General features: G+C 51.5%; 104 protein-coding genes and 2 pseudogenes (2 of these 106 running past the window's edge). 33 read left to right on the plus strand and 73 right to left on the minus strand.

Annotated features, from left to right (window positions below; all coding sequences use genetic code 11):
• The 6 genes and pseudogenes from KDD30_RS09870 to KDD30_RS09895 all read right to left on the minus strand — a co-directional run.
• Positions 1-267, minus strand: partial view of a bifunctional 4-hydroxy-2-oxoglutarate aldolase/2-dehydro-3-deoxy-phosphogluconate aldolase gene (locus KDD30_RS09870; RefSeq protein ID WP_211645710.1) — the 5' end (the start) only. Its footprint begins 366 nt before the window's first position; 267 of the gene's 633 nt are visible here — the first part of the coding sequence; it begins with the start codon at positions 265-267; its stop codon lies beyond the left edge, outside the window.
• Positions 268-281: 14 nt separating this feature from the next.
• Positions 282-1214 (minus strand): sugar kinase, encoded by a 933-nt coding sequence (locus tag KDD30_RS09875; protein ID WP_211645711.1) that lies wholly within the window; start codon positions 1212-1214, stop codon positions 282-284.
• A 153-nt stretch (positions 1215-1367) separates the two neighbouring features.
• Positions 1368-2881, minus strand: a pseudogene (locus KDD30_RS09880) (sodium:solute symporter family protein).
• A 199-nt stretch (positions 2882-3080) separates the two neighbouring features.
• Positions 3081-3473, minus strand: a complete 393-nt coding sequence (locus KDD30_RS09885; protein ID WP_211645712.1) for a RidA family protein — start codon at positions 3471-3473, stop codon at positions 3081-3083.
• A gap of 39 nt (positions 3474-3512) precedes the next feature.
• Positions 3513-4952, minus strand: a complete 1440-nt coding sequence (locus KDD30_RS09890) for an amidohydrolase family protein (RefSeq protein ID WP_211645713.1) — start codon at positions 4950-4952, stop codon at positions 3513-3515.
• A gap of 57 nt (positions 4953-5009) precedes the next feature.
• Entirely contained in the window at positions 5010-5873 is an 864-nt protein-coding gene (locus tag KDD30_RS09895) for a MurR/RpiR family transcriptional regulator (protein WP_211645714.1), read from the minus strand.
• Positions 5874-6042: 169 nt separating this feature from the next.
• Here KDD30_RS09895 and KDD30_RS09900 point away from each other — a divergent pair, with 169 nt between their 5' ends.
• The gene (locus KDD30_RS09900; RefSeq protein WP_211645715.1) at positions 6043-7317 is read left to right on the plus strand and encodes an amino acid deaminase; all 1275 of its coding nucleotides are present in this window, start codon (positions 6043-6045) and stop codon (positions 7315-7317) included.
• Between the two features lie 33 nt (positions 7318-7350).
• Here KDD30_RS09900 and KDD30_RS09905 read toward each other — a convergent pair whose 3' ends face one another.
• Positions 7351-8280: a LysR family transcriptional regulator gene (locus KDD30_RS09905; RefSeq protein ID WP_211645716.1), complete on the minus strand. Its 930-nt coding sequence runs from the start codon at positions 8278-8280 to the stop codon at positions 7351-7353.
• Positions 8281-8402: 122 nt separating this feature from the next.
• On the opposite strand from KDD30_RS09905, the gene KDD30_RS09910 reads away from it, so the two are divergent.
• Together KDD30_RS09910 and KDD30_RS09915 are read left to right on the plus strand one after the other, a co-directional pair.
• Complete coding sequence (locus KDD30_RS09910) at positions 8403-9059, plus strand: hypothetical protein (RefSeq protein WP_211645717.1); 657 nt, start codon at positions 8403-8405, stop codon at positions 9057-9059.
• Positions 9060-9243: 184 nt separating this feature from the next.
• A complete protein-coding gene (locus KDD30_RS09915) occupies positions 9244-9444 on the plus strand; it encodes a hypothetical protein (protein WP_211645718.1) in 201 nt (66 codons plus the stop codon).
• Between the two features lie 80 nt (positions 9445-9524).
• Here the strand turns inward: KDD30_RS09915 and KDD30_RS09920 are convergent, their stop codons facing one another.
• The 4 genes from KDD30_RS09920 to amrS form a co-directional block, all read right to left on the minus strand.
• On the minus strand, positions 9525-10220 hold the full coding sequence (locus tag KDD30_RS09920) for an MOSC domain-containing protein (RefSeq protein ID WP_249199120.1): 696 nt from the start codon (positions 10218-10220) through the stop codon (positions 9525-9527).
• Positions 10217-10669 (minus strand): OsmC family protein, encoded by a 453-nt coding sequence (locus KDD30_RS09925; RefSeq protein WP_211645719.1) that lies wholly within the window; start codon positions 10667-10669, stop codon positions 10217-10219. Before KDD30_RS09925 ends, KDD30_RS09920 begins: the two co-directional genes overlap by 4 nt.
• Before the next feature lie 64 nt (positions 10670-10733).
• The gene (locus tag KDD30_RS09930) at positions 10734-11033 is read right to left on the minus strand and encodes a glutaredoxin domain-containing protein (protein WP_211645720.1); all 300 of its coding nucleotides are present in this window, start codon (positions 11031-11033) and stop codon (positions 10734-10736) included.
• A 99-nt stretch (positions 11034-11132) separates the two neighbouring features.
• A complete protein-coding gene (amrS, locus tag KDD30_RS09935; RefSeq protein WP_211645721.1) occupies positions 11133-12257 on the minus strand; it encodes an AmmeMemoRadiSam system radical SAM enzyme in 1125 nt (374 codons plus the stop codon).
• A gap of 115 nt (positions 12258-12372) precedes the next feature.
• Between amrS and amrB the strand changes: the two genes are divergently transcribed.
• Both amrB and amrA read left to right on the plus strand, forming a co-directional pair.
• A complete protein-coding gene (amrB, locus tag KDD30_RS09940) occupies positions 12373-13176 on the plus strand; it encodes an AmmeMemoRadiSam system protein B (protein ID WP_211645722.1) in 804 nt (267 codons plus the stop codon).
• Positions 13130-13744: an AmmeMemoRadiSam system protein A gene (gene amrA, locus KDD30_RS09945; protein WP_211649818.1), complete on the plus strand. Its 615-nt coding sequence runs from the start codon at positions 13130-13132 to the stop codon at positions 13742-13744. The genes amrB and amrA overlap by 47 nt, the downstream gene beginning before the upstream one ends.
• A 76-nt stretch (positions 13745-13820) precedes the next feature.
• Here the strand turns inward: amrA and KDD30_RS09950 are convergent, their stop codons facing one another.
• The 3 genes from KDD30_RS09950 to KDD30_RS09960 form a co-directional block, all read right to left on the minus strand.
• The gene (locus tag KDD30_RS09950) at positions 13821-20978 is read right to left on the minus strand and encodes a tandem-95 repeat protein (RefSeq protein ID WP_211645723.1); all 7158 of its coding nucleotides are present in this window, start codon (positions 20976-20978) and stop codon (positions 13821-13823) included.
• Positions 20975-22789, minus strand: a complete 1815-nt coding sequence (locus KDD30_RS09955) for an Ig-like domain-containing protein (RefSeq protein WP_211645724.1) — start codon at positions 22787-22789, stop codon at positions 20975-20977. Before KDD30_RS09955 ends, KDD30_RS09950 begins: the two co-directional genes overlap by 4 nt.
• A 319-nt stretch (positions 22790-23108) precedes the next feature.
• Entirely contained in the window at positions 23109-24182 is a 1074-nt protein-coding gene (locus KDD30_RS09960) for a TIGR03032 family protein (protein ID WP_211645725.1), read from the minus strand.
• Positions 24183-24285: 103 nt separating this feature from the next.
• On the opposite strand from KDD30_RS09960, the gene KDD30_RS09965 reads away from it, so the two are divergent.
• Entirely contained in the window at positions 24286-25572 is a 1287-nt protein-coding gene (locus KDD30_RS09965) for a sulfotransferase (RefSeq protein WP_211645726.1), read from the plus strand.
• A 101-nt stretch (positions 25573-25673) separates the two neighbouring features.
• Here the strand turns inward: KDD30_RS09965 and KDD30_RS09970 are convergent, their stop codons facing one another.
• From KDD30_RS09970 to KDD30_RS10060, 19 genes are all read right to left on the minus strand, one after another.
• Complete coding sequence (locus KDD30_RS09970; protein ID WP_211645727.1) at positions 25674-26108, minus strand: GNAT family N-acetyltransferase; 435 nt, start codon at positions 26106-26108, stop codon at positions 25674-25676.
• A gap of 18 nt (positions 26109-26126) precedes the next feature.
• Complete coding sequence (locus KDD30_RS09975) at positions 26127-27392, minus strand: S8 family serine peptidase (RefSeq protein ID WP_211645728.1); 1266 nt, start codon at positions 27390-27392, stop codon at positions 26127-26129.
• A 101-nt stretch (positions 27393-27493) separates the two neighbouring features.
• A complete protein-coding gene (locus KDD30_RS09980; RefSeq protein WP_211645729.1) occupies positions 27494-28021 on the minus strand; it encodes a phage tail protein in 528 nt (175 codons plus the stop codon).
• 12 nt (positions 28022-28033) lie between these two features.
• Positions 28034-28555, minus strand: a complete 522-nt coding sequence (locus KDD30_RS09985) for a phage tail protein (RefSeq protein WP_211645730.1) — start codon at positions 28553-28555, stop codon at positions 28034-28036.
• Between the two features lie 10 nt (positions 28556-28565).
• Entirely contained in the window at positions 28566-29105 is a 540-nt protein-coding gene (locus KDD30_RS09990; protein ID WP_211645731.1) for a phage tail protein, read from the minus strand.
• Positions 29106-29120: 15 nt separating this feature from the next.
• Entirely contained in the window at positions 29121-29417 is a 297-nt protein-coding gene (locus KDD30_RS09995) for a hypothetical protein (protein ID WP_211645732.1), read from the minus strand.
• A 248-nt stretch (positions 29418-29665) separates the two neighbouring features.
• Positions 29666-30682 (minus strand): acyltransferase, encoded by a 1017-nt coding sequence (locus KDD30_RS10000; protein ID WP_211645733.1) that lies wholly within the window; start codon positions 30680-30682, stop codon positions 29666-29668.
• Between the two features lie 119 nt (positions 30683-30801).
• Positions 30802-31104, minus strand: a complete 303-nt coding sequence (gene yidD / locus KDD30_RS10005) for a membrane protein insertion efficiency factor YidD (RefSeq protein WP_211645734.1) — start codon at positions 31102-31104, stop codon at positions 30802-30804.
• Between the two features lie 110 nt (positions 31105-31214).
• Entirely contained in the window at positions 31215-32000 is a 786-nt protein-coding gene (locus KDD30_RS10010; protein ID WP_211645735.1) for a GNAT family N-acetyltransferase, read from the minus strand.
• A gap of 123 nt (positions 32001-32123) precedes the next feature.
• Entirely contained in the window at positions 32124-32639 is a 516-nt protein-coding gene (locus tag KDD30_RS10015; protein WP_249199121.1) for a GNAT family N-acetyltransferase, read from the minus strand.
• A gap of 31 nt (positions 32640-32670) precedes the next feature.
• Positions 32671-33639: a PHB depolymerase family esterase gene (locus KDD30_RS10020; RefSeq protein ID WP_211645740.1), complete on the minus strand. Its 969-nt coding sequence runs from the start codon at positions 33637-33639 to the stop codon at positions 32671-32673.
• A 3-nt stretch (positions 33640-33642) separates the two neighbouring features.
• Positions 33643-34452 carry a nucleotidyltransferase domain-containing protein gene (locus tag KDD30_RS10025; protein WP_211645742.1) on the minus strand — a complete coding sequence of 270 codons (810 nt, stop codon included), beginning with the start codon at positions 34450-34452 and terminating at the stop codon, positions 33643-33645.
• Between the two features lie 12 nt (positions 34453-34464).
• Positions 34465-34929: a GNAT family N-acetyltransferase gene (locus KDD30_RS10030; RefSeq protein WP_211645743.1), complete on the minus strand. Its 465-nt coding sequence runs from the start codon at positions 34927-34929 to the stop codon at positions 34465-34467.
• An 84-nt stretch (positions 34930-35013) separates the two neighbouring features.
• A complete protein-coding gene (locus KDD30_RS10035; protein ID WP_211645744.1) occupies positions 35014-35613 on the minus strand; it encodes a DUF2238 domain-containing protein in 600 nt (199 codons plus the stop codon).
• Between the two features lie 80 nt (positions 35614-35693).
• Complete coding sequence (locus KDD30_RS10040) at positions 35694-36818, minus strand: DUF3541 domain-containing protein (protein WP_211645745.1); 1125 nt, start codon at positions 36816-36818, stop codon at positions 35694-35696.
• Positions 36819-36944: 126 nt separating this feature from the next.
• Complete coding sequence (locus tag KDD30_RS10045; protein WP_211645746.1) at positions 36945-37553, minus strand: alpha-ketoglutarate-dependent dioxygenase AlkB; 609 nt, start codon at positions 37551-37553, stop codon at positions 36945-36947.
• Between the two features lie 8 nt (positions 37554-37561).
• Positions 37562-38647, minus strand: a complete 1086-nt coding sequence (locus KDD30_RS10050; protein WP_211649820.1) for an endonuclease/exonuclease/phosphatase family protein — start codon at positions 38645-38647, stop codon at positions 37562-37564.
• Between the two features lie 117 nt (positions 38648-38764).
• Positions 38765-39259 (minus strand): hypothetical protein, encoded by a 495-nt coding sequence (locus tag KDD30_RS10055; protein WP_211645747.1) that lies wholly within the window; start codon positions 39257-39259, stop codon positions 38765-38767.
• A 435-nt stretch (positions 39260-39694) separates the two neighbouring features.
• Complete coding sequence (locus KDD30_RS10060) at positions 39695-40204, minus strand: O-acetyl-ADP-ribose deacetylase (protein ID WP_211645748.1); 510 nt, start codon at positions 40202-40204, stop codon at positions 39695-39697.
• Between the two features lie 123 nt (positions 40205-40327).
• Here KDD30_RS10060 and mobB point away from each other — a divergent pair, with 123 nt between their 5' ends.
• Positions 40328-40846: a molybdopterin-guanine dinucleotide biosynthesis protein B gene (mobB, locus tag KDD30_RS10065; RefSeq protein WP_211649828.1), complete on the plus strand. Its 519-nt coding sequence runs from the start codon at positions 40328-40330 to the stop codon at positions 40844-40846.
• Between the two features lie 105 nt (positions 40847-40951).
• Here the strand turns inward: mobB and KDD30_RS10070 are convergent, their stop codons facing one another.
• Positions 40952-41404, minus strand: coding sequence for an RNA-binding S4 domain-containing protein (locus KDD30_RS10070; RefSeq protein ID WP_211645749.1), 453 nt, complete (start codon positions 41402-41404; stop codon positions 40952-40954).
• Between the two features lie 224 nt (positions 41405-41628).
• On the opposite strand from KDD30_RS10070, the gene KDD30_RS10075 reads away from it, so the two are divergent.
• The 4 genes from KDD30_RS10075 to KDD30_RS10090 all read left to right on the plus strand — a co-directional run bounded on the left by KDD30_RS10075 (position 41629) and on the right by KDD30_RS10090 (position 44486).
• Complete coding sequence (locus tag KDD30_RS10075; RefSeq protein WP_211645750.1) at positions 41629-42483, plus strand: hypothetical protein; 855 nt, start codon at positions 41629-41631, stop codon at positions 42481-42483.
• A gap of 179 nt (positions 42484-42662) precedes the next feature.
• Positions 42663-43121, plus strand: coding sequence for a methylglyoxal synthase (locus KDD30_RS10080; protein ID WP_211645751.1), 459 nt, complete (start codon positions 42663-42665; stop codon positions 43119-43121).
• A 19-nt stretch (positions 43122-43140) separates the two neighbouring features.
• Positions 43141-43350 (plus strand): hypothetical protein, encoded by a 210-nt coding sequence (locus KDD30_RS10085; RefSeq protein WP_211645752.1) that lies wholly within the window; start codon positions 43141-43143, stop codon positions 43348-43350.
• Between the two features lie 155 nt (positions 43351-43505).
• Positions 43506-44486, plus strand: a complete 981-nt coding sequence (locus tag KDD30_RS10090; RefSeq protein WP_211645753.1) for an alcohol dehydrogenase catalytic domain-containing protein — start codon at positions 43506-43508, stop codon at positions 44484-44486.
• A 33-nt stretch (positions 44487-44519) separates the two neighbouring features.
• On the opposite strand, the gene helD is transcribed toward KDD30_RS10090, so the two are convergent.
• A complete protein-coding gene (helD, locus tag KDD30_RS10095) occupies positions 44520-46604 on the minus strand; it encodes a DNA helicase IV (RefSeq protein WP_211645754.1) in 2085 nt (694 codons plus the stop codon).
• Positions 46605-46760: 156 nt separating this feature from the next.
• Between helD and yccS the strand changes: the two genes are divergently transcribed.
• A complete protein-coding gene (yccS, locus tag KDD30_RS10100; protein ID WP_211645755.1) occupies positions 46761-48941 on the plus strand; it encodes a YccS family putative transporter in 2181 nt (726 codons plus the stop codon).
• A gap of 138 nt (positions 48942-49079) precedes the next feature.
• Positions 49080-49718 (plus strand): LysE family translocator, encoded by a 639-nt coding sequence (locus KDD30_RS10105; RefSeq protein WP_211645756.1) that lies wholly within the window; start codon positions 49080-49082, stop codon positions 49716-49718.
• A 72-nt stretch (positions 49719-49790) separates the two neighbouring features.
• Here the strand turns inward: KDD30_RS10105 and KDD30_RS24855 are convergent, their stop codons facing one another.
• The 4 genes and pseudogenes from KDD30_RS24855 to treR all read right to left on the minus strand — a co-directional run bounded on the left by KDD30_RS24855 (position 49791) and on the right by treR (position 54155).
• A complete protein-coding gene (locus KDD30_RS24855; RefSeq protein ID WP_371826092.1) occupies positions 49791-50435 on the minus strand; it encodes an alpha-amylase family glycosyl hydrolase in 645 nt (214 codons plus the stop codon).
• Positions 50418-51475, minus strand: a pseudogene (locus tag KDD30_RS24860) (alpha,alpha-phosphotrehalase); the annotation flags it as partial. The pseudogene KDD30_RS24860 and the gene KDD30_RS24855, both read right to left, overlap by 18 nt.
• A gap of 49 nt (positions 51476-51524) precedes the next feature.
• Positions 51525-52955, minus strand: a complete 1431-nt coding sequence (gene treB / locus KDD30_RS10115) for a PTS trehalose transporter subunit IIBC (protein WP_211645757.1) — start codon at positions 52953-52955, stop codon at positions 51525-51527.
• A gap of 249 nt (positions 52956-53204) precedes the next feature.
• Complete coding sequence (gene treR, locus KDD30_RS10120) at positions 53205-54155, minus strand: trehalose operon repressor TreR (RefSeq protein ID WP_211645758.1); 951 nt, start codon at positions 54153-54155, stop codon at positions 53205-53207.
• 310 nt (positions 54156-54465) lie between these two features.
• On the opposite strand from treR, the gene KDD30_RS10125 reads away from it, so the two are divergent.
• The gene (locus KDD30_RS10125; protein ID WP_211645759.1) at positions 54466-55632 is read left to right on the plus strand and encodes a Card1-like endonuclease domain-containing protein; all 1167 of its coding nucleotides are present in this window, start codon (positions 54466-54468) and stop codon (positions 55630-55632) included.
• Between the two features lie 233 nt (positions 55633-55865).
• Here KDD30_RS10125 and udp read toward each other — a convergent pair whose 3' ends face one another.
• The 5 genes from udp to KDD30_RS10150 form a co-directional block, all read right to left on the minus strand.
• Positions 55866-56633 (minus strand): uridine phosphorylase, encoded by a 768-nt coding sequence (udp, locus tag KDD30_RS10130; RefSeq protein ID WP_211645760.1) that lies wholly within the window; start codon positions 56631-56633, stop codon positions 55866-55868.
• Positions 56634-56919: 286 nt separating this feature from the next.
• Positions 56920-59190 (minus strand): zinc/cadmium/mercury/lead-transporting ATPase, encoded by a 2271-nt coding sequence (locus tag KDD30_RS10135; protein WP_249199122.1) that lies wholly within the window; start codon positions 59188-59190, stop codon positions 56920-56922.
• On the minus strand, positions 59187-59399 hold the full coding sequence (locus KDD30_RS10140; RefSeq protein ID WP_211645762.1) for a hypothetical protein: 213 nt from the start codon (positions 59397-59399) through the stop codon (positions 59187-59189). Before KDD30_RS10140 ends, KDD30_RS10135 begins: the two co-directional genes overlap by 4 nt.
• A 211-nt stretch (positions 59400-59610) precedes the next feature.
• Positions 59611-60027, minus strand: a complete 417-nt coding sequence (locus KDD30_RS10145) for a CBS domain-containing protein (RefSeq protein WP_211645763.1) — start codon at positions 60025-60027, stop codon at positions 59611-59613.
• Between the two features lie 146 nt (positions 60028-60173).
• Complete coding sequence (locus KDD30_RS10150; protein WP_211645764.1) at positions 60174-61493, minus strand: DUF945 family protein; 1320 nt, start codon at positions 61491-61493, stop codon at positions 60174-60176.
• Between the two features lie 177 nt (positions 61494-61670).
• Between KDD30_RS10150 and KDD30_RS10155 the strand changes: the two genes are divergently transcribed.
• Together KDD30_RS10155 and KDD30_RS10160 are read left to right on the plus strand one after the other, a co-directional pair.
• Positions 61671-62663 (plus strand): 2-hydroxyacid dehydrogenase, encoded by a 993-nt coding sequence (locus KDD30_RS10155; RefSeq protein WP_211645765.1) that lies wholly within the window; start codon positions 61671-61673, stop codon positions 62661-62663.
• Positions 62664-62851: 188 nt separating this feature from the next.
• Positions 62852-63400 (plus strand): hypothetical protein, encoded by a 549-nt coding sequence (locus tag KDD30_RS10160; RefSeq protein ID WP_211645766.1) that lies wholly within the window; start codon positions 62852-62854, stop codon positions 63398-63400.
• Positions 63401-63540: 140 nt separating this feature from the next.
• Here KDD30_RS10160 and sucD read toward each other — a convergent pair whose 3' ends face one another.
• The 8 genes from sucD to sdhC all read right to left on the minus strand — a co-directional run bounded on the left by sucD (position 63541) and on the right by sdhC (position 73083).
• On the minus strand, positions 63541-64413 hold the full coding sequence (gene sucD, locus KDD30_RS10165) for a succinate--CoA ligase subunit alpha (protein ID WP_211645767.1): 873 nt from the start codon (positions 64411-64413) through the stop codon (positions 63541-63543).
• Positions 64413-65579 carry an ADP-forming succinate--CoA ligase subunit beta gene (gene sucC, locus KDD30_RS10170; RefSeq protein ID WP_211645768.1) on the minus strand — a complete coding sequence of 389 codons (1167 nt, stop codon included), beginning with the start codon at positions 65577-65579 and terminating at the stop codon, positions 64413-64415. The genes sucD and sucC overlap by 1 nt, the downstream gene beginning before the upstream one ends.
• Before the next feature lie 128 nt (positions 65580-65707).
• Positions 65708-66919, minus strand: coding sequence for a 2-oxoglutarate dehydrogenase complex dihydrolipoyllysine-residue succinyltransferase (odhB, locus tag KDD30_RS10175; protein WP_211645769.1), 1212 nt, complete (start codon positions 66917-66919; stop codon positions 65708-65710).
• Positions 66920-66951: 32 nt separating this feature from the next.
• Positions 66952-69765, minus strand: coding sequence for a 2-oxoglutarate dehydrogenase E1 component (sucA, locus tag KDD30_RS10180; protein WP_211645770.1), 2814 nt, complete (start codon positions 69763-69765; stop codon positions 66952-66954).
• Positions 69766-69866: 101 nt separating this feature from the next.
• Positions 69867-70580, minus strand: coding sequence for a succinate dehydrogenase iron-sulfur subunit (locus KDD30_RS10185; protein ID WP_211645771.1), 714 nt, complete (start codon positions 70578-70580; stop codon positions 69867-69869).
• Positions 70581-70594: 14 nt separating this feature from the next.
• Positions 70595-72361, minus strand: a complete 1767-nt coding sequence (gene sdhA, locus KDD30_RS10190) for a succinate dehydrogenase flavoprotein subunit (protein WP_211645772.1) — start codon at positions 72359-72361, stop codon at positions 70595-70597.
• On the minus strand, positions 72362-72709 hold the full coding sequence (gene sdhD / locus KDD30_RS10195) for a succinate dehydrogenase, hydrophobic membrane anchor protein (RefSeq protein ID WP_211645773.1): 348 nt from the start codon (positions 72707-72709) through the stop codon (positions 72362-72364).
• Positions 72703-73083, minus strand: a complete 381-nt coding sequence (gene sdhC / locus KDD30_RS10200; RefSeq protein WP_211645774.1) for a succinate dehydrogenase cytochrome b556 subunit — start codon at positions 73081-73083, stop codon at positions 72703-72705. Before sdhC ends, sdhD begins: the two co-directional genes overlap by 7 nt.
• A 415-nt stretch (positions 73084-73498) precedes the next feature.
• Between sdhC and KDD30_RS10205 the strand changes: the two genes are divergently transcribed.
• On the plus strand, positions 73499-74788 hold the full coding sequence (locus KDD30_RS10205) for a citrate synthase (protein WP_211645775.1): 1290 nt from the start codon (positions 73499-73501) through the stop codon (positions 74786-74788).
• Positions 74789-74876: 88 nt separating this feature from the next.
• On the opposite strand, the gene KDD30_RS10210 is transcribed toward KDD30_RS10205, so the two are convergent.
• Together KDD30_RS10210 and KDD30_RS10215 are read right to left on the minus strand one after the other, a co-directional pair.
• Entirely contained in the window at positions 74877-75635 is a 759-nt protein-coding gene (locus KDD30_RS10210) for a Nif3-like dinuclear metal center hexameric protein (protein WP_211645776.1), read from the minus strand.
• A 161-nt stretch (positions 75636-75796) separates the two neighbouring features.
• Positions 75797-76003, minus strand: coding sequence for a DUF2517 family protein (locus KDD30_RS10215; RefSeq protein ID WP_211645777.1), 207 nt, complete (start codon positions 76001-76003; stop codon positions 75797-75799).
• Positions 76004-76142: 139 nt separating this feature from the next.
• On the opposite strand from KDD30_RS10215, the gene KDD30_RS10220 reads away from it, so the two are divergent.
• Positions 76143-76949: a DUF1853 family protein gene (locus tag KDD30_RS10220; RefSeq protein ID WP_211645778.1), complete on the plus strand. Its 807-nt coding sequence runs from the start codon at positions 76143-76145 to the stop codon at positions 76947-76949.
• Positions 76950-77045: 96 nt separating this feature from the next.
• On the opposite strand, the gene pgm is transcribed toward KDD30_RS10220, so the two are convergent.
• Together pgm and seqA are read right to left on the minus strand one after the other, a co-directional pair.
• Entirely contained in the window at positions 77046-78692 is a 1647-nt protein-coding gene (gene pgm, locus KDD30_RS10225; RefSeq protein WP_211645779.1) for a phosphoglucomutase (alpha-D-glucose-1,6-bisphosphate-dependent), read from the minus strand.
• A 41-nt stretch (positions 78693-78733) separates the two neighbouring features.
• On the minus strand, positions 78734-79285 hold the full coding sequence (gene seqA, locus KDD30_RS10230) for a replication initiation negative regulator SeqA (RefSeq protein ID WP_211645780.1): 552 nt from the start codon (positions 79283-79285) through the stop codon (positions 78734-78736).
• A gap of 101 nt (positions 79286-79386) precedes the next feature.
• Here seqA and KDD30_RS10235 point away from each other — a divergent pair, with 101 nt between their 5' ends.
• The 3 genes from KDD30_RS10235 (at position 79387) to fldA (ending at position 81180) form a co-directional block, all read left to right on the plus strand.
• Entirely contained in the window at positions 79387-80157 is a 771-nt protein-coding gene (locus tag KDD30_RS10235) for an alpha/beta fold hydrolase (RefSeq protein ID WP_211645781.1), read from the plus strand.
• A gap of 65 nt (positions 80158-80222) precedes the next feature.
• Positions 80223-80444 carry a DUF2788 domain-containing protein gene (locus tag KDD30_RS10240; RefSeq protein ID WP_211645782.1) on the plus strand — a complete coding sequence of 74 codons (222 nt, stop codon included), beginning with the start codon at positions 80223-80225 and terminating at the stop codon, positions 80442-80444.
• Positions 80445-80652: 208 nt separating this feature from the next.
• Complete coding sequence (fldA, locus tag KDD30_RS10245; protein ID WP_211645783.1) at positions 80653-81180, plus strand: flavodoxin FldA; 528 nt, start codon at positions 80653-80655, stop codon at positions 81178-81180.
• 42 nt (positions 81181-81222) lie between these two features.
• On the opposite strand, the gene KDD30_RS10250 is transcribed toward fldA, so the two are convergent.
• On the minus strand, positions 81223-81741 hold the full coding sequence (locus KDD30_RS10250) for a DUF4442 domain-containing protein (protein WP_211645784.1): 519 nt from the start codon (positions 81739-81741) through the stop codon (positions 81223-81225).
• A gap of 203 nt (positions 81742-81944) precedes the next feature.
• Here KDD30_RS10250 and fur point away from each other — a divergent pair, with 203 nt between their 5' ends.
• Positions 81945-82394 carry a ferric iron uptake transcriptional regulator gene (gene fur, locus KDD30_RS10255; protein ID WP_211645785.1) on the plus strand — a complete coding sequence of 150 codons (450 nt, stop codon included), beginning with the start codon at positions 81945-81947 and terminating at the stop codon, positions 82392-82394.
• A gap of 91 nt (positions 82395-82485) precedes the next feature.
• Here fur and glnS read toward each other — a convergent pair whose 3' ends face one another.
• Both glnS and nagE read right to left on the minus strand, forming a co-directional pair.
• A complete protein-coding gene (glnS, locus tag KDD30_RS10260) occupies positions 82486-84147 on the minus strand; it encodes a glutamine--tRNA ligase (RefSeq protein ID WP_211645786.1) in 1662 nt (553 codons plus the stop codon).
• A gap of 167 nt (positions 84148-84314) precedes the next feature.
• Positions 84315-85874, minus strand: coding sequence for an N-acetylglucosamine-specific PTS transporter subunit IIBC (nagE, locus tag KDD30_RS10265; RefSeq protein WP_211645787.1), 1560 nt, complete (start codon positions 85872-85874; stop codon positions 84315-84317).
• Between the two features lie 255 nt (positions 85875-86129).
• Here nagE and nagB point away from each other — a divergent pair, with 255 nt between their 5' ends.
• The 5 genes from nagB to asnB all read left to right on the plus strand — a co-directional run bounded on the left by nagB (position 86130) and on the right by asnB (position 93001).
• A complete protein-coding gene (nagB, locus tag KDD30_RS10270; RefSeq protein WP_211645788.1) occupies positions 86130-86930 on the plus strand; it encodes a glucosamine-6-phosphate deaminase in 801 nt (266 codons plus the stop codon).
• 16 nt (positions 86931-86946) lie between these two features.
• A complete protein-coding gene (gene nagA, locus KDD30_RS10275; RefSeq protein ID WP_211645789.1) occupies positions 86947-88083 on the plus strand; it encodes an N-acetylglucosamine-6-phosphate deacetylase in 1137 nt (378 codons plus the stop codon).
• Between the two features lie 2 nt (positions 88084-88085).
• Positions 88086-89300 (plus strand): ROK family protein, encoded by a 1215-nt coding sequence (locus tag KDD30_RS10280; protein ID WP_211645790.1) that lies wholly within the window; start codon positions 88086-88088, stop codon positions 89298-89300.
• Positions 89301-89432: 132 nt separating this feature from the next.
• Positions 89433-91019: a cation:proton antiporter family protein gene (locus tag KDD30_RS10285; protein ID WP_211645791.1), complete on the plus strand. Its 1587-nt coding sequence runs from the start codon at positions 89433-89435 to the stop codon at positions 91017-91019.
• Positions 91020-91315: 296 nt separating this feature from the next.
• On the plus strand, positions 91316-93001 hold the full coding sequence (asnB, locus tag KDD30_RS10290; RefSeq protein WP_211645792.1) for an asparagine synthase B: 1686 nt from the start codon (positions 91316-91318) through the stop codon (positions 92999-93001).
• A 234-nt stretch (positions 93002-93235) separates the two neighbouring features.
• Here the strand turns inward: asnB and gnd are convergent, their stop codons facing one another.
• The 7 genes from gnd to htpG form a co-directional block, all read right to left on the minus strand.
• Positions 93236-94684: a decarboxylating NADP(+)-dependent phosphogluconate dehydrogenase gene (gene gnd, locus KDD30_RS10295; RefSeq protein WP_211645793.1), complete on the minus strand. Its 1449-nt coding sequence runs from the start codon at positions 94682-94684 to the stop codon at positions 93236-93238.
• A 4-nt stretch (positions 94685-94688) separates the two neighbouring features.
• Positions 94689-95414 carry a 6-phosphogluconolactonase gene (pgl, locus tag KDD30_RS10300; RefSeq protein WP_211645794.1) on the minus strand — a complete coding sequence of 242 codons (726 nt, stop codon included), beginning with the start codon at positions 95412-95414 and terminating at the stop codon, positions 94689-94691.
• A gap of 1 nt (position 95415) precedes the next feature.
• Positions 95416-96915 (minus strand): glucose-6-phosphate dehydrogenase, encoded by a 1500-nt coding sequence (zwf, locus tag KDD30_RS10305; RefSeq protein ID WP_211645795.1) that lies wholly within the window; start codon positions 96913-96915, stop codon positions 95416-95418.
• Between the two features lie 634 nt (positions 96916-97549).
• Positions 97550-98851: an inosine/guanosine kinase gene (locus KDD30_RS10310; RefSeq protein ID WP_211645796.1), complete on the minus strand. Its 1302-nt coding sequence runs from the start codon at positions 98849-98851 to the stop codon at positions 97550-97552.
• A gap of 123 nt (positions 98852-98974) precedes the next feature.
• Positions 98975-99943 carry a ferrochelatase gene (gene hemH, locus KDD30_RS10315; RefSeq protein ID WP_211649830.1) on the minus strand — a complete coding sequence of 323 codons (969 nt, stop codon included), beginning with the start codon at positions 99941-99943 and terminating at the stop codon, positions 98975-98977.
• A 228-nt stretch (positions 99944-100171) separates the two neighbouring features.
• Complete coding sequence (gene adk / locus KDD30_RS10320) at positions 100172-100819, minus strand: adenylate kinase (protein WP_211645797.1); 648 nt, start codon at positions 100817-100819, stop codon at positions 100172-100174.
• Between the two features lie 176 nt (positions 100820-100995).
• Positions 100996-102891 (minus strand): molecular chaperone HtpG, encoded by a 1896-nt coding sequence (htpG, locus tag KDD30_RS10325; RefSeq protein ID WP_211645798.1) that lies wholly within the window; start codon positions 102889-102891, stop codon positions 100996-100998.
• A 264-nt stretch (positions 102892-103155) separates the two neighbouring features.
• On the opposite strand from htpG, the gene KDD30_RS10330 reads away from it, so the two are divergent.
• Together KDD30_RS10330 and KDD30_RS10335 are read left to right on the plus strand one after the other, a co-directional pair.
• On the plus strand, positions 103156-104028 hold the full coding sequence (locus tag KDD30_RS10330) for a winged helix-turn-helix domain-containing protein (RefSeq protein ID WP_211645799.1): 873 nt from the start codon (positions 103156-103158) through the stop codon (positions 104026-104028).
• Positions 104013-104564, plus strand: coding sequence for a regulatory protein ToxS (locus KDD30_RS10335; RefSeq protein ID WP_211645800.1), 552 nt, complete (start codon positions 104013-104015; stop codon positions 104562-104564). Before KDD30_RS10330 ends, KDD30_RS10335 begins: the two co-directional genes overlap by 16 nt.
• 101 nt (positions 104565-104665) lie before the next feature.
• On the opposite strand, the gene recR is transcribed toward KDD30_RS10335, so the two are convergent.
• The 5 genes from recR to KDD30_RS10360 form a co-directional block, all read right to left on the minus strand.
• Positions 104666-105268, minus strand: coding sequence for a recombination mediator RecR (gene recR / locus KDD30_RS10340; RefSeq protein ID WP_211645801.1), 603 nt, complete (start codon positions 105266-105268; stop codon positions 104666-104668).
• A 3-nt stretch (positions 105269-105271) separates the two neighbouring features.
• Complete coding sequence (locus KDD30_RS10345; protein ID WP_211645802.1) at positions 105272-105601, minus strand: YbaB/EbfC family nucleoid-associated protein; 330 nt, start codon at positions 105599-105601, stop codon at positions 105272-105274.
• Between the two features lie 28 nt (positions 105602-105629).
• Entirely contained in the window at positions 105630-107726 is a 2097-nt protein-coding gene (gene dnaX, locus KDD30_RS10350; protein ID WP_211645803.1) for a DNA polymerase III subunit gamma/tau, read from the minus strand.
• Between the two features lie 189 nt (positions 107727-107915).
• Positions 107916-108476: an adenine phosphoribosyltransferase gene (apt, locus tag KDD30_RS10355; RefSeq protein ID WP_211645804.1), complete on the minus strand. Its 561-nt coding sequence runs from the start codon at positions 108474-108476 to the stop codon at positions 107916-107918.
• Positions 108477-108639: 163 nt separating this feature from the next.
• Positions 108640-109023 carry a YbaN family protein gene (locus tag KDD30_RS10360; protein ID WP_211645805.1) on the minus strand — a complete coding sequence of 128 codons (384 nt, stop codon included), beginning with the start codon at positions 109021-109023 and terminating at the stop codon, positions 108640-108642.
• A gap of 376 nt (positions 109024-109399) precedes the next feature.
• Between KDD30_RS10360 and KDD30_RS10365 the strand changes: the two genes are divergently transcribed.
• Entirely contained in the window at positions 109400-109762 is a 363-nt protein-coding gene (locus KDD30_RS10365) for a TraR/DksA C4-type zinc finger protein (protein WP_211645806.1), read from the plus strand.
• 37 nt (positions 109763-109799) lie between these two features.
• Here KDD30_RS10365 and KDD30_RS10370 read toward each other — a convergent pair whose 3' ends face one another.
• On the minus strand, positions 109800-110435 hold the full coding sequence (locus tag KDD30_RS10370; protein WP_211645807.1) for a DUF2057 domain-containing protein: 636 nt from the start codon (positions 110433-110435) through the stop codon (positions 109800-109802).
• A gap of 158 nt (positions 110436-110593) precedes the next feature.
• The gene (locus KDD30_RS10375; RefSeq protein ID WP_211649832.1) at positions 110594-111529 is read right to left on the minus strand and encodes a porin; all 936 of its coding nucleotides are present in this window, start codon (positions 111527-111529) and stop codon (positions 110594-110596) included.
• A gap of 553 nt (positions 111530-112082) precedes the next feature.
• Between KDD30_RS10375 and dinG the strand changes: the two genes are divergently transcribed.
• The 3 genes in view from dinG to KDD30_RS10390 are tightly spaced (at most 14 nt apart) and all read left to right on the plus strand, a layout consistent with a single transcriptional unit that may run on beyond the window.
• Positions 112083-114173 carry an ATP-dependent DNA helicase DinG gene (gene dinG, locus KDD30_RS10380; protein ID WP_211645808.1) on the plus strand — a complete coding sequence of 697 codons (2091 nt, stop codon included), beginning with the start codon at positions 112083-112085 and terminating at the stop codon, positions 114171-114173.
• A gap of 6 nt (positions 114174-114179) precedes the next feature.
• Complete coding sequence (locus tag KDD30_RS10385; protein WP_211645809.1) at positions 114180-114953, plus strand: TSUP family transporter; 774 nt, start codon at positions 114180-114182, stop codon at positions 114951-114953.
• Between the two features lie 14 nt (positions 114954-114967).
• Positions 114968-115343 carry the 5' portion of a primosomal replication protein gene (locus tag KDD30_RS10390; RefSeq protein ID WP_211645810.1) on the plus strand. 179 nt of this gene lie beyond the right edge of the window, so 376 of the gene's 555 nt are visible here — the first part of the coding sequence; it begins with the start codon at positions 114968-114970; its stop codon lies beyond the right edge, outside the window.

Raw genomic sequence — 115343 nt, forward strand, 5'->3', positions numbered from 1 at the left:
GACGATAAATTCTGCACCTGCAGCCTGTGCGCTGTCGACCTGCGCCGCATTCAGTACGGTACCCGCGCCAATGCACAGCGTCGGATACGCTTCACGCATCAGACGAATGGCTTCAGCCGCAGCCTCGGTGCGGAAAGTCACTTCAGCCACCGGCAGACCATTTTCAACCAGAGTTTTTGCCAGCGGCACCGCCTGATCCACATGGTTAATCTGAATTACAGGAATCACTTTGAATTGCTTTACTTTTTCAATCAGGGATTGAGACATGAACGTCGAACTCCTTACATCATCTCTGTCATTGCTTCCGGCGGAATAATGGCACCCGGATGCTGAATTACAATGGCGGCCAGCTGATGGCCCAGTTCTGCCGATACTGTTGCGGATTCACCACTCAACCGGCCAGCCAGATATCCGGCTGCAAATGAATCTCCGGCAGCGCAGGTATCAATCACGGTCTGAACCGGATTGGCAGCCACCTGATATGTTTCTGGCGTGGTTTGCAGCTCTGTAGCCACCAGACATGGCAGGCTCCCACGTTTGATGACCACCTCACCACAGCCCAGTTCGCGGCAACGTTCTGTCACATCGCCCTCTCCCCAGACTTTGTGATCATCCTCTTCGGTGATCAGCGCGATATCGACGAAAGGCAAAACCTGCTGATACCAATACTGCGCCTGTTTGGCCGTCCACAATTGCGGACGGAAGTTGTTATCAAACACAACTTTGCCGCCTTTGGCTTTATGGGTTTCCAACAGGGTGACCAGAATTGCCTTGGCATCTTCGGCCAGAATTGCCAGGCTGATCCCGCTGATATAGAGCACGTCAAATTCATTGTTTTCAATCGCCCGCTCTAAGGGCGTCACGGCCGTTGCAAAATAGAATTTCGCGGCACTGTCATTCCGCCAGTAATGAAAATGACGTTCACCGTTGGGTTCGGTTTCCACCAGATACAATCCGGGCAGTTTATCATCCAGACGGCGCACTAGCCGGGTATCAATATATTCTTCCTGCCACGCAGAAAGCATATCCTGACTGATATTGTCCTTACCGAGCGCCGTGGCATAACTGATATCCAGACGACGCTTCCGACCGAGTCGTGCCAAATACAACGCCGTATTTAAGGTATCTCCACCAAAGGTGCGTCGTAATGGCTGTCCGCTCAGTTCAACCATACATTCACCAAAAAATGCGATTTTCACACAAGTACCCTTCATTCAGACTTTTTGACATTCAGGCCGTTATTCCCCCTTGTGTCGCCCGTTCATTTCCGGCAATTCACAAAGATGACCGACTTCTCATTAAAGCGTAATTCATGATGCAGGCCTTGTTTCATCATAAAGGCCTGCATTTTCATTCGTTTTAGCGATTTATTTCGCACAAGCGGTTTCAGGGTTGATGTCCTTCTGAACAGTGTTTTCCATCGCTGCACGTTCCGCATCCAGAACCGCTTTGGCCTGTTCCGGCGTGACCTGATTGGCCGGGGTCATCAGGCTGACCGCCACACCCGCAACCAAGGCCGTGAGAACGGAAGGAATACATGGGTTGCCCCAGTATGCAGTCCAGTCTGCATTCAGAATCACGGAGAAAGATGCCGCCGATGCGCCCGCCAGTGTTGCCAGCGCGCCCTGCCAGGTATACCGCTTCCAGAAGCGTCCCAGCATGCCGCAGACGAACATGCCTGACATCACCGTTGAAATCATCTTGGTGATATAACCGATGATATCGTTCGACGTCAGAGCGAACAGCAACGCCATACCAATCACAATCACCAGAGACAGCCGGGAATAAATCACCATGTTGTCTTTAGAAGGCACCTTGCCGGTGAACAGGACGAACACATCCCGCAGCAGAATCGAAACCCCGGCAATGGCGTCTGAACTGGCGCTCGACATGGTGGCAGACAAACCGGCAAGCAGCACAATCATGCCAACCCCAACCGGTAAGACTGTGGCTGCGACATAAGGGAAAGCAAAGTTTGCGTTGTTGAGATCCGGGTTGATTGCATGGGCAGACATGCCAATCACAGCCGGAATAATGGAGAAGAACAGGTAGAGTACACCGGACATCACGAACGAACGACGAATCGTTTTGACATCCTTACCGGAGTATATGCGCTGGCGGAAAGACGGCGTGGCCAGAATCCCGACACCGACTACCATAGCCAGTGACAGTGCAGGTAAAGCACCCAGCTTTTCAATGCCAAACAGACTGACCGAGGCCGGATCCATCGCTTCATACAGGTTTTCCAGACCGCCGATGTGATTAACAGACAGCACGGCCATGAGAATAAAACCAAAGAAGAGCACAACCGCCTGAATCGTATCAGTCCAGACCACAGCGGTGTACCCCCCGATCACCACGTAAATGGTAAAGGCCGCCGCGATAATGATTTTCGCGGTGTTCAGATCAATATCAGCAATCCAGGCAAGATAAAGGCCGCCCCGAGAATGTGTGCGCCCAGCCAGCCGATACAGGCCACAAAGATCAGGAGACCCACAACATTTTTGACCACCTTATTCGCGCCGACATAATAGGCCAGCTCTTCACTCATGGTCATGAAATTGAGTCGGCGAACCGGCGCAAACCACCAGGCCAGCAGCAAGATTCCCAGTGCACCGCCAATCCCGTACAACGCGCCAGCCCAGCCATTGTTATAGCCAAAACCAACCGCGCCCATACTGGAGCCGGTACCGACCATGGTGGCAACCGTGGTGCCCAGAACCAGGAACAAAGGCAGGCCACGGCCACCGAGCAGAAAATCCTCACCTGATTTTTGAGCGCGGGACACATACCAGCCCAACCAGATCATAAACACCACATAAGCACCGAATCCGGTGAGAAAGAGTGTACTGTTCATTGCATACCTCTTATAATCCGTCATTGCTTTTATTTGCTTGGGGATAAACAACCTTGGTTATCCCGTGTATGGCTACTTTTTCATTGAAAGTCAGCCATTTGCTTTTTATGGGCTGGTTCATTGCCAGCCCTTTTTCTATGGCTCCGGCTGTCCGGCAGCGCAGAGCTTTGCTTTCATTTCTTGCGATTGTCAGGGATCAGTGTTCGATGTTCCGCGTGCTCACTCAGCGGCGGTCTTCCCGGTAACAAGTGACATCAACTTCAACTTTCACATCGACGACCAAATCACACACCATGCAGATTCGTGCTGGCGGATGCTCACCGAAGAATTCTTTAAACACTTTGTTGAATGACTGAAAATAGCGCGCATCGGTCAGCACAACTTTGACGTGCACGACATCTTCGAGTCCGTAACCGGCTTCTGTCATGATGTCGACACAATTCTGAATTGCCAGACGGGATTGATCCACAATGCCGCCTTCCACAACTTCCCCGTCGGTCATCGGCGTCTGACCCGAAACATACAGAAATCCGCCCGCCTGTGTTGCCCGTGCAAACGGCAGGTGCTGACCACCAGTCCCGGTTCCGCCTTCCACGCCATAACGAATAATCGACATAATTACTTTCTCCAAATTGAGTGACTACGAATCATTGAGTCAGGACTGATGCCGGGCCAGAAAACGGCCATGGCGCTCCGGGCTGACTCGGCCCGCTTGATAACTGATCTGGCCATTCACCATGACCAGCACGATGCCCTCTGCGGCACAGACCGGATCCTGGAAAGTGGCTGCATCGCGAATCGTTTTCGGATCAAACAGCACCAGATCGGCATGCGCGCCTTCGGCAATTACACCCCGGTCTTTCAGACCAAAGCGCTTGGCAGACATCCCCGTCATTTTGTGGACCGCCTGTTCCAGCGAAAAGAGTTTGCGCTCGCGGCTGTAATAACCCAGCACACGGGGAAATGCGCCCCACAAACGCGGATGCGGATGCGGATCGTTCGGCAGCCCGTCGGAACCCACCATGGTCAGACGGTATTTGAGTACGCGCTCAACGTCCGCTTCATCCATGCAGTGATACACCGCCCCTGCGGGTTGCAGCGCTCTGGCAGCATCCATCAGCGGCAGCGACATCTCTTTGGCAATATCTTTGAGCATTTTTCCAGCCTGTTCCGGATGCGCTTCCGACCAGGTAATAAAGATATCGATCGCCTCAGTCACCTGATTCAGATCCAGCGTGGAGGAGCTGGCAGAATACGGATAGCAATCGCAGGCAACATCCTGATGCGCAGCGGCGGATTCCATCTTGTCCAGCACTTCAACGGTTCTGCCCCAGTTCCCGGCACCGGCACATTTGAGATGAGAAATCACCACGGGCACCTTCGCGTGTTTTCCGGTGCGGAAGGCTTCATCCATGGCATCGAGAATCTGTTCAAACTCCGTACGCATATGGGTGGTATAAATGCCGTTGAAAGCTGCCAGCTCTTCTGCCAGCGCCATGACTTCTTCAGTCGGTGCCTGTTTTGCCGAGGCATAAGCCAACCCCGAACTCAGTCCTAACGCCCCTTCAGCCATGGCTTGGCTGAGCTGCGCTTTCATCGTCGCAATTTCCTGTGATGTGGCCGGGCGATACAAATCGTCCATCACGTTATTGCGCAGTGTGGTGTGACCCACCAGCGCCGCCACATTCACGGCCGGTTGTGCATCGCGCACCGCATCGGCATAGGTCGCAAAGGTCGGGTATTTGAAATCCCACTGTTTGCCGAGCAGGTTCATCGGATCCGGCGGATCGCCCGCCAGCACAGCCGGTGATGCACTGATGCCGCAATTGCCGACAATCACTGTCGTCACGCCCTGACTGATTTTTGGCAGACACTCCGGAAAACGAATCACATTGGTATCATCATGGGTATGAACATCAATAAACCCTGGCGCCAGCACCAGATGCTGACCGTCAATGATCTGCGCGGCTTCGGCCTCCGCCAGATGTCCAATGGCGGCAATCCGGCCATTGAGCACGGCAACATCCGCTTTGACGGCGGCGGCGCCTGTCCCATCAATCAAACTGACCTGGCGGAATACGGTCTCAAACTGCATGCGTTTTCCTTCTCTTTGCATTCGTGATACCGCCGTGTCTATTGACAGATCGGCGGTTTAATCTCCGAGCGGCTGACGGTCATCCCCGCCCCGGTGGCTGTCGAGCGCCAGTTTCAGGCGGCGCAGCCGGTCGCGGGAACGACGTTTCTGACTCAGCGCCAGTTCCGTCGACAGCACATCAATCAACGCCATCATGGCGTACCGTGATGCAGACGGCTTAAAGATAAAATCGGTTTCATCCGTCACCAGCGGCAGCACCACATCGCTGACTTGTGCCAGCGGGGAATCCGGCGCTGTAATCGCAATCACTTTCAGGCCGTACTGTTTGGCAATGGACGCCGGTTCCACCACCTCGGCGGTGTAACCTGTGACCGACAGTGCCACCATGACATCTTTGCTGTCTGCCGTGGAAGCGACCATACGAGCCAGCAGCCCATCGTTGTACGCACTGACCGCAAAACCAATCCGGAACAGGCGGAACTGAAGTTCCTGCGACATGATGGTCGAACCGCCGCCCATGCCCACCGACAGGACCTGCCGGGCATTGAGCAAGATGTCGACGGCTTTCGCGACATCGGCTTCATTCACGATTTTCCGGTTGATGTTGATGACGTTCTTGATCGACTCATACACCCCCTGAATACCCGATTCGTTCGGGCTTTCATGAATGAAGCGCTGCCCCACAGCCAGCGATTGCGCCAGCTTCATTTTCAGGTCACGGACATTCAGGCATCCCACGGCTTTGGCAAAGCGGGTAATGGTGGCTTCACTCACACCGGCTTCTTCTGCCAGCTCTGTGATGCTGGCCGTGGCTGCGTTACTTAAATCGTCCACAACCAGGCGGGCGACTTTTTTTTCTGCTTCTCTTAACTGAGGGAAGCACTCGGTAATTCTGGAAACGATGTCCACTTCGATGGTCACGGCTGCCTTTCCTCTATGGAGTGAATCTTAGTGATCGGCACGAAATCAAACAGTGAGAAAACGCACAAATCAAATCGCAATGTTTGATAGTTTCTAACATCGAGAATACTATCAGATCGCCAAAAGCCAGATATGGCAAGGCATAAAGGCTATGTTAGGAGAATAACCAATGCCTCAAGCAAACAAAAAGCATGTTAATAAATACCAAGAATTCGATCACAAAAACTTTCCTTCAGGCACCAAAGGGGTCTGGGTGGATGAAAAAAGTGAGGGGCGATACAGCCTGATCGAAGAAGAAATCTGTCTGCCTGCTGCCGTGATTCGCGAGACTGCCATCCGCAACAACCTGAACTGGATGCAGCAGTTCGCCAATCATCATCAGGTCAGACTGTCTCCGCACGGCAAAACCACCATGACCCCTGCGCTGTTTTCACAGCAGCTCGACGCGGGTGCCTGGGGGATCACGGTGGCTACACCAGCACAGGCTGAAACCGCAGCCCTTGCCGGTGCAAAGCACATTCTGATGGCGAATCAGCTGGTCGGAAAAGCCAACATGGCCCTGATCGCCCGGCTGATGCGGCAGCATGACGTGTCTTTCTACTGTTGTGTAGATTCCTGCGAAAACGCAGCCCAGCTCAATGACTACTTTGCGCAGGCGTCCCTGACGCTGAATGTGCTGATTGAGTACGGGGTGCCGGGCGGGCGCTGCGGTTGCCGCAACCACGCCGAAGTCGAGACGCTGGCGGGGGTGATTCAGGCCGCACAGGGACTGACGCTCCATGGCATCGAAGTTTATGAAGGCGTCATCCATGGTGCAGACGCAGAAGATCAGATTCGCCTGTTCCTGCGCGATGCCGTGATGCTGGTTGAACAACTGGCCGAGAAAAAACTGATTGCCGTGCCCCATCCGATCGTCACGGGCGCAGGCTCGGCCTGGTATGACATTGTTGCGGAGGAGTTTTCTGCTTATCCGCATCTGAACGCCATCATCCGTCCCGGCTGTTACCTGATTCACGACACGGGCATCTATCAGGATGCGCAACATCAGGTGATGTCCCGTGCCCGAACGAATCAGGGCTATGCCTGTGAACTGGGCGGTGATTTAGCGTCTGCCCTGGAAGTCTGGGCTTATGTGCTGTCGATGCCTGAGCCCTGTAAAGCGGTGATTGGTATGGGCAAACGGGATGTTGCTTTTGATGCGGGCCTGCCGATTCCTGAGCGCGCGTTTCGCAACGGCCAGCCGCTTGAGATTCAGGGATTAGAAGCAACGCACATCATGGATCAGCATACTTTTGTCAATGTGCCTGCGGGGACGGATCTGAAAGTGGGCGACATTCTGGTGTTTTCAACCTCCCACCCGTGCCTGACGTTCGACAAGTGGCGTTATCTCTGCGTTGCAGATGACAACGACACCGTCAGCCGTTTCGTCGACACCCGGTTCTGAGTGACAGACAGCCATGCTCGCAATGGCTGTCTATTACCCCGGTTCAGCGCATGACTTCCCCAGTTTCCCGAAAATGTAATCCGCAAACAGGCTGACTTTCGCCGGGATGTGACGGGTGGCCGGATACAGCATCCACAAGTCTCCGGTATAAAAGGTTTCAAATTCCCAATCCGGCAGCACCTGAACAAGGCTGCCCTGTGCGATAGCCCCCTCGGCAACAAAGATGGGCAAACTGGCAATGCCGATTCCCTGCTCTGCGGCTTCCAGCCGGACTCTGGAATGATTCGCCCGGTATCTGCCGGTCACGGGCACCATCACTTTGCTGTCGCCCTGGCGAAACCGCCATTTTGAATCGGCTTCATTCTCGCCCAGAGAAATACAGCTGTGCCGGGACAGTTCTTTCGGATGCTGCGGCACCCCTTTCTGATCCAGATACGCTGGCGAAGCACAGAGCACATGCACGATTGGCATCAGGCTCCGGCCAATCAATCCTTGCGGCGGCTGACGGGTGATCCGAAACAGAATATCGATTTCCTGTTCAATCAGATCCAGCGCCTGATCATCCAGCACCAGATGCACATCAATCTCTGGATACAAGTGAAGAAACTCGGCAATGTAAGGATGAATCAGGGAGTGCGCGACCGCCTTGGGTGCCGCCACTTTCACCACGCCCCGGGCAGAGCTGTCCTGACATTCGCACAGCGCCAGCACTTCCCGTGCGGTGTCATCCAGCTGAAGACAGCGCTCGTAAACTGTTCTGCCCGTCTCGCTTAAGCGTAATTTCCGGGTGGTTCGCTGCAACAGGCAAACGCCCAATTGCTTTTCCAGCTGCTTAATCGACCGGCTGATCGCCGACGGCGAGACCCCCAGCAATCGGGCTGATTCCGAGAAGCTGCCGGTTTTCACCACGGAGACAAAAATCGCCATATCCTGCATTAAACCAATATGTTTATTGCTGCTCATGCCGTCTCACATTTGTGCGCGATGCGCAAAAGTTATTTGAATTGATGACCGATTATCATAGGTGTCCGGGATGATTACAATATTTGCCTTCAGAATCTGTCCAAGGTACACGGAAACCAACTATGACCACGCAAGCCATTTATCTCAGCTCAGATAAATTACACGGTGATGCCGAGTTAATCGCCTGCTTTCAGGATGGCGAGCAATGGATTGCCGTGTTGGATCAGACGCTGTTTCATCCTCAGGGCGGTGGTCAGCCGGGCGATACCGGACGGATCCAGACATACTGCGGCGAAGTGGCACCCGTCCTGCACACCCGTCTGGTTGACGGTGTGGTTCACCATGTGATTCCGCATGCGCTGCCGACTGGCCCGGTGACACTGGCGCTGGATAAAGAACCCCGAAAAATCCACAGCCTGCTGCACAGTATCGGCCATCTGATTGGCAATATTGGTCAGCAGAATGGCTGGCACCCGGTTCGGGCACATTACTGGCCGAATGAGTGTCAGGTCGAGTTTGCGCCGGGCACCCATGTGGTCGATCTGGATGGCATGACGGTGTCACAACACCTGAGACGACTGATCGAAGCGGCGCTGCCGGTTCAGATTGAAACCCGGCCAGACGGCACCCGGTTTGTCGGGTTTGGCTTCCTCAATGCCCGGCCCTGCGATGGAACACATATCCACAATACCCGGGAAATACCGTCGGACATCGACATTTCAACCCAACTGAATCAGGGCCACCTGCAGGTGCACTATCAGATTGCGAATGCCAACTGACACCCATTGATGGCCATGGCGCTCCGTCATCTTTGATTACACCTCCGGGATTACAGGACAGACCAGAACGTGTATCATTCGCCGGGAAATTCCGACGTGCACGGGTCCCGGTTGTTTCCGGGAACTCAAAATAACAGGAAACGCACGCGAATCATTTGGGTATACGTCCAATAAGAGGATTGATATGGCGTTCATGGATTTCGTTTCGGCCCTGCTGTTCAGCCTGGGTGTGTTAGCCGTAGGTCTGGCTGGTGGCTGTATCTTCAGTCTGCTGACCGTTCGGGAAGATGAAGTGGAAAGTGTCGCGGAAAAACGGATTGAATACGGTGTGTTCGCTTCCGCCTGTGTGGTGATTGCCGGGTTAATTCTTTACGCACTGACCTGACAGACCCCGCTCCGGTTTCACACTTTAAAAACGGGCCACCTGCGTGGCCCGTTTCATTTTCTGGCGTTGGGTAACACAACTCAGACGCTCGGTTTACCGTTCAGCCGAAACTGCCAGTTTTCCAGCTCGCCTGTTGTCAGGCGTTTCTCAATCGTACTTTTCCAGCTTTTGGACAAAGCCTGACACGCCTGTAGCTCACGCAGCTTTTCCGGGTTCATCGGGTCGTTGAAATACCAGTCCAGTACCTGTTTCACGTTGAATCGTGCCTCACCGGGTCGGATCAACACCAAAGGCGCCGCTGCACTCACCTCACCCGTCTGAATCACACGATATAACCAACCACACTTCCCTGTGGTTTGCATCACCTCAGAAAACCCCGGAACATCCCAGCGGTGATTCACTTTAAAGCACGGGGAGCGCGGCTGACTGATTTCAATGATGGCTTCTCCCCACTGATACTGATCGCCAATGCGGACATGCTCTTCCAGCATACCCCGTGTGCTCAGATTCTCGCCCATGCCCGGCGACGGCCACGCACGCTCAGGATACTGCTGCTGCCAGAATGCATAGTGTTCCTGCGGATACTGGTGCAAGGCTCTTTCTGTGCCGCCATGAAATTTCGGCTCTGCGCACTCGTCGCCGACCAACCCCGTTTCAGATAAAAAGATCCGCCCCGAGACCAGCTGCTTGGCCATTGCGGTTGTAATGCCGTAGTTTTGCACCACTTTCCCGGTAAACAATCCGATCAGTGGAAAACGTTGATTTGACTGACTCAATGATTGAACTCCCTGTCATGTAAACGCACGACGGTATTCAGGCTGTTGGCGATAAAACAATTCTCATGGGCTTTCTGGTGCATCTTCGCCAGCACTTCTTCCGAGACCGTCACACCCGCTGCAAACGTGATCACCGGATTGAGATTGATCGCAGCCACTTTGGTTTTACCGGCCTCGTTCTGCCCCAGCTCTGCCGACACCTGATCGTCGTAACTGGCCACCGGCAGTCGCTTGAGGTGGGCTATCGCCAAAAAGGTCAGCATATGGCAGGAAGACAGCGCAGCCATCAGGCTTTCTTCCGGATTCACATGCGCAGCATTCCCTTGAAAATCCGGTGCCGACGAGGCCTGTATGCTTTGTCCGCTGCCGAAATGAATCTGATGATCCCGGCTGAACGCCTCACCCGGTTGCTGAGTGCCCTGCCAGCTCACTTTCACATGAAAACTCATCCCACCGCCTCCTTACTGATTATGTAGATAATAAAGAAAAGGCTCCGCAAGGGAGCCTTCATCATTACAATTCGAAATCACCGAGCGCATCGGCTTCGACCTGGCGTTCGAGAAACGCCACCAGATCATCGTGACCACCGATGTATTTACCGTCCAGAATGATTTGCGGCACGGTACGAACGGTCGTGTTGGCCACCTGCTCAATGAAAGCAATCATCTCTGTTTTTTCCAGATCCTGACCCAGTACCAGTGTGGTGTAGTCTGTGTCGCGATCATCCAGAATCGCTTTTGCTCTCACACAATAAGGGCAGTTTGGCTGCGTGATCACCAGATTCTGAATCTGGCTCAGGGCTTCAATCGTCATACAGTGCTGTCTCTGTTCGGGTGTCGGAAGAACGGTAAGATAATGCAAAGTGCATCCGGAGTAAAACCCGATTGCCCCAGCTGTCGGTTTTGTCGTCTTTCATGCCTGAATCCGGATTGGAATCCGCCGGCGACCAAAACGCTGACCGGGTGTCGTAAAGCGACCCGCCAGCAAATACCCGCAGTGACGGCAACGCCCCTGCTCCGTGAGTGCATCGTTCCCCAGCGCATACCAGTTCCGTTCAATCACAGTCGCGCCGCATCCCGGACAGTAAGTGCTGTCGCCAGCCTCATCAAAAATATTTCCGACATAGACATAATTCAGTCCCTGATTCAGGGCGATCTGTCTCGCACGCTGCACCGTTGCCGGCGGTGTTTTCGGCTTATCCATCATTTTAAAATCCGGATGAAAGGCACTGAAGTGCAAGGGAATATCCGGGCCGAGATTCGCCATGATCCACTGACTCATTGCTTCGATTTCAGCAGCACTGTCATTTTCGCCAGGGATTAGCAGGGTGGTGATTTCAAACCACACCCGGGTTTCGTGCCGGAGATACAGCAAAGTGTCCAGTACAGGTGCCAGATGTCCGCTGCAAATCCTGTGATAGAAATGCTCAGTAAAGGCTTTCAGATCGATATTCGCGGCATCCATTTTCTGATAGAAAGCCTGCCGAGGCGCATCACAGATATAGCCAGCACTGACAGCAACACTATGAATGCCATGGGCATGGCAGGCATCGGCACAGTCCATGGCGTATTCCATGAAAATCACTGGATCGTTATAGGTGAAGGCGATGGAATCGCAACCATACTGCTGTGCGGCCCGGGCGATCTGTTCCGGCATCGCAGTGGCACCCAGCGTATCAATTTCCCGCGACTTGCTGATGCTCCAGTTCTGACAGAATTTACAGCCCAGATTACACCCGGCGGTCCCAAACGACAGGACTGAACTGCCCGGATAAAAATGATTCAGCGGTTTCTTTTCAATGGGATCGATACAGAAGCCGCTGGAGCGGCCATAACTGGTCAGCACAATCTGTCCATGCTCAGCTTGCCGGACAAAGCATGCCCCCCGCTTCCCGTCCCGCAGGCGACAATGCCGGGGACAGACATCACAAACCACACGACCGTCTGGCAATGGATGCCAGTATTGGGTCGGCCAGACCTCCGGTGGAGACACCGGCGCTCTGTCTGCCTGAATTGATTTGGGCGATGTCCGGGTCATGTTCACTGAACCGTCTTTTTTCCTTTCTATACTTAACTATAGCTGGTCATGACCTGACGCTGAATGAAGAAAGTTTCAGCGACAGGTTGTATACAACAATAAGGACCACAGACTCATGAGCATTCGTGAACCCGCCGTAGCCGGACGGTTTTATCAGGCTTCCCCGCTCGGACTGCGCCAGCAGCTCAACACCTGGCTGTCTGCTGCACCCGACACATCCGACCCGCCCAGAGCACTCATTGTGCCGCATGCCGGTTACATGTTTTCGGGAAAAGTTGCGGCTTCAGCATACAAACAACTCAAGCGTACCGGCAGCCGATACCGTCAGGTCATCCTGATTGGGCCAAGTCACCACTTCGCTTTCGACGGCTGCGCGCTGCCCGCTGATCGTTTTTTCGCCACACCGTTAGGTCAACTCAAAATTGACTTACAAGGTGTTGAAAAGCTGTCGCAATTGGATGATATTGAACTGTCAGATCGTATACATGAACTGGAGCATAGTCTGGAAGTACAACTTCCCTTCCTGCAAAGCTGCCTGTCGGATTTTACCCTGTTGCCCATCCTGACCAGCCGGATATCACCGGTGCGTCTGGCCGAGATCATCGGCCCGCTCTGGCAGGATGACACGCTGCTGGTCATCAGCAGTGATCTGAGCCATTACCACCCCTATGCAGATGCACAGGATATCGATCACCGGACCCTTCGTGTGATTGAAAAGTTCGATCCCTCATTAACACCCCAGCAAGCCTGCGGTTCGACCGGGATCAACACCTTGTTATTACTGGCGAAGCAAAGAGGCTATCATTTAAAACAAGTTGAATATAAAAACTCTGGAGATATGGATGCCGGAGATAAGGAGAGAGTCGTTGGATATGTCAGTTACCTCGTATCAGCCACCGCAGAAACCGGCCCTGAATAAAGGAGAGATGACCCAACTGCTGGATATTGCCCGAGAGGCGATCAGCGGTCATTTTTCTGATGATTTACCCCGGCCGCCGCAACTGGATTTGTACAATCGCAAATTACTGGCGAATGGTGCCTGTTTCGTGACGCTTGAAGTCAATGGCGAACTTCAGGGATGTCTGGGCACAGTGACGGCCAACGAACCTCTGGTGATTGAAGTGCACAACAAGGCGCGTGACAGTGCTTATCAGGATCGTCGCTTCATGCCGCTGACGGAGGATCAGCTGGACTCACTGACCATCGAGATTTCCGTGCTGTCTGAACCGAAATTGCTGCAGGTTGATTCTGAAGACGCGTTGCTGGCTTATCTTGAAGCACATCAGGTGGGACTGATTCTGACCGAGCATCACGCGCAGGCTGTTTTCTTGCCGCAGGTGTGGTCCAAGCTGCCCAAACCGGCCGACTTTCTGAAAGCGCTGAAACAAAAAGCAGGCTGGCCGATGAATCACTGGTCGCCCAACATTCGGGTGAAAACCTTCACCACCACGCAAATCAAAGGCAAGTACATCTCACCGATTGCCTGAGCCCCGAAAACCACACCACCGCCTTCGGCGGTGATGTTTGCGAAACGTCCTTCATGCGGGCTGCTGCCCGCATTGTTCATCTCAACGTTGATTGCCCGAACTGGTAAGTCAGTGAAACGGTGAACTGGCTGACATCATTCACAGCCAGAAAATAGCGATTAAATTTCCCGCCCACCAGCCACTGAGGATGGAGCGGATAATCCACACCGACACTCAGATAAGGATCGACGCCCCAGTCGGAAGACCGAATCGTCTCCCCCTGATATTCACTGAAATAATCAACCTCCCAGCGGTACACGCCGCCGCCAATGAGCAGACGCATCCCTTGTTCGTTGAGCAACGGATAACGCACATCCAGTGCCACGCCGGAAGTCAGCGCCGGGGTGACTTTCACCACCTGGTCATGAAAATCAGCCGACGTTGTTCCATCCGGCATCAATGTGGCTTTGCCTTCGCCCTGATCCTGATACCGGGCAGTCACCAGCCATTGACTGTCGAAGGCATAACCCACACCAAGCGACCAGCCGTAATCACTGTCATCCTGAGACAGCACCGTGGCATTCACAGGCTGCGGATGCTGATCGCTGGCTTTGCTTCTGCCCAGTTCAGCATCAATGAACCAGGCGGCCTGTGTATTCACACTCATCAGTGCCAAAACCAGGAACGCAAGGCCCTTTCTGCGCCGAAGGACAACAGCCAGGCCTGCCAGCACGCACAGCCACAGGACAGACAAGCTCCCCGCTCCCCGATTCTTCACAACATTGTCCTCACTCAGTGTGGTGGTCACTCTGACCTGCGCACGGGCCTCCAGCCCGGTTGCATCCTGAATGCGATAGGTCATCATACTTTCTCCTTCAAACCCGGCTTCCGGGGTAAAGGTCAGCGTCTGATCACTGTTCACCCGCACGGTTCCCCGATTCGCGACAGCCGACAGCACCGACAGCTGATCCCCGTCCGGATCGGAGTCGTTCCCCAGCACGGCGATCACCACCTCGGTCCGATCATTCGTTGTGGCAGTATCGTCGACGGCCACCGGATAATCGCTGTCGAGCACGGTCACTTTTGCCTGGGCACTGGCTGTCCCTCCCTGTCCGTCTGAAATGCTGTAGTTGATCGTGGCATCCCCAAAGAAACCATCCGGTGCCGTGAAATGCACCTGATTCGACATCAGCCCGACCACGCCAAAATCAACAGAGGACGCCATCAGCGTGAGCGGATCCTGATCCGCATCGGTGTCATTCGCCAGTACATCCAGCAGGATGTCGCCATTTCGGTTCAGCAACTGATGATCGTTCACGGCGTTGGGCAACTGATTGGGCCCCGCGGGCACACCCACACCGCCCGGATCCATCACACTGCCATTCACTTCACCGTCATCATCGTTGACGCCACCATCTTCAATCGTCAGTTGCACACACCAGTCCCCTTCTTGAAGGCCGGCCTGCCACTGGCTGTCTCCCGGTGGCGGGCAATAACCGGCTTCTCCGGGTGCGGAAGCGATCCGGTTATTGGCATCCGTCACGAAATCCACCCATCCCTGATCTGTGGTGTATTTTCTGTACACAGCATGGGCCGGGATCGGCAACCGTTGTGGCAACACCACCTGATACTGCTGGCCAGCCACTGGCAAACCCTGCGCGATGAAATCAAACAGCCCGCCAATATTGGTCACTTCAGTATCCGCAGGAATTTCACCGGTCAGCAATTGCGCACCGCCCAGCGTATTACCGGCAATGGTCACGCCCTTGCGCAGACACACACCCGGATCGCCTTCCAGCAGGTAACGCTCAGAGACAATGGCTTGCTCCTGAATCACATTGCAGTCTGCAATCGCATCGAGGTAATCCGGAATGCCATCCGTATCCCCGTCGGTGTAGCCTTCCCGATCGTCCGGCAACAAGTCACCATCGGTATCGCTGCCATCCAACGGGGTCAGCACCGCCGACACTTCCAGATAAACCCGCTGTTTCACCGACATGGCCGGTGCACCCGTGTCCGTGACAGTCACCGTGAGGGCATACATTCCCGGTGACAGCAGTGCGGGATCAAAGGTGAAGCGTTCGTCATCCGGGCTCAGGTCAGCCATCGCATGATCGCTGGCCTCCCACTGGTAACCGTGACTGTCCCCGGTATTCACATCACGGACTGAGACCGTCACATTGACCTGACCACCTGAGTTTTCAATCAGATGCCGGGATTCCCCATCCTGCACCACACTCAGATCGACCGATGGCGCCACATTCCCTTCGACAATCTGCAGCACAGAACTGGATTGACTGCCCAGATTCAAGGTCGGTGACAAGGTAATTTCCAGCGTTTCCGGCGCTTCGGCAAGGCCATCGCTCAGTATGTCAAAGGTCAGCACGCCCACAGTACCCTGCTGGATCATCACCTCGCCATCCACCAGCGTATGATCACTGCCGTCACTGGTCCCTGACACGGTATAAGGCAGACTGACCGGGTACACAGGGGCTGGCCCGTTCAGGTAAACCCGTACCTGTTCCGTCACGCCTTCCGTCGTCACGCTGTCTTTATCAATCGACACCAACGGATGCACCGTCACCTGCTGACTGGCCTGAGATTCACGGCCTGCCGCATCCACGGCCCGCCAGTACACCGTATGCTGGCCCGGTCGGAAGAATGGCGCCTGATCCACCAGAGAAACCGGTAAAGCTTTCCCCTGACTGTCGGTGGCTTTGGCAACCCCGAGATTGACCCGGGTCATGAGCCCGGTTGCCATCACGGTCACATCGGCTGGGGGCTGAATCACAGGTGGCTGACTGTGAGACGATTCAATCATGACTTTGACCTGACCGATCTGAATGTCGCCTTCACCATCGCTGGCCCCATATTTCAGTGCGATCACACCCTGCTGATCCGTGGTCAGCAACACCTGTCCGTTCTGAATCGATGCGGTACCTTTTCCTGTCGTCACCCAATGCAGGCGCAACGGATTCTGATCGACATCTCTGTCATTGCTCAGCACATCCAGGTAATACCGGCCATCGGCACTGGCGGTCAGCTGATAGCTGTCCGACACAATCACCGGCAAATCATTCACCGGGGACACCGTAATCGACACGGTGTACACCGCTGACAGCCCCTCCCCATCTGTAACCTGATAAGTGAAGCTATCCGCGCCGAAGTAATCGGCCTGCGGCGTATACAGCCAGCCGCTACCTTGTTGCGTCAGGCTGCCATGCTGAGGCGACGCCCCAAGCACCAGACTCAGGGAAACACTGTCGACGTCCGTCATGGTGGGCAGAATTGCGAGATTCTGATCCTCCGCCAGCGTCACCGTCATGTCTTCACCCACCGGCGCATCGTTCACATTGACCACGGTAATGCTGAATGCAGGCAGTGACACGGTTTCCGTGCCATCTGTCACGCTGATCATCACGCCACTGCTCGTGCCGACATGACTGTTGTCCGGCGTTCCGGAAAGCTGACCGTTCTGGCTGTTGAAGCTGGCCCAGACCGGCAGATTCTGAATGCTGAAGGTCAGTGCATCCCCATCAATATCCGTCACCTGAGGCAAGAAGCCGTAATGGCTGTCTTCCAGGACTTCCGTGGGTGGCAGCCCCGTCAGGACGGGTGCGTCATTGACGTTATTCACCGTAATGGTGAACGCTGGCAGTGATGCAGACTGATCCCCGTCACTGACGCTGATCACCACGTTGGGATACTGGCCGACGGCATCGTTATCCGGCACGCCGGACAAACGGCCCGTCTGCGGATCAAAGCTGGCCCAGGCAGGCATATTCGTGACACTGAAGGTCAGCCCGTCATGTTCAATATCCGATGCCGTGGGCTGGAATGCATAAGTCTGATCCTGATCCACACTGAGCAAAGGCGTGCCACTGATGGTCGGTGCATCATTGACCGTATCGACAATCACAGACACGGTCGCGACATTCGAGGCGCTGCCCTCGTTATCCGCAATCGTATAGGTAAAGCTGTCATTTCCGGACTGATTCTCATCCGGGGTATAGCGCAGACTGCCGTTCCCCAAATCCTGCAATTGGCCCATCTGTGGCGGCGTCTGAATCTGAATGGCATTCAGATCCAGCGTCCCGTCCAGATCGCTGTCATTGCCGCTGACCGCGATATCAACCGGGGTGTCCTCCTGCGTCGTCGCCTGATCGGCATTGGCAACCGGCGCATCATTCACCGCCTGAACCGTCATGGTCACAGTCGCGATATTCGACCATGCCTCCAGATCATCTTTCACCCGATAGGTGAACTGATCCTCACCGCTGAAATTGGCTGCCGGGGTATAGACCACTGCACCATTGCTTTCAACGGTCACGCTGCCCTCGCCAGGTTGAGTGTCAATCGTCAGCGTTCCGGCCTGAATCGTGCCATCAATATCTTGATCATTCCCCAGCACATTCACTGTATGAGGCGTATCTTCCAGCAGCGTCGCGGTATCATCCGCGACCACAGGCGCATCGTTGACGCTGACAACCGTGACAGAAACCGTTGCTGGCTGTGAAGTTGCCCCCAGGTCGTCCTGCACCACATAGGTGAAGCTGTCGCTGCCAAAGAAATTCGCACTGGGGGTATAGGTCACCTGTCCATTGGCATCGATGCTGGTCTGCCCGTGCTGGGGCTGAGTGATCACCTGTACCGTACTGACATTGAGTGAGCCATCAATATCACTGTCATTGGCCAGCACATCAATCACACCACTTTCATCCTCATTCGTTGCCAGACCATCCGCCACCGTGATCGGGGCATCATTCACCCCTGCCACGTTCACCGTCACCTGAGCGGTATTGGACACCAGCCCGGTGCTGTCCTGAACGGTATAACTCAGGGTATCCGTGCCCACATAATTCGCCCCCGGTTGATAGTGAATCTTGCCGTTCTCAACCGTCGCGGCACCATGGGTGGGCTGTGTCACCACAGTCAGCGAAGCTGCGTTTAGCGTATCCCCTGTATCCACATCGCTGTCGTTCGCCAGCACATCCAGCACCACCAATGTATCTTCATCTGTGCTGCCGACATCAGCCGTTGCCACCGGCGCATCAGCAACAGGTGTCACTGTCACGGTGACTGTCGCCGGAGAAGAGACAGCGCCGTAGATATCCTGAACCTGATAGGTCAAGGTGTCTGTCCCGGCGAAATTCGCATCCGGCGTATACGTTATGGTGCCTGTCCCGGTATTGATGCTGGTGGCTCCATGCAAAGGTGCTGTCACGACGGTGACACTGGCCGCATTCAGAGCGCTGTCTGCATCACTGTCGTTCGATAGCACATCAATCGCAATCAGGTGATCTTCCGAAACAGAGACCACATCGTCGGCTGCAACCGGTGCGAGGTTGGCAATGGTGAAGTGATAGACCGAATCACCGCTGATACCGGCAAAGGCATTGCCCGCCATATCGGTTATCGCATCGTTCGTCATGGTGACGTAGTAAGCATGTGTCGGTGTGAAAGTGGTACTCGGATCCACCACCAGCTGATTGCCAGAAATGCTCACCTCGAGGTCAGACATTTCGTATGTCGCCAGCGTTGTTGCATCCGTGGCATCGATCAGACTCAGCGTGCCAGAGGGGTCACCAGTCTGAATGTCCTCGCTGAAAGTCAGGGTCAGATTGCTGTTGTAGCTGACGTTCGTCGCATCATTAGCCGGATTCAATTGGGTGATATGCGGCGCGATGCCGTCATAGCTCACCGCCAACTGAATCGCAGCCAGATTTCCGTTGCCATTTGGATCGGTAAATCGGCCACTGGCGATATCCAGCGTGATATTCCCGTCGGTCACCGGCGTCAGCGTTGCACTAAAGCTGCTCCCACTTCCGGTAAAGCCCGACAACGTCCCGCCACTCACCGTGACATCTGCCGCTTCAAAATCTGTACTGTCTTCGGTCAATGTAAAGGTGATGTTCGCGGTTTCGCCCTGTTTTAACGCGGATTTGTCCGAGTTGATGGTCACACTTGGCAGTACAGTATCCACACTGAGAGTAAGCTGGACAGCGGCTGTATTGCCATTCCCTGCGGCATCGGTAAACCTGTTCGCCGCAACATCGATGGTGCCGCCCGTCGTACTGTTCGCGTCAGGTGTAAAGGTCGCACTGTAGCTGGTGCCACTGCCGGTGAAATTCGTCAGCGTACCTCCGGAAACTGTCACATCTCCGGTGGCAAAATCGCTGCTGCTTTCGCTCAGCGTAAAGGTCAGGGTCGCGGTTTCGCCCTGCTTCAAAGCTGTTTTATCGCTGGAGATATTCACCGTTGGCAACTGCGTATCCACACTGATTGCCAACTGAGAAGCGGCTGTATTCGCGTTTCCTGCGGCGTCGGTAAAGACACCCGCGGCCACATTCACCGTCGCGCCAGCCGTACTGTTCGCGTCAGGTGTAAAGGTCGCACTGTAGCTGGTGCCACTGCCGGTGAAATTCGTCAGCGCACCACCAGAGACAATCACATCTCCGGCAGCAAAATCGCTGCTGCTTTCGCTCAGCGTAAAGGTCAGAGTCGCGGTTTCGCCCTGCTTCAAAGCTGTTTTATCGCTGGAGATATTCACCGTTGGCAACTGCGTATCCACACTGATTGCCAACTGAGAAGCGGCTGTGTTCGTGTTCCCTGCGGCGTCGGTAAAGACACCCGCGGCCACATTCACCGTCGCGCCAGCCGTACTGTTCGCGTCAGGTGTGAAGGTCGCACTGTAGCTGGTGCCACTGCCGGTGAAATTCGCCAGCACACCACCAGAGACAATCACATCTCCGGCTGCAAAATCGCTGCTGCTTTCGCTCAGCGTAAAGGTCAGAGTCGCAGTTTCGCCCTGCTTCAAAGCTGTTTTATCGCTGGAGATATTCACCGTTGGCAACTGCGTATCCACACTGATTGCCAGCTGAGACGCGGCTGTGTTCGTGTTTCCTGCGGCGTCGCTAAAGACACCCGCGGCCACATTCACCGTCGCGCCAGCCGTACTGTTCGCGTCAGGTGTAAAGGCCGCACTGTAGCTGGTGCCACTGCCGGTGAAATTCGTCAGCGCACCACCAGAGACAATCACATCTCCGGCGGTAAAATCGCTGCTGCTTTCGCTCAGCGTAAAGGTCAGAGTCGCGGTTTCGCCCTGCTTCAAAGCAGATTTGTCGCTGGAGATATTCACCGTTGGCTGAACCGTATCTACCGCAATACTGAGTTGCGTTGCCGCTGTATTCCCGTTCCCTGCGGCGTCGGTAAACTGGTTGGCGGATACATTGATTGTTCCACTGGTGGCATTCACGGCGGGGTGTAAGTCGCGGTATAGACCATGCCGCTACCGCTAAAGCTTGACAGGGTGCCTCCGGCGGTTGTGACATCAGCGACAGCAAAGTCAGTACTGCTTTCACTCAGTGTGAAAGTCAGCGTTGCGCTTTCTCCGGCTTTCAGGGCTGGCTTATCGCTGCTAATCGCCACGGTTGGCCGGGCAGTATCCACGGCGATCGACACTTGCGTGGCCGCTGTATTGGCGTTCCCTGCGGCATCGGTAAAGATACCGGCAGGTAAATTCAGGGTTGCTGTGGTTTCTGTGTCCGGATCGGGTGTAAAGATCGCAGAATAATTCAGTCCAACGCCTGTGAAATTAGATAAGGATCCACCGGAAACAACAACATCAGACACAATAAAATTAGAACTGATCTCACTGAGCGTGACTGATATCAGTGACGTTTCTCCGGATTTCAATGTGTTTTTGCTGCTGGTAAAACCTGAGATGCCGGGCTGAAGCGTATCCAGCGTTGCAGTATTCGTCACGGCTGAAGCCGTATTCCCTGCGCTATCCGTGAGCGTGGCAGATAACGTCAGCAAACCGTCGGACAAACCGCTCAGATTCAGTCCCGTGACAGACTGGGATGCATTGCTGATCGACCCCGATCCTGTCACGTGCGGTCCACCACCACTGGAACTGATGGTATAGGCGAAATCTGTGCCCACCTCCGCTGAGGCAAAGGTAAAGGATGCCGCAGCAACATCGGCACTGGTATAAAACAGCTGACCAAAGGCGACGCTTTGCCCGGTCGGCACCACCTGATCAATGGTGACATTCAGGGCGGAAGATGCCGGGCTGTCATTGATCCCATCTGTCGCCGTGGCCGTGAATGCATGCGTGACGTTCGATGCCAGAGCGCTGATGGTGATGCTCCAGTTCCCTCCTATGGCAGTCGCTGAGCCGATCTCTGTTCCCCCAGCCTGATTACTGAAAAGCTTGACTGTACTGCCTGCATCCGCGGTGCCGGTAAAGGTCAGCGTGGTGAGATTCGTGAGGTTATCACTGTCGGAGGTACCGCTGTCTGATCCAGCGGACAAATCCGGTGTGGAAGGTGCCGGAGGTGCGACATCATCTGCCACGGTAACCGAGAAGGTTTTTTGAAAGGTCGTCGTGCCATCGTGAGTCTGTATACAAACGTTGTAGTTCCCTGCCGACAAAGCACTCCCGGTCTCCAGTGTCGCACTATTGATTTGAAACTGGCTATTCGCTGCATCTGAGGTACAACTGCCAGACGCACTAGTGCCTTGCGAAACCAGTAAATAACTGTGTGTGTCCCCGCTGTCTGCATCTGTCGTCGACAAGGTGCCCACATCGGCGCCGGATGCGGTCGCAGACTGATTGATGCTGGTTGACGTCAGACTGATATTGGTCGGGGCGCTGTTGGATGGCGCCGAGTTACACTCACTATCCGTTGAGCATATTTTGCCGTCATAGGGCCCGCCATAACAGATACCTTCATAACACTCCCAGGCAGCATTCATCGCTTCACCAGCGCGACTACCTGTCCCCGTTCGGGAACCCGGACCGACGATTCCGGTTGTGAGTTCACCAACAACCCGCTTTCCTGCCTGAATCCCTTTTTTAAGGTGATTGGTTTGTTCCAAAAAGGTATTCAGATCAAATTCCAGACCAGCGTTCGGCTGCATTTCTGTGCTGACAAAAGCCGTCTGAGTTTCGCCCGGTCGGGATTGTTTTGGAGTAGAAAGGGGTTCTTCAGCAGAAGCGGCGGCAATCAATAAATGACTCCCCGCCAACCCTAGCGCCAGTGAGGTTATCCAGCGAGCCACATCCTTTTGAACGGGGTGAAGTGACAATGACTCTGCACTCACTTCATCCGAGCATGTGAATAGCCGTCGCGTAGCCTGAGCCAGATGCGACATCATCTGTCCGTTGATCATAGTCTGCCTGCAATCATGTGATACGAAAGGTGCGCTGTTCGTTTCACTTCATCCATTGATAGAACGAACAGAAACCCGGCTCATGAATTAATATTTCAATGCAACCTGTCGCTATTGAATCAGAAGACTATGAGTGTGCAAGAAAGTCACGCCAAAAACATGACAAAAAGGAATATCCAGAAGTTAAAAATGTGCCAAAGCGCAATATTCAATGCGCAAAGAAATCTTTCATTTCATCAGATTGTATCTCAACAAACCGCGGTGCGGCGCTTCCGAAGAGGAGCTCAACATCATAAATCTGATTCAGAGCGCCAGAAAACGTCAGACGAGCAATTTCATTGCGATCCCGAAGATCGATCACTATCACACCAGAAGCCAGCGACGTTTGCATTTGCAGCAAAGGCATATCCACATGCCGTTTCAAGCCATCTTTCGCCGGACGGACAACAGACAAACCGATAAACGCCATATCGCCGACCAATCTCAGGCCACGGGTAAAACCGTTTAACTCAGCCACCAGCTCCAGATCAGAGCGGGATGCAGGCAGGTTATTCTCTTTACAGCGCCACAACCGGCCAGTGCCAGATTCACAAAAGTACAGGTATCCATTGTGGATTCGTGGGGAGTGAGGCAGGCTCAGACCATCTGCCACAATCTGGTTATCCCTTATCCGCATCACGGCTCCTTGAAAGCTACTATCCGCCCGCCAGCCATAGGGCTGGTCTGTCCCGGAAAAATAGCTGACATAAGCCGGCACGCCGTCTTTCATCGCTAAACCATTCAGGTGGCACCGATCTTCAGCAACCAGTTCAGAAATAAACGGTGGTTTCCAGACTAACTCAAAGCTCTTGCCGTAAACGGCCCGGGCAACACAATTAAACCGGGTATTGATCAAAAAAAGCCCTTCCTTCCCCCAGGCCAGATCATGGGTGTTCAGATAACCCGTGGTGATGGACCCGCTAGGATAATACAGGCTATCCCAGCCAGAAAAGGCACCAGCCGGACTGGCATCTCCCGGCTGCGCTTCGATTCGCCGGTAATCCCAGATTTGATGGTAAGCCGCTAGAGATAAACGCTGCTGATCGTCACTGAGTGCTATTCCCAGAAGCTGTGGCAGCCGGACATGCTCGACCCGTAAATCATCACCGTCGCTGCTGATCACAAACAGGCAATCCAGATTGTGGGCGCTCACCAATAAACTGCTGTTCATCGCTTTCAGTAATAACGGGAAACGCGCGCAGCTCGTCATGCCGTAATTCAGCGTTTTTTGTTCATTGTTCATCGGCTCTGTTGACCTTTCGTGATTTGTGGATATTCGTGATTGCTTTTTATCCGGAAACACCGATATGGTGAGTGATTCATAATGACTTTCAAAGGATTTCTTTATGTTTCTCGAAAAGCCCTGTATCCCGATCGGCCATGTTGATATCACCGAAATCACCAAGTGCCTGAAACAATTACCGGATTCAGCCTGGAAAGCAAATCCTTATCGTCAAAATACCTACGCCGTACACAAACAGACGGAAAGTCTGGTGTTGTATTTTAAAACGGATGAATTCACAGAAAGTCACGATGAATTATTAGCGGCCATGCAGCCTCTGCTCGCGCCAATATTTGCTCGATTCGCTCAATATTATGGGTATTCTAAACTGGATATCGCGAAGTTAATGTTTGCCAAATTACCGAGCGGTTGTGAAATTCCGGAACACAGAGACAGCGCACCTATTTTTGCGAAATTCCACCGGGTTCATGTCCCGATCCAGACCAATGATGCCATCGTCTTTTATTTGGATCACCAAGCACACCATCTTAAAACAGGCGTGATGTACGACATCAATAACCTGGGATTACACCGGGTGATCAACGCTTCCAATGAAGACAGAATTCACCTGATTTTCGATGCCAGACCTGTGAAACGAATTCACAACGCCAGCAGTCATTTGTTCATCATGAGCCCGAACAATTCAGGCTCGTCTCTGGTTTCTGCCGCACTCAGCGATTGTCAAAACGCCATTACCCTGCCTGGTGAAGGGCACTATATTGCAGGTTTTGCCGGACCAAAACCCAACCGGGATAACAGCCACTTTATCTGGAGTCAGTTCAATACCCTGAACAAGCTGCAGACGCCCGCAGCTTACGACTGGCCTGCAATCCGCAACCTCTGGACAAATGTGGCAACGCCACAATCAGAAACGGCCTGTATCTTTGTAGAAAAATCACCCTGCAACATTGCCCGCATGGCTATGCTGGCCGAGGAGTTTGATGACGCGACGTTTCTCTTTCTGATCCGAAACCCCTATGCCATGTTTGAATCTGTCGTCAGAGCCAGACGTGATTTACCGGATATTGCAACTCTGGCAGCACAACATGTCTTGTGGTGTTTCCGGCAGCAGCAGGAAAATTTGCAGCAGTGTAAACATCCTTATCTACTGATTCGTTATGAAGACATCTGTGATTCCCCCACAGCGACAGCTCAGACCATCCGAAAATTTATGCCTGAATTTAATGACATCGACTTCGTCCCGCCACGCTGGGTGAAGGGACAAAAATCAGCGTTGGAAAATCGCAATGCGGCTCAAATTGCCAGACTGACAGACAATGAACGGTATATCGCAGAAGCCTGTTTTCAGCCGCATGAAGACCTGTTTGCCCGATTTGGTTATCCGGTATAATTCGCTGGCTTAAATGCCAGCGAAGACTGGTTTCAAGCTGGCCGGATACCAGATCATCCGCTCATAAGGTGGCTCGACCTGCTCAATGGTAAACCCCAGTTTCAGGTAAAGCTGCCTTGCCCCTGATTCATTTGCTGGACCGATAGCATCATAGGGGCCTTCAACTGGTGCGCTGAATACATAAAAGAGCGAATCACGGCTTCGCCCAGTCCGTGACCTCTGGCTTCCCGCTTAAACGCAATATCAATCAAATGCACCTTGTCCTGAGAAAAATCGAGCACCGCCCTGCCGACCGCTTCTTTGTGATACTCAATGACAAAATACAGCGCATTGGGAAACTGCTCACCATATCCCTGATTCATGGCATTGAACTGCATGTCGATGAGAGATTCAATAAAGTCCCGCTCACCATCGACCAGTCGCAGGTCATCCCGTTGCTCATTGTGCAATATCTCCAGAAAAATCCGATCGGCCGCCGAGCTGTTCGAAGGCCGGACATGTAAACCACCCGGCAGTTTGAGATCTTGTAATTGCATCGAATCATTTCCTTGTTATCAATTGGATTCCGGCGTCTGTAGATGAGGCTGCACGCGCTGCATCAGGCTTTGTGCCTGAAGTACAGGCTGGCTGTACTGACGAACGAGCTGGGACAACTGTTGAGCACTCAACAATGGGTCCACACTCAACACTGCAGCCAACACGCCGGTCGTGGCGGCCGTTGCCGCCGACGTATTCGAGTAAGTCAGGCTGTATTCCCCTGTTACATTGGAATAAACCTGATAAGGGACAGGCACCTGACTGGCAATCGTTCGACCAACAACTGGCCAGGATCGACCCTGACTTTCCGCATTCACTGCCAGTACCTGAGGTTGCGCCGCCAGAGAAAAACTCTGGTCAAGATCATGCTTTCTGTTCCCCGAAGCAGCCACAATCACGGTTCCTTTCCCGTTCCGACCGTTTTCATTCAGGAACGTTAACGCATCGGACAATGCCTGTTGGGTGAAAGGGAGTATCCATGCGGCCTGAACAATATCTGCATGACTGAGAAAGGCCAGTTGCAAGGCAATCAGAATCTCAGAGGTCCAGTTGCGGTCCCGACGGAGTAAAATCGCATTCGCATCCGGCGCGAGTCCGGTATATCCCGCTTTTTTCGACCAAATCGTTGCCAGATTCGCATCGCCATGCATGGTATCAAAACCAGATTCAGCAATAGTCGACGCCTCAAAAGGCAATGGATGACGGTTATCCACATCATAATGAAGTTTGACATTGATTGGCTGTAATGCCGCGTCGGCCAGGCTGAATGCAGCATCAATCACGGCGATATTCACGGCCTGCCCTGCTTTTTCCGGCCATTGATTCACACCTAATTGCTCGCGAACCGGCCTCCCTGCTGTTTGCGGTAACACGGTATCCTGGGGCTGCCGGAACAGCCGGACTTGTAAAAAGTCCGGCTCGACCAGTTCAATTCCTGAAGTGGTTTGCAACTGCTTCAATAATTCGAGCGAATCTTCCGCGCCCGCCGTGACAATCATCGACCAGAACCGGTCTTCCAATTCAAACACAATGGACGTCTCATATTGTCCGTCAAACCTGTCATTGAAATTGAACTGCTTCTGATGACGCACCAAGAGCCGATTACCGACCCTCAATCCCTGATTGCCAAGCAGTGTATGGCTGTAAATCGGCTGTGCCGATACCGTCTCAACCAACCGGAGAACAACAGGCTTCCCCTGATACAGGACAGACAATGACGCAGGCCATTGGCCTGCCATCGCCTTCAGTGAGACAAAACAGAAGAAAACGACTATCCAGCGCATACAACACTTCACATCAAGTTTCATCACCGGTCAGAACAACACCGACATCGCGCTAGTGCTTGTTGAACAGAGAACCTGTCGAACATAGGGCCAGTCGAGTGTCAGGTACGGACCGGATATACCCCATCAATACAGATACAAAAATTCACGGCCAGAAACGGCTGCATATTCTCATGAGGTTCCGTTTTCCCCTGAACGGCAATGCTGTTTTCATTGAGCATACTATTCGGCGCTTCCGTGTGATAACGTGCCTCACTGAAGTCACCGACTCTGAATATCCCAGCCATTGCACCCGCCGGGTTGTCCGTGGTCGCAATCGTATTCGCAGCCACCAGCGTATGTGTATGCGAGGGCATCTGCTGATTCAGTACCGTCATGACTTCACTTCCGGTTTTTTCTGACAGAGAACGTGGCGTTAACCCGACACCATGTCCCGTACCTAAAGGCGCTCTGGCCATTAAATCCGGCAGTCCATAGGTTGAATGGCCATTACCGCCAAAATGATTACCAATGACTGAATACAGGGCTGCATTTTGATTAATCTGTAATATTTGCCCATTGCAAAAAGCCCAGAATCTCGGTGCAAAAGCATAAGGCAGCATCATAATTTCACCGTAAAAAGCTTCCATGATTCTTTCTCCTTAGCCCCTGTTCGGATACTGGCCGGCAGTACAGATAATAAAATTCAAAGCCAATGTCGGTGCCATGTTCGGATGCGCTTCATTGCGACCTTCATCACTGACTGCATCTTGCCTCATTGCCACTAAATCGTCGTCACTTGGTTGATCAACAAACTGATTTGCCTGACCTAAAACGAGATTGCCAGATGATTCAGGCGAGACTGCAGCATTTGTCGACGCTTGCAGAGCATGGGTATGGCTGGGTAAGTTCACCGAGGTAAGAACAACCTGCTCCAGACCGAACTTTTGCCCTTGATGCCTGGGGGTTAATCCGGGGCCACTCCCCATTCCCACTGGAACCCGGCCCTGTAAATCAGGCAAGGCATACGAATCGCGACCATTGCCACCAAACATGGTGCCTAATAATGAATATAACGCTGAATTTTCGGAAATCGGCATGAGCGTGCCGAGACAAAATGCCCACTTCACTGGTGCATAATTGCCTGCAAAAAGGGTAATTTCAGAAAGATAACGCTCAGACATTTTTTCTCTCCTAGTCTCTGTCCGGAAAAATACCCGTCAGTGCAATACAAAAGTTGATCACTGTAGATGGCTGCATGTTGTCATGTGCTGTGCCCGTTCCAGTGTAACCCATTGCTTTTGCACTCATCGGGACCAGATTCGCCGCCTGAGCATAAACAGGACTGCCATTCTCTGCGGATGCAAACACTGTCGATTCGGATGATTTCTTTTTATACGGGCGGAAAGAGTTTCCTGGCTGACTGGAAACCTGGAGCTGATGCGTATGAGCCGGCAATTGATCGGTTGTCAGACTGACACTTTCCAGACCGCCGGTTTTTCCCTGCCTGATTTGCTGCTCTGTATAACCGAAGATGCCAGGGTGTACCGGCATCCTTCCGCGCAAATCAGGTAACTTGAACGCAGTTTCTCCAACCATCCCAAACGTGCCTCCCAGTAATGTATACAACGCTCTATTCTGAGTGATCGTAATAGACTGGCCATTACAATAGGCATAGTTTCTGGGGTAAAAATTTGCGCCAAACATCTGAATATTACCAATAAAAGGTTCCATTCCGACCTCCGAAATTTAAGGTTGTTCTACCCGGCGGGAAAAAATCACTTCCAGTTCGCTGGCCGAATTCGGAGAGACAAACAGTGCCACCTCGCCTAACTTCTCATGGCTGAACGGATAGGTACCCTGTGCTAAACCACCCTCCAATTCACCACAATCAAGGTATAAAGCAAATGCCTCCCATAACTTGCCATGTGTTGCCGTTCGCTGAACATCGGAAATTTCAACCTCAACGGTTTGATTGTTATCCAGTGCGACTGTTAATTTTTCGCCGACCATTTTCTCCAGCCGTTCAAACGTAAATTGCTCCATGTCACCTCCTGTTACACAGACTGCTGATGCACGTGATGAATATTTTTAATGTCCACGATAGGTGTAGAGCATCCCGAAGATTCCAACAACATGGTGCATAAAAACTTGAGGATTGATCAAACAAATCCATGACACAGGCAACGGTGACACCATCAAAATGCAAATAAGAGGATATGCCGCCTTGAATATGCACAAGCGACCCGACCGGAGCGCAAAAACAAGAAAGGAACAGGCGTGTTGCTGAAATTTCAGCGTTCAGAGGTTTGCGGAGAAAACGGACGTCGCGGATACCGCTGCCGGACCCAGCGAAGCACCGGCTGTTCTATCCCGTAAGTCATCAGAGAAGCAATCAGCAGGGAGAGGACCATGGCTGTGAGCATTCCTGCAACTGCCGGCCAGTCCTGCCCGTAAAACAGCTGTATCACGACATAACCCAGATTCTGGTGTACCAGATACAGCGAATAAGAAATCGTGCCGAGAAAAACCAGCGGACGCCAGGTCAGAAATCCCAGAGCGCCGCGAATCACCGCCAGCCAGAAACTCAGCATGATCAGCAGCATCAGCGCAAACTGGCTCACCGAGTAATTGATTCCGAGAATCACCGCACACATCAGGAGTGTCCGGTAAGCGGCGTTCGTTTGGAGTCCCTGCCAGATTTTGTAAAAACAGATCCCGGCGGTAAACATGGGCAGGTAAGGCAGAATCAGCAACTGACTCAGGAATGGCGGCATGTCTGAGCCGCTGAGGCGCACGACTACATCGGCCACCATCACGACCATAAAAATCCGTTCCGCCTGCTTCAGTAACCCGATCAGAAACAAGCCAAACATCCAGACATAGAACATCAGCTCAACCGTCAGCGTCCAGTAAACCCCGTCCACATGGGGGATACCAAACCACTGATGGCACATCAGCAGATTGGCCAGCGCCGCAACGCTGTCAACTTCCCTGCCCGGCAACCCCATGACAGACACCACACAATAAGTCAGCGCCACGGCAAACCAGTATACGGGATACAAACGCGACACCCGCGAGACCACGAAATCCACCGGACGCTCAACCCGGTTCAGCGTCCAGAAAATGACAAAACCACTGATGATAAAAAACAGATGAACACCAAATCGGCCCGCATAAGCCCAGTCAACCGCCAGCCCCGGATGTCCGTATAACGCATCATATCGGTAAAAATAGTGATAGAGCACGACCGCCAAAGCGGCCAGTCCGCGCAATGCATCCAGTTCGGTCAGCCGTTGCTTTGACGCCATGATCGACACACTCAAAAAGTCACATTCCCTGATAACCTTGAGTATAGATGTTGCATTTTTTTGTGATGAACTTTACAGAAATCGAAGCGTGAATCTGGCCTGTGAACCCAGTCGCGCTGTTAATTCAGAAAATCGAAAGGTAGCACCATCAGAGAACAACACTCAGCTTCATCATTGCGTTCCTGCCGACGGCGTCGCTTTCGTTTTTGCTGATGAAGCTGCTGAGATGCGGCCCGGCAGGCTTTGAATCGCCTAAGTACAGCGGCAGGTAAGGCTGCATAAGATTTGGCTTCGATGATCTCAATCACAGCCTGGGAGCAACTGGGCCCACCATGAAAGGCGGCATGTGCGCACCGATAGCCTTTATGCGGCGATAAATATTTCTGGTACCAGTGAATACTGCGGATAGCGAGAATTTTCATGACATTTTATCGGGTCAGAACATCTTTGCAGTATCCACAATCAAGGCAGGGTCACAAGGTATTGCTATAAAAAACAATACCTTGCTCTCAAGTCTTTCCGGTGAATTTACTCAGGACAGCGCTTTCTCCCAGACTGTCCGAATTGTGTGCGTCGAGAAACCCACAGCTTTACAGTTTTTACTGCTGGCACTGTCGGACATCACATCGGTCAGCAATCGATTTGCGCCCTGGGCAACCGCATCCTGAATCCGCTGATGCAGCAGTGCTGTCTGGCATCCCTGCTTTCTGAAAGCCGCTTGTGTATAAGCGTTCGCCAGAATTGCTGTTTTGCCGTCAAAGAAAGTGGTTGCCCAGGCACAGGGGGTTTCATCGACATAGGCAACATAACAACGGAAAGTTTCAGAGCAATATAAATGGCGCTTGGCCTGCCAGATATCATCGTCACACGTCAGGCCCGATGTTTTCAGCAGCGCCAAAAACTCATCTGCCTGATCATTCCCCCACATTTCAACCCGAACGGCCGATGCCTGTGAACCCGGCTGGTAGGCCTCTGCCGCCAATACTAAAAACTCATGCGCATAGGCAGGCACATACCCTTTTTCAATCAGTGTTCTCAACAGCGCCTCATGCACCGCCGAGGGCGCCACATGAATCTCCGGCGGTGTTGATTCGTGGTAGTGCGACAGGAACGCATCCAGACCGAGCACCGCATCTGCATGCGTGATAAGGATTTGATTGTCATAGCGCCGCGTGGGATCGATAAAAGCCGTCAGGTCATCGTCCTGAATGATATTGAGCTGACTGGGTGTTGCCGTGGATAAAGTTCTGGCGTTATTGAAGCGAAAATATGCCGCGTAAGCGGCGTTGACTGTTTCCTTACTGAATGTTGGGTTCATTCAATCTCCTGAAAAAAATCCATTCCAATTTGCGAATCAATATAAAAAACACGTCAAAATATCAGCCCTGAGAGACTGTAGCCGTCGCAGTCAATGGGCCTCGTATTCAGGATGACTACTCACTCAACTGTTTTGACTCATTGAGTGGCTGCACACCTCGATAAAATGCTCAAACCGAAAGAAATGCATCTCTAAATCAACATCTGTTTCAAGGCGCAACGAAAACGCTTGCCCAACCAAACGCGTTACCGTCTTACGCCAGAATGACAGTGCAGCGTGATTTTCCTGAAGAACCCGAATTTGCCATTGTCCCGGATGACGCGATATCAGAGCCTGAAAAGCCTTCATTCCAACCCCCTTGCCATGAAACTTCCGCAAAATAAAAAACTGGTCCATATCATACACAGCCGGATGATCAGGGTATTTCCGGACCAAAGCAAAACCTGCCAGCTCGCCATCACATGCAATCCAATATGGCGTATGATCCGGCACCTGCCAATATGGGTCCAAGTGCTTTGGATTCGCAACATAGTGCCCATGCTCATTGAGCTTCAGAGGAATAAACGCCGACAGTTCGTACATGTAAAACGAAAACAGATTCTCCAGAACGGGCCGCTCTGAACCTGAGATTTGATTCAATGAAATTTCCATGTGTTTTCTGATTTCCAATTCATTCCTGATAAGAACGCTGAAAAAACGCCCAAATCACTTGTGCACCGTCGATATCCTGATTCTTGTGGCCCAGAAGCATCGGGATATCCGGGATCTGGCTTCCCGGGAAGGTATGCCCGCCGCCAAGCACGGTATAGAGTTCGACACCGCAAAAACTGCCTTCGGATCCAAAACGCGTCCATTGCACCCGAGAGTCATCGCGGAGATTTATGTCGGGTAACAATTGAACCACCCGCTCAGTGTGGCACGCATTCTGCCGTTGCCAGAAGGATATCGCTTGTTCTGTCGATACCACGGCGCCACGTTTTTGGCGGTAAAAGTGCACATATCCACCCGTATAAGGGACCATGGGATCCTGAGTGCCATTCATGACAAGCACGGGTAACGAACGTGCGGGCTGGCAAGTGCGATAAATACGGCTGGGCATGGATGCTGCAACCGGGGCAATGGCCGTCAGTTTCTGGCTGAGTTCGCAGCCAAGACGAAAAGCCATCATGCCACCATTTGAGATCCCCGTGACATAGACCCGCTTCGGATCGACCCGCTGCTGTGCAATCAAACGATCAATCAGCGCTGAAATAAACGCTACGTCATCAACCGGCCTGTCGCCGTTGTCGCGGAAACGCTGGTCCCGTCCATCACGCCAGAATCCATCCAAACCATTGGGATAAACCAGGATGCTGCCATCACGAGCAGCCAGCGCACTTAGCCCGAAATGTTTAGCGACTGAAAGCCCGTCCCCTCTGCCGCCACCGTGCAAAACGAGGACTAACGGATATTTCCCGTCTCGCTGACTGGCTGGGGGTAAATCCAGGAAATAACTGCGCGTCACACCCCCGACAACCAGGGTGTGTGTGGATACCTGAGCGTCCGTTTTGGCTTGACGATTCAGACTCGATGTACACCCGGTACAAAAGATAAGCAGCAGCACAATCAAGCCGTGTTTGGCATTCAATTTCAGGGTCACAGGTCAGCACTTTCGGGATTCATGATTGGAAACATCCTGCAGCACGCGCAGCCGATCCGCAATCGGCTGACCGTATCCCTGAATCATTTCCTGAACCGCTGCACAATCTGAGGCCTCCCCTTGTGCAAGACGCACTGCCTGAGCAATCGCTGATTTGAATGCCGGATCGTATCTCAGCAGGACAGCTGCGATTGCATTCAGATCGTGATAAAAACTCTGATCACGTTCGCAATACAGGGCGTAGTGCGTGCGCAGAATTTTTTTCGCCACTGATTTCCCGACAGCAGATGAAAAACCCGATTTGATCTGCTCAAGTGCTTGGCACAAGCGCTGCTGAAGATCCTGATTCATTGTCAGCCCGATTTGTAATGAAGGCCGGTAAGGTGCGATCTGTGGCCGTAAATCCTCTCCCCACACGCATGTGCACAAATGTTTCAGCCAAAACTGCCATTCAAAGGCATTCTGCACCATCGCCTCATCGTAAGTGCCCAGATCGAACTCGAGTTTGGAAATTGAAGGATGCTGACGGCAAATGTCGTCGGCCACTGTGTTCAATGCTGCACTGTGTTCTCCCGACAACGGCTGATGCGTGATGAGACTTAAATCCAGATCGGAGACACCCCATTGCGCCTCACCTCGTCCCACGCTGCCGTGCAAATAAATAGAGTGAATTTGCGAGGCAAAATCAGACGACAATCGGGCAATCGTCTCATTCAGGACGGGTAAAAAAGCTGCACTGACCTTAGAAAGGCACACCGGATGACCGACAAATCCCTGTGAATCCAGCCCGCATTCAGGTGTTATTTCTGCCATCCATACCTGCCTCTATACCGCATATTCCAGCACCATGGGTATATCCAGCATCCCATTGCGGTTTCGAATGCCTTCAACACGTTGAAATCCAAAGGCGAGGTACACTTTCTCGGCATTCAGCGCAGCATTGACGGTGAATTTTCCCTGATTCCCATGTCGCAGGCATTCAGCTTTAGCCGTTTCCCAGAGTTGACGGGATATGCCCATTCCATGATGCGCATCATGGATAAACAGATGCAGCAGATGGACGTTGTCTCTCATCCCAATCACGCCCACCAGTTCGCCCTGTGCCGATTCAGCAACGTGGTAACGATGACCGGTTTGAAGATAAGTTTTGATACAGTCTGCCGTCATTGTCCCCTGCAGCATGTCACGCGCTTCGGGTGCGATGGTCGGTAACACATGCTGAGTCAGCGCTGGCAGAATCAAAGCACTGATGGGTGTCGCATCTTTCACTTCAGCTTGCCTGATCTTCATGCAACTTCTCCTTCTGAAGATAATGTTCTGTTGTACTGGCAGCTTCGCAAATGCGTCCGGCTCAACCTGAAATACTGAGCAGGCTTACGCTGCCCCTTTTGTCAGCAATCCCCCAAGCTGACTGTCATGCCAGCGAGCCATCAGGAAGATGGCACTCAAGGCACCCAATAAGGCGAAGCCCATGTCAGACTGGGTGTCCCATTCATATCCCTGTGTTCCTAAAAAGGCTTCAGCATTTTCGCCGGTTGCCAGCGCCACCCACCACTCAATCAATTCATAGAATGCGCTGAATGCCAGGCAAATCGATACGGCGATCACGCCAACCCAAATGCGACCATTGACGATGTGCTTCCGGATTAAAATTTCCCGCGCCAGAATGGCAGGCACAAAGCCCTGAAAGAAATGGCCGACTTTGTCGTAATTATTCCGGGCGGCACCGAAAAGATTGTCGAACAGTGGTACTTCCGCATAGGTGTAATGGCCGCCCACCATGAGCACAATACAGTGCAGCAGAATCAGGCCGTACAATAAAGGCGTCAACGGGAAAGACTTGTAGGTGAATACGATCAGCACCAGCCCGATCAACGCAGGCAGGACTTCCAGAAACCAAGTGAATGTATCCTTCGGTTCAATTGCCGACCAGAGAAAGACCGTGGCGAAAATTGCCAGCCAAATCAATTTCATTATGCTGCTTTAACCTGTTTGCGTGTTTTTCAAGGAAGGGAGCACGGTATCACAATGATGAACACCGTGCACTCAGGTTCTTATGGCGACTGAGGTATCAGTCCGTATGGCAGGTTGGTGAACATCGAACGATGTTTGGGGTAAACAGGAGCGGCGTTCACACTGCGCCAGTCAAGCAGCATTATCGCCAGTGTATTTCGGTGTTCGCCGTCGTAAAGTTCCGTCTCTCCCTGCTCTGAGGGCACCATCCCCGCGTCACGATTGATGGATTTCTGAATGGCCAGCCGGGTTTTCTCCACCACAGGATCCGCTGTCTTTCCTGCCAGCAGGAAGCTGATCCCCACTTCGGCGATCACATCTTCTTTGGTATGCGTCAGAATCGTGTCGATATTGTTGCGGAAATAATCGTAAATCCACTGGAAATCGCTTTCTTTGAGCTGGAACTGATAATAAGCAGATGCCGCGAAAAGAATATGGGTCATGCCATAAATTTTATTCATGTACTGCTGTTCATCGAGCTGGCTGTCCAGAGCGTCCGGATAGGTCGCCCGAAATGCACGAATAAACGGATCAACCACATCCTGCTCGCCCAGCTGTCGGAGCCAGTAAACCTGATTCGCGAGCTGTGCCGCCCAGGCACGAATCATCGCCGGATCGGTCGCGTAACGGGAAAAATCATAGCGCCGGATAATGTCACGCAGTTTGTGGTCATCTTTATGCTTCAGCCCGTACTCATTCGCTCTGGCCATCGCCCCCAGTAAGTCGACCCCCAGAAAGTAATATTCCGGATGTGCCTGCGTTGCCAGATAGCGCAGTTCACTGCGTGCACCAGATTTCAGACTGTATCTTGCCGCGCGAGCTTCAGAATACGCTTTGATCTGAGCCGGGGTGTAAATGGCATCACTGACTTCGTTTAACCGGTCGGCCACCCGGGCCATATCGGCCCACACAGCACTCTGATATTTGGGATCTAAGGTTTGCCGGTACATCCGCAACCCGTAATGGCCCATTTTAAAGGCAGGGAGTTTGTACAACTGGGATTCATAAGTCTGCCGGATGCGCGCCGCATCTTCAGCATAAGTGGGGAATTCTTGCTGTTGTTCCGCTGCGGGTGCAGGTTTGGGGTAAATCTGGACTGCCGACCAGGCCGGCAGCGACAACAAAGCAATCAGTATATATACGGCAGCAAAACGAAGTGTCTTCATCACGATCCTTTTCAAGCCTCACATCCATTTCAATGCGAACATCATAGCAGTGACTGATTGCAGTGAAGTCAGCTTGATGTCATTGAATACACAGAAACAACTGCGGCTGAACCACCGGCGCCCAATTTATTCCTGAATCCAGCGGTAGGTCAGGTTTATCCTTTCGTTGCACCGCTGTTGTGTTTTCGGAACACTGTGAATCCAGTTGGACTGGGTGTCGCCCGCCATGATCAACAGTGAACCATGGCCGAGCTGAAACTCAATTTTTTCTGATGTCTTGCCATGTTTCAGCAAAAACCGTCGGGTTTCGCCCAAACTGACTGAAGCAATCACCGGGGCTGGTCCCAGCTCTGGCTCGTTATCCTGATGCCAGCCCATGCTGTCCTGACCATCGCGATACAAATTGGCCAGAACCGAGTTAAAGCGGGATTGCGCGACCCTTTCACAGGCCACTTTGATGGCCAACAGCGCCGGCGTCCAGGGATTCGGCTGCATCGTTAACCCGGAATAGGTGTATTGCGCTTCTCCGCACCAGCATTGTAAACGCGGCTGCAGTACTGATTTGCCATACAGGGAGATGGCTTCCTGTTTCCAGTCCAGCGCTTGCCGGAGGACCGAAAAATATTGATTGGCTTCATTGGCCTGAAAGAAATGAGGCGCCCAGAACAGACGGCCGCCCCGAATGTCCAGCCATTCCCCCGGCTCTGACTCGGGTGCAAACAAATCCAGATTCATCACGCTGCTCACAGGCCGGAAGGCTGAGCGGGTAATCGGACATCCACCCAGACCAGGCGATGATCCGAACTGATTTCGGCACGCTCTCTGCCATCTTCTCCGGCCACCAGCCGTCGGAGCGGATCTTTTTTATCCGGCCAGAAAACCCCGCTGTTCATGATATCGAAGTCAGAGGAAGGCAATACATAGTCCAGTCTCAGGCCGCCTAAATGCGTCCATTCCGCACTTCTGCCCCGGCGCAATTTCCAGGGCCGGAAAAATCGGCCACCAAGGCTTTTCGGGGTCAGTTTTCCCTCGCTGACAACACGATGGATCCGGTGATGATACAGCAGATGGCGTAAAGCCAGCACCATGCCTTCACCATCGTGCATGTCAGCATTCAGATCGCCCATGAGCACAAAAGCTTCATCGGGCAATATTCCTCCAGCACGGCCCTGATCGTCGATCAGATACGCTTCATTTCCGATGATGTCCGTCAGCAACCGTAACTCATCATGGTTCCGGCGGGCATTGCGTCGTTCGGGGCCGTCAAAAACCGGTGGCGTCGGATGCGCGCACAACAAGTTAAACCGTTGCGGCCCAACCTGAACCGGGATCAGCACGTGGTTTTTCGAGGACAGCCGGATCGCTTGCGCTGCTTCCGGGCTGTAGTAATCTTCTGGCATCAGATGTTCCGGCATCTCCTGCCAGAGAAACTGCTGCCAGCTGCGGATATTCGATTCAATCAGTGGGTATCTGGAAAGCACCACAAATCCAAAATGGCCGTGATGGAACCCAAAGCCCTGCGCATCTTGCGGCAGAGTCAGTTTCCCGTCGCCGTCTAAATCAACGGGACTGGGTAATCCGGTGTTCGATGGCGGACAGTAACGGTAGGGATAATCGATAGCGACCTGGCCGTGTTGTGGCTCGGCCAGATAATAGCGGCAGAAGTCATCCAAGCTGCCATCATCCCCCCCTTCACCGGGATGATCAAATTCGCACAGCAGCAGTACATCCGGCTGAATGCGCTGAATCATTGCCGCAATACGAGAAAATCTGAGATGGCCTGGTTCCGCAAGTTTTTCCCGGATCCGGCCGGGCACCGGATCCGACATCGCGACGTTAAAAACGCCGATGCGTAAAGTTGGTAATGGCACAACGAACTCCCAACAAACTGAAATGAAAGGCCTGTTCAGATTGTACGCGGAGTTGAACCCAGTCTCCAGCAGCCACTAACCTGGAATTTTCACCAAACTGCTGATGGCCTGGTGAATCTGCCGGGCATCATGCATTGCCCGATGCCTGGATGGGCCCAACTCTTCCAGCGCACGCTGAAAAGAGGCACGGTCGATGCCATTTTCCTGCTGCAACCATAAACCCACTTCCGTCAGTCTGAAGGAAGGCCGCATGTGTGCGGCATGGTACAGCCGCCCCAGCCAGAAGAGGTCCCACTGGCTGTCGCAAAAAACATATTCAAGTTGCCCCAGCACACTGTTCAGATGCTGACAAACTTCCAGAACCTGCATCCCATGCTGTTCAAGCTCTGAACGTGAGATCTGGTGGATTTGCTGCTCGGCATAATTATCCCAGAACTGCCAGACATCCCCGGCAGTCAGCGGATTGATCAAGATACTGCGACCACTGCCATCGGGCAGAATATATCCGACTTCGATAGGATAAGACTGGTCAGATAATCCTGACGCTTCAAAATCGAGTGTTGCCCACATTGCACTCTCCCTGATGCTTATTTTTAGGTCCATCCACCGGCCACATTCGGTTCCATCCTGATCGGCACGCAACGCATGCAGATATACCGGTACGGACACTGCCTTCTTCAGTACTTCAGGTATATTGGCTCCTGCCGCTCCCGGTCCTGAGAACGAATCCAAAATACCGCACTGCGCCTGATTGTCATACCAATCAAAGTCAGTCAGTGATCAGAAATAGCGCAGGAAAAATGTTTGAGAACAAGGCAGATTTTTAGATCAGTCGTCATTCTACAATCAAAAAATCTAACGCAGTGATCGAACATTTGAACAAGCTAGGATGACCAGTGATTGACTGCGATTGGTATTACACGTTTACAACTTACCTGATTAACTTTAGACCCAGCTTGGCGCTTTACCCGCAATTTCATTTGCTTGACGCAGGATTGATACAATTTAATTCATCCTGAGCAGCCGCTGATAAATTTCAGTATCCGAATCACTGAAACAGACAAAATACACTTTCTCCGGCAGCGCCTGTGCTTCAAGGGTATGGCGTACGGTTGCGACCGCAATTTCAGCTGCCTGCTGCTTGGGAAAACCGTACACGCCCGTGCTGATGCCCGGAAAAGCGATCGTCCGTGCTCCCACGTCTTCAGCCTGCATCAGACTATGGCGATAACAATCGGCCAGAGATTGGGGCTCATGCTGGTCGCCCCCCTGCCAGATTGGCCCGACCGTATGGATGACCCATTTTGCCGGCAACTGATATCCCGGTGTGATTTTCGCCTCCCCGGTCTGACAACCGTTCAGACGACGACAGGCTGACAGTAATTGCGGCCCGGCCGCTTTGTGGATTGCCCCATCAACCCCGCCCCCGCCAAGCAAAGTATGATTCGCCGCATTTACAATTGCATCCACCGACAACGTGGTGATATCTCCTTGCCACACCAACAAATCTGCCATGTTTGCCTCCGGTTTGATCTGACACAAGAGAAGCTGAACTGACTCAGAAAGTGCCTGTGTCATGACTGACTCTCATGTTATTTTAGTGCGTCGCATTCAAAACAGATCAAAGCGAGCTTTATGATGCCTCCAATCCTCGGCTTTGCCGGATTCAGCGGGTCGGGAAAAACCACGCTGATAGAACAGGTCATTCCGTATCTGAAACAGCAGGGTCTGCGGGTCGGTCTCCTGAAACACAGCCATCACGATGTGGAGCCGGATACGCCGGGCAAAGACAGTTACCGTCTGCGCCATGCAGGCAGCGACCAGCTGTTGCTGGCAACGCCACACCGTCATATTCTGTTTTTTGAATATCCGGAATCAGACCCCCGGGAACCGGATCTGCAGCAGTGTTTGCAGCAACTGGATCACCGCAAGCTGGATCTCATTCTGGTGGAAGGATTTCGCGATCAGCCAATTGAAAAAATTGAAATTCACCGTCCGGTCTATGGCAAGCCTCTGCTCTATCCACAGGATGAGCACATTGTTGCCATTGCCACCAGTGAACCGGGCACAACGCACCCGTTACCCGTTCTGGACCTGAATCAGCCGAAGCAGGTGGCGGCGTTTATATTGAAAAGAATTCGGGAAGAGAATGACTGAAGACGTTCATTTGGCATGCCCGGCATCTGAGATGCCGGGCATGCGTTCGTCTGCTTTTACAGGCGTTTTTCAGTCAGCGCATCAAGGCACACAAAAGCAGGCACATCAGAACATCAGGCGTTTCCGGCCGGTTTGCTGATCGGAGTCTTTCCCGATGGTCGCGGATGGCCGGTTGCCGGATTTCTGTTTGCTACTTGTTTTCGCCGATTTGCTGCCGGACGATATGGCGGGTCGCTTGTGTGCCGACTTTTCTGCTTTCGGCTTTTCTGTTTTCGGCTTCTCGGCAGCAGACTTGCTGACGGTTTCCGTCACAGGCTGGTCACAAATCACCAGATAGAATTCACCATTAAACTCAATCACATCGCCATCGTAAACCTTGCGGCGCTTGCGCTGTTCCAGTTCACCATTCACGGCCACATAGCCTTCCGCAATGGCCATTTTGGCTTCACCACCGCCACCAACGGCATTGGCAATTTTCAGCACTTTATACAATTCAATCGGATGCGCCGACACTTCAATGCCCAGCGCTTCCACTTCAATTTCCTGATCCTGACTCACAATGTTCTGCCTGTTTCGACGGTCAATGCCGTGAGTATACCACTCTCTGTCTCAGGACCGGGTAAGATTCCGGCATCACGGCCCGGGATCCGACAAAATTGATTCATCCGCATGCAAAACACAGACAATCTCTTGGTTTTTGGCCCCCAATTAGAGATAACGATCTCAATACGTTATGCTTGTGACATGCTTCATGCCCGTGCCAAGTGACAAGGAAAAAAATCATGCTCAAATGCTTGTATGCCGCTGTATTCTGCCTTCTTTTTGCGCTACCAGCGCTGGCTCAGGAAGAGTCGTTGCCTTATTCAGAGCAAGCTGCGTTAGATAAGCCACTCATGGAACGGTATATTCTGGACGAACTGAAATCGCTCCGGCAAGACCAGCAGGATCTGGAAAGACGACTCACGATTTCTTTTACCGACCGTGAACTCGCCGTAGCTGACAAATCCCTGAACTACGCCAATGTGACCGTGACTTATTTCTTTTATCTGATTGCCGGAGCCGCTTCGTTGATTGCGCTTGTCGGCTGGCAATCGCTGAAGGAAATCAAAGTCAATACCAAGAAAATGGCCGACCAGCAGTTGCAGGAAATCACCGAACAATACGAGAAAAAATTCCAGGTGCTTGAACGGGATCTGAAACGGAAAACCCGGATTATTGCGCAGAACAATAAAGAGATTGAAATTATCAACGAGGTGCATAACCTCTGGCTGCGGGCGCAAAGCTCGCAAACGGCAGAGCAGAAAATGGAAGTCTATGATGAAATCCTGAAGCTGCGTCCCGGCGATCTGGAAGCTCTGACCCACAAAGCGGATGCCGCCATGGAAATTCGTGAATTCCACTGGGCACTGAGTATCTGTAACCGGGTGCTTGAAGTCGATAACACCAACGCCAATGCCTTGTATCAGCGGGCCTGTGCTTATGCTTGTCTGGGCGCAGAAGATCAGGCGGTTTCCGATCTGGAACAAGCGATTCTGGGCAGCGCCTTCCTGCGGGAACTGGCCCGGGAAGAGCAGGATTTTGAAACCCTGCACGGCCATGAACGCTTTGATCAATTAATCACTTACCATCACGAATGAGTCAAACCGCCTTCAGACTGCACCCAGCATCCTTCGAGAATGGCAAGGTCTGAAGGCATTTTTACAACGTCCTTCATGCTTCTGACACCCCAGCCTACCTGTCCGGGATATTCACTGGACAAGCTAATGACAGCGCGCTTAGTATCTTACGCGTTGATAAGGATCCAACGGAGTAAGTCATGCAAGCAACCACCCGACAAATGCAGGCCCAGAAACACATTGCGCTGGTCGCACACGATAACTGCAAAAGCCACCTTCAGCGCTGGGTTGAAGAGCATAAAGGAAAGCTCTTAAAACACACCCTGTATGCAACAGGCACTACAGGTCACCTGCTGGCCAAACAAACCGGGCTTCCGGTGAACTGCCTGCTCAGTGGCCCGATGGGTGGAGACCAGCAATTAGGTGCGCTGATCTGTGAAGGAAAGATTGATATGATGATTTTCTTCTGGGATCCCCTGAACGCCGTACCGCACGACCCGGATGTCAAAGCGCTGCTGCGCATTGCTGCGGTGTGGAACGTCCCAGTGGCCACCAACCGGGCCAGCGCCAATTTTATGATTGAATCGTCCATGATGGACAAAGCAGTCTCCATCGAGATTCCGGACTATGAAGCATATCTTGCAGAACGTCTGACCTGAACAACCCCAAAGCACAGACATGGCGGCCTGGATCTCGGCCGTCATCTTCACTCCCCATCGCACCAAAGCCACCCCAACTGCTGATTTGTTCTCTCTGTTTGCAGATGACAAAAAACGTCTTCAGCCGCCACACGGCAAATCCGAAATTTTAGGTATATGCTTAGAATTTGTTGATCACAACAATTCACCACGAAAACAAATTCTTATACCAATCAAAGTAAGTCAATGATCAGAAATAGCGCAGGGGAAATGTTTGAGAACAAGGCAGTTTTTTTAGATAAGTAGTGATTCTACAATCAAAAAATCTAACGCAGTTATCGAACAATTGAACAAGCTAGGATGACCAGTGATTTACTGCGATTGGTATTACCTACATGGTGGTTTATGAAAGCATGGACTCTGACTGAACCGGATGGCCTGAACAGCCTGCAACTCACGCGCCGTTCACGGCCAAAACCCGCCCCCGATGAGGTTCTGATTCAGGTTGCCGCAGCCGGGCTCAACCCCATCGACTATAAACTGGCCAGCTGGGGATACGCCACCTGGGACTATCCGCAAATCGTTGGGATGGACATCGCTGGCACCGTTGAAGCGGTCGGGGCACAGGTCCATCAATATAAACCGGGCGACCGGGTCTTTACCTTTCTTGATCCCCGCCAGTGTGGCGGCTTTGCAGAGTACGTCTGCAGCAAAACCGATGCCCTGAGCCGCCTGCCTGCTGAAGTCAGCTTTGAACAGGCCGCGGCGCTCCCTTCAGCCGGATACAGTGCCTGGCTGGCGGTGTACGACAAATTGCGCCTGGCGGCAGGCCAGCGCATCGCCATTACCGGGGCTGGCGGCGGTGTGGGCGGATTCGCCGCACAGCTCGCCAAACTGGCAGGCGCAACCGTTTATGCCATTGCGGCGCAACAGCACCATGCCCGATTACTCAGCTATGGCGTGGATGCGGTGATTGATACCGAAGACAATGTCGCGATGAAAATCATTGAACTGACCGAAGACAGGCTTCTGCACGCCGTGATTGACTGCGTCTCGGCCCGCTCCGGCAGTGTGATGAGCGCCCTGATCCGCTACAACGGACAAATCGTCATGGTTGCGGATCAGTTCAATCAGGTGCCTTTACTGGCAACAACGAAAGCCATCAGCATGCATGAAGTCGCGCTGCACGCAACCTATGCCCACGGCGCGCCCGAAGATATTCATCATCTGGCCGACATGGGAAATAACCTGAGCAATCTGGTGGCGGAAGGAAAACTCGACCCCATGCTGAATCAACTGATCCCCTTTGCGGATCTGAAGCAGGGTCTGCAGATGCTGCACGACCAGAAGCACAGTGGCAAGCTGGTCGTGGTGCTGGACGACTGACGCAGCCGAAACCGCAGGGAGACACTTCCCGGCTCAGCGGCTGACTTTTTTGATTTTATTAAAGACGGGATAACGGTCTTCAATCAGCTCATTCACGAAAGGAGACAGGGTCTCCGGGTTTGCACAAATCCAAACCTGCTCTTTTGCCCGGGTCATCGCCACATAGAACAGGCGACGCTCTTCGGCATCCGCAATGCCGTCATTGCCACCGGACTGCAGACAGGCCAGCAGCCCGCGATCCCGGTCCAGCGCCGGGAATACCCCCCGGTTCACATTCAGAATGAAGACAAAATCGGCTTCACGCCCTTTGCTGGCATGGCAAGTCATAAACTGCAGGTTGAGCTGCGGCCATTGCGCCTGCCAATCCGCGAGTTTCTCCGGCTTCTGGTCGTGATTCCGACCCAGCAGCAGCACCTGGGCCTCTTGTTTCACTTTGGCAGCCAACTGGACCAGTTCCTGTTCCAGCAAGTCCTGCGCTAGCAGCGTCACCGCTTTTCGCTTCTGTTTCCTGAAACTTTTCAGCGATTTTTTCAGTTGCTGTGGGTTTTGCTGAATGAACAGGTTCGCCACCTCACCGATCATATTGTTGAACCGGTAGGTAGTGTCCAGTTCCATCACCTGGCTGGCGCCGAATCGCGATTCAAAACCCGTAGTCAGATTCACATCAGCCCCGGCAAACCGGTAAATTGCCTGCCAGTCATCCCCCACCGCATACAGCGAGGGAGCCAGAGACTGGTCGCCGTGCGGCTTGCAAATCGCTTCAATCAGACTCAGCCGGTGTGGAGAAATATCCTGATATTCATCCACCATCACAAAGCGCCAGGGCGGCGTAAACTTGCCTTGCTGAATGTAGTCGGTCGCCGCCTGAATCATTGAATTGAAATCAATCTGGCGGTTGGCTTTCAGATACTGACTGTAAGTTTTGTAGCACGGCCATAACAAAGCCAGCTCACTTTTCATCTGCGCTTTGTCTGTGTTGCCCAAATCGCTGTCCACCAGCGCAGACAACACCGATTTATTCCCGCCATGCTGACTGATCAGTTCAATATGCCGCCAGACCCAGTTCAGTAAGGGTTCACTGCGGGCCTGTTCTTCCATCGAGTTATCCCCGCGAAATCCGGGAATCCGCCATTGTGTCAGATGTTTTTGCCAGCGCTTGGCTGAAGCTTCCTGCTGCCATTGATCTTTCAGCATCGCCGACAGCCATTCATGCCGGGCGGCGTCATCCAGCACCAGGGGCGAAACCGCAGGCAGAGTGCCTTCAACAGCCTGAATGATCTGGCATCCCAGGCTGTGAAAAGTGGCCACACGCACAGGCTTTCCGATTTTATCAGCCAGTCGCTCACTCATTTCTTCCGCAGCTTTACGGCCAAAGGCCAGCAACAGTATATCTTCAGGATCAGCCTGCTGGCTGGCCAGCAGATAACCGGCTCTGGCCATCAGTACACTGGTTTTACCGGATCCGGCTCCCGCCAGAATCAGGTTATGATCTTCATTCAGCAGCACAGCCTCGCGCTGAGAAGCGTTGAGTGGTGACGATTCGAAGCGGTCAAACCAGGAAGCCCATTTCCCGGTTTCTTCCTCAATCCATTGCTGGTTAGTCGCCGCCACCCATTCCCGGTTATCGGTCAGCCAGGGCGAGATTTGCTCAAAGGCCAGCGGCCGGAATGAGGCAGCAAGCTCATCGGTCAGTCCGGTGTCTTGCAGAGCATAATGCAGGGCATGCTGTAGATTCAGGTGCTGAGAACGGCGTTTGTAATTGTGCTGAGTCGTGAAGTTTTCAATCTGCGTCAGCATCTGAGGTAAATGCTGATCGAGTTTTTCCACCCGACCCTGCGCCCACTCACGGTACGCATTCACCAGGTGTTCGGCAAAATGTTTGCATTCAGCCCAGGGCAAGCCGTGAATCGTCCAGCTGTCGTTCTGGTCGGCGGACATCAGCTCCATCGCACCCCACATCACGCCACGGTGCAAAGTCACGGAGCCGTCCCAGTCATCGAAGGACACCACTTCCTGATGGGTCAGACTTTCCAGTCGGACTTCTTCTTCATCCAGCGCAATGCTGCAAAAATCGCCCTGCACTAACCATTGTGCAAGCCAGTTGGCTGTTAATCGCATTCTGTTTCCTGACACCTTGCTTCTCTCAGCAAGAAGATTATCAAGAACTGTACACTGACCATAGCGGTAAGCACCTTATTTACGTAAAATTTGAGACAAAAATATCCGCTGTCTCCGGCAAACTTCCAGACTGGATTCAGCGCTGGCGGATGACTCATGATAAAACTCGCTTTACAGTCTACTTTTCGTCGTTTTTGGGCTAAAGAACGTTTCCATCACAGTGCCCGGGTTGCCATTGCACTGGTGGGTGCGGTTGTGCCCTGCTGGTATCTCAATGCAACGACAGCCGTCACGCCACTGGTTTTAGGCATTATCGCCTCGGCGCTGGCCGAAACCGACGATAATCTGACCGGAAAAATCAAAGCGCTGATCATGACACTGCTGTGCTTTCTGATTGCCTCGCTGTCTGTCGAATTGTTGTTCGATTATCCGGTTCTGTTTGCCATCGGGCTGTTTTCATCCAGTTTTGCCTTCATCATGCTGGGCGCCATGGGCACCCGCTACGCCAGCATTGCTTTTGCGTCGCTGCTGCTGGCGATTTACACCATGCTCGGTGCCGAGAACAGTCAGAATTTATGGTATCAGCCCACCCTGTTACTGTCCGGCGCAGCAGGCTACGGACTTCTGGCTCTGTTATGGCAAATCTTCTGGCCAAATCAGGCGCTTCAGCAGGGGCTGGCGAATGTTTTCGATGCGCTGGCCGATTATCTGGACGACAAAAGTCACTGGTTTCGTCCGGTCGAAAATCTGGAGCCTCAGCAGCTCCGGATTCAGGCCGCCAACAGCAATGCCAGAGTCGTTGCTGCCCTGAATCTGTCCAAAATGACGCTGCTGAACCGGGCCAAGCGCGTTCAGCCAAACCAGCGCGGACACCGCTATCTCAGCCTGTATTTTCATGCGCAGGACATTCATGAGCGTGTCAGTTCCTCCCATCAGCGGTATCAGGATTTAGCCCGTGCGTTTCGTCGCAGTGATATTCTGTTTCGCTTTCAGGATTTGCTGAAGCAGCAAGCCAGCGCCTGCCGGCAAGTGGGTCAGTGTCTCGCTATGGGACATTATTACCGCCACAGTCTGGAGAATCGTCTGGCACTGGATGAGCTGAAAGAGTCGCTGGATTATCTGAAAGCCCGGCACAATCCGGCATGGCGTGCTTATCTGACTCAACTCGATTATCTGTTCAGTAATCTGGCCACCGTTGAACGCCAGCTGGCGAATCTGAACAACCCGGATGCTTCCGATGCGCCGGAAGATACTGAGCTGGCGGATTCAGAAGCCCATACCCTGCCCGGACTCTGGCAACGCCTCAAAAACCAGATGCACACCGACAGCCAGTTATTTCGTCACGCCATTCGGATCGCGACAGCGCTGACGATCGGTTACGGGGTGATTCATCTGTTGGATCTGAAACTGGGATTCTGGATTTTGCTGACGACCCTGTTTGTCTGCCAGCCCAATTACAGCGCCACCCGCAAAAAACTGACGCAACGTATTCTGGGTACACTGGGCGGCTTGCTGATCGGCTTGCCACTGCTGTATCTGTTCCCGGGGCAAGAAGGCCAACTGGTGTTGATGGTGCTGGCAGGAATTGCATTTTTTATCCTCAGAAACCAGCAATATGCGCTGGCAACCGGCTTTATCACCCTGTTCGTACTGTTCTGTTTCAGTCAGTTAGGTGCCGGATTTGCCGTCGTGTTGCCACGGCTGGCAGATACCCTGATCGGCTGTGTGCTGGCGGTGTTCGCGGTGTCCTTTATCCTGCCCGACTGGCAGTCGCGCCGGCTGCATAAAATCATGGCCACGGCGGTCACCACCAACCGGGATTATCTGGCACAGATTATCGGACAATACCGTATCGGAAAAAAAGACAGTCTCAGCTACCGGGTCGCCCGTCGCGAAGCCCACAATACCGACGCGCAACTCAGCACCGCGATCAGTAACATGCTGTCTGAACCGGGCCGGTATCGTCTGGCGATTGAGGAATGCTTCCGTTTCCTGACCCTGAATCACGCCATGCTGAATTACATTTCAACACTCGGCGCGCACCGTACTCAGTTAGATGAGCATAAAACGCATAAGCTGATCGCACAGGCGCACAGTCAGATCCACCTGCAGCTGGAAGCACTGGCCAACCAGCTCAGCAGTAAACAATGCGGGCCGCCGCCGGAATCCGACAGCAGTCTGGCACAGGCACTGGCCACCTGGCGGGAAGGGGATGATCAGTCTGTTCGACTGATTCTGCAACAGCTGTATCTGATTCAGTGTATGTTGCCGGAGCTGCATTCACTGGCGAACAAACTGGCGGCGAGAACCCAACAGGCAGCAGCACCTGCCAGCTGAAACGAATCAGTAACATCATCCATGAAGTGATAAAAAATCAGCCAATCAAACCATCACGGGCATAATTTCTCTGCAAAAATGCCTGTGGTGGTATAAAATCCAGCCCTTTCTTCGACCCCGTTCATTAAACACATCATCATGATTGATTTCGCGACGCTGCCGCTGTATCTGACTGCGGTTGTTGCCCTGCTGCTTGTGCCAGGGCCGGATATGCTTTTAATTGCCAGTTCCAGCCTGAGCTATGGCAAACGAGTGGGCCTGTTTGCCAGTTTAGGCAATGCGACTTCAGGGCTGATTCTGACTGTGCTGGCGGCCATGGGTGTTTCAGCACTGATTGCCATGAACCCGATGGCACTGGAAGCCCTGCGTTATCTGGGCGGTATTTATCTGCTGAAAATGGGCTGGGACTGTCTGCGCAGCCAGCCCGCAGAATCGCCGACCGTGGCGGCCCGGCAGGGTCTGGCACGTCTGCTCTACCGCCGGGCAGTCTTCAGTAACCTGCTCAACCCGAAAGCGCTGATTTTCTTCGTGCTCTTTCTGCCGCAGTTTGTTTCGAGCCAGATTGCAGCCAGTTCCGGCGAGCAAATGCTGGCACTGGGCCTGTTGCTCAATGTGATGGGACTGGCGTTTAACCTGTTGCTGGTCGTACTGGCCGGGACTCTGGGCCAGCCTCTGCTGAAAAACCCGAAGTTCCGGGCCAATCAGAACCGGTTTATGGGCTGCATCTTCATTCTCCTTGCAGTCTGGCTGCTGGCGTCTCAGTTGCCGCAAGTCTGAACCTGAAAAAATGCCGCCACATTCTGGAGGCATTTTTCATTCATCATCCGTTTTCCTGCTACGCCTCTATCCTCAGTGTCCGAACAGCCAGACCCGGCTTTCATAGGGCCGCAAAGAGCCCGTCGCAGCCGGTTGTAACGCGGTTTCATCATCATAGTTCGACAACACCACCTGCCCCTGACTGAGATCCAGCGAAGACAGCGCCTGGAGCGAAAATTCAGCCGGCTCGGCACTGTAGTTGTTCAGACAAATCAGCGTCTGGTGCTGTGTTTGCCGACGGTAGACATGCAGCGCCGGATCCGCTGGCAGCAAGTCTGTGTAATCGCCGTCCACAATCACCCCGAGTTGTTTTCGCATCGCGATCAACTGGCGGTAATAGTGAAACACCGACTGATCATCCGCCAGTGCCTGCGCCGCATTGATCTGCGGGTAGTTCTCAGCCACATCAATCCACGGCTCACCCGCAGTAAATCCGGCATGGGCACTGTTGTCCCATTGCATTGGTGTCCGGGAATTATCCCGTGAGCGCTGTGCCAGAATCGCCAGCGCCTGCTGAGAAGACATGCCCTGTGTTTCGGTCAGAATCCGGTACATGTTCAGGCTTTCGACATCCCGGTACTGCGAAATCTCAGTAAAACCTGGATTCGTCATCCCGAGCTCTTCCCCCTGATAAATATACGGCGTGCCCTGCATCAGATGCAGCGAGGTGGCGAGCATTTTAGCGGACAGCTCCCGATAGACCCCATCATCGCCAAAGCGACTGACCACACGCGGCTGATCATGATTACACCAGAACAGAGCCCCCCAGCCCTGATTGTGCAGGCCCTGCTGCCAGTGGTTGAACAATGCCTTCAGGGCGGGAAAATCCATCGGCGCCAGTTGCCATTTTTCGCCGTTCGGATAATCCACTTTCAGGTGATGAAAGTTGAACACCATCGACAACTCCCGGCCGTCTCGGGCAGAATATTGCTGGCAATGATTCAGTGTGGTGGAAGACATTTCGCCCACCGTCACCGAGCCATATTTCTGAAAAACATCCGCGCTGATTTCCTGCAGAAATTCATGCACTCTGGGCCATCGGTATAAAAACGGCGACCATCTCCCTGGTCATCACTAGGGAAGTCCTGCTGTTTGGAAATCAGGTTGATGACATCCAGCCGGAATCCATCCACCCCTTTCTCCGCCCAGAAACGAATCACCTGCTTGACTTCTTCACGTACCGCCGGATTTTCCCAGTTCAGATCCGCCTGCTCTCTGGCAAACAGATGCAGGTAATACTGCTGTGTGGCTTCATGCCATTCCCAGGCATTGCCGCCAAACTTTGACTGCCAGTTATTGGGCTCACGGCCATCGACCGCATCCTGCCAGATATAGTAATCCCGGTACGGGCTGTTTTTATCCGATAACGCCTGCTGGAACCATGCATGTTCAGTCGAGGTATGGTTCACCACAATATCCATGATGATCCGGATTCCCCGCTGACGCGCGGCATCCAGTAAGCGGTCAAAGTCGGCCATGGTGCCAAAATCAGGATTGATGCTGTAATAGTCCGAAATATCATAGCCGTTATCGATCATCGGCGAGGCATAGACGGGCGTCAGCCAGATTGCATCGATGCCGAGTGTCTGCAGATAAGGCAGCCGCTGAATGATACCGTTGATATCTCCGGTGCCCTGATTGCCGCTGTCGGCAAAACTTTTCGGATAAATCTGATAAATGGTGGCCGTACGCCACCAAGGTTGTTCCGTTTGTTTCATCGTGCCTAGCCTTTGGAAAAACGGCAGTCTGGCTGCCGTGAGACGACGTTTATACTGTTTGTGGTTGTGAATTCAGTTGCCCTTTGGCGGCAGCACGTTTGTACATCACCAAGGTCAGCACCAGTGGCACCACGATGGCCACCAGCATCGCCAGCAGATAAATCAGCCAGTACTGCGGCTGAATCGAAAGGATACCCGGCAGCCCCCCAACGCCAATCCCGTTTGCCATCACACCGGCACCGCCACAAAGGGCAGCCGCCAGTGCTGAGCCAGTCATGGCACACAGCATCGGGAATTTATACTTCAGGTTGATGCCATACATGGCCGGTTCCGTCACGCCAAGATAAGCCGAGATGGCCGCAGGCACTGAAATTTCACGCTCATTCTCTTTTTTGCTGATCAGGATAATCCCGACCACGGCGGAGGCCTGTGCAATATTCGACAAAGCAATCAGTGGCCAGATTGGCGTGCCGCCCATATCCTGCATCAGTTGCAGATCCACTGCGTTGGTGGTGTGGTGAATCCCGGTAATCACCAGGGGTGCGTAAAGGAAACCAAACAACACGGCGCCCAGAATCGCAAAATCACCCGTCATCGCGGCTTTCGCAACATAAGCGACGCCATCGCCCAGCATCCGGCCAAACGGGCCAATCAGCGCATGCGCCAACACGACCGCAGTAATCAGTGAAATAAAAGGCACCACCACCAGATAGAGGTAATCCGGGATGATACGCTTGAGACGGGTTTCGATGAACGCCAGTGCGATTCCCGCCAGCATGGCCGGAATCACCTGCGCCTGATAACCGACTTTTTCGATCACAAACCAGCCGAAATCCCAGACTTCCGGCACCTGTTTGCCGATCAGGTACGCATTCATCAACTGAGGGGAGACCAGCGTTATCCCAAGCACAATCCCCAGAATCGGTGTGCCGCCGAGTTTTTTCACCGTTGACCAGCACACCCCAACCGGCAGGAAGAAGAAAATCGCTTCGCCAATCAGCCACAGGAACGCGTGGACCTGAGCCCAGAACGGACTAGTTTCGGTGAGGGTTTTGCCATCAAATAGGGCAATATCGCCAATCACATTCCGGAAGCCCAGAATCAGACCACCGGTAATAATGGCAGGCAGCAGCGGTACAAAAATTTCTGCAAGATGGGAAATACCGCGCTCCAGCAAGCTCATATTCTGCCGGGCTGCAACTTTCGCTTCATCTTTACTGACCGTCTTTTCGCCTAACCGGTTGTTCAGTTGCTTGTAGACCTGATCAACTTCGGTGCCGATCACGACCTGAAACTGCCCCGCATTGGTAAAGCAGCCTTTCACCATGGGAATCGCTTCCAACGCGGCCACATCCGCCTGTTTCGGGTCTTGTAATACAAAACGTAGTCGTGTCAGACAGTGACTGACACTGACGATATTTGTCTCCCCTCCAATGTGGGTGACAAGTTGTGCGACTTGTTGTGGGTCAATTTTACTCATGCCATTATCCGTCTGTAGGTACAGGGTATTTTTTATCTCTCTAGAAATGGGAACATTCCCATTTATTTTTTGTTCATGATGAACCTATCGACAGTGACTTAAAATGGGAATGTTCCCAAAGTGTGGGATAACTCACGAATGATCGTCAGTTCAAGGATAGTCATGAAACCTGGGTCACGTTCACGGACGTGTTCACGAACGTGTTCACGAACGCTCTTCAGGACAGGCTGTATTGTTCAGAAAGGGAAATCAGGCCGGGTAGCTGGCATGTTGTATCAAATGCGTGATCGCTGCATTGTGCTGTAAGTGCTGTAATAACAACCGGGCAGCATGTTCTCCGGCTTCAAAATAACCGGGATCAATACTGAAGGTATTCGGGAACATAAAACTGAGCAGATCGGTCGCCCCTACGCCGGAGACGGTCACTTCTGTCCGCTGTAACTCCTGCAGTCGTTTCGCGACCCCCATGGCCAGCGTGTCACTGGCACAGACAATCGCCTGTGTTTCTTCTTTCAGGACTTTGTCCGTTAAAGCATAGGCGCTGTCATAACTCAGCTCACCCGTCTGATACACAGCCGACAACCGATGTTTCCGGCAGGCCGCCAGATAAGCGTCCAGACGCAACCTGCCCGTGGTCCGGTCTGACGGGTCCACGCCAATGTAACTGATGGCAGTCAGCCCTTTTTCCGTCAGTTGCGCCATTGCCAGCTGAATCATGCCTTCGTTGTCATAACTGACCGACGACACCGCCTGAGTATCGACGGCAATGACCACTGCCCGCTGTGAAAACCGGTCCAGCAGATTGTCTTCAAAACCGGAGAATCCGAACACAATCACGCCATCGACATTACGTTTTTCCAGCACGGCAAGGTGCTCACGGGTTTTTTCGGCAGAGAACTGGCTTTCCATGATCACCGCATCGTAGCCCGCTCCGTAGATGACCTCGAGAATGCCACGAATGGCTTTATTCTCGGACGGAGAATCCAGACGTGACACAATAACCCCAATGACTTTACTGCTGCCACCACGCATCGACTGCGCGGATTTTGACGGCACATAGCCAGATTCGCGAATCACTTGCTCGACTTTTTCCCGAGTGGCTGGTTTTACACGGGGATCTTGCGTCAGCACTCGGGAAACGGTCGACTTGCCAACACCGGCGAGCTTCGCGATATCTAAAATAGTCAGCTTTTGTGTCATAGGGCTCTCAATCATATCGCAGACGTTATTCGTCTTTGTGGGTCAGTCGGTCTGGCCGCGAAACGCCTTATTTTCTCTGTCTGCACCACAATTGCAATGTCTTTCTCAGGTATAACTGCTTACATAAAAAATGCAGCAAATTGACAATCAGCCGACAAAAATCCCTGATTTATCCGATACTTTTTTAAAGTGCTTGAAATAAGTTTTCAACGTACCCATATAAAAAAACAGACACAAGCGTCTTCTGATACCTGCTGAAAAGCCGTTGCCTCTCACTGCTGTGGTATCAGCCGAAGCACTAAGGATAATTATGATTACTCATGTTGGCATTATTGATCAGGACCCGGTCCGGTTGATCACCCCGCTTTTAGACCATGGCGTTCCGGCCAGCCGGATGATTTTTATTGGAACGGAATCACAGCAGGAAACTTATGTCCGGCTCAGTTCCATCCTGACGCCCAGGGATATTGAGACCGAATTTTTCACGATCCCAGACTCTATCAATATCACGACGCTGCGCCGCCGGCTCAACGAACTCGCAACGCGCCTGAAAGAAAAAGGTCAGGACGTGTGGTTCAACGCCAGCTGCGGTCTGCGACACCGTTTACTTTCGGCCTATGAAGTTTTCCGCAGTTACCAGTGGCCAATTTATGTCATCGAACCCTACAGTGACGAAATGTGCTGGCTCTACCCGGCCGACCGTGAGCAGCAGCAGGTGGAAGACCGAATTCAGCTCACCGACTATCTCACCATTTTCGGCGCACGCGCTGAACTGCCGGAAACCACAGTCCCGGAAGCGCTCAATCAGCAATTGTGGGATTTAGGACAACGCTGGGCCAGTGCTGCACTGGAGCTTGGGCCTGGTCTGGCGACGCTGAATTATCTGGCCACCACCTGCCGTAAAGAACAGAAACTGGATGTTGAGCTGAGTGAAAAGCAGCAAGGCTACAAAGAACTGGGCCTGTTGATTCACGACTTACAGGACACCGGACTGGCCGCTTACGACAATGGCATTCTGACGTTCAAGCACGAAGAAGCAAGACGCTTTGCCAACGGTGAATGGTTAGAAAACCTGGTTCACAGTACCGTACGTGCGATTCAGAGCAAACTGCCGACCATTCAGGATCACTCTCTGGGTGTTCAGGTCTATCGTCAGATTGGTGACCGCGAGGTCCGCAATGAGTTGGATGTGGCTACTGTCGTCAATAACAAGCTGCACATCATTGAATGCAAAACCAAAGGGATGCGGGATGACGGCGATGACACGCTCTACAAACTTGAATCCCTGAGAGATTTACTCGGCGGCCTGCAGGCTCGCGCGATGCTGGTCAGCTTCCGTCCGCTGCGCCATCACGATCTGGTTCGGGCCGAAGATCTGGGACTGGCGATTATTGGACCCGAGCAATTAGGCGATCTGGAACAACATCTCCATACCTGGTTCAAAGCCGCTGGCGGACAAGCCAACCGCATGCTGTAAAGCCAGACACAACCATCAAAAAACCGATGCAACACAGCATCGGTTTTTTGATACCAATCAAAGTCAGTCAGTGATCAGAAATAGTGCAGGAAAAATGTTTGAGAACAAAGCGGATTTTTTAGATGAGTAGTGATTCTACAATCAAAAAATCTAACGCAGTTATCGAGCATTTGAACAAGCTAGGATGACCAGTGATTTACTGCGATTGGTATTATTCAATCATCGCTAGCCAGTTACTTGTTCAGCATCCGGCGTGCCGCATCCACAACCACACGAATTGCGCGAGCTTCCGTTTCTTTCAGCGTTGTGTGATCCGGGGTTTCTTTTTGAGTCCGGTTAATAATCACACCTGCCACACAACCAGCACGCAGACCAGAACTTGCACACATGGTCAGCAAGGTTGCAGATTCCATTTCAAAGTTCAGGACACCCATATCCTGCCATTCCTGCATTGAGCCCTGGAAACGGCGGACCACACGGCCAGAGAATGTGTCGTAACGCTCCTGACCCGGATAGAAGGTATCGCTGGACGCCGTTACACCGGTGTGAACAGCAGTATCTTCTGCGTCACAGGCTTCTTTCATCGCTGTCGCCACCTCAAAATCAGCAACAGCCGGGAATTCCATTGGAGCAAAGTGCAGGCTGGCACCATCCAGACGCACAGAACCAGTCGTCACGATCATGTCACCCACATTGATGTTCGGCTGAATCGCACCCGTGGTGCCAACACGCAGGAAAGTATGCACGCCCAGTTGCGCCAGTTCTTCCACAGCAATTGACGTGGACGGGCCACCGATACCAGTTGAACACACAACAACAGATTTTCCGTCCAGTTTCGCACGGTACAGCGTGTACTCACGGGCACTGTTCAGAAACTCTGGCTCATCCATCAGATTGGCAATTTTCTCAACACGCGCCGGATCACCCGGAATAATGGCAATTTCCGCGCCCTGAAGATCAGATTTGGTAACACCCAGATGGAAAACAGCGTTCTCAGACATAATTCTATCCTTCATTGTGTGGCCTGCTTTCTGGCGGCCTATTATGGGATCTTATTCAACAACTTGAACTCTCGAATACCCGCTAACCATAGCGGATCACCACCGGGATATTATTGACGGTGATCACAACAATATGACAGCCCAATGTAACTCAAATCGCAAAAGAGATCATAGATCACATTAATGATGAAATGATGAATCTGGTTTCACCCGACATCCCTCAAATCTGAGCCCGAAACACAAAAGCCGGTACAACATGTACCGGCTTCACGCCAATGCTTGACTGTTAGCCAGAGACATCCGTCTCCGACGATTCGGGTTTAAACCTGAGTAATCGCAAGGCGTTGACCGTCACCAGCGCCGTGGCGCCACTGTCTGCCAGCACAGCCAGCCACAGGCCGGTCCACCCCAGCAAAGTCGTCACCAGGAAAATCAGCTTGAGCCCCAATGCCAGACTGATGTTCTGACGGATATTGGCCAGCGTTTTGCGAGACAGCAGAATCATCTCCGGCAATTCACTCAGGCGATTGTGCGTCAAAGCTGCATCGGCCGTTTCCAGCGCCACATCCGTTCCGCTTCCCATGGCCACGCCAACATGAGCCATTTTCATGGCTGGCGCATCGTTAATACCGTCACCAACCATGGCAACCCGATGATTCTGGCTCCATTGTGCCACTTCGCGTACTTTATCCTCAGGCAACAGGCCAGCACGGAAATCCATCCCCACTTCAAAGGCAATCGCCGTTGCAGCCCGCGGATTATCTCCGGTCAGCATCAGGGAATTCACCCCCATACTTTTCAGACGCTGAACAGCCTGCTTCGCATCTTCCCGCAAGTTATCCCGCCAGGCGATCAAGCCCACAGGCTGGCCATCGCGCAGCACGACAACCAGGGTCTTTCCTGCATCGCTCAGTTGATCAACGGCTTGCTGCTGCACAGTGGTCAGAACTATCTGACGGTCGAGCCGGTCCGGCGCCAGTAGCTGAATCACCTTGCCCCCCACCTGACCTTGCACACCCCGGCCCGGGAGGGCTTTGCGCAATTCAGCCTGTGGGACCTTGACCCCATGCTGGCTTGCCCTTTCAATCACCGCATTCGCAAGCGGATGCAGTGAGCCCATTTCAACCGCGGCCGATTGCGCCAGTAATTCAGATTCTGTGCCTTCCCAGGCCACAATATCTGTTACCTGGGGTTTTCCCTGCGTTAAAGTCCCGGTTTTATCAAACGCAATGACTTCAGCCTGTCCCAGTTGTTCCAGCGCGGCCCCGCCTTTAATTAAGGCCCCGCGACGTGCTGCCGCCGCTAAGCCCGAAGTAATCGCCGCCGGGGTTGAAATCACCAGCGCACACGGACAGGCAATCAGTAAGAGTGTCAGACCTTTGTACAGCCATTCATCCCAGGACTGACCGAAAATCACGGTCGGGATGAGAACAATCAGCGCCGCCAGTAAGATCATCGCCGGGGTGTACCAGCGGCTGAACCGGTCAATAAAACGTTCAATCGGCGCTTTGCTGGCTTCGGCATTCTCAATCAGATGCAGAATCCGATCGATGGCATTTTCTCCGGGTTCAGATGTCACCTTCAGGCGAACCAGATGCTCGACTGACAAAGAGCCTGCCAGCACCGTGTCCCCTGCCAGGCGTTCAACCGGCAGGGATTCCCCCGTCATTGCACTTTCATCAAAACTGGCAGTCGGATCCTGTAACACCGCATCTGCCGGTAAGCGGGCGCCCGGTGCCACTTCAATGATATCTCCCGGACGCAGCTGATCCGCGGGGACTTCTTTCAATTCACCATTGGCTTCCACCCGTCTGGCGGTTTCCGGCACCAGTGCCATCAGCGCTTTCACGCCACTCCGGGCACGGGCTGAAGCATATCCTTCCAGTTGCTCCCCGAGTAAAAACAACAGCAAGACCATGGCCGCTTCCGCCGTTTCCCCGAGATATAACGCACCGAGTGCAGCAACGCTCATCAGGGTTTCAATGGAGAATGGGGATCCCCGCTTCGCCAGCTGAAATGCTTTTCGTGCAATTGGCACTAAGCCCACCAGCGTCGTCGCCGTAAATGCGGCCAGCCCAAAGCTCTCTGATTTCAGAGAGATCAGATACGAGACAAAAATCATCACTGCGGTCAGCGTCAGCATCCCGTAGGTTTGGATCCAGTTGCCCGTTTCCGCTGCTTTTCCCTGACTTGGACGAATCAACGGAAATCCGGTCGCTTTCGCTGCCGACTCTACATCACCCATCAAGGTGTCAGAATCACCGGTCACAAACAGCTTTTCAGTCGCAAATGTCACGGTTGCGCTCTCTACACCCCGAACAGCCAGAATGGCTTTTTCCAGCTTACCGGCACAGCTCGGACAATCCATTCCCTGAATTTGCCAACTGAATTTAGGTTGTGACGAATCACTGACCGGTGATGTGGTATGTGTAGCAGAAGGTTGAGAAGATGATTTGGCAAATGGTACTGAGACTGAAAGCGCTGCTTCAGCCGTCATTCTGGCAGGTTTGAGGTGGTTGATTCTCGACAAAGACGATGGTTTTGTCTCGGCAATCAAAGAAACAGTTTGGGTTCGCCCGGCGGGGTCACCGTCTTCCGGATCCCCCCGGAGCCGCCGCTACAGCAGCCACCGGATTCACCGGTTGCAGAGACAACAGCTGTTTCAGTACAACAGGAAACGCCCTGCTCCACCCGGACACTGGTTTGATTACCGGCAGGTTTCACGCTGTGAACATGCATTTTTTTATTATGACACTGTGCGCACATTTATTTCTCCTCCATTTGAGTCTAGCGGTGCGTTCTGCATTCACTATAAACCTTAGAGGTAACTCCAAGGTCAAGGGGATTTTGAGTTGCTCCAATCCAAGTCAAGAGGCACGTCGCAAAGTCGCGAAACAATCATCACCGTATAGGCAGTGGTTGAGAGGTGGCAATGAAAAGGCGCTGAGTTCAGCGCCTTTCAAACACAGTGGCAGGGTTAGACCGGATGCTTGAAACAGTCACCAATTTGATCACTGATGGCTGTCAGCACATTCCGTCGGGTAATGATCCCAACCAGACGTCCGCCTTCAACCACAGGATACAACTTCGGTTTCTGTGCCGACATGGTTTCCGCCAGCTGAATAATGCTGGTATCCGGACTCACCGTCAGCACTTCGGTTCGCATGACGTCGCCAACAGTGTGGGTATCCTGACAGTGATAACCGACTTTCAACAGCTTCTGAATAAAATCCTGTTCAGACACAAAGCCAACAACATGGCGGTACTCGTCAATGACAGGACCGCCGATTTGCTTGGAAGTGAGCATTTTGTCCAATGCCTTAGACAAAGACATGCTCGCTTCGAAGGTGACTGGCCGCGCATTCATATAATCTCGGACTTTGATCGACTCCATGCATTCCCCCTGAATGATTCTTTTTGGATTCGCAGGCAGGACTTGCGTGTTGTCCCTGCACCGATAACTTAAGTGTCGTCGATTTCGGGCAAAAGTCTAAATCGAAAAAATCTATTTTATTCATTGCTGTTGACGATGAATCATCCTTAAGAAAGGAAGAACATCATTAACATAGCCAGCGGCAATTGATCGCCATTCGCTAAAATGACTTTATCGCCTTCAATTTTGACCGAGAAAATCGCTTTGTCGTCCTGAAGGGTCAATAAACCACTTTCCACCAGTTGCTCTGTCGGAGAAGCCGCTCCTAACATTTCATCGATGAGTACCGACGGCACTTCAAAGTAAATCTCGCCATCGAGCTTAGACGTAATCTGAGCCAGATTTTGCGATGCACGCGCCAATCCTGGTTGTACCGTTAACCGGACATTGCCTTTTAACGGCCCTTCCGGGGCCATGAGGCTGATATCTTTGAGGTTGAAAGTCAGCCCCTTCGCCACCAGTAAATCCAGCGCTAATGCAATCTCTTCCAGCTGTTCCGGGGCCAGTTCCCCTTCAAGATCATCAGACAGAACACCCAAGCGAGTTATCGCATCGTAGTTCAGGTCTGTGAACAACAGCTCGACATTGAAATTCTGATACTCCTGGCCGTCCATGCCCTGAATGGTACCAATACTCAGCTGATTGCTGTTATTCAGTACGGAGGGAACTGCAGGTTGCGCTTCAGTTGCCTTTTTCGCTTCAGTCAGCTGATTCAGCGTCGTCGCCTGAATCGTGTTCATCTGAACTGCCATCTCGGACAGATCATCCCGGAATGCCAGAGACTCGACACTCAGGTGCTGATCACCAATCCAGAAGCCATCATCCAGATAGCCCAGACCGCCGCCCTGCAAGCCTGTCAGCTGCATACTTTCATTCGCAACCGTCTGCAACTGGGCGTCTTTCAGGGCGTAACCGAATGTGCTGTGGCCATCCGCAGTGACATGTCCGGTGAATGTCAGGGGTTGCGTCGTAAAGCGGTTGCCTTCCTGATCATCATAAACAAACGGATTCAGCGTCAGCGCCAAATCGGTTTTCCGGGTAAGGGAAGTGGATGTTTTCAGCGTCAGAGGAACCACATCGCTGCCCCACCAGGCATGGACCTGAGGAGTCACCGTTTGATCAAGAACCAGAGTACTATCCGCCGTCATCCCGAACAGGCCATGATGAATCTCGTGAGCAACCTGCCATTCAGTCGGCCAGCCCTGCTCTTCAAACAAATCTTTCCAGCTGGATTTCACGGCAATTTTCGACACCGCACGAGACTGGAGATAGCCCCGATCATAGCTTTCCGTCGTCACCGAAACATAAGGGCTGTCGTATTCACCCACGGTGTCCTGAAAAATTCGCTCTCCGATCTGACCCACAGCTAAAGGCCAGCATAAAGCGACGACAACAGCGCCAGCGACCGCACCCACTTTTCCTAACATTGATTTATCCAAGTATTGTTTACAGAATTGATGCAAAGAGTGTATTACAAACCTTATCTTTGCTCTATGGATCAATCACTTTTATGACTTGAACACAAAAACTATTCCGCTTGTCATCCCGCATCGTCTGTGGGAAAGTTTGGCAAGATCACATTTTTACTTGTCTTGGAGCCCCCGATGAAAGTCGCCGTGTTCAGTGCTAAAAAGTACGACCAGATTTCATTTCATAAAAGTAATCAGCAATTCCAACTGGATCTGGATTATTTTGATATTCAACTGAACCTGCAAACCGCCAAACTGGCACACGGATTCGATGCGGTCTGCGCTTTTGTGAACGACGATCTGAGTAAGCCCGTCATTGAGGCCTTGTCTCTGTTCGGCGTTCGGATCATTGCCATGCGATGCGCCGGATTTGACAAAGTCGATCTGGAAGCGGCGAAGCTCTACGGTGTCCAGGTCGTTCGGGTGCCTGCATATTCCCCGCAAGCGATTGCTGAACATACCGTGGGCCTCATGCTCAGCCTCAACCGGAAAATCCACCGTGCCTATCAGCGCACCCGGGATGCGAACTTTTCGCTGGACGGTTTAACCGGCTTTAATTTCTATGGCCGCACCGTGGGGGTGATTGGCACCGGTAGGATTGGAATTGCGACCATGCACATCCTGAAAGGTCTGGGGATGAACATGCTGGCATACGACCCATTTGAAAACCCGGAAGCCCTCAAACTGGGTGCAACCTACACCTCACTCGACGATATTTACGCTCAAGCCGATGTGATTACCCTGCACTGCCCGATGAGCAAAGAAAACTACCACATGCTGGATGCTGCCGCTTTCAGCAAAATGAAAGATGGTGTGATGATTATCAACACCAGCCGGGGAGAACTGATCCATTCGAAGGATGCGATCGAAGCCCTCAAAAGCCAGAAGATTGGCGCGCTGGGCGTCGATGTTTACGAGAACGAAAAAGATCTGTTCTTTGAGGACAAATCCAATGACGTTATTCAGGATGATGTCTTCCGCCGTCTGTCTTCATGCCATAACGTGCTCTTTACCGGGCATCAGGCGTTCTTAACAGAAGAAGCGCTGGGCAATATCGCGGATACAACCTTGTCGAACTTGCACCTTTTTGCGCAGGGCACAAAATCAGGCAATGAATTAATTCAATAAAAAATGGACAGTCGTTTAAGAATTTTTGTTTCTTGAAAACCATGTCAATGATCACAAATATGTGATTTTTGCTACATTTTTACGCGATTGTCTCCGGATGTCTGCACTTAATCCCCAGACAAACTGTTATTGCCGGGGCGAGTTGATTAAAATATCCCAATTCTTTTTTGTTCTTTGGATCAAGATTTATGCGTAAATCGTTTATCGCTGCTGCACTGATGCTGTCATGTGTTTCCGCAGCACAAGCTAACTCGGCAAATACTATGAGCAACTTCAGCTACGACTATACTGAAGTCAGAATTGGTATGAGCCCGCTGACTTACGGTGCAGGCTTCAGCAAGTCTATTCATCCAAATGCTCATTTCACGGGTAGCATTGATTCTGAATTCGAAAGCGATTGGGATATTGCTCTGGGTGTTGGTTTCCATGCACCAATCAACAACTGGGCCGATCTGACGGGTGAACTGAAAGCGCGTAACATTAAGAACAAAGCCGAGTTTAACGACACAACCGGCAAAACAGGGATGGAAGTCAACCTGGGTGTTCGTCAATGGTTAGGTCCGCAACTTGAAGTCGGCGCAAAACTTGGCCACATCAATGTCCATCAGATCGAAGAGACTTTCGGTTCTGTTTATGGCCGTTTCCATGCAACCGAACTGTTCTCAGTGGGTGTTGAAGGCCGGATTAACGATGTCTACGGCGACCAAATCATGCTGTCCACACGCTTCAAATACTAACAGCGTGACTGCCTGACTTTCTGAAGACCCGGCTCACGAGCCGGGTTTTTTATTCCCGACAGGACTGTGCCAAGCCAGTTACAGCGAAAAAAAAACCCGCCAGTTGGCGGGTTTCTCAATCTTGCCTGAAAACGTCTGACTTACCAGCCCGTCACTTCACGCAGTGCTTTACCGATTTCAGCCAGGCTCTTCACAGTTTTCACGCCAGCTGATTCCAGTGCTGCGAACTTGTCTTCCGCAGTCCCTTTACCGCCAGAGATAATCGCCCCTGCGTGGCCCATACGTTTACCCGGAGGCGCAGTCACACCAGCGATATAAGAAACAACAGGCTTAGTTACATTTTCTTTAATGAACGCTGCGGCTTCTTCTTCTGCTGTACCACCGATTTCACCGATCATCACGATCGCTTCAGTCTCTGGGTCTTCCTGGAACAGCTTCAGGATATCGATGAAGTTTGAACCTGGGATCGGGTCACCGCCGATACCAACACAGGTTGACTGGCCGAAGCCTTCATCTGTGGTTTGCTTCACGGCTTCATAAGTCAGTGTACCTGAACGAGATACGATACCCACTTTACCTTTCTTGTGAATGTGACCAGGCATGATACCGATTTTGCACTCATCCGGCGTAATCACACCCGGGCAGTTTGGACCGATCATGCGAACGCCAGCTTCATCCAGCTTCACTTTCACATCAACCATGTCCGTTGTCGGGATACCTTCTGTGATCGTGACGATCAGCTGAATACCCGCGTCAATTGCTTCCAGAATGGCATCTTTACAAAAAGGTGCAGGCACATAGATCACAGTGGCTGTTGCACCCGTCGCTTCAACGGCTTCACGGACTGTGTTAAACACAGGCAGACCCAGATGCGTTGTGCCACCTTTACCCGGAGACACACCACCAACCATTTGTGTACCGTATGCAATTGCCTGCTCAGAGTGGAAAGTACCCTGGCCGCCAGTGAAGCCCTGGCAAATTACTTTGGTGTCTTTGTTAATTAATACAGACATTATTTGCCCTCCGCAGCAGCAACAACTTTCTGAGCAGCGTCGGTGAGCGACTCAGCTGCAATGATATCCAGACCTGACTTCGCCAGCACTTCACGTCCCAGATCCGCATTCGTCCCTTCCAGACGAACCACAACCGGAACAGTCACGCCAACTTCTTTCACAGCGCCGATGATGCCTTCTGCGATCATGTCGCAACGGACAATCCCACCGAAAATGTTCACCAGAACGGCTTTGACGTTGTCATCAGACAGGATGATCTTGAATGCTTCTGCGACGCGCTCTTTCGTTGCACCGCCACCAACATCCAGGAAGTTTGCAGGTTTGCCACCGTGCAGGTTCACGATGTCCATTGTACCCATCGCCAGGCCAGCACCATTGACCATACAGCCAACGTTACCGTCCAGAGCAACATAATTCAGTTCCCACTGTGCAGCGTGTGCTTCACGGGCATCTTCCTGAGAAGCATCGTGCATTTCACGCAGTTTTGGCTGACGGTACATCGCATTGGAGTCAATGTTGATTTTACCGTCCAGACACAGCAGGTTACCGTCGCCAGTGATGACCAGCGGGTTGATTTCCAACAGCGCCAGATCGTAGCGGGCAAACATCTCACCCAGACCCATGAAGATCTTAGTGAACTGCTTGATTTGATCGCCTTTCAGGCCCAGCTTGAATGCCAGCTCACGACCCTGATAAGCCTGAGGGCCAACCAGTGGATCAATGGCAGCTTTGTGGATCAGTTCCGGGGTTTCTTCCGCAACTTTCTCGATTTCTACACCACCTTCAGTCGATGCCATGAACACGATACGGCGTGTACCACGATCGACCACTGCACCCAGGTACAGTTCATTAGCGATGTTCGACGCTTCTTCAACCAGAATTTTTGTCACTGGCTGACCGTTTGCGTCTGTTTGATAAGTCACCAGGTTTTTACCCAGCCACTTTTGTGCGAATTCTTTGATGCCTTCTTTATTGTCGTGCAGCTCAACGCCACCCGCTTTACCACGGCCACCCGCGTGAACCTGACATTTGACAACCCATTTGTTGCCGCCAATTTTACCAGCCGCTTCCGCAGCCTCTTGTGGGGTATCACATGCATAGCCTTCAGGAACTGGCAGGCCATACTCAGCAAAAAGTTGTTTTGCCTGATATTCGTGCAGATTCATTATGTTCTATCCGTTATCTAATCCCTGTGGGACGTGTTATATCCATTGAAATACTCTTGGGTATTTCTTCTTCAGTCATTCCGGCTAAACGCCGCCACCATAACAGGTGGCGGCAGCTTCAGCGCGGTTTACACGTCCAGTAGCAGACGCGTTGGGTCTTCAAGAAGCTCTTTAATCGTCACCAAGTAGCCTACAGACTCTTTGCCATCAATCAGACGGTGGTCATAGGACAACGCCAGGTACATCATTGGCAGGATTTCGACCTTGCCGTTCACCGCCATTGGACGGTCCTGGATTTTGTGCATTCCCAAAATCGCAGCCTGTGGCGGGTTGATGATTGGTGTAGACATCAGTGAACCGAAGACGCCACCATTGGTAATCGTGAAGTTACCACCAGTCAGTTCATCCACAGTCAGCTTACCGTCACGGCCTTTGATTGCCAGCTCACGGATGCCTTTTTCAATCTCAGCCAGGCTCAGCTTGTCGCAGTCACGCAGGACAGGAGTCACCAGACCACGTGGCGTAGACACAGCGATGCTCACATCAAAGAAGTTGTGATAAACAATGTCATCACCATCAATTGATGCATTCACTTCCGGGAAACGCTTCAGCGCTTCAACCACAGCCTTCACGTAGAAAGACATGAAGCCCAGACGGATGCCGTGACGCTCTTCAAAGATGTCTTTGTACTGCTGACGCAGATCCATGATCGGCTTCATGTTAACTTCGTTGAAGGTTGTCAGCATTGCGGTGCTGTTCTTCGCTTCCAGCAGACGCTCTGCCACACGCTTCCGCAGACGAGTCATCGGCACGCGTTTCTCGCTGCGGTGTGCCAGAGGTGCTTCCACTTTCGCTTCAGCAGCGGGTGCTGCAGCCGAAGATTTGCCGCCTTTCACAAAGGCTTCAACGTCTTCACGGGTGATACGACCACCCACGCCAGTGCCTTTCACAGCCGAAGCATCAATGCCATGCTCGCTGATCAGACGGCGGACAGCAGGGCTCAGTGCATCGCTGGTCTCTTCAGACAATGACGCGGTTGAACGCTTGTTCGGAGACGCTTCAGCACTTGCAGGCACATCTTTGGTTGGTTCACCGGCGACTGCGCCAGCTTTGATCTTACCCAGCAGCTGCTTGGTCAGTACCGTGGTACCTTCTTCTTCAAAAATCGCTTCCAGAATGCCATCTTCAGGCGCTGGCACTTCCAGCACGACTTTGTCAGTTTCGATATCGACCAGAACTTCGTCACGGCTCACTGCATCACCCGGTTTTTTGTGCCAGGTTGCTACGGTTGCATCTGCTACTGATTCAGGTAAATCGGGAACCAGAATTTCGATTGTCATCTCAGTTTGTCCTTTTTGTTCCAGCTCTGGGTTTATTGTTCTGTGATCAATGCGTCGTCAATCAACGCTTTCTGTTGTTTCAAGTGTACTGACATATAACCAACGGCAGGCGATGCGGATGCAGGGCGGCCGGCGTATGTCAGTTGCGCACCTGCAGGCAGGGCGGCACGGAAGTTATGTTGGCTGCTGTACCAGGCCCCCTGGTTTTGCGGCTCTTCCTGACACCAAACGAAATCGGTGACATGCTGATAGTCCGCCAGTGCAGCTTCAACGTCCTCTTTCGGGAACGGATACAGCTGCTCAATCCGAATAATCGCGACATCGGTTTGTTCGCGCTTGCGACGCTGTTCCAGCAAATCGTAATACACTTTGCCTGAACACATCACAACACGCCTCACCTGTTTCGCATCCAGTGCATCCACTTCGCCGATCGCTGGCTGGAAGTTACCATCAGCCAATTCATCCATGCTGGACGTACACAGCGGGTGACGCAGCAGGGATTTCGGAGACATCACAATCAGTGGACGACGCATTGGGCGCAGCACCTGACGGCGGATCATGTGGTACACCTGTGCCGGCGTTGAAGGAATGACAACCTGCATATTCTGTTCAGCACACAACTGCAGATAACGCTCCAGACGTGCAGAGGAGTGCTCCGGACCCTGGCCTTCATAACCGTGTGGCAGCAGCATGGTCAAACCGCACATACGGCCCCATTTCTGCTCACCAGAGCTGATGAACTGGTCGATCACAACCTGAGCACCGTTGGCGAAATCACCAAACTGAGCTTCCCAGATCGTCAGACCGCCTGGTTCTGCGGTGGCGTAACCATATTCAAATGCAAGAACCGCTTCTTCAGACAAAACAGAGTCGAAGACCTGGAACGGACCTTGTTTATCATGAATGTTCGCCAGTGGCATATAAGTGCTGGCGTCAGTCTGGTTATGCAATACCGCATGGCGGTGGAAGAAAGTACCCCGACCGGAATCCTGACCGGTAATCCGGATACGGTGACCTTCGTCAACCAGCGTTGCATAAGCCAGAATTTCAGCCATGCCCCAGTCAACGGCTTTCTCACCGGCAACCATCGACTGACGGTCGTTGTACAGCTTCTGCACACGACTTTGCAGCTTATGGCTGTCAGGATGCTGACAAACACGCTGGCCCAGCTCGTGTAAACGCTGGCGGTCAATGGTATTCGGCCACTCAACGGTCCAGTCGTGACCCAGGTACGGAGACCAGTCAACAGAGTGAAGCTTCATCGGACGCCACTCTTTCACGACACACTCGCCGCGATCCAGCGCATCACGATATTCATTCACCAGCGAGGTTGCCGTTTCTGCCTCGATGAATTTCTCATCCACCAGAGCGTCGGCATAGATCTTACGTGGCGTCGGATGTTTCTTGATTTTCTGGTACATCAGCGGCTGAGTCGCATTCGGCTCGTCCGCTTCGTTGTGACCATGACGGCGGTAACACACCAGATCAATAACAACATCACGCTTAAATTCGTTACGGAAATCCAGCGCCAGACGGGTGACAAAAGCCACAGCTTCCGGATCGTCTGCATTCACGTGGAAAATCGGTGACTGAACCATCTTCGCAATATCAGTACAGTATTGCGTTGAACGGGTGTCCAGCGGGTTGGAGGTGGTGAAGCCAATCTGGTTGTTGACCACGATGCGAATCGTACCGCCTACTCTGTAACCACGAGACTGGGACATGTTGAAGGTTTCAGCAACAACCCCCTGACCCGCAATTGCAGAGTCACCGTGAATGGTAATCGGCAGAACCATTGAGCCATTTTTATCACCCAGGCGATCCTGACGGGCACGGACAGAGCCCACAACAACAGGATTCACAATTTCCAGGTGAGATGGGTTAAAGGCCAGTGCCAGGTGAACATCACCGCCCGGTGTCGCGAAGTCAGCAGAGAAACCCTGATGATATTTCACATCACCGGTCCCCCAGGATTCACCATGCTTGCCCGCAAACTCGTCAAACAGGTCCTGAGGTTTTTTACCCAGCACGTTGACCAGCATATTCAGACGGCCACGGTGCGCCATCCCAATCACGACTTCACGCACACCACTATGACCTGCAGTCCGGATCAGCTCTTTCATCATTGGGATCAGGGCATCGCCCCCTTCCAGTGAGAAACGCTTCGCACCTGGGAATTTTGCCCCCAGATAACGCTCAAGACCTTCCGCCGCAGTCAGCTCATCCAGGAAAGTCATCTTCTCTTCCTGAGTGAACGTGCCTTGGCCGACCACAGATTCCAGACGCTGCTGAATCCAGCGTTTTTCTTCTGTATCGGTAATGTGCATGTACTCTGCGCCAATCGAACCACAATAGGTTTTTTTGAGCGCGTCGTAGATCTCAGACAGCTTCATCGTCTCTTTGCCCGTGGCAAAGGAACCTACATTGAAGCTTTGGTCAAAATCTTCCGCTGTCAGGTTATGGTAAGCAGGATCTAAGTCAGGAACTCTTTCCTGTTGCCATAATCCCAGCGGGTCCAGGTTCGCATGCTGATGGCCACGGAAACGGTATGCGTTAATCAACTGCAATACCTTCACCTGTTTGGCATCAACATCAGGATCGCTGACGCTAGCACTTAAAAAGGTCGTTTCTTTCGCTAAACGCCGGAAATAATCACGAACACGTGAATGAGGCTGATCAACAACAGCACCATCCACGACAGGCAATTCACTAAAAACGTGACGCCATTCTTCGTCAACTAATTCTGGGTCGCTTAGATACAACTCGTAGAGGTCTTCTACGTAAGTTGCGTTGGCGCCAGCCAGATGTGAAGACTCGAGCCAAGCCTTCATAACGCCGTTCTGCATTGTTTTCCCTTAACCACTTGTTATCGCCACTTGCACCGGCTCATCACCGGGCTGAAAAGCCAGCCAATCATCTTGGCCGGCATATCGATAATTCTATTCAATTACACCGAACGCTTAAGCAACATGGATCGAATATTACCAATTGCTTTTGTCGGATTCAGACCTTTCGGACAAACGCTGACACAGTTCATAATACTGTGGCAACGGAAGACACTGAATGCGTCATCCAGGTCCGAAAGACGTTCTTCTGTTGCAGTATCCCGGCTGTCAATCAGCCAGCGATATGCCGCCAGCAGGCCTGCCGGACCAATAAATTTGTCCGGATTCCACCAGAAAGACGGGCAAGACGTCGAGCAACATGCACACATGATGCACTCATACAGGCCATCCAGATGCGCACGTTCTTCCGGCGACTGCAGATTTTCCCGCGCTGGCGGATGCTCGCCTTCATTGATCAGGAACGGCTTCACCTTCGCATAGTTGGTGTAGAACTGCTCCATATCGATGATCAGGTCACGAATAACAGGCAGGCCTGGCAGCGGACGAATGACAATCGTTTTTTGATTGGTCAGTGCGGACAGCGGTGTAATACACGCCAGACCGTTCTTACCATTCATGTTGATACCATCTGAACCACAAACGCCTTCACGGCAAGAGCGACGGAAAGCCAGCGATGGATCCTGCTCTTTCAGCAGAATCAGTGCATCCAGAACCATCATGTCGGAGCCTTCTGGCACTTCCAACGTGTAACCTTTCATGTGCGGCGCGTTGTCGACATCAGGGTTATAGCGGTAAATCGAGAAATTCAGTTTCATGTTGTTTACCTCCCTTAGTATGTCCGCGCTTTCGGCGGGAATGCTTCACGATGAACCGGGGTCATATTGACATCACGCTTCGACATTTGCTCTGTTTCTGGGTTGTAAATAGAGTGACACAGCCAGTTTGCATCATCACGATCTGGGAAGTCGAAACGGGCGTGCGCACCACGGCTTTCTGTACGATAGTTTGCAGCCACAGCGGTTGCATACGCAGTTTCCATCAGGTTATCCAGTTCCAGGCATTCAATACGCTGGGTGTTAAACTCGCTTGAAGTATCATCCAGACGCGCTTCTTTCAAACGCTCGCGGATTTCTTTCAGCTGATTCAGACCTTCTGCCATCGCAGCACCTTCACGGAATACCGAGAAGTTGTTTTGCATGCAAGATTGCAGATCTTTACGGATCTGTACCGGATCTTCACCTTTTTGCGTGCTGTTCCAGCGGTTCAGACGCGTCAGGGAAGCTTCGATGTCAGATTCTGTTGCCGGACGCGCTTCAGCTTGAGCTGCCAGGGTTTCACCCAGATGCAGGCCAGTCGCACGACCAAATACAACCAGGTCAAGCAGAGAGTTACCGCCCAGGCGGTTCGCACCATGTACAGATACGGATGCGATTTCACCACAGGCAAACAGACCCTGAACTTCTTCGTCCTGACCATTTGCGTTTTGCTTGATGGCTTGTCCGGAAACCTGAGTCGGCACACCGCCCATCATATAGTGGCAGGTTGGAATCACAGGAATGGGCTCTTTCACCGGATCGACGTGCGCAAAGGTACGCGACAGTTCAAGAATGCCTGGCAAACGAGATTCCAGAACATCTTTACCCAGATGATCCAGTTTCAGTTTAATATGTGGTCCCCATGGGCCATCGCAACCGCGGCCTTCACGGATTTCTACCATCATTGAACGGGCAACAACGTCGCGGCCCGCCAGGTCTTTCGCGTTAGGTGCATAGCGTTCCATGAAACGCTCACCATCTTTGTTCAGCAGGTAACCACCTTCACCACGACAACCTTCAGTCACCAGTACACCGGCGCCGGCAATACCGGTTGGGTGGAACTGCCACATTTCGATATCCTGCATGGGTACACCCGCCCGCAATGCCATACCGACACCATCACCGGTATTAATGTGTGCGTTCGTGGTTGACTGATAGATACGGCCTGCACCACCGGTAGCCAAAATTGTGGCCTTGGATTTGAAGTAACAGACTTCTCCGGTTTCCATACACAGAGCGGTACAGCCCAGAATGGCACCGTCTTGGTTTTTGACCAAATCCAGTGCATACCACTCAGAGAAAATCGTGGTCTTATGCTTCACATTTTGCTGGTACAGCGTGTGTAGCAAAGCATGACCGGTACGGTCTGCCGCTGCGGCTGTACGCGCCGCTTGCTCGCCACCGAACTCTTTCGACTGGCCACCAAACGGACGCTGGTAAATACGACCATTATCAAAACGAGAAAAAGGCAGGCCCATTTTTTCCAGTTCAATCACGGACTGAGGGCCATTCTTACACATGTATTCGATCGCGTTCTGGTCACCGATGTAATCAGAGCCTTTCACCGTATCGTACATATGCCATTCCCAGTTATCCGGGTGGGAGTTACCCAGAGCAACAGTGATACCACCCTGTGCAGACACGGTATGGGAACGGGTTGGAAATACTTTAGACAGCAGCGCACATTTCAGGCCCTGCTCAGAAATTTGTAGTGCTGCACGCATGCCTGCACCACCAGCACCGATTACGACGGCGTCAAACTCTCGAACTGCAATGCTCACTTACGCACCCCACACAATAAAGAAACCAGAAAACAGATAGACGAACAGCACAGCGACAATCGCAAGCAACAGACCGGCCCGCAACAGCGCGGGTTTAATGTAGTCTGTCAGCACTTGCCACATCCCAATCCAGCCATGGATGAGAACGGAGACTAAAGCCAACATCGTGAAGACTTTCGTACTCAGCTGTGAAAAGAACGCCGTCCAGGTTTCATAAGTGAGCTCAGGGCCAAAAGCGAAAAAGCACACCATATAAATCGTGTAAAGTGTGAGGATAATTGCGGTAGCACGGACCAGAATAAAGTCGTGGACACCGTTACGTCCGATGGTGGATACGTTATTTACCATACCAGGCCTCCTGCAAACACTGCCATTACCGCCACAATTGCAAAACTGATTTTTGCGCTTTTCGTGCCGGATTCCAGCTCTTCAAAATATCCAAATTCCATGATGAGGTGACGAATGCCCAGCACGATGTGGTAGAAGAGTGCGGTCAGGACACCCCACAGGATGAATTTGACAAAGTAGCTGTCGGTAATTGCAGCGGCTTGTTCAAATCCCTGAGGAGAAGATAAAGAGAGGTTTAGCAGCCATAAAAGGATGGCAAGAGAAACAAAGGTGATCACGCCGGATACACGGTGCAGGATAGACGAGATCGCTGTCAGCGGAAAGCGAATCGTCTGTAGGTCGAGGTTGACAGGTCTTGTCTTGTTAACTTTCACGGTCTTTGCCCACTCAGCTCCATAGAAGCGTTTTATTTTTATAAAACCTCCGGCATGCGTACGCCAAAACAGCGCAACAAAGGCACAACAACTGCGCTACACTTATTTAGCACAAGTCTATGTACAGCAAAGCAAAAGTCGTTTCAGCTCAGGCAGCTAAATTACTAATAACTTTATCATTGTTTCTGGCGATGGCAGAACCAGAGACCTGCGGCGAGTATACGCCTCGCAACAATCAATTACAAACCCTGTTACATGACCTCTAACACGGTTTGAGATGTAGGCCCGCTTTTACTTAAAGTTATTAACAAGCGCACACTCCCATGAAGAGGAATTGACAACATCCTGACCGAGCTGTACAAAGACGACACATCCGATTTCGGGTGAGGATTATAAAATAACAAAGGAGATTGTTATGGCAGACAAGAAAGCTACTCTTCATATTGAAGGGAAAGCACCGGTCGAACTGCCGATTCTCGGGGGCTCACTAGGTCCGGAAGTGCTGGATGTGCGTAAGCTTGGCGCATCGGGCTACTTTACTTTCGACCCTGGTTTCTTAGCTACTGCATCATGTGAATCTCAAATTACGTACATTGATGGTGCGAAAGGTGTGCTGCTTCATCGTGGCTATCCAATCGACCAATTGGCTAATAACGCTGATTACTTAGAAGTCTGTTACATTCTGCTCTATGGCGAAGTACCTACCCGCGCGCAATATGAGCATTTCCGTAAAACAGTCACGCGTCACACCATGGTTCATGAGCAAATTGCAAGTTTCTTCCACGGCTTCCGTCGTGATGCTCACCCAATGGCTGTGATGTGTGGTGTGGTTGGCGCACTGGCTGCGTTCTATCACGATTCACTGGATATCAACAACGACGAGCACCGCGAAATTACCGCGTTCCGCCTGTTGTCGAAAATGCCGACCCTGGCCTCGATGTGTTACAAATACTCGATTGGTCAGCCATTCATCTATCCTCGTAACGATCTGGATTACGCTGAAAACTTCCTGCACATGATGTTTGCAACACCATGTGAAGAATATGAAGTCAGCCCGGTTGTTGCCCGTGCGATGGATAAAATCTTTACACTCCATGCCGATCACGAGCAAAACGCATCCACGTCAACAGTACGCCTGGCTGGCTCTTCCGGTGCGAACCCATTTGCATGTATTGCTGCGGGTATTGCTTCTCTGTGGGGCCCTGCCCATGGTGGTGCTAACGAAGCCTGTCTGCGGATGCTGGAAGAAATTGGCAGTGTCGATAATATTCCTGAGTTTATTGAACGTGCGAAAGACAAAGATGACCCGTTCCGTCTGATGGGCTTCGGTCACCGTGTGTACAAAAACTATGACCCACGTGCAACCGTGATGCGCGATGCATGTCATGAAGTGCTACAAGAGCTGAAGATCAACGATCCACTGCTGGATGTCGCGATGGAACTTGAGCGCATCGCCCTGTCTGATGAATATTTCATTGAGAAGAAACTCTACCCGAACGTGGATTTCTACTCCGGCATCATTCTGAAAGCGATTGGGATTCCTGTGTCTATGTTTACAGTGATCTTCGCGATATCCCGTACAATCGGCTGGATCGCACACTGGAACGAAATGCACAGTGATCCGAACAACCGCATTGGTCGTCCGCGTCAGCTGTACACCGGCCACAAGCAACGTGAGTTCCAACCGCTGCATGAGCGCGAATAAACAACAGTTGCATAACTGATTTGTGATTCAACAAAAAAAGTTGAGCCAAAGGCTCAACTTTTTTTATACCATTCATTGAATTCGGACGTTAAACCGGATTATCGATATCGATAAAGGTCACATCAAGCTGGTGCTCATCCGCCAGCCACTCCCCTAAAGCTTCAACACCATAGCGTTCTGTCGCATGATGCCCGGCACTGTAAAAATGGATACCCTGCTCTCGTGCTGTATGTACAGTCCGTTCGGAAACTTCACCGGTAATATAAGCATCGCAGCCCATTGAAACTGCCAGATCAATAAAATCCTGACCGCCACCAGTACACCAGCCAACTGTTTTAATCTCAGATGGACCACCTTCACCAATGTGTAAGGGCTTTCGGTGTAATGCTGTTTCAATTCTCGCCGCCAATTGCTCACCAGTCAGTGGTGTTGCCAATTCCCCATACACGGCGACCGGATGTGCATTACCCGGCTCCATCCCTCCCAAATACTTAATCCCCAGTAAATCCGCTAATTGAGCATTATTCCCAAGCTCCTGATGAACATCCAATGGGAGGTGATACGCATAAAGGTTAATCCCGTGTTCGATCAGGGCTTTGATCCGCCGGTATTTCATGCCCCGGATTTCAGGCGGTTCGTTTTTCCAGAAAAAGCCATGATGAACCAGCAGAGCATCTGCCTTCAGTTCGATAGCCTGATCGATTAATGCCTGACAAGCCGTCACACCAGTAACAATTTTTTGTACTTCCCCTCGCCCCTCAATCTGCAAACCATTCGGGCAGTAATCCCGGATCAAATGTGGGCTGAGCAAGGTGTTCAGTATCGATTCGAGTTTAAAATTATTCATGCTTACATCCTTCTGAGCGCTTCAGTTGATTGTAACCAACACCTGTGGTGTAGAACCAGCTTCAGTCTCAGAAGAACGTTGTCGTTGCGATTTCAGGGATAAAAAATGCTGCCAGAGGCAGCATTTCAAAACGAATACCAGTAAGCTTGAACACAGTAAATTTAATAGAGTTCCTGTGCGCCCTGTTCTGAGTGCTTCAACCAAACAGGTTTAGTGCTGGTTTTCAGCCACACCTTATGCAAGTAACTATAAACGCGCGCTTTCGTCGAGTATGGCATCAAGAGCAGAAAAGGAAAACTCAGGACACCCGCAATGACAACAAACGTCCGTCGAAGAATAATTTGTTGTGTAGATAAACGTGTAAACATTGTTGCCTCCTGCATAAGCTAACTGGTCATACCTCTTCACTTTAGCGCATTTATGAAATTTTACTACTTTTATTTTTTGTAAACCCTGTAAATAAGATGTAAAACTCGCTCATTTGACTGAATTTTGATGATAAGTTTCATGGATTATGTAAATAAAAAACAAGATCAGCACGAGAAAGATTTTTTCAGTGTGCTGAGTATGCCGGTGTTAACCCAAGGAATCCGACATCAGGTTGATGATCACTGGTTAACTGCATTCAGAAAAAACGCCATCATTCCCTCAGCGGCGACCTACAAGGGCAACCAACGGCTTGGCTTCTATTATCAGTGGTTATGGCAACAGCTCATCGAACATCATCCAGATTACGAGCTCGTTGGCGAAGAACTTCAACTTCAGGAAGGAAAAAGAACCTTAGGGGCAATTGATTTTCTGGTTTACAACAAGATTGAGGCGCAGCTGGAACACTGGGAAGTTGCGATTAAGTTTTATCTGGCACATCAGCATCGGTGGCTAGGGCCCAACTCTGCAGACAATCTGGATAACAAAATCAAAAAAATGGTCGAGCATCAGTTAGAAATGGCCAATCATCCGGCTTATCAAGCACAATATGCGGCAGATTTGGGACAGCCTGTCTGTCAGCGGTTGATCGTTCAGGGAAGACTATTTGAACATTTCCATCAAGAAGAAACGGGCTCAGACTTACCCATCAATCCAGCAGTACAGTCAGGTCGCTGGTGTTTTCAAAGTCAGGCAACCGGCAACCAACTCCGGGCACTGACAAAAAGAGAATGGCTGACCCCTCCGGCATTTAGTTCATCACACCAGGCCTTACTCCCGGACGAAATCACGGTGCCGACACAGGGCATCGACGAAAATCAACAGATCTGGTTTATCGTTCCGGATCACTGGCCATTGCATAACCGGGATCGGCATCTGGCGAAGTAATGACCCAAATCTTTCTGATGAATCGCGCTTGTAGCGTCAACGAAAAAGCCCGCAGCTGAACTTACACCACGGGCTTTTGTGAAGCATGTCAGAGACTTACAGACCCGCGTCTGCAAATACTTTGCTGACAATCTCCTGGGCTTCCGATTCAATCTGACGAAGGTGCGCTTCGCCTTTAAAGCTTTCACAATAGATCTTGTAGATCTCTTCCGTGCCAGAAGGACGCGCCGTAAACCAACCTGAGTCAGTCGTGACTTTCAGGCCGCCAATGGCAGCATTGTTGCCTGGCGCGTGGGTCAAACGAGCTGTGATAACATCACCAGCCAGCGTTTCAGCCCGTACCATGTCTGGTGACAATTGGCTCAAGACGGATTTTTGCTGGCCATTAGCCACAGCCTGAAGGCGGCTGTAACAACACTCACCGTGCTTGTCCGTTAATTGCTGATAGTACTGCTGTGGATTCATCCCGGTCACAGCTGTAATTTCCGCTGCCAGCAAACAAAGTAAAATGCCATCTTTATCTGTGGACCATGGGGTGCCATCTTTACGGAGGAAAGAAGCGCCAGCGCTTTCTTCACCGCCAAAGCCCAATTTGCCACTGTACAGACCATCAACAAACCATTTAAAACCAACCGGTACTTCGCACAGCTCACGACCTAAATCAGCGACAACACGGTCAATGATTGCACTGGAAACCAGCGTTTTACCCACGGCTACATTAGCCTGCCAGTCCGGACGATGGCGGTAGAGATAATCAATACAAACTGCAAGAAAATGGTTCGGATTCATCAGACCCGACGGAGTGACAATACCATGACGGTCAAAGTCCGGATCGTTACCAAACGCCAGATCATAATTATCTTTGTGCGCTAAAAGGCCCGCCATCGCATAAGGGGACGAACAGTCCATCCGTACGACACCATCTTTATCCAGGCTCATAAACCGGAAAGACGGATCAATTGATTCATCCACCAGCGTCAGATCCAGATTGTAATGACGGCCAATGTCACGCCAGTATTCAATCCCCGAGCCACCCAGCGGATCAACCGCCAGTTTCAGATTTGCTCGCTGAATTGCCGCCATATCAATCACATTCACCAGATCTGCCACATAAGGCTTCACCAGATCTTGCTCTACGACAAGCGAACTTGCCATCGCTTCAGACACAGAGATTCGCTTCACATCAGCAAGTCCATGTGCAATCAGCTGGTTCGCTCGATCTTCAATCGCGGTCGTCACCGCGCCTTCTGCCGGACCACCGTGCGGTGGGTTGTACTTGATGCCGCCATCTTGAGGTGGGTTATGCGAAGGCGTAATTACGATGCCATCTGCCTGATTCGCATGGGAAAGATTATAGCTCAGAATGGCATGAGAAATACCTGGGGTCGGTGTATAGCCCTGATTCGCCTGTACAATCACATTGACGTCATTGGCAACCAGCACTTCCAGCGCTGAAAGAAACGCAGGTTCTGACAACGCATGGGTATCTTTGCCTAAGAAAAGCGGCCCCGTAACCCCTTGTTCGCGACGCACATCAGCAACAGCCTGCGCGATAGCCCAAATGTGGTGCTGATTAAAGGTTCCTTTGTCAGCACTGCCGCGATGGCCTGAAGTGCCAAAGGCAACTCGCTGGGCAGGATCTGTCGCTTCAGGTTCAATCAGAAAATAATTGGCCACCAGGGCCGGAATGTTATGCATGTCTTCTTGCCGGGCACGCTGCCCGGCACGAGGATGGATCGCCATGAACATATCCCTTGTACGTCAGTAAGTCGCTTCAGCGTCTGTTAAATTTCACCGCAAACTTTTTCAACGATGTCCTGAGTGAAGTGCATTTTCTGCATCAGTTGCTCAATCATCTGACGTTTACGATCGGTATTCGTATTGGTGATCACCCAAAAAGGTGTCTCTGGAATGGCTTTCGGCTTGGTGGTTTTACCGCTGTTCAGGAGCTTTTCTTCACTGTCAGCAAAATAAATGCGCGTCCGGCCTTTGATTGCCGTCGCATCGGTGAAAGCCTGAGCGTCGATACGATAGAGTGTGGATAGCACCAACATAAAGCGGCCAATTGCTTTTTCCTGACGGGCAAACTCGTCAGAAATCAGCAAGGAACGCATCGCTTTGACCCTGTCTTCCGACTGTGGCAAATTACCTGCATCTTTGCTGACCACAATGCTCTGTGCCATTTTCGGACGAGCGGGCATCACGGGCTGCTGATGATTGTTCACCTGATCCACTTTCAGTAACCGGCGCAGAATATCTGACGCACTTTCACCGATATGCTGAGTCTGGCTGGCAATGTAACGATATAGCTCTTCGTCAACCTCAATAGTTTTCATCGTCGTGTTCATTATCGTTCCGTTCAAAAATCACGGTGAGATTATAACGTGAAGCGAAGGTATACTCTACGCCAAAGCGTTAACAACAAGAGAAATAGTCTGTGAATCTTCATTATCAAATTCAGGGTCAGGGCCCAACCGTCGTACTCATTCATGGCCTGTTTGGCAGTGCTGATAATCTGGGTATCCTTGCCAGAGCTTTGAAAGAGAGCTGCCAGGTCATTAGCGTTGACCTGAGAAATCACGGCCAGTCCCCTCACAGTACGACTTTCACCTATCGCGACATGGCTCAGGATGTCATTGATGTGCTGTCACAACTGAACATCAGTGAATTCAGCGTGATCGGCCACTCCATGGGCGGCAAAGTTGCCATGGCCATGACTGAACTGATACCCGCACAGATTCTTGGCCTGATCGTTTTGGATATGGCCCCGGTGGCTTATCAGGAGCATCGTCACGAAAATGTGTTTGCAGGTTTGCAGGCGGTCCGTCATCAACACATTACAAGCCGTAAAGAAGCTGAGCAATATCTGGCAGAGCATGTACAAGAGTCAGGTGTCCGCCAGTTTCTGCTGAAATCTTTAGCTAAAACAGATAACGGCTTTCAATGGCGCTTTAATGTGGCAGGGCTGATCGCGAACTACAGTACCATCATGGGCTGGGAGCCAGTTCCCCCTTTTTCCGGCCCGACCCTCTTCGTCAAGGGGCAAGAATCAGAGTACATTCAAACGGAGCACAAAGACGCGATTACTGCACAGTTCCCCAATGCCAAGGCACATATGGTGGCAAATACCGGCCATTGGCTCCACGCAGAAAAACCAGAAACCGTGAACCGAATCATTCTGAACTTTTTACAAGCCCTTAAGAATTAACACACCGGGCTCACTGTGCTATAGTGCGCGCCGGATGCAAGTCTGAACTTGCGAAGGAGTAACAGATGTTATACGAGCACATGGATCTGCTGGAATCCGTTGGACTGGATTTATTGTTCGCTGCTATCTTCTTTTTCATTGGTATGGCAATAAAAGATGTCCTGAAGCAAGGCAATGTGCCGCCATTTGGACGAAAAATTGTCTGGCTGGTCTTGTTTTTAGGATGTTTTGGTTTCATATCGAAAGGTGTGATCCAATTAACGATGGAAGGTGCTGGCATAGGCTAATGTCACTCACCTCTCACGCTATATTGTTCAAAAGCGAAATGAGAAAAAGAATCACAATGTTTTTTTCTCAAGCAGACAGTACTGTCACTGACAAATGAACACTTCAGGCTCACACAATGCGCAGTGTTCGCGGTCAGCCTGTTCTATTTCAGATATCGTTAGTCAGAAAAGCTAACGGTCTACAACTTAAACACGGGTAATCTCTACTATGGCGAGTGTAGGACTCTTCTTTGGTAGCGACACAGGTAACACCGAAGCCGTCGCGAAAATGATCCAAAAACAGCTGGGCAAAAGCCTGGTTGAAGTCAAAGACATAGCGAAAAGCAGCAAAGAAGACATTGAAAACTTCGACCTGTTGTTGCTGGGTATCCCGACCTGGTACTACGGTGAAGCTCAGTGTGACTGGGATGATTTCTTCCCAGAGCTGGAAGGCATTGATTTTGAAAACAAACTCGTTGCGATCTTTGGTTGTGGTGATCAGGAAGATTACGCAGAGTATTTCTGTGACGCCATGGGCACAGTTCGCGACATCGTTGAGGGCCGTGGTGCAGTCATCGTGGGTCACTTCCCGACTGAAGGATACGAGTTTGAAGCCTCAAAAGCGCTGGTTGATGACAGCCACTTTGTGGGTCTGTGCATTGATGAAGATCGTCAGCCTGAACTGACAGATGAGCGTGTTGAAAAATGGGTGAAACAGGTTTACGAAGAAATGTGTCTGGCTGAACTGGCCGACTAAGCCTCCCCTGCTCAATAAAAAAACGCGCTGATGCGCGTTTTTTTATGGCTCATTCACGATGGCGTCCTGTGGTAACGACTCTGAATCCGAATCCGCACTTCTGTACTGTGGCTTCTTCCTGACATACAAAACTCGCTTGACGCGTGCCACAATTTCCCCGCGCGTATCTGTCACATTCACGATGAATTCCGGGAAATGCTTCTCCCCCATCGCGGTCGAATGCTTAATGTCCTCGACACAAGCGTCTGAAATCTGAAACACGGCATTCAAGTCAGTCTGTCCCGGTTTCAGGAAATCCACTTCCGCCTGTTTATCCCAAACGTAGTACTCTTTTCCCAGAATCCCCATCAGCATCAGCGCATAAACCGGGTCTGTCAGAGAAAAAATACTCCCGCCATATTGGGTCCGATTGGCATTTTTGTTCCACCAGCGTAGCTTCAGACAAATTTCTACATGCCGAAAATCTTCACTGATATGTCGAATACGTATGCCGGCTCCCCAGAATGGTGGCCAGATATTCAGAGCAAATTTCACAATACCCGGTTTGTAGAATCGATTCACACGCTCACTTCCTTATGATCTGGTACGATGAGTATAGAACACTTTTTTAACATTTATATCAGGCGAATAAAAGTCACAAGTTTCCTAGACCCATTCAGCATTAAGGTTTATTGTTGTGCTGTCGTCACTTATAATGAACAGATATGCGAAAGACTACCGTAACCTTCCATTTTCCCTGTTACGGCTAGCCAAAGGAAACTCGAATGTCAGATAACAACCAAGCACTGAAACAAGCCGGACTTAAAGTCACTCTTCCGCGCCTGAAAATTCTGGAAGTACTGCAAGATCCTGAGTGCCAACACATTAGTGCTGAAGATTTGTACAAGAAGTTGATCGATATCGGTGAAGAGATTGGCCTGGCCACTGTTTACCGAGTCCTGAACCAATTCGACGATGCTGGAATTGTGACCCGTCACCATTTCGAAGGGGGGAAATCCGTCTTTGAACTCTCAACCCAGCATCACCACGATCATCTTGTATGTCTGGATTGCGGCAAAGTGATTGAATTCTCAGATGATTTGATTGAAGACCGTCAACAGCAAATTGCTGAAAGCTATAATATTCGCCTGACCAATCACAGCCTGTACTTATATGGTCATTGCACCGCTGGTGATTGCAACAAAGATGAGAGCCTGCACGACGAGAAAAAATAATTTCACGTCCTGATTACCATAAAAAAACCAGCCAAGTGGCTGGTTTTTTTACATCTTGGGCTAAAGTTGCTCCCTCAACCCAAGATTTCATTTAATCTGCGATTTTCGCCCAGGAATCACGCAGACCAACAGTACGGTTAAATACCAAGTGGTTCGCGACAGAATCTTTGTTATCCGCACAGAAATAACCCATCCGTTCAAACTGGAATGCTTGCTCAGGCGCTGCATTCGCCAAACTTGGCTCAACAAAACCTTGCATCACAACCAGTGAATCAGGGTTGATCGTGGCAGCAAAATCATCTGCAGCACCCGGGTTTGGCACCGTAAACAAACGATCGTACAAACGGATTTCAGCAGGTAATGCTTGCTCCGCAGACACCCAGTGAATCACGCCTTTCACTTTTCGGCCATCTGCTGGGTTTTTACCCAGTGTTTCCGGATCGTACGTACAGAAAATCGTGGTGATATTGCCCTCAGCGTCTTTCTCGACACGTTCAGCTTGAATCACATAAGCACCACGCAAGCGAACTTCCTTGCCCAGCACCAAGCGCTTGTACTTCTTGTTCGCTTCTTCGCGGAAATCTTCGCGTTCAATGTACAGCTCGCGGCTGAATGCGACTTCACGCTCACCCATTTCTGGCTTGTTCGGGTGATTCCCGATCGTCAGAATTTCAGTCTCACCGAAGTTCTCAATCACAATCTTTACCGGATCCAGCACTGCCATGGCACGTGGCGCATGTTCATTGAGATCATCACGGATACAAGATTCCAGAGAACTCATTTCGATGGTGTTATCCTGTTTGGTCACACCAATACGCTTACAGAATTCACGGATTGAGCCTGGCGTAAAACCACGACGGCGCAGACCAGAAATCGTTGGCATACGTGGGTCATCCCAGCCGGAGACCAGCTTCTCTGTGACCAATTGGTTCAGTTTTCGCTTGGACATCACCGTGTATTCAAGATTCAGACGGCTGAACTCGTACTGACGTGGACGGCTTTCAATTGAAATGTTATCCAGCACCCAATCGTACAAACGACGGTTATCCTGGAATTCCAGCGTACACAGCGAGTGTGTGATGTTCTCCAGCGCATCAGAAATGCAATGCGTAAAGTCATACATCGGATAGATACACCACTTATCGCCTGTCTGATGGTGCGTCGCAAAGCGAACGCGATACAGCACAGGATCTCGCATCACCATGAACGGAGAAGCCATATCGATTTTAGCGCGAAGCGACATTTTGCCTTCTTCAACTTCGCCGTTTTTCATTTTCTCGAACAGCGCCAGATTTTCTTCCACCGGGCGATCGCGGTAAGGACTTGGCTTCCCTGACTCAGTTAGCGTACCACGATACGCACGCATCTCTTCCGGTGTCAGTTCATCAACATAGGCCAGACCTTTGTTGATCAGTTCAATCGCATACGCATGCAGCTGATCGAAGTAGTTAGATGAGTAACAAATCTCACCGCTCCACTCAAAGCCCAGCCAGTTCACGTCGTTCTTGATCGACTCTACGTATTCGATGTCTTCTTTTTCCGGGTTTGTGTCATCAAAACGCAGGTTGCATTGTCCCTGGTAATCCTGAGCAATACCAAAGTTCAGACAAATAGATTTTGCGTGACCGATATGCAGGTAGCCATTCGGTTCAGGCGGAAAACGTGTGTGGACGCTGGTATGCTGACCACTGGCTAAATCCGCATCAATGATTTGGCGGATAAAATTGCTTGGACGAGCTTCGGATTCACTCATCAATAACACCTCGTGTGCGAACAGGATCTTCAAACCTGTAATGATCCACAAATACGGCTCATGACTCAACAATTAGTGTGCATTGATTCATGATCAGGATGAAAAAAAACCGGCCCAATTGGGCCGGCTTCACTTTTCTTGATGTTTTCGCTCAGATGCGCTGTCTTTTACGGCAGTTTGACTGCTGACAGGTCTTCTGACGCAGGGATTTTTTTCATCTCACCTGCAACAATTTCTGCCAGTGGACCCAGGATAACCTGCAGGTTATTGGAGCCCAGTTTGACCACACCCATCGCACCCAGTGCTTTCAGTGTTTTCTCATCAGCCAGGCTGCTGTCTTTCAGTGTCAGACGCAGACGCGTGATACAGGCATCAATGTTTTCCAGGTTACCGTGGCCACCTAGTGCTTTCAGGTATTGTTTCGCCAGTTCACCCGTTTCCTGAGAACCAGAAGTCGCTACTTCCTCAGTATCAGCATCTTCACGGCCTGGTGTTTTCAGGTTGAAAATACGAATCGCTGCACTGAATGTGACGAAGTACAGGAAGAAGAAGCCAATACCAATCAGAAGCAGTACGAATGGTTTCGTTGCCAGACCCCAGTTCAATGCGAAGTCAATCAGACCAGCAGAGAATGTAAAGCCATGCAGTGTGCCAAACATATTGGCGATAACCAGAGAAATGCCTGTGAATACCGCATGTAGCGCATACAGTGCAGGCGCCAGGAACACGAACATGAACTCTAATGGCTCAGTGATACCGGTCAGGAACGAACAGAAAGCAACTGAACCCAGAGCACCCATCACCTGGCTGCGTTTTTCTTTCGGAGCAGCCATGATCATCGCCAATGCTGCACCTGGCAAACCCCACATCATGATTGGGAAGAAACCATTCATGAATACACCCGCAGATTTATCGCCAGCGAAGAATCGGTTCAGGTCACCCGTGTTAACTGTGTCAGTGATACTCTTCACAACCGCAGTGACTTCTGGGGTTACAGCGTTCTTGAATTCAAATACATGTGATTGGCCCACAACTAACTGTTTCGCCAGTGCAGGATCGACACACAGTTGAGTCGCGCCATTCAGAAGAGCAACAGGTTCAACGTTAATCACCTGGCAGCTGCCCATACCAAACCAGAAGTATGAGTTCAGGACATGGTGCAGACCAACAGGGATCAGACCACGGTTCAGCACACCGTAAATGAACTGACCAATGGCACCCGAGCTAGAAACTGCATGTGCTAACGCATCCAGACCTGATTGAATATGAGGCCATACAACACCAGCGACTGCACCCAAAGCAAGTGCAAACAAGCCAGACATGATAGGAACTAAACGTTTCCCGGCAAAGAAGCCCAGCCAAGGTGGCAGCGTCGTTGTGTAGAAACGATTATAAGAGTGGCCAGCAATGATACCGGCAATAATGCCGCCGAAGAACGACATATTAATGGATGGGTCAATCGTTTTTGCAGAAATATCCAGCACAAAATATGCAACAGCACCAGCTAATCCTGCGGCACCTGCACCATCCTTGGATAAACCAATCGCAATACCGATACCGAACAATAAAGGCAACTGGCCGAAAATCGCGCCGCCGGCTTGTGCCATAAATGGAATATCGAATACGTCAGCCTGACCTAGTCGAAGTAGCAGACCTGCCACCGGCAGAACCGCTATGGGAAGCATTAATGCTTTACCCAGTTTTTGCATATATCCAAGAATATTCACCCTTAGTTCCCCCTATGGTTTTCTTAGATGCAGATGAGATAACTTATTTTAGCTACCCGATTAAGTATGTTGCAGTTTATGCCTTTAATTTCGCCCCGCAAATTAAAACGTTATCATTTGTGATCCTAATCACCAGCATCTGGCGGGTACGAACGATTTTGCTAGCTCGGTCATAAAACTTATTTTATTATTCGAAAAAAAGGCGAGATGCCGCTAAAATCCCCAAGTATTCTTTTCAAGCAATGAGGTGTTACCGTGAGACTTATCCCACTGAACAACGCGCCAGAAGTTGGTTTGTGGTCAGCACGTTATATTGTTGATCGTATTAACAAATTTCAACCTACGGCTGACCGTCCTTTTGTATTGGGTCTACCTACCGGTGGTACACCTCTGACAACCTACAAGCGCCTGATCGAGCTTTATAAAGCAGGCGAAGTAAGTTTTAAGCATGTGGTCACATTCAACATGGATGAATACGTGGGTTTACCAGCAGATCATCCTGAATCATACCGTAGCTTCATGTATACAAACTTCTTTAATCACATTGATATTCAAGAAGAAAACATCAACCTTCTGAACGGTAACACAGATGACCATCAGGCCGAGTGTCAGCGTTATGAAGAGAAGATTAAATCTTACGGCAAAATCCATCTGTTTATGGGCGGTGTTGGGAACGATGGTCATATTGCATTCAATGAACCGGCCTCTTCTCTGGCGTCTCGCACCCGGATTAAAACACTGACCGAAGACACCCGTATTGCAAACTCGCGCTTCTTTGATGGCGATATCTCTCAGGTGCCTAAGTACGCACTTACTATTGGTGTCGGCACACTGCTTGATGCTCAGGAAGTGATGATTCTCGTGACGGGTCACAATAAAGCCCAGGCACTGGAAGCGGCCGTTGAAGGTTGTGTCAACCATCTCTGGACAGTTTCAGCACTGCAACTGCACCCCAAGTCTTTGATTGTCTGTGATGAACCAGCCACACAAGAGCTGAAAGTGAAAACCGTTCGCTACTTCCAGGAACTGGAAGCGGAAAACATTAAGCACCTTTAATTGATAGGAAGTGTTCATGTACGCGCTGACCAACTGCCGCATTTTTACAGGTAGCGATGTGCTGAATAACCACGCTGTTATTATTGACGGAGTGAACATTCACGCTGTATGTCCTGTCGCAGAGCTACCTGCGGATATTCCGACACAGGACTTAGACGGAGCCAATTTATCTCCGGGATTTATTGACCTACAGTTAAATGGTTGTGGTGGAGTGATGTTCAATGATGAAATCACCGCAGACACCATCCATACCATGCATTTAGCAAACCTTAAATCAGGTTGTACCAGTTTTCTTCCGACGTTGATCACCTCATCCGATGAAGACATGAAGGCTGCGATTCGTGCTGCCCGCGAGTATGAGGCGAGCTATCAGAATCATTCACTGGGTTTACACCTTGAAGGGCCTTACCTGAATGTGATGAAAAAAGGGATTCATAGCGTTGATCATATCCGCCGTTCCGACGATGACATGATCAATGTCCTGTGTGACAACGCCGACATCATCACCAAAGTCACGCTGGCGCCAGAACAAACACCGGAAGCGCATATCGAACAACTCGCTCAGGCGGGGATTGTGGTTTCCGCAGGTCATACCAACGCAACTTACGTCGAGGCCCGAAAAGGATTCGCAGCAGGTATTACCTTCGCAACCCATTTATTCAACGCCATGACGCCCATTGCTGGCCGTGAGCCTGGCATGGTTGGCGCCATCTATGATACGCCTGACGTGTATACAGGTATCATTGCCGATGGCTTCCATGTAGACTACGCCAACATTCGCATAGCCCACAGAATTAAAAGAGAAAAACTGGTTCTGGTGACAGATGCAACAGCACCTGCAGGAGCAGACATAGATCACTTTATTTTTGTTGGTAAGAAAGTATATTACCGCGATGGTAAGTGTGTTGATGAAAATGGCACACTTGGTGGTTCAGCCCTGACCATGATTGAAGCGGTTCAGAACAGTGTTGAACATGTAGGTATCGCCCTGGACGAAGCGATTCGTATGGCTACCCTGTATCCTGCCCGTGCGATTGGCAAGGACGATAAACTGGGTGCTATCAAAAAAGGCCTGGTGGCTAACCTGGCTGCCTTTGATCGTGATTTCCGTGTCAGGGCGACAGTGGTTAACGGAAAATACGAGCAAACTTAACTATGAATGGCGGACAAATCGGTAATGTCGACCTGGTCAAACAGCTAAACAGTGCAGCTGTTTACAGGCTCATTGACTTGCAAGGCCCTATCTCACGAATTCAAGTGGCTGATGTCAGTCAATTAGCACCGGCCAGTGTGACCAAGATTACCCGCCAATTGCTTGAGCGCGGCCTCATCAAAGAGGTCGCCCAGCAAGCCTCAACTGGTGGCCGACGTGCCATCTCGCTCACCACAGAAGCAGCCCCTTTCCACTCTGTCGCGATCCGACTAGGCCGGGATTACATTGAACTGACCTTGTACGATTTAAGCGGGAAAAGCCTTGCCGGCACAGCACACCCCTTCCCTTACGCGAATCAACAAGAACTCATTGATGGTCTTTTAGAGCATATCCGACAGTTTATTGCTGCGAACCAATCAACCCTCAAAGAACTGATTGCGTTTGGCATCACACTGCCAGGTTTGATTGATCCGGAAAATGGCATCGTTGAATACATGCCGAATATTTCGGTCGAATCACTGGCTCTGGCTGATATCATCTCAGACAAATACGGCGTGTCCTGCTTTGTCGGGAATGATATTCGTGGACTGGCATTGGCAGAGCATTATTTCGGGGCCAGCCAGGATTGCCGGGATTCAATTCTGGTGAGTGTTCATCGCGGTACAGGTGCAGGCATCATTGTCAACGGGCAAGTCTTTCTGGGCTATAACCGCAACGTTGGGGAAATCGGCCATATTCAAATTGACCCGTTGGGTGATAAGTGCCAATGCGGCAATTTTGGCTGTCTGGAAACCGTGGCCGCTGATCCGGCGATTATTCGTCATGTCAAAGCGCTACTCGAACAAGGCTATCCAAGCAGTTTGCAAAAGCTGGAAGATGTCACCATGCCCGCCATTTGTGAAGCTGCCAACCAAGGTGATGAGCTCGCAACTCAGGCGCTGGTCAAGGTTGGGAATCAACTCGGCAAAGCACTGGCGATGACCATTAACCTGTTCAATCCGCAGAAAATTGTTGTCGCAGGGAATATTACACTCGCGAAAAACATTGTTTTTCCTGCGATTCGCCGTTGTGTCGAAACTCAGTCGCTCTCGACTTTCCATCAGTCTTTACCAATCGTGGAATCTCAGTTGTATACACAACCGACCATTGGCGCATTTTCGATGATCAAACGAGCCATGCTCAATGGCGTATTGCTACAGCGGTTGCTGGAAGACTAATGCTGTAACATTTAGAAAACCATAATTGTTGTAAGGGCTGTCTTTTTCAGGCATGCCCTATGATATATTCGGCCAAACTGATGCAACCAATTGAAATGGTTCCATTTACATGGCCCTGGATACATATCGATTATGGATTTAATTTTTATTATTGCTGCTTTTTTAGCAGGTTACCTGGCACTCAGAAGTAAACTGCCACCACTTGTCGGCTTTTTGCTGGCTGGGTTTATTCTGAATTCATTTGGCTACACATCTACACCGACCATCACAGCGCTCGCTGATCTCGGTGTCACCATTCTCCTGTTCTGTATCGGCCTGAAGCTTGATGTAAAAACCCTGCTCCAAAAAGAAGTCTGGGCTGGTGCGACGATCCATAACATTTTGACGACCTCTGTTTTCACCTTCGCATTATTTGGCCTCAAAGAGCTTGGGCTTGGGATTCTCAACGATCTTGAACTCGCGCAACTGGCACTCTTAGGCTTTGCACTATCCTTCTCCAGTACCGTCTTTGCGATTAAAGCATTACAGGACAAAGGGGAGCTGAACGCGACTTATGGCACCATCGCGATTGGTATTCTGGTGATGCAGGATATCTTCGCCGTGGTTTTTCTCACCGCATCAACAGGAAAACTACCAGAAATTACTGCTCTGGCCTTATTTGCACTCCCGTTGCTTCGTCCCTCTCTGTTCCGAATTCTGGACAAAGCAGGTCACGGAGAAATGTTGGTTCTGTATGGCATCTTCCTGGCACTGGTTGCTGGTGCCGGTTTGTTCAGTTTCGTAGGAATGAAACCTGACTTGGGGGCGCTGATTCTGGGTATGATGCTGGCTGCGCACCCTAAATCTTCCGAGCTATCAAAATCGCTCTTTAATCTGAAAGAGTTGCTGCTGGTCTTCTTTTTCCTCAATATCGGCCTTGCTGAACCCCCGACCTGGGACGGATTCCTGCTGGCATTGCTTCTGCTCTTCTTGCTGCCACTCAAAGGATTACTGTATTACCTGGTCTTCCACCATTTCCATTTTCGTGTCCGGACATCACTGCTTGGCACACTCACCCTGTTTAACTACAGTGAGTTCGGCCTGATTGTCGCAGGCGTCGCCTACAATCTGGGCTGGTTACCCGGAGATTTTCTGGTCGCTCTCGCGATTGCGGTGTCACTCTCATTCCTCTTATCTGCGCCGCTCAACAGCTTGAGCCACCGGATTTATCTGGAAAGCACCCGATGGCTGAAAGAATTTGAGCCAGAAAAACTAAATGCCAGTGATCGCTTAATCGATCTCGGGCAGAAAAAAATCCTGATTCTAGGGATGGGTCGGATCGGCACCGGTGCTTACGAAGAGATGGTTCGCCGCTTCGGCGCACAAGTCGTTGGCATCGAGAACCGGGAAGAGTCCGTCACCTGGCATGTGAGCGAAGGCCGAAACGTTATTTTGGGCGATGCAACGGACCCCGATTTCTGGGCACGCGTGATTTCACAGCATCACACCCGCTTGATTCTTTTAGCCATGCCACACAGCCAGGCGAACGCGTTTGCTTTAGAGCAAATTCGCCAATTGGGCTACAAAGGCAAAATCGCCGCCATTGCCCGCTATGAAGATGAAGAAGCAGCCCTGCTTGAACTGGGTGTGGATGCTGCATTTAACATCTATCGTGAAGCCGGTAACGGATTTGCCCGTCATGTATGCGAATCCGTGAGTGCCGATATCAAACCCTTCTGATTCACTTGAATCCGGTTCAGAACCCCGAGCGGCCATCCTGTGACCGTTCGGGGCGTTCGGAAATCCGCGCAAAAAACACCCCAACACTAGAAAAAATTCACCACATCCAACAAAATCCGAATACTATTCACTAAAGGTGAGTTTTTTACATTGAATGGGGGTTTTTGGTTGCTTTTATTTGTTGAATACGCAATTTTAACAAACAGAACGAAACAAAAGCTGAGGGATAACAAAAATACCTCAATGACATCAGGCTTTGTTTCTCCAGAGTTTAACCAAGTGTTGGAGTAGTCAGTATGTGCTCAGTATTCGGGATTTTAGATATCAAAAGTGACCCAGCCGCCCTGCGTGAAACGGCGCTGGCCATGTCAAAGAAAATGCGCCACCGTGGACCAGACTGGTCGGGCATTTATTCGTCAGACAAAGCGATTCTGGCACACGAGCGTTTAGCCATTGTCGATTTGAACAGTGGTGAGCAACCGCTGTTCAACACAGAAAAGACACACATTCTGGCTGTGAACGGTGAAATCTATAACCACAAAGATCTGCGTGCTGAGCTGGCCACAGATTACCCGTTCCAAACCGAATCTGACTGCGAGATCATTCTGGCGCTCTATCAAGAAAAGGGACCGGAGCTGCTGGATTATCTCAACGGTATCTTTGGTTTCATTCTGTATGATGAGGCGGAAGATGCTTACCTGATCGGCCGTGACCACATCGGTATTATCCCGCTCTACCACGGTCACGATGAGCACGGCAACTACTATGTTGCGTCTGAAATGAAAGCTCTGGTGCCTGTCTGTAAAACCATCAGTGAATTCCCTCCGGGTCATTACCTGTGGTGTAAACAGGGTGAACCTGCTCAGGCACCTGTTCGTTACTATAAGCGTGACTGGATGGCTTATGATGCCGTTCAGGATGCGGAAACAAACAAAGAAAAACTGAAAGCTGCACTGGAAGGTGCCGTGAAGCGTCAATTGATGACCGACGTCCCTTATGGTGTTCTGTTGTCTGGTGGCCTGGATTCCTCTGTGATTTCAGCAATTACCAAGCAGTTTGCATCACGCCGTATTGAAGACAATGAACAGTCTGACGCCTGGTGGCCGACGCTGCACTCATTCGCCATTGGCCTGGAAGGCGCACCGGATCTGAAAGCAGCCAAGAAAGTTGCGGACCATATCGGCACCGTCCACCACGAACTGACTTATACCGTTCAGGAAGGTCTGGACGCGATCCGTGACGTGATTTACCACATTGAAACTTATGATGTCACCACGATTCGCGCCTCGACACCGATGTACCTGATGTCACGTAAGATTCGTGCGATGGGCATCAAGATGGTCTTATCCGGTGAAGGTGCAGACGAAGTGTTCGGTGGTTATCTGTACTTCCATAAAGCACCAAACGCACAGGAGTTCCACGAAGAAACCGTTCGTAAGCTGCTGGCGCTGAACATGTTTGACTGTGCCCGTGCCAACAAATCCATGGCTGCCTGGGGCATTGAAGCCCGGGTTCCTTTCCTGGATAAAGAATTCCTGGAAGTGGCGATGAGCATCAACCCGCAGGACAAAATGTGCGGCAACGGCAAAATGGAAAAACACATCATTCGCGAATGTTTTGGTGATTTGTTACCGGAGTCTGTGGCATGGCGTCAGAAAGAGCAGTTCTCTGATGGTGTGGGCTACAACTGGATTGACACATTAAAAGAAGTGGCTGCCGCGAAGGTTTCTGATCAGCAACTGGAAACGGCACGCTTCCGCTTCCCGTACAACACGCCGACAACCAAAGAAGCCTATGTGTACCGCGAGATTTTTGAAGAGCTGTTCCCACTGGAAGATGCTGCGAAATGTGTGCCGGGTGGACCTTCCATCGCGTGTTCTTCTGCCAAAGCAATTGAATGGGATGAGAGCTTCAAGAACAGTGCAGACCCTTCAGGTCGTGCCGTGGCTGCCGTCCATAACGAAGCCTATCAGAAGGCTTAAACCGAGCGTTACTCCATCCAAGAGCGCGTCCGCCTTTGCCTGCTTTATCTCCGCTTGCAAAGGCACATTACAGGGGCCAGGAAGGCCCCTTTTCCTTTTCATATCCTGAAGAAAAACACACCGTTTCTCCCGAAACCAGCACCCTGCTCCATCTCTGAATGACAGACTTGATAAAATGCAGGCCATAAAAAAGGAGCCCTGAGGCTCCTTTTCTGATAGCACTTGCAAACAAAATTAAACGTCGTAAGTGGTTGATGCAGTGTCGCCGCCAGTACCAGTCCAGTTGGTGTGGAAGTACTGACCACGTGGCTGATCCAGACGCTCATAAGTGTGCGCACCAAAGTAGTCACGTTGTGCCTGAATCATGTTTGCAGGCAGACGTGCAGTGGTATAGCCATCCAGGAACGTCAGCGCTGAAGTCAGGCACGGCATTGGCAGACCAATTTCCAGTGACTTCGCAGCCACTTTACGCCATGACTTCATCGCGTTGTCCAGAATCGCTTTGAAGTATGGGTCTGAGCCCAGGAAGGCCAGCGATGAATCCGTTTCGAATGCATCCCGGATATTCCCCAGGAACGCAGAACGGATGATACAGCCGCCACGCCACATCAGGGCAACGTTACCGTAGTTCAAGTTCCAGCCATTGTCGTCAGAAGCCTGACGCATCAGCATAAAGCCTTGTGCGTAAGAAATAATTTTTGATGCCAGCAGTGCCTGACGCACCGCTTCCAGCCATTCTGCTTTGTCGCCTGCCACGGTTCCCACAGTTTTGCCGAACAGCTTCTCTGCGTCTTCACGCTGACCTTTCAGCGAAGACAGGCAACGTGCAAACACAGATTCAGTGATCAGTGTCAGTGGAATCCCCATGTCCAGGGCATTGATGCCTGTCCACTTACCGGTCCCTTTCTGGCCCGCAGAATCCAGGATTTTCTCGACCAGCGGCTCGCCGTCTTCGTCACGATAAGCCAGAATATCTGCTGTAATTTCAATCAGGTAGCTATTCAGCTCGGTCTCGTTCCAGTCACGGAACGCTTGCTCCATTTCCTCGTGCGTCATGCCAAGGCCTGTCTTCATGAAGTGATACGCTTCACTGATCAGCTGCATGTCGCCGTATTCGATACCGTTGTGAACCATTTTCACGAAGTGACCGGCACCCGATTCACCAACCCAGTCACAACAAGGCTCGCCCTGCTCTGTCTTGGCTGCAATCGCCTGGAAGATTGGCTTCACGAATGGCCATGCTTCAGAATCGCCGCCAGGCATGATGGAAGGCCCGAAACGTGCGCCTTCTTCACCGCCGGAAACACCCGCACCGATAAAGCGCAGGCCTTTCTCTTTCAGGTAAGCCACACGACGGATTGAATCCGGGTAGTTCGAGTTTCCGCCATCAATAATGATGTCGCCTTTATCCAGCAGTGGGATCAGCTGCTCGATAAAGCTGTCCACCACATCACCGGCACGCACCATCAGCATAATTTTGCGAGGTGCTTCCAGCTTGTCCACCAGCTCTTGCAGGCTGTATGCGCCTTCAATCTTGGTGCCTTTCGCCGGACCACTCAGAAATTCATCGACTTTGGCAGCTGTACGGTTATGCGCAACGACCTTAAAGCCATGGTCATCCATGTTCAGGATCAGGTTTTGGCCCATCACGGCGAGGCCGATTACACCAATATCACCTTTCATTCTTTTATTCTCCAATCGCTAACTTACTGGCTGCTACTGCATCCAAATACCATTCTGTCTTCCCCTGACGCGCCTGAATTTTGGCGGCTGGGTAAGGCAGGCTATCGGCGGATTGCGTGTGGATTTCTTCCACAATGTCGGTTTTCCCCGCACCGATAACCAAATATGAGATACGTTTCGCGGCTTCCAGCACACGGGCTGATTTACTGACACGCAGCTGACCGCTTTGAGGATGAGGGGCCACAAGGCTCAGGGCCGGCTCATCATAGTTGGTTTGTCCCGGAAACAGTGACGCCGTGTGGCCATCATCGCCCACGCCCAGCAGGATCCAGTCAAACACTGGCAGGCCGTTCTCGGTTGGAATCACAGCCAGCATTTCGTCGGCGAAGCGCTGTGCTTCAGCCTGTGGGTCGTCTTCACCACGGATCCGGTGAATGTTCTCCGCCGGAATCGCAACATGGTCAAACAACAGTGCTTGCGCACAGCCATAGTTGCTTTCAGCATCATCCGGTGCAACGCAACGCTCGTCGCCCCACCAGAAATGCAGATTATTCCAGTTCACACCTTCCGCATATGGCGTTTTCGCCAGCGCAGAAAAGAGTTGTTTCGGCGTACTGCCACCAGACAGAGACACATGAACCGCTTTGCCCTGCTGGCTGATCGCCATCAGATCATCAGCCAGACTTGTAACAACCTCTTCCGCGCTGTTGTGGATTTTCAGTTCAGTCATCTTACAACTCGCAATATTCAGTATCAGTCAGGTTTGAACACGGGAAACGCCATTGGCGGTCGTCCCGGGCCAGCAGCTCATCGGCTTCTTTCGGTCCCCAGGTACCACAAGCGTAGCCAAACAGCGCATGCGGATCCTGATTAAAAGACAGAATTGGCTGCACGTATCGCCAGCACGCTTCAACCGCGTCACTGCGCGCAAAGAGCGTAGAATCCCCACTCATCGCATCCAGCAGTAAGCGCTCATAAGCCGTCAGAACGTTGCTGTCTTCCAGTTCGTTATAACGGAAATCCATCGCAACTTCCTGCGTGTTGAACCCGGCACCTGGACGTTTCAGGGCGAAGTTCATCAGGATGCCTTCATCTGGCTGGATACGCAGCACCAGCTTATTGTCCGGCGCATCTTTGCCAAAGACAGGATGCGGTGTTTTCTTGAAGTGAATGACCACTTCTGTGACACGGGTTGGCAGACGCTTACCGGTTCGGATGTAAAACGGGACACCATTCCAGCGCCAGTTATTGATAAATGCTTTCAGACCGACATAAGTCTCTGTCCGGGAATCTTCTGCAACGCCAGGCTCTTCGCGATAACCGGCCAGCTCTTTGCCACGCCATTCCGATGCGGTGTACTGACCCAGCACCAGGTTCTTGCGCAGGTCTTCCTCTGACAGCGGTTGCAGGCTGTTCAGAACTTTTGCCACTTCATCGCGCATCGCATTACCATTGATCGCAGAAGGTGGCTCCATCGCGACCATCGCCAGAACCTGCAGCAAATGGTTCTGCAGCATGTCGCGAACGGCGCCTGCGTTATCGTAGTACCCCCCGCGCTCTTCAACGCCCAGAAACTCTGCCGCGGTGATTTCTACCGAATCAATAAAATTGCGGTTCCACAGGGGTTCAAACATCCCGTTGGCAAACCGGAAAACCAGCAGATTCTGGACGGTTTCTTTACCCAGGTAATGGTCGATACGGAAAATCTGATTTTCTCTGAAATGCTGATGCAGCTTTTTGTCCAGCTCCTGAGCGGTTTCCAGATCATAACCAAATGGCTTTTCAATGATCAGTCGCTTCCAGCCGTTGCTTTCATCATTCAGACCATGTGCAGCCAAACTGGCTGGAATCACATCATACAGACTTGGAGGCGTCGCGAGGTAAAAGAGGGTATTTCGAGGGGCAACAGATTGAGCAGCTTTTTCTTCAAGTCGTTGTTGCAGCTTACCATAGTCATCACAATCGAGCGTATTGATGGCCTGATATCCAACATGCTGACAAAATGCCGCCAGTTTCTCAGGGTCCGTCTTCTCCGTTTTCAGTAAAGAAGCCCGAACTTTCTCTCTGTATTCCTCATCACCATGAGCCGTTCGGCTGACGCCGAGGATAGAGAAATCAGATGGTAACATCTGATTGACATACAGATGATACAGCGCTGGGATAAGCTTGCGATAGGTTAGATCGCCAGAGGCACCAAAAATAACGATATCGCTGTTTTCAGGTATGACCATGTTCTTTTTCTTTCCCTACAGGTGTACAGGTTTGACGGGGCTTTAAGTCCGGCAAAGCATAACATTCAGAACGACAGTGTGCTGATGTCCTGACCTCTTAATTTAATAGCTACAGCCTATTAAACATGGGGGTTCGTCAGGATGCCGCACACTATAGCTGTATTTGTCACAAAGTTACATCCCGCCCATTCTACCAACTGACATAAAAACTAAAACACAGCGAATTGATAAAATATCTCACGCCAGCCATTCTGAGCACCTCCTGATCACGGACTGCAATAAAATGTGGCGAGAACATCTCTCAAAAACATTCGAAATACCCCGAAAATGACAAAATTGCCGAACTTACTTTTTTCAGCCCCTGAAAGAGAATCTGAGTTTTTACCCGCCTGTTTTCTGGATTCAGCCTCACAGAAGCAGTCAAAAGTTGCACACTTGCCGCAGTTTTCACAATGTCGTGCTGGTTCCAGTTTCGGGTCGCCCGATTGAAAGTAATTAACAAAACCTATCACACGAAATCGTTTGCCTGGGTCATTTTTCCGGATTCACTCGCGAATTTGATCCTTCTCCCGGTATTAAAGTCACAAAAAAACCGCCAGACTGGCGGTTTTTTACAAGTTTTTTCAGGCCGGGATTAACGCTCCCAGTACGCCTCTTCGAGGCTGTCTTCCCGCTCCGGCAAACCCCGAGACAAACGCGGCGAATGCTGTGCCAGCACTTCATAGCTGACCCGGTTGGAGTACAGGCAAATCTGCGAGAAAGAGGAATACGTCAGAAAATCATAGCTGTGCTTGCTCGACTTCGGCACATTCTCTTTATGATAACGGTTGGCAGCCATATCGTGCAGCAGCGCAGACAGCGCACCATCACCCGCCCCGTTCGTGTTCTTGATCCGCTCCGGCCCACCCATGTACGGGGCAATGTGTGAGTAAACCTTTATTGGGGTTTCACAACCCGCTTTGAGCATTGGACGGCTGAACTCATAACGGTTAAATTCCGGAATCTCACCCGGCAATAATGGCAGGCTTGTAGTTCGTTTGGTGGTTTCTTCCGTATAACCCGCCGTATAAAGACCGACAGGTCCGGCAGTGCACAACACAAAATCAACCCAATCCAGCGCTTTATCTGATGCCATCAGCGGATCAGCATAACCGGTCAGTGCCTCTGCTTCGTCTTCGTTCATCGCCAGCACGGTCACATGGTCACGCAGGAAATCACGCCACCATTGCGGATCATCTGCAATCACAAACTTGGTCCCGAGCGTCAGCACCACAGGCACATCGTATTTTTTCGCATACTCAATTGCGCGCATGGTTGCTTCCGGCATTGGATCACCGTCTTTACAACGCACCAGATAAGCCGTCAGAACCAGAGCAGAAGCACGTTCAAAAATGGATTCCGGAATACTGTTCGGCTCAAGCTGGTTCATACGACCTTCGTTGATCGCAAAAGTACGTTCACCATCCGGTGTAATCAGCGCAAAGCAGCGTCCAATCGGACCTGACACAGGCTGAAGATGGTTCAGATCCATGCGGCTGGAGGTATTCACCAGATAACGGTACGCATAGCTGCCAATCTGAATATCCTGGCTCATGACGCCAAGCAACACAGATTTATCATCCGCCAGCACAGAATAGTTGTGCAGCGTGTTGCCAATCGTGCCACCGGCAAATTCATGACGGATGAGATCATTTTCTTTCAGCTCGCGGTAAAGCTCTTCAGCAGCATCTTCAGCAATGACCAGAGAGTGACCTTTGCTGAGTGCATATCGGCTCAGAAATTCATCATCCACGCAGGCTTCAATATCAACCAGTGTCTGGTCAATCCCAACAACATGGGTGCGCTCAAGAGGCTTGGTGCTGGCCTGAGTCAGAAGCGGATCTCGGGCATGAACAGGAAAGTAGTGTTTTGATTTACGTTGACCAGGAAATTTCATGATATCGCGCTGCCGGGTAGAAAAAAAACTTGCGGATGATATCACAAAATATAGAACAATGAAGAAAAGGCCCACACAATTAGTGAGAGCCAAATCATAGTATTTGTGAAAGTTAAGAAAAAGTTACCAGGACTGCGTATGGTGGCGGATCAGGCTTTCCATCATGTTGATATGGGCCGGGCTGTCATTGAGGCAAGGAATCAGATTGAAGCACTCGCCCCCCGCTTCCAGGAAGGCTTCCTGACATCCCTCTGCGATTTCTTCCAGCGTTTCCAGACAATCAACCGAGAAGGCCGGACAAATGACATCCAGCCGCTTGACCCCCTTTTGAGCCAATTCAATGATCGTGGGTTCCGTGTATGGTTTCAGCCATTCTTCCCGGCCAAAAATAGACTGATAACTCATGCTCATTTTCTCGCGCGGCATCGCCAGAGCTTCAGCCAGTAACGCTGTGGTGTCGTTACAATGCACCGGGTACGGATCGCCTAAATCCGCATAGCGTTTCGGGATACCATGATAAGAACAAAGCAGGTAATCCGGTTGACCGCGCTCATCCCAAGCCGCCTGTACCGAGTTAGCCAACGCTTCAATATAAGCCGGGTGGTCCTGATAATGATTGATGAATCTCAGCTCAGGCAGGTAAGCAGCCTGCTTCAGGCTGGCTGCAATCTTGTCGAACACAGCCGCTGTTGTGGTGCGTGAATATTGCGGATAGAGCGGCAACACAACAATTTTCTGACACCCCTGATCCCGGAGTGACGCCAATGCCGACGGAATACTCGGGTTCCCGTAAGTCATCCCCAGAGCGACCGGCAAGCCCAGCTGAGATTCCAAGGCCGCTCGCTGACGCTGAGAATAGACCATCAGCGGGGAGCCCTCTTCCATCCAAATCGACTGATACAGCTTCGCAACTTTGGGGGCGCGAATCGGCAGAATTGCGCCATAAAGCGCCGGACGCCAGATCAATGGATTCAAATCAACCACACGCTGATCACTCAAAAACTCAGCGAGAAACCGTTTTACAGCGCCAGAAGTCGCTTCATCAGGTGTACCCAGGTTCACCAAAAGTACGCCAATACCTTTATTCTCCATCATCACCTACATTCGAGTTTCTTAATCATTGTCAGTGCTGACCGCAGTGTACCATTAAGCTTTTGATTTGCCTTCCCTCATTTCCGATCCCGCGCCGCCAGTCGTCAGCCATCACAGTGGATGCGCCCGCAGGGATTCTCAGGCACAAAAAAAGCGGAAGACTTTCGCCTCCCGCTTCTTGATCCGGCTGAACGCTGAGCCCGAATCGACTCAGTCAAAACCGCTTGATTACTGAGCCAGAGATTTGCCCAGTTCAGCACTGACGTCAGCCACTGGCTGAGTGCCGTCAATCTTAATATAAGTGGTGTGACCCGCTTCCGCTTCTTTGCTGTAGTAGCTGATCAGCGGTGCCGTTTGCTCATGGTAAACACCCAGACGAGCACGAACGGTCTCTTCTTTGTCGTCTTCACGAATGACCAGAGGTTCGCCGGTCACATCGTCCTGTCCTTCCACTTTGGGTGGATTGTAAACCGCGTGATAAGTACGGCCTGAAGCCAGGTGAACACGACGACCCGCCATGCGCTCAACAATCACGCTGTCTGGTACATCGAACTCAACCACGTAGTCTACTGCAACACCAATCTCTTTCAGGCCGTCTGCCTGAGGAATGGTGCGAGGGAAACCGTCCAGCAGGAAGCCTTTTGCACAGTCGTCTTCAGCAATACGCTCTTTGACCAGACCCAGAATAATGTCGTCAGACACCAACTGGCCTGCGTCAATCACGGCTTTCGCTTGCTTACCCAGCTCTGTACCCGCTTTGATTGCCGCACGCAGCATATCACCCGTTGAAATTTGAGGAATACCAAATTTCTCCATGATGAATTGTGCCTGTGTGCCTTTACCTGCACCTGGAGCGCCCAGAAGAATGATGCGCATCTTGATCCCCTTTTCTAGAATTTAGCCGGAGTTTTTGGAAAGTCAGAAAAATACACTGATTAGACCATCGTCGCAAGTCTGGTTCTGAAACGGCGCCGCGATTACATTCTTTATCAGCATACTCTTTGACACAAAACGGGCGCAGATCCCTTCTGCGCCCGTCGGCATGATTGAACTTACTTGGCCAGTAGCTGATTCACTGCCGCCAGGAACTGCGATGGGTCTTCCATCGAGCCTCGCTCAGCAAGCATCGCCTGCCCCAGCAACATTTCTACCCAGCGACCAAAAGCTTCTTCATCCGCTTCGTCCGCCATCCGGTTGACGACCGGGTGTTGTGGATTCAGTTCGAAAATGTACTGTACCTCAGGCGCGTCATGACCGGCAGCTGCCAGCAGTTTCGCCATTTGGGTACCCATTTCGTTTTCATCCGTTACCACAACAGCTGGCGTATCTTTCAGCTTAAAGGTCGTCCGCACGTCTTTCACCCGGTCACCCAGATAAGTTTTGGTGCGCTCAACCACGGAAGCAAATTCTTCTTCCGTCTGCTTCTGTGCTTCTTTCTCTTCCTCGTTTTCAAACTTGGACAGATCCAGACCCGCTTTGGTGATCGACTGGAACTGTTTGCCGTCAAACTCCGGCAGATAGCCCATCAGCCACTCATCAATGCGGTCGTGCATCAGCACCACTTCCAGCCCTTTTGCACGGAACTGTTCCAGGTGCGGGCTGTTCTTCGCCGCATTAAAGCTGTCTGCTGTAATAAAGTAGATCTTGTCCTGACCTTCCTTCATCCGGCTGACATAATCAGACAGTGAAACCGACTGCTCTGCTGTATCGTGATGCGTGGTGCTGAAACGCAGCAGGCCGGCAATTTTCTCGCGGTTCGCGAAATCTTCCGCAACCCCTTCTTTCAGAACCTGACCAAACTCTTGCCAGAACGAGGCATACTCCTCTTTCTTCGACAATTTCTCCAGCATCGACAGTGCACGCTTGGTACACGCCTTGCGCAGCGCCTGCGTGACTTTATTGTCCTGCAGAATTTCACGGGAGACGTTCAGCGGCAGATCATTCGAATCAATCAGACCGCGCATAAAGCGCAGGTACATCGGCATGAATTGCTCTGCGTCATCCATGATAAACACACGCTGAACATAGAGTTTCAGACCATGCTTGCTGTCACGGTTATACAGATCAAACGGTGCTTTTGACGGCACATACAACAGGCTGGTGTAATCCTGCTGACCTTCTACACGGTTATGGCTCCAGCTCAGTGGCTCAGCATAATCGTGGGAGACGTGCTTGTAGAATTCTTTATATTCTTCATCGCTGATGTCGGATTTACTGCGTGTCCACAGTGCCTGGGCTTTATTGACCTGCTCCCACTGTTTCCCGGTTTCCTGACCTTCATCATCGCGTTGCACCGTTTCCATCAGTACCGGAATACCAATGTGATCCGAATATTTGCTGATGATATTTCGCAGACGATATTCGCTCAGGAATTCTTTCTCATCCTCACGCAAATGCAGAATGATTTCTGTACCACGACCGGCTTTTTCAATGGTTTCAACGGTGTAGTCTCCTTCACCGGTTGAATGCCAGCGTACCGCTTCATCCGCAGCTGCACCGGCAGCACGGGTATTGACCGTGACCGCATCCGCAACAATGAATGACGAATAGAAGCCCACACCGAACTGACCAATCAGCTGGGAGTCTTTACTCTGCTCTTCGCTCAGTTTGGTAAAGAAATCCTTCGTGCCAGATTTCGCAATAGTGCCCAGATGCTCAATGGCTTCGTCCCGGGTCATCCCGATGCCGTTATCGCTGATGGTGACCGTACCGGCTTCTTCATCAAACGACAGACGGACAGCCAGTTCACCGTCATTTTCATATAACTCTGGGGCAGACAACGCACGGAAGCGCAGTTTATCTGCGGCATCGGAAGCATTGGAGATCAGCTCCCGAAGGAAAATTTCTTTGTTTGAGTACAATGAGTGGATCATCAAATGAAGCAACTGCTTCACTTCTGACTGAAAACCACGTGTTTCTTTATTTTTCTCTAAAGTTTGCTCGCTCATTAGAACTCCGTAATCAAGATTTACGTCCTTACTGACTCCTAAATAAGGTCCGTTCAATGTTTTTCAAGCCTGAGATGGTAAATTTCTGGCTGTCTGGCTGAAAGGTAGTCATTTGAATGCATCAGGTGCGATCCCCATCACTCAGTGCGGACCGATTGAGCCATCCCTTGTCAGGCTGCAGTCTTCTGCTTCGTTGTTTAGGGATACTCTTCTTCCGGTCAGACATCTATGATAAACAAGTCACTCTGAACAAATAGGCCGGGCATGGATCAAGCACAGTGTAAATTTCTGATTGGGAATCGATTTCTTTTTACCCCGCACCACAACAGCCTGGTGGACAAGGCTCAGCCAGACACGACGATCCATCTGGGAATCAATGAAAGCAAAGCGCTGAGCCTGCTGGTTCAGGAACCAGGGACCATCATTTCCCGCCAGCGAATGCATGACTTTATCTGGCGGGAACAAGGGTTTGAAGTGGATGACTCCAGTTTGACCCAAGCCATTTCGACGCTGCGGAAATATTTGCAGGATTCAACCCGTGCGCCGGTGTTCATCAAAACCGTGCCCAAGCATGGCTACCAGATGATTGCTGAAATTGATCGGCTGGATAGCATCCCTGAGCCAGCACATGTCCTGATATCTGAGCCACAACAAGTCGAAGTCATTGAAAATCTGCCGGATTCTGCACAACCGCTTCATGCAGAGTCTCCACCTCCCGCAAGCAGTCCTGCGGTGCTCATCCCGACGACACAGGCCAATTCGCCATTGCGGCGTCATATGATCAGCGGTCTGGCTGCTTTATTGCTCTGCCTTCTTCTTCCGCTATGGGCATATTTTACATCGCCGCCAACATCCAGCGCTTTCTCTCCTGCACTTACCGTCGGCAACATACCAGTGCTTACGCCCAGCCATGATCGGATACCTGAGTCCTGGTATCCCCTGATCCGGCAATGTCTTGCTCCGTACGAGCAACAGACATCAGACAAACCACTTCCGGTCAAAGCTGTGGTGACAGGCGGGGAGCACAATCAACTTTGGATCAATCTGATTTTCAGTCCTTCAGATTATCAGGACAACATGACCCTGACCATCGTGACGCTGAACCGACACAAGGAGCAACCATGCCGCATCCAGTAACGAAAAAAACGGTGAGATTCAGTCTGTACTGGCTCTTCATTGGCACTGTGCTCATACTGGTCGCACTGGGCAGCCTCTATTATTCCTTTCTGAGTGACCACAAACTGGCGCGCTTTCTGATGGCTCACGACTGGACGTCTTCAACAGTGACACACGTGTCTTCCAATGAATCACCCGGGCTGACAACCCTGAAACAAATGACCGAAAAGAATAATCTGATTTTCATGCCCAATCACACCTATTCAAGAGTGAGCCGGGTATCGATTACCAATCGCGATGCTGCGAGGGTCCATCTGACCATTACCGAGTTTGGACAATGGGCGGTCAGCGGCGGGTATTTGCAAATCCGCCCCATCCACTTTAATGAAATGAAAACCGGCGATGAAACAGCCTTTAATGCAGCACAACTTGCGACCATCCGTACCTACTTTCAAATCAATGCGGAACAAAGCAACCAGATTGATATTCTGAACCAAAAGTCGGTGCTGCTGACGGGACTGAACACCCGATCTCAAGTATTAAACGCACTGCCGTAATGCTGTTACGGCAGCCACCGCTCAGTTGAAAGCGGGCCATAAAAAAACCGACGTGGTCACGTCGGTTTCTTCGTTGAAATGCATGGCAGGTATACCGGGGGTCAGTAAAGTCTTTGCCGTCCGGCCAGAGAATGAGACAACGTTGTCCCATCCACCAACTCCAGTTCCCCGCCCACAGGTACACCATGAGCAATCCGGCTGGCCGGGACCTGATAAGCCTGACAAAGCTCTGCGATGAAATGCGCGGTGGCCTCCCCTTCAACCGTTGGGTTGGTCGCAAGGATCAGCTCAGCAATCGTCTCATTCTGTAACCGGTATTCCAGAACATCCAGACCGATGTCGCTCGGACCAATGCCGTCCAGCGGAGACAAGTGGCCCATCAGCACAAAATAACGGCCGGAAAACTGCCCTGTGGCCTCGACGGCCATAATATCTGCCGGGCTCTCGACCACACAGATCTGGCCACTTTCCTGCCGCCTCGGATTGTCGCAGATGGCACACACGTCTTCTTCCGTAAACGTACGGCAATCCCGGCAGTGTCCGATTTCCGTCATGGCTTTACCCAGCACATCGGCCAGCTGCAAACCACCCTGACGGTTACGCTGCAACAGGCTGAATGCCATACGCTGCGCTGATTTTGGCCCGACGCCGGGCAAACAGCGCAGCGCGTCCATCAACTGCTCAAGTAACGGACTGGTACGCATTGATTAGAAAGGCATCTTAAAGCCAGCAGGCAGGTTCATCCCGCCGGTCACGCTGGCCATTTTTTCTTTCTGCGCTTCTTCAATGCGACGGGCAGCATCATTGAATGCTGCTGCAATCAGATCTTCCAACATCTCTTTGTCGTCTTCCATCAGGCTGTCATCCAGCTCAACACGACGCACGCTGTGGCTGCCGGTCAGCGTGACCTTCACCATGCCAGCACCGGATTCACCAGTGACTTCCATGTTCGCGATTTCTTCTTGCATCTGCTGCATGCGCTCTTGCATTTGCTGCGCCTGCTTCATCATGTTCGCCATACCACCTTTACCAAACATATCTTCTCTCTCTATGGGTCTGGTTCATTTAAACGGGTCTTACGCTCTCTTCATCCAGCACAGCACTGAACCGCTGGCAAATAAAGGTCACGTTCGGATCCTGCTGCAGACTGGCTTTAGCCTGATCCAGTTTTTGCTGATAAATAAACTCACGCCATTCCAGCGGCGTTCGTCCATATTCACTTGGCTCTATCTGTAATTCTATCTCTTGTCCCATCATCTCAGCCAGTGCTGAGGTCAGCTGCATTCGTGCTTTTTGTGTATCCAGATGCTGCTGGGACGCGCGCAAGTGTAGTGTCAGGCGCGGACCATCCTGCTCCAGTGCAGAATTCAGTGCGAGCTGCTGAACCAGTCGATCCACATTCAACCGATCCGCCATATCCGACCAACTATCCTGCTTTGCTGCCTCGGTGACAAGTTGTTTTACCATCTCCGGCGTCTTTTCATGCGCCAGAGCCTGCTTCATTTCAGTGGGTGCAATCGACGCCGTTTCCTGAACGCTTTCGTCCGGCTGGAACATCGGCTGCCATTGATACGCTTCAGGCTTTTCCGGTTCTGTATTGTGTTGCTCCGGCGCCGTCGCTTGCCCTGCAGCAGGAACACGTCGGCCAGCATGCTGGCTGCTGATGCGTTCAAGGACATTGGATGCCGGTTTTTTGACCGGCGCCGGATCAATCTTTTTTGGCGTTGTTTCCTGTCCGCGTTTCGCCTGACTGCGAAGGCGGTTTCGGACTGCAAGCAGCCCGGATGCAGGGGATGCCGATGGTGCTTGTAGCGCTGGCGCAGTTTCCTGCACCGGAGCCGACGGATGTGATTCCACAGGTTGCGCATGTGGCGCCTGATCCTGCGGGACAGGACTCACAGCTGCTGCTTGCTCGATCATTTCCCGCGCCGGAGCCACTTCACTCGGCTGTGGCATCTCAGCCGGCGCCTTTGCAGGCGCTTGACCGGTCGTCGACGGGCCGGTTTGCGGCTGGACGGCCCGAGGCGCAGGTGCAGCGGAAGGAACCGCTACAGCCTGTGGCGTCAGATGCCCGGCAGCCACCGGACGAAATGCCAGCATACGCAGCATCACCATTTCCAGGCCCGTTCTGCCATCGGGTGCCAGTGGCAAATCCTGCCGGCCCTGAAGCGCAATCTGATAATGCAACTGAACATCTTGCGGCGGCATCACCTTACTGAGCTGAACAATGCGCTCAGCATCCGGTAACGTGCTGTCCAGCGACGCAGGCAAGACCTGATACATTGCCACGCGGTGTAACTGCGACGCCATTTCCGAAAGCAAGCTGTCCCAAGCAACGCCAACTGAGGCCAGTTCAGCCAGACAGGCCATCGCAGGCTCTGCCTGCCCTTCAGCCATGGCTTCGAGCAGATACAGCGCCTGTTCTGTATTCAGGGTGCCCAGCATACCAGACACGGTTTCCTGCGTGACCTGACCATTGCCCAGCGCAATCGCCTGATCCGTCAGACTGAGTGCATCCCGCATACTGCCTTCCGCAGCCCGGGCGATCTGGCTCAGTGCCTTCGCTTCAAACGATACAATTTCTTCTTGCAGCACGTGCGCCAGCTGTTGCTGAATTTGCGTTTGATCCAGGTGCTTTAAATGAAATTGCAGGCAGCGCGATAAAATGGTGACCGGCAGTTTCTGCGGGTCTGTTGTGGCGAGAATAAACTTCACATGTTCCGGCGGCTCTTCCAGCGTTTTGAGCAACGCATTAAAGCTGTGACGGGACAACATGTGTACTTCATCAATCAGGTACACTTTAAAGCGCCCGCGGGCAGGTTTGTACTGAACATTGTCCAGCAGTTCGCGGGTATCTTCGACTTTCGTCCGGGAAGCAGCGTCAATCTCTAACAAATCGACAAACCGGCCCTGATCAATTTCCTGGCAGGTGTGACACTGGCCACACGGGGTGGCCGTAATGCCCTGCTCGCAGTTCAGCCCTTTGGCAAACAAACGGGCAATCGTGGTTTTACCGACACCACGGGTTCCACTCAACAGATAAGCATGATGAAGTCGGTTATGTGTCAGCGCATTCGCCAGCGCCGTCAGGACATGGGATTGGCCCACCACATCTTCAAAGCGATGCGGCCGCCATTTTCGTGCCAGAACCTGATAACTCATGGTGTTCAATCCTACAGAATTCGATCATTCAGCCTTATCAAAATTCTGACTGAATCCAGTCGGCCATGCTAGCACAGCGAGAAAAGTGGCGCGAGAGAACTCAAAGGGAGTTTGTCTTGATCGGCGTGTCATTGATACCATTTTGACCAATCAAGACATCCTCCCAAAAGGCTGAGCGAAAACGTGTGATTAGTGGCCGTCGAAATCGCAGATACTGAAGACGTTCAGGCCCAAATCGCGCAAACGCTGCTGACCGCCGATCTCCGGCAGATTAATCACAAATGCAGCGTCCTCAACAATCCCGCCCAGACGACGCACCAGCTTGGTCGTCGCCTCGATGGTTCCACCCGTCGCGAGCAAGTCATCGACCAGCAGCACTTTGTCACCTTCAACAATCGCATCGGTGTGAATCTGCAGCGTATCCTGACCATATTCCAGATCATAACTTTCGCTGATCACCGCCCGCGGTAATTTGCCCGGTTTACGCACAGGCACAAAGCCGACTCCCAGCGCCAGCGCCAGTGGTGCGCCAAACAGGAAACCACGCGCCTCAGTGCCCACGACTTTGGTGATCCCTTTATCGCTGAACTGCTGATGGAGAATCTGCATCGTCGCGCGGTACGCTTCAGGAATTTCCATCAGGCTGGTGACATCACGAAACAGAATGCCGGGTTTCGGATAATCCGGAATCGTTTTGATGCTGTTTTTAATCAGGCTGAAGTCGTCTTGAACAGTTTTTACTTGGCTCATAGTCTCTTCCGTCTGCGGCTTCACAGGCTGCAGGTTATTAACAAGAGTTCCGGACCATTTTGCATGGGTCACAGAAGCAGTTTAGGCGCAAATAGTAGTGATTTTTGACAAGAGGGGCAACTTTCGGCCTGTAAACCAAGACACTGAACAACAGATCGGCTTCTCAGAGGCTGTTGGTTTCTCTGACGGGTAAACGGTTAAACCAGATCAAGAGTATGACTGCAATCCCGAGCAGTAATCCTTTGACCCAAGCCAGAGGCACAAAATAAATCGACAACGCGAAACTGAGCACAATCGTCACATTCGCCCGTCGTTTGACGGTACGGCTGACGGCACGATGCTGATGCCAGTTCTGTAAAACCGGACCAAAATGAGGATGTGTATTGAGCCAGTGATGGAGTCTGGGAGAGCCGCGCATAAAACACGCACTGGCCAGCAGAAGAAAGACGGTGGTGGGTAAAAGAGGAAGGAAAATACCCAAAATACCTAAGATAACGAAACACCAGCCGGAAACCAGCAATAAGGTTCGCCAGATCAGTTGTTTCACATTCCCTCTCTTTTACATTCAGCCTGATGCAGGCAACTTCTGACGGCAACCTTAGCTGCTGAGGATCCCCAGCCAAGTCAGGCTCGCAGGCAAAGTTGGCAGCAGCATTGCAATCAGGAAACCAATAAAGTACTTCAAATTATACGGTTCTTTGAAATCATGTTCCATTTTATCTTCCTTTTAGTCGGCTTAACGTGCTGAAAAGTCGTTAAAAGTGGCAATTCAGCCCCATAAAAACTGCCAAGCACTATAAAGCATTCGATAGTTAACAAAAACCGACAAAAAGAAGGGTTATTCTGCGCGTCCTTTGACTTATGTCATAACCAGCGGAGAAATTCAGCATAGACTGTGATCCAGTCTACAATGGAGCATCTCGATGAATAGTGAGTACCTGAAACAGCAATGTCTCCGGCTGGAGCAAGAGTATCAGTCGCTGTCGGCCTCGCTCTATGCCGCGTTGGAAAAACACCACCGGCAAACGCAGCCCGAATCCACAACCGCTGACTGTACGATCAACGAACTGCTGAAGTTCACAACCCTGAGCGCCGATCCTCAGCTCCGCCAGCATGCCCACCGGCTTGAAGCCATCGATGCCGCTTTATGTGCTATCCGACTGGATCTCTACGGGATCTGTGCCGACTGCGAAGAGCCCATCGAATCCGAGGTTCTGGCTGCCGATCCGGCACAGCCGCGTTGCCGCCAATGCCAGTCACACAGTAAATATCATCACCAGCGCTGAAGCTCAGCGCTGGTGTGGGCTGCCGCCCCCGTTTCACTTAAGGCTGCGTCTGCGATTTCATCCAGGTCTGGAAAGCTGCTTTCTCTTCCGGTTGTGCTTTGCTGTACCAGAGTTTCAGCTGTGCCAGTGCATCACCGGTCACTTCTACTTTGCCGCCCGCATCAACTTTGACGACGGCTTGCTGTAAATCGACAGCGTAGCCTTGCTCAAAGGTGATCCCGTTTTGGCGGTTATATTCAGCAACCAATGCTTCCATATCGCTGAACGCGGCAAAGCCATCTCCTTTCAGCTCCGTAAAAGCAAGCGTGCGCTGGCTGCCGTCTTCTAACATCAGGGTCCATTCAGGATCGCGCTGAAAATAAGCCTGCGCCTGGCTGTAGGCAACCAGCGCCGGCAAGCTGATCTCAGCGTCCTGCGACGGCATCTCCAGCTCAAACAGATACGGACGGGTGGTATACATGGTATTCCGGCTACCGTTTTTGAGCTCTTTATCGTAACGGACAACAATCTGATGTTTTCCCGGTGTCAGTTCAACCTCTGCTGCCTGAGACCAGAACGAGCCCTGCACCTGCTTTCCATCCACCACCAGAAGTTCAATGCCGTCGGTAACCGACAGCGTGGCCGCCTGCGCTTGCACCGCAAACAGGCTGGCCAGAAATATGATTTTTTTCATCGCCAATCTTCTATTTGTTATCACTTCAACTGAAGCTGTCTATGCTGCCATAATCAAGCGGTCTGCAATAGCCCGCTCGCCGACAAAAAGACAAGATACAAAAAAGCCGCCCAAAAAAGGCGGCTTTTGCAATCTCTGTATTCTGGAAAGAACCGTTCTTAGAACAGAACTTCCATACCAGCCACGTAGCCCAGGTCGTACTCTTTAACATCACCGTCAGCCCAGCCCAGTTCAGCATATAGCTTCACGTTGCTGTGCAGTTGGTGAGTGACGTTAGCGTAAACGTTGTTTGTTTCGTCAGCGTCAGCATAGACATAGCCCAGAGCAAAGGTATTTTTGCCCATGGTGTAAGAGCCTGCTGCTTCGATTACATCAGAATCACCAGCGTTATCAATATCTACATTACCGAAAGAAGCGGCCAGTGCTACTGCACCAAACACATACTCTGCTTCGATATTATAGGCATTTACATCAGCACCAGTTTTGTTCATGTCAGTAATAACGTCTTCAGACGCATAGTAGTAACCACGAACATCCAGACCACCGAAACGTGCACCCAGACGTGCATCAGTGATGCCGCCATTGTCGTTCGCATTGATGTCATGAGAAGCACCAAAGTAGAACTGACCGTTGTCATAAACGTATTTAACAACTTCGCTGCCCTGAGTTTTACCCAGATTCAGTTGCTCCAGACCCAGTTCGTAGTCTTTACCAATACCTGCATCATCAGTGATCAGGAACTGACGACCGAACGTCACAGTACCAAAGTCAGCGCCCTGGAAGCCCGCGTACAGTTCATCGTTGAAGAAATCTGTAGTATTGCCATTTGCATCAGTGTTTGACAAGTCAAAGCTCAGACCAGCAACTACGTTCAGGTTGTTGTTTACTGGAATAGTCGTGTTCAGCGTGATGTCACCATCATCCAGACGGATTGAAGGATCAGTATCTAGGCTTTTTTCAGTAATTTTTTTGGCGAACTGAACTTCAGCAGAACCTGACAGGTCAACCAGAACACCGTTCTGGTCCAGCAGGTTTACAGAAGCGTTTGCAGAGCCTGCAGCTAGTACAGATAGTGCAATTAGCGTTTTTTTCATGATATCCACTGCCTTTTCTTATGGATGGAATTCCTATTTCCAGAATCCCTTTTGCTTTTTTTATATCCCTTCCCGGCATACTTGGCTTCACACCTGTTTTTTGGTGAAAAGCACGCCATGCCAGAATGGCGTAACTTGCGAGACTCATCCTGACAGAGATTTTATTGTGATGTCAAATTCTCGCATTGTAACAACACGCTTTTATTACAACCTTTAAATTCAATCACTTAAACAAAAAACACAACAAAAAACTTACATACCCATACATATCACATGGAATTTAATGGTTACTTAATAGCGATAAAATACAAAATAATTCACTAAAAAACAGGAATTAAGAAACCAAAAATAAAAAACAAAGGACCAAAACACCAAAAGACACCAAATAAAACACCAAAGCAATCCAAACGCACACTGTATTAAATCCGGGTTCAATCTTATTTCGTGAGGAAAATCTCATTTCAAATCAAAACTGCCGAAGTCACAGGCAAACCACACCCTGACCGAGCATCGTGTTATAATGTATTTCCCTGCCCAGATTAAGTTTCAACCCATGCTTCATAACCAGATTAAAACAGACATAAAACAGTGCTATACCAACCTGAGTGGACAATTAGATCACTTTATTCCGCGTCGCGCGCAAAACTATCTGGTTGCTGAAATCGCAAAAACACTGGCAGGCGAATATCACGCAAAACATCGGATGCTGGTTGCGGAAGCCGGCACGGGGATCGGAAAATCACTCTCTTACTTACTGGGCTGTGTGCCCTACGCGCTGTTCCATAATAAGAAAGTACTGATTGCAACGGCGACGGTTGCGTTACAAGAACAGTTGGTCCACAAAGATTTACCGCTCTTTGCTCAGATTTTTCCGAAAGAGTTCAGCTTTATTCTGGCAAAAGGCCGACAACGCTATTGCTGCGCACACCGACTGGAAGCCAGTTGTCTGGGACAAGACGACAACCAGCTCGCGCTGTGGCAGGAAAAACCCAAAAAATCTGATCTCAGCCTGCTCAAGCGTCTGCTGGCTGCATGGCAGCAAAATAAGTGGGACGGCGACCGGGACAGTTGGCCGACAGTCATTCCCGATCGGGTCTGGCAACAAATTGTGTCGGACAAGCACAGTTGCAGTTCCGGCATGGCCAAACATCGCCAGTGTCCTTTTGCCAAAGCAAGGGAACATTTAGATAAAGCGGACATCATCATTGCCAACCATGCACTGCTGATGGCCGATCTGGAGCTGGGGGGCGGTGTTATTCTGCCGGAGCCGGAACAGACCATTTACACCATTGACGAAGCCCATCATCTGCCACAGGTTGCCCGCGACTTTTCTGCCGCGGCTGCCAGCCTGAAAGGTGCAGGAAACTGGCTGGAAAAGCTGAATCAGTCGGTGAGTAAGCTTGCCGAGCTGGCTGACCCGCAAAAAGCCGGCCGTTTTCAGAGTGCGCTTCAGGAATCGATTCAGCACCTGGTGCCCACATTCAGGCAGTTGTCCGGGCAAATTGATCCGGGCATGTTCAGTAAAGACGGCAGTTACCGTTTTCCCCATGGGGAGCTCCCTGCCTGGCTGGCGGAAGAAGCGCAAGGATGCCGGGATGCCAGTAAAAAGGCCCGGCAATCTCTGACCAAAATTCACGAGATGATCACCGAACGCCTGAAAGAGGATGAAGTCCCGGCTCGAACCGCTGAGCCTGCGTTATCGGAATCGGGGTTTTATTTGCAGCGCTTAGAAAATCTGGAAAAAGTCTGGACGCTGATGGCACAGCCGGACAAAGACTATGGCGCGCCGCTCGCACGCTGGCTGGAAAAAAGTCCGGAGCAGGAAGGCGACTATATTGTTCAGGTTTCACCGCTTGAGATTGGCTACCGACTGGATCAGCTGTTGTGGAGCCGCGCGGCGGGTGCCATTTTAGTGTCAGCCACACTGCGGGCCCTCAACCAGTTCAGCTATTTCTGCCGGCAGGCAGGCATTCAGGAAAACGAAGGCACGAAATTTCTGGCGCTGGCCTCACCGTTTGACTACCAGAACAACGGACGTCTGGTGATCCCGCACATGCGCTATGAACCCCAGGCTGAACAATTTACCGATCTGCTGATCGACACCCTGCCAGAATATCTGGAAGGAGAAACAGCCAGCCTGGTTCTGTTTGCTTCATACTGGCAAATGAACAAAGTCGCAGAATCCATTCGGCCCCTATGCCAGAAAAATGGCTGGGATCTACTGGTGCAGGGGGAAGAATCACGCAGTATTCTTCTGGACAAACACAAGCAGAACTGTGATCAGGGCAAAGCCAGTATTCTGTTCGGCACTGGCAGTTTTTCTGAAGGGCTTGATTTGCCGGGCCATTTGCTCAGAAATTTAATTATCACCAAAATTCCCTTTGCCGTACCGACCTCCCCGGTTGAAGAAGCGCATGCAGAATACATTGAAAGCCGGGGCGGCAACCCGTTTTTACAGATCGCCGTCCCGGAAGCCAGTAAAAAGCTGATTCAATCTGTCGGGAGATTGCTGCGAAAAGAGCAGGACTTTGGTAGAGTTGTGCTGCTTGACCGTCGGATCATTTCAAAGCGTTACGGCAAAGCACTGCTTGATTCATTGCCCCCATTTAAACGCGTAATAGAACACGCCATCGAACGAAAATGATAATTCATGATTGAAATGTTAGATCCGGGCATGATACTCATCCTCGGTCTGGTCGCTCTGGCCGCAGGATTTATTGATGCCGTTGCCGGTGGCGGCGGGATGCTGACCGTTCCAGCATTATTGTCTCTGGGATTACCCCCGCACATTGCACTGGGAACCAATAAACTGGCAGCAACCTTTGCATCATCAACTGCAGCCCTGACCTATTACCGGAAACAACTGTTTTCTCCGGCATTCTGGAAAACCTCTTTCATTGCGACGCTGATTGGTGCCATTGTCGGCACTTTAGTGGTCGATATCATCAGCACAGAATGGCTGGAAAAAGTCCTGCCGCTCATCATTCTGGCGGCAGCCGTGTATACGATCTGGCATCCGCATCCAAAAGCAGACAGTCATCAGCTGCCGACGCCTTGTTCCCGTTTCAAAAAGAAGCAATGGATTCAGGGTGCCAGTCTGGGTTTTTATGACGGCCTTGCCGGACCGGGGACCGGTGCTTTCTGGACTGTTTCCAATATGGCTTTGTACCGCCTGAACATTTTGCTCGCATCCGGTCTGGCTAAAGCCATGAACTTTACCAGTAACCTGACCTCGCTGATCACATTTGCCATACTCGGTCATATCAATATCGCACTGGGTTTAACCATGGGAGTCTGCCTGATGCTGGGGGCTTTTATCGGCGCGCATTCTGCGATTCGATTTGGCAGCCGCTTCATCCGGCCGGTATTTGTCACTGTGGTCGTTGCGCTGGCTGTCCGGCTGGCCTGGCAAGCCTGGGTGTAAGTAAGGAGTCTCATGTGTCCAAAGATCTCAGCCGTCTATCTGATTTGGTAGCGCAACTGATCCCCCAGGCAGAAGCCCTGGATCATCAGCGGGGAGAAAGCGCCAAAGCGCTGTTTGATCCTCAGCTGTTCCATGGCCGTTCCCGTTTCGTGATGCCCTGCATCCGGGAAATCCAGCAGGAAATTCAGGCGCTGCAAAACGAGCAGGCTTCCGGACGGTTACATCGGGACCGGGCAGCCTACGTGTGTGAAAGGATTCTGACGCAGATCCAAGCCATTCAGCGCGAGATGGCGACCAAGCAGATCCGCGAAGCTGAGCCTAAATATCAGGTCCGGACCCAGAAGAGCATACATCAGCTTTACGATGATCTGGCACAGCATCAGGACTGGG

This window comes from Photobacterium sp. GJ3, from assembly GCF_018199995.1.
Taxonomy (GTDB): Bacteria; Pseudomonadota; Gammaproteobacteria; order Enterobacterales; family Vibrionaceae; genus Photobacterium.

Coding starts and splice junctions, on each gene's coding strand:
- asnB (WP_211645792.1), top strand. CDS start 91,316: ATGTGCTCAGTATTCGGGATTTTAGATATCAAAAGTGACCCAGCCGCC.
- KDD30_RS10155 (WP_211645765.1), top strand. CDS start 61,671: ATGAAAGTCGCCGTGTTCAGTGCTAAAAAGTACGACCAGATTTCATTT.
- KDD30_RS10330 (WP_211645799.1), top strand. CDS start 103,156: ATGGATCAAGCACAGTGTAAATTTCTGATTGGGAATCGATTTCTTTTT.
- KDD30_RS10385 (WP_211645809.1), top strand. CDS start 114,180: ATGATTGAAATGTTAGATCCGGGCATGATACTCATCCTCGGTCTGGTC.
- seqA (WP_211645780.1), bottom strand. CDS start 79,285: ATGAAAACTATTGAGGTTGACGAAGAGCTATATCGTTACATTGCCAGC.
- KDD30_RS10000 (WP_211645733.1), bottom strand. CDS start 30,682: ATGGCGTCAAAGCAACGGCTGACCGAACTGGATGCATTGCGCGGACTG.
- KDD30_RS24855 (WP_371826092.1), bottom strand. CDS start 50,435: ATGCTCGCCACCTCGCTGCATCTGATGCAGGGCACGCCGTATATTTAT.
- KDD30_RS10125 (WP_211645759.1), top strand. CDS start 54,466: ATGATTACTCATGTTGGCATTATTGATCAGGACCCGGTCCGGTTGATC.
- sucD (WP_211645767.1), bottom strand. CDS start 64,413: ATGTCTGTATTAATTAACAAAGACACCAAAGTAATTTGCCAGGGCTTC.
- pgm (WP_211645779.1), bottom strand. CDS start 78,692: ATGGCGATCCATCCTCGTGCCGGGCAGCGTGCCCGGCAAGAAGACATG.
- KDD30_RS10335 (WP_211645800.1), top strand. CDS start 104,013: ATGCCGCATCCAGTAACGAAAAAAACGGTGAGATTCAGTCTGTACTGG.
- yidD (WP_211645734.1), bottom strand. CDS start 31,104: ATGAAAATTCTCGCTATCCGCAGTATTCACTGGTACCAGAAATATTTA.
- sucA (WP_211645770.1), bottom strand. CDS start 69,765: ATGCAGAACGGCGTTATGAAGGCTTGGCTCGAGTCTTCACATCTGGCT.
- htpG (WP_211645798.1), bottom strand. CDS start 102,891: ATGAGCGAGCAAACTTTAGAGAAAAATAAAGAAACACGTGGTTTTCAG.
- KDD30_RS10010 (WP_211645735.1), bottom strand. CDS start 32,000: ATGAACCCAACATTCAGTAAGGAAACAGTCAACGCCGCTTACGCGGCA.
- gnd (WP_211645793.1), bottom strand. CDS start 94,684: ATGAAAGGTGATATTGGTGTAATCGGCCTCGCCGTGATGGGCCAAAAC.
- KDD30_RS09885 (WP_211645712.1), bottom strand. CDS start 3,473: ATGTCGATTATTCGTTATGGCGTGGAAGGCGGAACCGGGACTGGTGGT.
- pgl (WP_211645794.1), bottom strand. CDS start 95,414: ATGACTGAACTGAAAATCCACAACAGCGCGGAAGAGGTTGTTACAAGT.
- udp (WP_211645760.1), bottom strand. CDS start 56,633: ATGTCTGAGAACGCTGTTTTCCATCTGGGTGTTACCAAATCTGATCTT.
- nagA (WP_211645789.1), top strand. CDS start 86,947: ATGTACGCGCTGACCAACTGCCGCATTTTTACAGGTAGCGATGTGCTG.
- KDD30_RS09905 (WP_211645716.1), bottom strand. CDS start 8,280: ATGAGCAGCAATAAACATATTGGTTTAATGCAGGATATGGCGATTTTT.
- KDD30_RS10080 (WP_211645751.1), top strand. CDS start 42,663: ATGCAAGCAACCACCCGACAAATGCAGGCCCAGAAACACATTGCGCTG.
- KDD30_RS10035 (WP_211645744.1), bottom strand. CDS start 35,613: ATGAAATTGATTTGGCTGGCAATTTTCGCCACGGTCTTTCTCTGGTCG.
- odhB (WP_211645769.1), bottom strand. CDS start 66,919: ATGACAATCGAAATTCTGGTTCCCGATTTACCTGAATCAGTAGCAGAT.
- yccS (WP_211645755.1), top strand. CDS start 46,761: ATGATAAAACTCGCTTTACAGTCTACTTTTCGTCGTTTTTGGGCTAAA.
- KDD30_RS10030 (WP_211645743.1), bottom strand. CDS start 34,929: ATGAAGATCAGGCAAGCTGAAGTGAAAGATGCGACACCCATCAGTGCT.
- KDD30_RS10050 (WP_211649820.1), bottom strand. CDS start 38,647: ATGTCGGATCCGGTGCCCGGCCGGATCCGGGAAAAACTTGCGGAACCA.
- KDD30_RS09995 (WP_211645732.1), bottom strand. CDS start 29,417: ATGGAGCAATTTACGTTTGAACGGCTGGAGAAAATGGTCGGCGAAAAA.
- KDD30_RS10045 (WP_211645746.1), bottom strand. CDS start 37,553: ATGAATCTGGATTTGTTTGCACCCGAGTCAGAGCCGGGGGAATGGCTG.
- mobB (WP_211649828.1), top strand. CDS start 40,328: ATGCCTCCAATCCTCGGCTTTGCCGGATTCAGCGGGTCGGGAAAAACC.
- KDD30_RS10075 (WP_211645750.1), top strand. CDS start 41,629: ATGCTCAAATGCTTGTATGCCGCTGTATTCTGCCTTCTTTTTGCGCTA.
- KDD30_RS09980 (WP_211645729.1), bottom strand. CDS start 28,021: ATGGAAGCTTTTTACGGTGAAATTATGATGCTGCCTTATGCTTTTGCA.
- KDD30_RS10210 (WP_211645776.1), bottom strand. CDS start 75,635: ATGAATAATTTTAAACTCGAATCGATACTGAACACCTTGCTCAGCCCA.
- fldA (WP_211645783.1), top strand. CDS start 80,653: ATGGCGAGTGTAGGACTCTTCTTTGGTAGCGACACAGGTAACACCGAA.
- KDD30_RS10240 (WP_211645782.1), top strand. CDS start 80,223: ATGTTATACGAGCACATGGATCTGCTGGAATCCGTTGGACTGGATTTA.
- glnS (WP_211645786.1), bottom strand. CDS start 84,147: ATGAGTGAATCCGAAGCTCGTCCAAGCAATTTTATCCGCCAAATCATT.
- dnaX (WP_211645803.1), bottom strand. CDS start 107,726: ATGAGTTATCAGGTTCTGGCACGAAAATGGCGGCCGCATCGCTTTGAA.
- helD (WP_211645754.1), bottom strand. CDS start 46,604: ATGCGATTAACAGCCAACTGGCTTGCACAATGGTTAGTGCAGGGCGAT.
- amrS (WP_211645721.1), bottom strand. CDS start 12,257: ATGACCCGGACATCGCCCAAATCAATTCAGGCAGACAGAGCGCCGGTG.
- KDD30_RS10310 (WP_211645796.1), bottom strand. CDS start 98,851: ATGAAATTTCCTGGTCAACGTAAATCAAAACACTACTTTCCTGTTCAT.
- adk (WP_211645797.1), bottom strand. CDS start 100,819: ATGCGCATCATTCTTCTGGGCGCTCCAGGTGCAGGTAAAGGCACACAG.
- KDD30_RS09985 (WP_211645730.1), bottom strand. CDS start 28,555: ATGTCTGAGCGTTATCTTTCTGAAATTACCCTTTTTGCAGGCAATTAT.
- KDD30_RS10090 (WP_211645753.1), top strand. CDS start 43,506: ATGAAAGCATGGACTCTGACTGAACCGGATGGCCTGAACAGCCTGCAA.
- KDD30_RS09960 (WP_211645725.1), bottom strand. CDS start 24,182: ATGAACAATGAACAAAAAACGCTGAATTACGGCATGACGAGCTGCGCG.
- KDD30_RS10055 (WP_211645747.1), bottom strand. CDS start 39,259: ATGTGGGCAACACTCGATTTTGAAGCGTCAGGATTATCTGACCAGTCT.
- KDD30_RS09875 (WP_211645711.1), bottom strand. CDS start 1,214: ATGAAGGGTACTTGTGTGAAAATCGCATTTTTTGGTGAATGTATGGTT.
- KDD30_RS09915 (WP_211645718.1), top strand. CDS start 9,244: ATGGCGTTCATGGATTTCGTTTCGGCCCTGCTGTTCAGCCTGGGTGTG.
- KDD30_RS09965 (WP_211645726.1), top strand. CDS start 24,286: ATGTTTCTCGAAAAGCCCTGTATCCCGATCGGCCATGTTGATATCACC.
- KDD30_RS10060 (WP_211645748.1), bottom strand. CDS start 40,204: ATGGCAGATTTGTTGGTGTGGCAAGGAGATATCACCACGTTGTCGGTG.
- KDD30_RS09970 (WP_211645727.1), bottom strand. CDS start 26,108: ATGCAATTACAAGATCTCAAACTGCCGGGTGGTTTACATGTCCGGCCT.
- KDD30_RS09925 (WP_211645719.1), bottom strand. CDS start 10,669: ATGAGTTTTCATGTGAAAGTGAGCTGGCAGGGCACTCAGCAACCGGGT.
- zwf (WP_211645795.1), bottom strand. CDS start 96,915: ATGGTCATACCTGAAAACAGCGATATCGTTATTTTTGGTGCCTCTGGC.
- KDD30_RS10140 (WP_211645762.1), bottom strand. CDS start 59,399: ATGTGCGCACAGTGTCATAATAAAAAAATGCATGTTCACAGCGTGAAA.
- hemH (WP_211649830.1), bottom strand. CDS start 99,943: ATGGAGAATAAAGGTATTGGCGTACTTTTGGTGAACCTGGGTACACCT.
- KDD30_RS10375 (WP_211649832.1), bottom strand. CDS start 111,529: ATGAAAAAAACGCTAATTGCACTATCTGTACTAGCTGCAGGCTCTGCA.
- fur (WP_211645785.1), top strand. CDS start 81,945: ATGTCAGATAACAACCAAGCACTGAAACAAGCCGGACTTAAAGTCACT.
- KDD30_RS10370 (WP_211645807.1), bottom strand. CDS start 110,435: ATGAAAAAAATCATATTTCTGGCCAGCCTGTTTGCGGTGCAAGCGCAG.
- KDD30_RS10105 (WP_211645756.1), top strand. CDS start 49,080: ATGATTGATTTCGCGACGCTGCCGCTGTATCTGACTGCGGTTGTTGCC.
- amrB (WP_211645722.1), top strand. CDS start 12,373: ATGAGCATTCGTGAACCCGCCGTAGCCGGACGGTTTTATCAGGCTTCC.
- KDD30_RS09910 (WP_211645717.1), top strand. CDS start 8,403: ATGACCACGCAAGCCATTTATCTCAGCTCAGATAAATTACACGGTGAT.
- KDD30_RS10185 (WP_211645771.1), bottom strand. CDS start 70,580: ATGAAACTGAATTTCTCGATTTACCGCTATAACCCTGATGTCGACAAC.
- KDD30_RS10285 (WP_211645791.1), top strand. CDS start 89,433: ATGGATTTAATTTTTATTATTGCTGCTTTTTTAGCAGGTTACCTGGCA.
- KDD30_RS10205 (WP_211645775.1), top strand. CDS start 73,499: ATGGCAGACAAGAAAGCTACTCTTCATATTGAAGGGAAAGCACCGGTC.
- treR (WP_211645758.1), bottom strand. CDS start 54,155: ATGACACAAAAGCTGACTATTTTAGATATCGCGAAGCTCGCCGGTGTT.
- KDD30_RS09930 (WP_211645720.1), bottom strand. CDS start 11,033: ATGACGATTGAAGCCCTGAGCCAGATTCAGAATCTGGTGATCACGCAG.
- recR (WP_211645801.1), bottom strand. CDS start 105,268: ATGCGTACCAGTCCGTTACTTGAGCAGTTGATGGACGCGCTGCGCTGT.
- sdhD (WP_211645773.1), bottom strand. CDS start 72,709: ATGGTAAATAACGTATCCACCATCGGACGTAACGGTGTCCACGACTTT.
- KDD30_RS10150 (WP_211645764.1), bottom strand. CDS start 61,493: ATGTTAGGAAAAGTGGGTGCGGTCGCTGGCGCTGTTGTCGTCGCTTTA.
- apt (WP_211645804.1), bottom strand. CDS start 108,476: ATGAGCCAAGTAAAAACTGTTCAAGACGACTTCAGCCTGATTAAAAAC.
- sucC (WP_211645768.1), bottom strand. CDS start 65,579: ATGAATCTGCACGAATATCAGGCAAAACAACTTTTTGCTGAGTATGGC.
- KDD30_RS10220 (WP_211645778.1), top strand. CDS start 76,143: ATGGATTATGTAAATAAAAAACAAGATCAGCACGAGAAAGATTTTTTC.
- KDD30_RS09890 (WP_211645713.1), bottom strand. CDS start 4,952: ATGCAGTTTGAGACCGTATTCCGCCAGGTCAGTTTGATTGATGGGACA.
- KDD30_RS10040 (WP_211645745.1), bottom strand. CDS start 36,818: ATGAAGACACTTCGTTTTGCTGCCGTATATATACTGATTGCTTTGTTG.
- KDD30_RS10025 (WP_211645742.1), bottom strand. CDS start 34,452: ATGGCAGAAATAACACCTGAATGCGGGCTGGATTCACAGGGATTTGTC.
- KDD30_RS09990 (WP_211645731.1), bottom strand. CDS start 29,105: ATGGAACCTTTTATTGGTAATATTCAGATGTTTGGCGCAAATTTTTAC.
- KDD30_RS10085 (WP_211645752.1), top strand. CDS start 43,141: ATGGCGGCCTGGATCTCGGCCGTCATCTTCACTCCCCATCGCACCAAA.
- amrA (WP_211649818.1), top strand. CDS start 13,130: ATGTCAGTTACCTCGTATCAGCCACCGCAGAAACCGGCCCTGAATAAA.
- treB (WP_211645757.1), bottom strand. CDS start 52,955: ATGAGTAAAATTGACCCACAACAAGTCGCACAACTTGTCACCCACATT.
- KDD30_RS10215 (WP_211645777.1), bottom strand. CDS start 76,003: ATGTTTACACGTTTATCTACACAACAAATTATTCTTCGACGGACGTTT.
- KDD30_RS10160 (WP_211645766.1), top strand. CDS start 62,852: ATGCGTAAATCGTTTATCGCTGCTGCACTGATGCTGTCATGTGTTTCC.
- KDD30_RS10365 (WP_211645806.1), top strand. CDS start 109,400: ATGAATAGTGAGTACCTGAAACAGCAATGTCTCCGGCTGGAGCAAGAG.
- KDD30_RS10145 (WP_211645763.1), bottom strand. CDS start 60,027: ATGGAGTCGATCAAAGTCCGAGATTATATGAATGCGCGGCCAGTCACC.
- KDD30_RS09975 (WP_211645728.1), bottom strand. CDS start 27,392: ATGCGCTGGATAGTCGTTTTCTTCTGTTTTGTCTCACTGAAGGCGATG.
- KDD30_RS10345 (WP_211645802.1), bottom strand. CDS start 105,601: ATGTTTGGTAAAGGTGGTATGGCGAACATGATGAAGCAGGCGCAGCAA.
- KDD30_RS10280 (WP_211645790.1), top strand. CDS start 88,086: ATGAATGGCGGACAAATCGGTAATGTCGACCTGGTCAAACAGCTAAAC.
- dinG (WP_211645808.1), top strand. CDS start 112,083: ATGCTTCATAACCAGATTAAAACAGACATAAAACAGTGCTATACCAAC.
- KDD30_RS09900 (WP_211645715.1), top strand. CDS start 6,043: ATGCCTCAAGCAAACAAAAAGCATGTTAATAAATACCAAGAATTCGAT.